Below are 111,169 nucleotides of genomic sequence, written 5' to 3'. Positions count from 1 at the left end.
CGCCGGGCTCGGCGTCGGCCAGGCCTCGGCGCCCGCGGCCCGGGGCCACGCGCAGGGCGGACGCGGCCCCCGGGGCAACAACGGGCTCGGCAACGGCGCGGAAGCCAATGATCCGGGCGGAGCCAACCCGGCTTTCGGCGATCCCTCCAACCCCGGCCGCGGCGCCACGGCGGCGCTGGGCGGCGCGGGGCGCGGACACGCCCATGGTGGACGCGGATCGCGCGGCAACAACGGGCTCGGCAACGGCGCCGAGGCGAATGATCCGGGCGGGGTGAACCCGGCCTTCGGCGATCCCTCCAACCCGGGCCGCGGCTCCGTGGCGGCGCTGGGCGGCGCGTCCGGCGGGCGCGGCGGCGCATCGGCCTCCGGCGGCGCCGGATCGGCAGGCGGCGCGGGCTCCGGCCATGGCGGCGGCTCCGGCGGCGGCAACGGCGGGGGTAACGGTGGCGGTGGCGGAAACGGTGGCGGCGGTGGCGGCGGCAATGGCGGCGGTGGCGGAAACGGCGGCGGCGGCGGTGGTGGCGGTGGCCACGGCAAGTAACGCCCTGGAGTCATGAAATACAGAGGAGCCCGCCGGCGCATCGCCCGGCGGGCTTTTGCGTGGCGGGGCGGGGTTTCCTGGCGGCTCCGGCGGCCGGCGCGGGGCGTGGCCGGCGGCCGCAGGGCGCCCCGCGCAAGGCGGGGATGCCAGCAGCATTCACGCGATGCGATAGCGGCTCGTGAGCTCCGGCAGGCCGTCGGTCGCCACCAGGCCGCGCTCGGCGAGGTCTTCCAGGTGGGCGAAGACGCTGAGCGCGGCTGCGCCGTGGAGGGCGGGGGCGAGGCCGTCATAGAGCTTGGGCACGATGGCGGCGATGACGTCGTCACCGGCCGCGAGGCGGTCGAGGATGGAGGCTTCGCGCTGGCGCCGGTGGTGGGCGAGGGCGCGGACGAAGCGCGAGGGATTCGTGACCGGGCCGCCATGGCCGGGCCAGTAGACGCGGTCGTCGCGCCCCTGCAGCCGGGCGAGCGACGCCATGTAGGGGGCCATCGCGCCATCCGGCGGGGCCACGATGGTGGTGCTCCACGCCATCACGTGGTCGCCCGAGAACAGGGCGTTCTCCTCCGGCAGCGCGAACGCAAGATGGTTGGCGGTGTGGCCGGGCGTGGCGAGGGCCTGGAGCGTCCAGCCGTCGCCATGGAGGCTGTCGCCGTCCTGAAGAATGCGGGCGGGGGCGTGGTCTCGGTCGCCGCTCGCTTCCAGGCGGTTGTGCTCGCCCTCCGCGAGGGGCCGGAAGGCGATGTGCGGGCCGCAGCCGACGATGGGCGCGCCCGTGGCGGCGGCCAGGAGGCGCGCGCCGGGCGAATGATCGCGATGCGTGTGCGTGACGACGATCTGCGCCACGGTCTCGCCCGCCAGCGCGGCCCGGAGGGCTGCGATGTGGGCGGGATCGTCCGGGCCGGGGTCGATCACGGCGACGGCGCCGCGCCCCACCACATACGTGCAGGTGCCCGTGAAAGTGAACGGCCCGCCATTACCGGCCACCATGCGGCGCACCAGCGGGCTGACTTGCTGGAGCGCGCCGGGCGGAGCCTCGAAGGAGCGGTCGAAGGGGATGTCGTCGGCCATGCGGGGGGGGGTTCCGGTCGGCGGCCGGAGGCCGCGCGGGTTGGCGTTTCGGCGAACTTGTGGCCGCCCGCGCGAGACCCTATAGGTCGAAGGGACGGATCGGAAGGGGAGCGAATCCCCGCCCGGCCGCATGCTTTCGCCCGGTTACCCGAGAGGACCTGATGGCCGCCGAGTCGCTCCCCACCTCCATGCCCACCACGCTGGCCTCCGCGCTGTGGCCGGCCGCCTCCACGGGCTCCGACCGGGCCGCCACGCTGGCGCGCGCCGTGTTCCTGGCGCTGGTCGGCACGGCGCTGCTGACGCTGTCGGCCAAGATCAAGGTTCCGTTCTACCCGGTGCCGATGACGCTGCAGACGCTGGTGGTGCTGTGGCTGGGGGCCGCCTATGGCTCGCGCCTCGCGGCCGTGACGGTGATCGCCTACCTCCTGGAAGGCGCGCTGGGCCTGCCGGTGTTCGCCGATACGCCCGAGCGCGGCATCGGCCTCGCCTACATGATGGGCCCGACGGGCGGCTACCTGCTGGGCTTCGTGGCCGGCGCGTTCCTGGTCGGCGTGCTCTGCGAGCGCGGCCTCGGCCGCTCGCTCATCGGCATGGCGGCCGCGATGACGCTGGGGCACCTGGCCATCTTCGCCTTCGGCTTCGGCTGGCTCGCGATGGCGATCGGCGCCGAGAAGGCCTGGCTGGCGGGCGTGGTCCCGTTCTTCGCCGCCACGGCGCTGAAGACCGCGCTCGGCGCCGCGCTGGTGCCGGCCGTGTGGACGATGGTCGACAAGCGCCGGGGCTGAGGCTTTCGGGATGTTGTGAGTTGAGACGGCGCCTTCGGGCGCCGTTTTTCGTTTTGGGGGCGTCAGCCGTATTGCCGCCAGAAGAACACCAGCGTGAGGATGACGCCCAGCGCCAGCACGGCCGCCTTGATGAGCTTGGGGTCGATCAGCTTCGCGCCCTTGGCCCCAAGCACGCCGCCGACGATGCCGGCGGCCATCATGGCCAGCGTTTCCGGCCAGCGGACGATGCCCGCGCCCGCGAAGGCGACCACGGCGGCGCCGTTCATCAGCGTGGCCAGCATGATCTTGAGGCCGTTCATGGCGTGGATGTCGCGCAGGCCAAACAGCGTCAGCGCCGCCAGCATCAGGAAGCCGATGCCGCCGCCGAAATAGCCGCCATAGATGGCGATCAGGAACTGCGTGGCCAGCACGGCCTTGGGCCCCAGCGAGTAGCGCTTCAGCGCCGCCGGCCCGGCGAAGTTGCCCCAGCCGAACACCGCCGTGGCGAACAGCATCAGGAACGGCACCAGCCGCGCAAAGGCCTCGTTGGAGGTGAACAGCAGCAGCAGCGCGCCCAGGAGCCCGCCGACGAGGCTCACGGCCACGAAGGCCGGCACGTTCACCTGCGTGATGGACTGGATGTCGCGCCGGTAGGTCCACGCGCTCGCGCCCTGGCCGGGAAACAGCGCCACCGTCGAGGACGCGTTGGCGGCCAGCGGCGGCACGCCGGCGAAGATCAGGGCCGGAAAGGTCAGGAAGGCGCCGCCCCCCGCCACGGCGTTGACCACCCCGGCCGCGAAGGCGGCCAGCATCAGAAGCGCGAAGGTGAGGATCATGGGAATTACTCGGCGGGTAGGGCCCGGCAGGCGGGATGGCCCAGTCTAGCCGCGCGGCGTTGCTGAAAACAAAAAGGCCGGGATCTCGCGATCCCGGCCAGTTGGAGTGGAGGAGGTTACTCCGCCGCCGCCATGCGCGGGGCGCCGATGGCCCCGGAGGCGGCGATCTCGGAGAGCTCGCTCTCCGAGTATTTCAGCACGCTGCTCAGGATCTCCTGCGTGTGCTCGCCAAGCAGCGGCGAGCGCTCCACCACGGTCGGGCTGGCCGACAGCTTGATCGGGTTGCCGACCGAGAGGTACTTGCCGCGCGTGGGGTGATCCACCTCGACGAGGGTGCCGGTCGCCTTAAGCGACTCGTCCTCGGCGATCTCCTTCATGGAGAGGATCGGCCCGCACGGGATATCCCGCTCGTTCAGGATCTGCATGGCCTCGAACTTGGTCTTGGTCATCGTCCACTGCTCGATGCGGCCGAAGATCTCGTTCAGGCGCGGCAGGCGCACCGGCGGCGTGGCGTAGTCCGGGTTGGTCTTCCAGTCCGGCTCGCCGATGATGTCGCAGATCGCCTCCCAGACCGGGGCCTGGGTGATGAAGTAGAGATAGGCGTTCGGGTCGGTCTCCCAGCCCTTGCACTTCACGATGCGGCCCGGCTGTCCGCCGCCCGAGTCGTTGCCGGCGCGCGGCACCGAGTCGCCGAAGGGCACGCCCTCGCCGAACTGGCTGTATTCCTTCAGCGGGCCGTGCTGCAGGCGCTGCTGGTCGCGCAGCTTCACGCGGCAGAGGTTGAGCACGCCGTCCTGCATCGCGCAGGTGACGCGCTGGCCTTCGCCCGTGACGGTGCGCTGGTAGAGCGCCGTCACGATGCCGAGCGCCAGATGCAGGCCGGTGCCGGAATCGCCAATCTGCGCGCCGGTGACGAGCGGCAGCCCGTCGCGGAAGCCGGTCGTGGAGGCGGCGCCGCCGGTGCACTGGGCGACGTTCTCGTAGACCTTGCAGTCCTCATAGGGGCCCGGGCCGAAGCCCTTGATGGAGGCCACGATCATGCGCGGGTTCAGCGCCTTGATGCGCTCCCAGGGGAAGCCCATGCGGTCCAGCACGCCGGGGCCGAAGTTCTCGACGAGGACGTCGCACTCCTTGATCAGGCGCTCGAGGACCTCCTTCCCCTTCGGGTTCTTGGTGTCGAGCGTGATGGAGCGCTTGTTGTGGTTCAGCATCGTGAAATAGAGGCTGTCCACCTTCGGGATGTCCTGAAGCTGGCCGCGCGTGATGTCGCCGACGCCCGGGCGCTCCACCTTGATCACGTCCGCGCCGAACCAGGCGAGGAGCTGCGTGCAGGTGGGGCCGGACTGGACGTGGGTGAAGTCGAGGATCTTCACCCCTTCGAGAGCCTTGGTCATTCGATGTCCTCCCTTACTTCTTCTTGACCACGCTTTGCGGGTTCAAATTGCCGATGCGGCCGCTCTCGGTGCCCGCCGCGGGGTCGATCACGGCGTTGATGAGGGTCGGCTTGCCGGAATCCATGGCGGCGTTCACGGCGCGCGAGAGCTCGTCGGGGTTCGTGGCGTTCACGCCGACGCCGCCGAAGGCCTCCATCATCTTGTCGTAGCGCGAGCCGGGCACGAACACCGTGGTGGCGGGATCGCCGCCCGCCGGGTTCACGTCCGTGCCCCGGTAGATGCCGTTGTTGTTGAAGATCACGATGCAGACCGGCAGGTTGTACCGGCAGATCGTCTCCACCTCCATGCCCGAGAAGCCGAAGGCGCTGTCGCCTTCCACGGCCAGAACCGGCTTGCCGGTCTCGATCGCGGCCGCGATGGCGTAGCCCATGCCGATGCCCATCACCCCCCAGGTGCCGACGTCCAGGCGCTTGCGCGGCTGGTACATGTCGATGACGCCGCGGGCGAGGTCGAGCGTGTTGGCGCCCTCGTTCACCAGGATGGCGTCGGGACGCTCCTTGATGATGGTGCGCAGCGCGCCCAGCGCGCCGTGGAAGTCCATCGGCGACTTGTTGTTCATCAGGCGAGGAGCCATCTTGGCGATGTTCTCGTCCTTCTTGGCCGAGACCACGCCGACCCAGTCGCTCGGCGCCTTGGGCCAGTTGGAGCCCATGCCCTGCAGCAGCGCCGAGACGCAGCTGCCAATGTCGCCCACCACGGGGGCGACGATCTCGACATTGGAGTCCATTTCCTTGGGCTCGATGTCGATCTGGATGAACTTCTTGGGGGCGTCGCCCCAGGTCTTGCCCTTGCCGTGCGACAGCAGCCAGTTGAGGCGCGCGCCGATCAGCATCACGACGTCGGCGTCCTTCAGCACGGTGGAGCGCGCCGCGCCGGCCGACAGCGCATGCGTGTCGGGCAGGAGGCCCTTGGCCATGCTCATCTGCAGGAACGGGATGCCGCTGGTCTCCACCAGGGCCCGGATGTCCTCGTCGGCCTGCGCGTAGGCCGCGCCCTTGCCGAAGATGATGAGCGGGCGCTTGGCGCCCTTCAGCACGTCCAGCGCGCGCTTGATGGCGTCGGGCGCCGGGATCATCGCCGGGGCGGCGTCGATCACCTTCACGAGCGAGGCGGCGCCCTTCTCGGCGTCCATGGTCTGGCCGAACAGCTTGGCGGGCAGGTCGAGATAGACGCCGCCGGGACGGCCGGACACGGCGGCCCGGATGGCGCGCGCCACCGCGATGCCGATGTCGGCGGCGTGCAGCACGCGGAAGGCCGCCTTGCACAGCGGCTTGGCGATGGCGAGCTGGTCCATCTCCTCGTAGTCGCCCTGCTGCAGGTCGACGATCTCGCGCTCGGACGAGCCCGAGATCAGGATCATCGGGAAGCAGTTCGTGGTCGCGTTGGCGAGCGCCGTCAGGCCGTTCAGGAAGCCCGGGGCGGAGACGGTGAGGCCGATGCCGGGCTTCTTGGTGAGATAGCCCGCGATCGCGGCGGCGTTGCCGGCGTTCTGCTCGTGGCGGAACGAGATCACGCGGATGCCCGCGGCCTGCGCCATGCGGCCGAAATCGGTGATCGGGATGCCAGGCACGCCGTAGATGGTCTCGACGCCGTTCAGCTTCAGCGCGTCGATGATCAGATGGAAGCCATCCGTCAGTTCGCGCTCTTCGGCGCCGGCGGCGGCGCCCTCGGTCAGAGCTGCGCTCATTGGTCTTTTCTCCCTGTTGTTTCTTGTCGGTTTTGCAGTGGGTAGAGAACGGCCCGGGTCAGAACCGGCCCGGCCGAACCGGGCCGTCGCCGAGAAGCTCCTTGCCGTGCTTCTCGACATAGGCCGCGAGGCCGAGCGTGTGTTCCTTGGAGAGCCGCTCCGCGAGGTCTGCGTCGCGCCGCTCCAGGGCGTCGATGATGCCGAGATGCTCGTCGAACGAGCGCGCGATGCGCTCGGACTTGCCGATCGACAATTGCCGGATGCCGCGCACATGCAGCAGCAGGTTGGCGGTCAGGTCCACCAGCAGCTCCGACCCGCCAAGCTCGATGAGGCGCTGGTGGAACGCGATGTTGGCCGCCGAATATTCGCTCACGAAGGCGGCCGGCGGATGCTGCTCGCCAAAGGATTCGAACAGGGTGCGCAGCCCGCGAATGTCCGCCATGGAGGCGTGATGGGCGGCGAGCCGGGCCGCCATGCTCTCCAGCGCCGCCCAGGCCTCGATGGCCTCGACGATCTCGCGCAGGCTCTTGCGCACCACCACGATGCCGCGCCGCGGCACGGAGCGCACGAAGCCCTCGTGCTCGAGCATCGCGATCGCCTCGCGCACGGGGGTGCGGCTGACGCCGAGCTGCTCGGACAGCTGCCGCTCGTCCAGCCACACGGGCTCGGGCGAGCTGTAGGGATCCATGCCGGTGATCGCCTTCTTGAGCGCCGTATAGGCGCGCTTCTTGAAGGTGAGCTCCGGCTTCATCGGTTCGATGTCGAGCATGGCCGTCGCGTTCTCGCTCGCGCGCTCGAAGGAAAGGGCTGTCCCCGGAGGGCTTTGCAACACGCCCGTGAACTGCGGATGGGAGTCGTCGGTCATCGGCGAACCCGGCCGCGGTTTCGGGTGGCACGTCGCATGCCAAATTGGTGGCATGCCAAACACCAGCTGTCAACGCGCGGCCCGCGCGTCTGGGGAACCCTTGCGTTTCCTCAACTTACGCTGCAATGCAAAAATATCTTAGCTGCGATGCACCATTGGATCTGGAGGTTTGGTATCTGGCATGCCAGATTTGGGTCAAGGACGCTGACGCAGTTGGCGCCTCCCAGTTTCGAGACCCTCTAGCCTGATTGGAGATTTCCCATGGCCACCAACGTGCTCTACGGCGCCCGCCAGTCCTCGCTCCTCGACCGCCTCTTCGCTTCGGTTGTCGCGTTCCTGAACAACGTCGCCGAGATCAACCGCCGCAACGGCGCGGTTGCTCCCTTCGGCCTCTGAGGTTTGAGGCAGCCGGGCTGGACCCGGCCGCCCGCCGCCCTGTGCGCGTCGCCGTCATTGCGAGCCAGAGGCGAAGCAATCCAGTCTAATTGCAGGGCGTTAGGCTGGATTGCTTCGCCGGCGCCCGCAACGACGGGGAGCAATCCCTCAACCTCGGCGCCGACGACACTCCGAACTGAATTCACCAAGCAACCGGGCGCACCCTGTGCGTCCGGCTTTTTTGTCGCTTGCGCGTTGGCATAACATATACCACTCTGGCCTTCTCAAATGCGTGGCATCAGTCACAAAACAAACGCATGAGGGATGGAAATGACCAATTACGCAGAGGGCGGAGCCGCGGCTCCGCGCGTCAGTGACGCTTATCGCTGGACCCAGCTGGCGCTGGGCGTCGGCGCGATGGTGATGATCGCCAACCTTCAATATGGTTGGACGTTCTTCGTCCCGGACATTCAGAAGACCTTCAAGTGGGATCGTGCGGCCATTCAGTGGGCCTTCACGCTCTTCGTGCTGTTCGAGACCTGGCTGGTGCCGATCGAGGGCTGGTTCGTGGACAAATACGGCCCGCGCGCCGTGGTGTTCATCGGCGGCATCCTGTGCGCCATCGGCTGGGTGATCAATTCCTACGCGACCACGCTGAACATGCTCTATGTCGGCCAGATCGTGGCGGGCATCGGCGCCGGCGGCGTCTACGGCACCTGCGTGGGCAACGCCCTCAAGTGGTTCCCTGACAAGCGCGGCCTCGCGGCCGGCATCACGGCGGCGGGCTTCGGCGCGGGCTCGGCCCTGACGGTCGCCCCCATCCAGGCGATGATCGCCAATTCGGGCTTCCAGGCCACGTTCTACTGGTTCGGCATCGGGCAGGGCATCATCATCTGCATCCTGGCGATGTTCCTCTACGCCCCCAAGGCCGGGCAGGTTCCGGCGGTGGTGGCCAACGCCAACATCATCCAGACCCGCAAGAACTACTCGCCGGGCGAAGTGCTGAAGCAGCCGATCTTCTGGCTGATGTACTTCATGTTCGTGATCGTGGGCGCCGGCGGCCTCATGGTCACCGCCAACCTGAAGCCCATCGCGGCCGACTGGAAGATTGACGGCATCAACGTCTCGCTGATCGGCCTGACGATGACCACCGTGACCTTCGCGGCCACGATCGACCGCATCCTGAACGGCCTGACGCGTCCGTTCTTCGGCTGGATCTCCGACAAGATCGGCCGCGAGAACACGATGTTCATCGCCTTCGGCATGGAAGGCATCGGCATCTACCTGCTCTACGCCTGGGGTCACGACCCGCTCTGGTTCGTGCTGCTGTCGGGCTTCGTGTTCTTCGCCTGGGGTGAGATCTACAGCCTCTTCCCGTCGACCTGCACGGACACGTTCGGCTCCAAGTTCGCCGCCACCAATGCGGGCCTGCTCTACACCGCCAAGGGAACGGCCGCGCTGCTGGTGCCCTTCGCGAACTACATGCAGCAGTCCTCCGGCAGCTGGGACACGGTGTTCCTGATCGCGGCCGGCGCGAACATCCTGGCCTCGGTGCTCGCCATCGCGGTGCTGAAGCCTTGGCGCAAGGGCGTGATCAACAAGGCCCAGGCCACCGTGCTGCAGCCCGCCTCGGCCTGATCGAACCGGAAACAAACGACTGTCGGGCCGCCATCGGGCGGCCCGACGCATTTCGAGCGCAATTTTGCACAAACGCGCGTTAAGTGTGAATCTATCTTCAATCAATTTTAAGTTGTAGGATCGAGGATCGGACCAACAAGTCCGATTCTGCGAGGATCCATGCGCATCGCCATTTTGCTGGCCGCCAGTCTCTTGGCGGCAGCGGCGGCAGGCCAGGCCGCCCTGAGCGCCGCGCTGGTTGGACCCGTCACCTACGCGGACGTTGCCGCCGCGCCGCCGGCCTCCGTCAAAAACGACTTTCGCCGCCCGAACACGGTGCCTTTTCCGGCCGACAACCCGTTCACAATCACCAAGGTGGAGCTCGGCAAGTCGCTGTATTTCGATCCGCGGCTGTCGCGGGCGGGGTCGCAGTCCTGCGCGACCTGCCACAATCCGGGCTTCGGCTGGGGCGACGGCCTGCGGGTGGGTGTCGGCGACAACATGAAGGCGCTGGCGCGCCGTTCGCCCACCATCCTGAACGCCGCCTTCGGCGAGATCTTCATGTGGGACGGCCGCGCCGACACGCTGGAGCATCAGGCGCTAGGCCCCATCGAGGCGGCCGGCGAGATGAACATGCCGATCGCCGACGTGATCGCCCGCCTCAACGCCATCCCGGGATACAAGCCGCTGTTCGAGGCCGCGTTTCCGGGCGAGGCCATCTCAGGCCCGCTGATCGGCCGGGCGATCGCCGCCTATGAGCGCACCGTGATCTCGCCGCGGGCGCCTTTCGACGCCTGGGTGGAAGGCGACGAGAAGGCGATCTCAGAGCCCGCCAAGCGCGGCTTCGCGCTCTTCAACGGCAAGGGCGGCTGCAACAAGTGCCACTCGGGCTGGAACTTCACCGACGACAGCTTTCACGACCTCGGCCTGCCCGACAAGGATATCGGCCGCGGCAAGTTCCTGCCCACGATCCCGAAGATGCAGCACGCCTTCAAGACGCCGGGCCTCCGCGAGATCTCGCGCCGCGGCCCCTACATGCACGACGGCTCGATCCCGACGCTCGCGGCCGTGATGCAGCACTATGACGAGGGCGGCATCGCCCGTCCCAGCCGCTCCGACCTGATCCGCCCGCTCGGGCTGACCGCGGAGGAGAAGGCCGACCTCGTGGCCTTCATGGAAACGCTGAACAGCGACATGCGCCCCGAAAGCCTGCCGACGCTGCCCCGCTGAACGCACCCTGCCAGGAGAGAACCATCATGGAGAGAACCAACATGACCCGCATCGCCTTCGTCGCCTTTTGCACGCTCGCCGGCCTGTCCGGCTTTGCCTACGCGGCCGACCAGACCATCGGCCAGAAAGGGCGCGTCTTCTCGAGCGAGAGCGTCACGCTGCGCAAGGGCGAGGTGCTGGTGTTCAACAACGACGATTCCATTCCGCACAACGTCATGTCGGCCACGACGGGGTCGGAGTTCAACCTCGGCTCGGTCGCGCCCGGCGGAAACGCGCAGGTGCGCTTCGACAAGGCCGGCGACGTCGCGGTGATCTGCGCCATCCACCCGCGCATGAAGATGAGCGTGAAGATCACCGACTGAGTTCGCCTTCCCCGCGCGGAGATGCCCGATGTCCATCAGAACGAAGCTGGTCGCCGCTTTTCTGGCGTTCGGCCTGCTCGCGTCCGCCATGGCGGCCTATGCGGTGCGCCAGGCGGTCACGCTCGGTGGCCTCGCCATCCAGGTCTATGACGGGCCCCTGATGGGCATCAGCTACGCCCGGGCGGCGCAGTCGGGCTTCAACTCCCTCCTCGTGCAGGCCGGAACGGCCGGCGTGCGGATGGAGGGTATCCTGGCGGCCGAAAAGGAGATCGCGGGCGACTTCGCGATCGTGCGGGAGCGCCTGACCGATCCCAAGAGCGTCGAGGCGCTGAACCGCGCGAGCGACGCCCTGACGGCGTGGCGCCAGATGAAGGCCGACCTGCTCTCCACCGCGCCGCGCCGCAGCATCCCGGCGCCGTGGCTGCTGGACGAGAAGGCCCGCGCCGCCATCGCGGCGCTGGATGATCTGGTCGAGATCGCGGCCGCCTATGGCTACGAGTTCCGCACCGCCGCGGAAGCGCAGGTCAACGAGACCAGGATCAAGCTCATCGCCACCGCGGCCGCGATCGCGGCGCTCGGCCTCGTCCTCGGGCTCCTGTTCGCGCGCTCGCTGGGCGGGCCGATCCTGCTCATGCGCGACGCCATCGGGGCTCTGCTGAAGGGTGAGCGCGTGGAGGTGCCGGGCCGCGGGCGCAAGGACGAACTGGGCGAATTGGCCCGCGCCATGGCGAGCGTGCACGAGGCCGGCGCGGAGGGCGCCCGCTTCCGCGCTGCGCTGGACAGTTCGTCCACCTGCATCCTCACGGTGGGGGAGAACCTCCGCGTACAGTTCGCCAACAGAAACGCGCTGAGCTGGCTGGCCCGCCACGCCGGAACCCCGGCCGGCATGGGCCGGTCCATCGTCGGGCTCGGCGTCACGGAGGTGTTTCCGGGCGCCGCCGGCGAGGTGTTGCTGGCCCGGCGCGACGGGCAGAGTCAGACGGTGACGATCGGCGCGCGCACGGTCGCGGCCTCCAGCAACGAGGTCCGCAACGAGGCCGGCGACATGCTTGGCTATGCGGTGGAGCTGCGCGACGTCACCGACGAGGTGTTCCACGGCGAGATCGAGCGCATGGTGGCGGCCGCCGCGCAGGGCGACTTCACCGTCCGCGCGCCCGTGGAGGGGCGCACCGGCTTCACGCTGACGATCTCCAGCGGGCTCAACGCCATAGCGTCCTCGGTGGAGACCGCGGTGGGCGAGTTCGTGGCCGTGATGGAGGGGATCGCCGATGGCGATCTCACCCGCCGCGCCTCGACGCGCTACGAGGGCCTGTTCGGCAGCCTGCAGGCCGCCGTGGAGACCACCGCCGAGCGGCTCTCGGATTCGGTGACCACCATCAAGAGCGCCGCCACCGACATCGCCGAGGCCGCGCGCGAAATCAGCCAGGGCGCGGGCGACCTGTCGAACCGCACCGAGGAGCAGGCCAACGCGCTTGTCCAGACCGCCTCGGCGGCCGGCCAGATAACCACGCTGGTGCGCACCGCTGCGGGCTCCTCCGCGCAGGCCTCCGCCACGGCCGAAAGTGCGAGGGCGGCGGCCCAGCAGGGCGGCGCGGTCATCACGGACGCGATCGCCGCCATGGGCCGGATAGAGGACGCCGCTAGGAAGATCAACGAGATCACCACCGTGATCGACGACATCGCGTTCCAGACCAACCTGCTGGCGCTGAACGCCGCCGTGGAGGCCGCACGCGCCGGCGAGGCCGGCAAGGGCTTCGCCGTGGTGGCGTCGGAAGTGCGCACGCTGGCGCAGCGCTCCAGCGAGGCCGCGAAGGATATCAGCGGGCTTCTGAACGCCTCCAACGCGCAGGTGACCGAAGGCGTGCAGCTCGTGCGTCGCGCCGGCGACGTGCTGGGCGACATCGTGCGCTCGTCCGAGAAGGTCGCCAGCAGCGTGGCCGAGATCTCCATGGGCACGCAGGAGCAGGCCCGCTCCATCGAGCAGGTCAGCCAATCCATGGACGAGGTCGATCGCATGACCCAGCAGAACGCCGCCCTGGCCGAGGAAAGCGCCGCCGCCTCGCAGGCGCTGCAAAGCCGAATCGGCGAGTTGAACGACTTCGTCGCCGGCTTCCGCACGCGGGAAAGCGCCGCCGCTCACACTCCGGCAGCCGCGCGCGGACTTCGGCGCCGCGCCGCCTGACCACCCGCGATTCAAGTGACGCGGACACGACGCCGGCGCAAAACCCTTCGCGCCGGCGTCGACGTTGTCCCGCCGTTGCGGCGTTCATCTCCGGCGTTGGCCGGGCTATTCTAAAAAAGCCGCCCCATCCCCTTGACAGTTCGCTCGCTTGGCATGCCAAATACCAAGCACCAGCGATGACCAGCCTCACAAGGGGCGGCGCGCCAGGCGACACACGGGGCCGCAGGCCCTACGCCATCAACGATAACATCCGACGGGAGGATGCCCATGAGCTTCGATAAAGCCGCAGTGCGCACGGTGCTCGACGAGGTGAAGGCCGACGGCCGCACCGCCCTGACGGCCCCCGAGGCCAAGCGCGTCTGCGACGCCTACCAGATTCCCCTCCCGCAGGAAGGCCTCGCCACCACGGCCGAGCAGGCCGTGACGCTCGCCTCCGGCATGGGCTTCCCGGTGGTGATGAAGATCGTCTCGGCCGACATCCTGCACAAGACCGACGCCGGCGGCGTCATCGTGGGCGTGAAGTCCGGCGACGAGGCCCGCGCGGCCTATGACAAGATCCTCGCCAACGCCAAGAACTACAAGGCCGACGCCAAGATCGAGGGCGTGCAGGTGCAGCAGATGCTGCCCTCCGGCGCCATCGAGACGCTGGTCGGCGCCATCACGGACCCGTCCTTCGGCAAGCTCGTGGCCTTCGGCCTCGGCGGCGTGCTGGTCGAGGTGCTGAAGGACCTCACCTTCCGGCTCGCTCCGGTGGACAACGCCCAGGCGACCGACATGCTGAACAGCATCAAGGCGCAGGAGATGCTGAACGGCGTTCGCGGCTCCGAGCCGGTCGACCGCGCGGCGCTCAGCAAGATCCTCGTCAACGTCTCGGCCCTGCTGGAAGACTTCCCGCAGATCAGCGAGCTCGACCTCAACCCGGTGTTCGCGACCTCCAAGGGCGCGACGGCGGTGGACGCCCGCATCGTGGTGGACTTCGAAACCCACACGCAGCGCTATCGCCCCGACCAGACCGAGATCCTGCGCGCCACCAACCGCATCTTCAAGCCGAAGGCGGTGGCAGTGATCGGCGCCTCCAACGAGGCTGGCAAGATCGGCAACTCGGTGATGAAGAACCTCATCAACGGCGGCTACAAGGGCACCATCGTGCCGGTGCACCCCAAGGCCGACACCATCGAGGGCGTGAAGGCCTACAAGTCGATTCTGGACTATGACGGCGTGGTGGACGTGGCGGTGTTCGCCGTGCCCGCGCACCTGTGCGTGGCCGCCATGGACGAAGTCGGCCAGAAGGGCGTGCCCGGCGCGGTGATGATCCCGTCCGGCTTCGCCGAGACCGACAACCAGCCCCTGCAGGACGAGTTGCTCGCCATGGCGCGCAAGCACAATGTCCGCGTGATGGGCCCCAACATCTACGGCTTCTACTACACGCCCGAAAACCTCTGCGCGACCTTCTGCACGGCCTTCGACGTGAAGGGCCACGCGGCGCTCTCGTCGCAGTCGGGCGGCGTCGGCATGTCGATCATTGGCTTCGCCCGCTCCACCAAGATGGGCGTGTCGGCCATCGTCGGCCTCGGCAACAAGTCGGACCTGGACGAGGACGACCTGCTGACCTTCTTCGAGCAGGACGACAACACCAAGGTCATCGCGATGCACTGCGAGGACCTGAAGGACGGCCGCGCCTTCTCGGAGGTCGCCTCGCGCGTCTCCAAGAAGAAGCCCGTGATCATGCTGAAGGCCGGCCGCACGGCCTATGGCGCCCGCGCCGCCGCGTCCCACACGGGCGCGCTCGCCGGCAACGACAAGATCTATGACGATGTGCTGAAGGCCGCCGGCGTGATCCGCGCCCCGAGCCTGCGCTCGATGCTCGAATATGCCCGCGGCGTACAGGTGCTGCCGACGCCCAAGGGCGAGAACGTGGTGATCATCACGGGCGCGGGCGGCTCGGGCGTGCTGCTGTCGGATGCGTGCTTCGACAACGGCCTCACGCTGATGAAGATGCCGGACGACCTCGACGCGGCCTTCCGCAAGTTCATCCCGCCCTTCGGCGCGGCCGGCAACCCGGTCGACATCACGGGCGGCGAGCCGCCCAAGACCTACCAGAACACCATCCGCCTCGGCCTCGAGGACGATCGCATCCACTCGCTCATCCTGGGCTACTGGCACACGATCGTGACGCCCCCGATGGTGTTCGCGAAGCTCGTCGGCGAAGTGGTGGAGGAATTCCGCGCCAAGGGGATCGACAAGCCCGTGGTGGCCTCGCTGGTCGGCGACGTGCAGGTCGAGGAAGCCTGCCAGTATCTCTACGAGCGCGGCGTGGTGGCCTACCCCTACACCACCGAGACGCCCGTCGAGGTGCTCGGCGCCAAGTACAAGTGGGCCCGCTCGGCGGGACTGCTCGGCAAGTAAGCCGCTGGCGGTAGCCGTCGGCCGCTAAAGCGCCGACGGCTTAGCCGCACGCTCTCCACCGTCATGGCCGGGCTTGTCCCGGCCAGCCACGCGGCGCCGCAAGGCGTGGATGGCCGGGAAGCGCCCGGCCATGACGGGAGAGGTGTATTCTTCTCGCGCCATCCGTTTCCCTTTGCCTCCCAAGGAGGTCGCCATGAACATCCACGAATACCAGGCCAAGAGCCTGCTCAGAGAGTTCGGCGTTCCCGTCCCCAACGGCGTCCCGGTGTTGAAGGCCGAGGATGCGGAAACCGCCGTGAAGCAGCTGCGCGGCCCGGTCTGGGTCGTAAAATCCCAAATCCACGCCGGCGGGCGCGGCAAGGGCAAGTTCAAGGAGCCCGAGGCCGGCGACAAGGGCGGCGTTCGCCTCGCCCGTTCGGCCGACGAGGCCCGGCAATTCGTCCGCGAGATGCTCGGCAGGACGCTCGTGACCGTGCAGACCGGCGAGGCCGGCAAGCAGGTCAACCGCGTCTATATCGAGGACGGCTCGCTGATCGACCGCGAGTTCTACCTCTCCATGCTGGTGGACCGCGCCACCGCGCAGGTCGCCTTCGTGGTGTCGACCGAAGGCGGCATGGACATCGAGGAGGTGGCGCATTCCCACCCCGAGAAGATCGTCACCTTCTCGGTGGATCCCGCCACCGGGATCATGCCGCTGCACGGCCGGCGCGTCGCCAAGGCGTTGGGGCTCTCCGGCGACCTCGCCAAGCAGGCCGGCGACCTCACCGAGAAGCTCTATCGCGCCTTTGTCGGCAAGGACATGGCGATGCTGGAGATCAACCCGCTGATCGTCACCCAGGACGGCAAGCTGCGCTGCCTCGACGCCAAGGTGAGCTTTGACGACAACGCGCTGTTCCGCCACCAGGACGTGGCTGCGCTGCGCGACGAGACCGAAGAGGACGCAAAGGAGGTCGAGGCCTCCAAATACGACCTCAACTACATCACGCTCGACGGCACGATCGGCTGCATGGTGAACGGCGCCGGCCTGGCCATGGCCACCATGGACATCATCAAGCTCTATGGCGAGAGCCCGGCCAACTTCCTCGACGTCGGCGGCGGCGCCACCAAGGAGAAGGTGACGGCGGCGTTCAAGATCATCACGGCCGATCCCAACGTGAAGGGCATCCTGGTCAACATCTTCGGCGGCATCATGCGCTGCGACGTGATCGCGGCCGGCGTTGTGGCGGCCGTGCGCGACGTCGGCCTGCAGGTGCCCCTCGTGGTGCGGCTGGAAGGCACGAACGTGGAGCAGGGCAAGGAGATCCTGGCCGAGTCGGGGCTCAACGTCGTTTCGGCGGATGACCTGGACGACGCCGCGCAGAAGATCGTGAAGGCCGTTCGCCAGCAGGAGGCCGCATAATGTCCGTCCTGATCGATGCCAACACCAAGGTTCTCTGCCAGGGCTTCACCGGCAAGAACGGCACCTTCCATTCCGAGCAGGCCATCGCGTATGGCACCAGGATGGTCGGCGGCACCTCGCCCGGGAAGGGCGGGGCGACGCATCTCGGCCTGCCGGTGTTCGACACCGTGATGGAGGCCCTCCAGGCCACCGGGGCCGACGCCTCGGTGATCTACGTGCCGCCGCCCGGCGCGGCCGACGCCATCTGCGAGGCCATCGCGGCCGAGATCCCGCTGATCGTCTGCATCACGGAGGGCATTCCGGTGCTCGACATGGTGAAGGTGAAGCGGGCGCTGCAGGGCTCGAAGTCTCGCCTCATCGGCCCGAACTGCCCGGGCGTGATGACGGCTGGCGCGTGCAAGATCGGCATCATGCCGGGCAACATCTTCAAGAAGGGCAAGGTCGGCATCGTCTCGCGTTCGGGCACGCTGACCTACGAGGCGGTGTTCCAGACGAGCCTCGAAGGGCTGGGCCAGACCACCGCGGTGGGAATTGGCGGCGACCCCGTGAAGGGCACCGAGTTCATCGACGTGCTCGAAATGTTCCTGGCCGACCCCGCCACCGAGTCGATCATCATGATCGGCGAGATCGGCGGCTCGGCCGAGGAAGACGCTGCGCAGTTCCTGGCCGACGAGGCCCGGCGCGGGCGCAAGAAGCCCACGGTGGGCTTCATCGCCGGCCGCACGGCCCCTCCCGGCCGCCGCATGGGCCATGCGGGCGCGATCATCTCGGGCGGCAAGGGCGGCGCCGAGGACAAGATCGCCGCCATGGAAGCCGCCGGCATCCGCGTCTCGCCTTCGCCCGCAAGGCTCGGCAAGACGCTGGTGGAAGTGCTCAAGGGCTAAACACACGAGCCGTCATTCCCGGCGGCGCGAAGCGCCGGGAAGGGAATCCAGGGCAGCTTGCGTTTGCCCCTGGATCCCCTTCCCCTGCGCGGCTTCGCCGCTCCGGCCGGGGATGACGGGCGAATGTGGCAGGGAATGCCGCGTGGCTGGCCTGCGTCCTGAAACCTCACACTCGACAAACGCCTCTCCATCGCCCACTTAAGGCGGGCCTATGCTCAAGATGGAGGTTCGTCGGTGAAAGCTCCCGCTCGCTGGCCTGTTGCGGATGCGCCGGCGCCGGAACTGGTGCTTGAACGCTTCGCCCCCGAGGCGACCTACAAGACGCGCGTCTATGGGGCTTTGAAGCAGGCCATCATCGGCATGGACATCTACGCGTCCTCCGAGCCGACCTGGATCGACGAGCGCCAGCTCTCCGAGCGCATGGGCGTGAGCCGCACGCCGGTGCGCGAGGCGGTCGCGATGCTGGAGCAGGAAGGCTTCGTGCGGTCGCTGCCGCGCCGCGGCATCATGGTGCTGCGCAAGACCAAGCGCGAAGTGATCGAGATGATCCAGGCCTGGGCGGCGCTGGAGAGCATGGCGGTGCGCCTCCTGATCGAGCGCGCCAGCGACGCCGAGATCGGCTCGTTGCGCCAGATCTTCAGCGGCTTCGGCGAGGGCCACAAGCCGGCCGACTACCCGAGCGAATATTCGGCCGCCAACCTCGCATTCCACCAGACGCTGATCCGCCTCTCGGGCTCCAAGCTGCTGGCCGACCTCACCGACAACATCGTCCTCCATGTGCGCGGCATCCGGCAGATCACCATCGGCCGCGACGACCGCGCGACGCGCTCCATGAGCGACCATCTCGGCATCATCGACGCGCTGGAGAAGCGCGACACCGAACTCGCCGAGCGCCTCTCCCGCAACCACACGCTGGCGTTGGCCGCCTATGTCGAGGCCCACAGCGAGGGGATTTTCGACTGAGCGGCTTCAGCGCTGATCCTTCTCCCGGGTGAGAAGGCGACGCCTAACCTGTGAGCGCTACGCTCCATCGCGCCGCTGTCATCCCCGGCGACCTGCGTAGCAGGTCGGGAAGGGGATCCAGGGGCCATGGGCGCGGCTGCCCTGGATCCCCTTCCCGGCGCTTCGCGCCGCCGGGGATGACGGAGAGAAGCAGCTTCTCGACCCATTGTTGGTTGGCCGCCGTGGCCCCCTAAACCGTCACGACCCGAATGTTGTTGGTGCTGCCAGCCTTTCCGAAGGGCACGCCAGCCACCACCACGATGGTCTCGCCCGGCTTGGCGAACTCCACCGCCTTGGCCTGCGCGACCGCCTGGGCGACCATCTCCTTGTAGGTCGTGACGTCGTCCGACTGGACGCTGTACGAGCCCCAGAGCAGCGCGAGGCGGCGCGAGGTGCCGGCCGAGGGCGTGATCGACAGGATCGGCACGAAGGGCCGCTGGCGGGCGATGCGGTAGGCCGTGGTGCCGCTGGATGTGAACGCCACGATGCCGGCCGCCCCGATCGCGTTGGCGATCTCGGCCGCCGCGCCCGCGATGGCGTGCTGCGGCAGCGCCTCGATGGCGGGCTTCAGCGCCTCGATGATCGGCGGGTAGCTGCCGTGCTTCTCGGTGCGGGCGATGATGTGGTCCATCGTCTCCACGGCCTGCAGCGGGTACTGGCCGGAGGCCGACTCGGCCGACAACATCACGGCGTCCGCGCCGTCATAGATCGCGGTGGCGACGTCGGAGGCCTCGGCGCGCGTCGGCGTCGGCGCGCTGATCATGGATTCCAGCATCTGCGTGGCGATGATCACCGGCTTGCCGGCGAGCCGGCAGAGCCGCACGAGGTCCTTTTGCGCGCCCGGCACGTCCTCGGGCGGGATCTCGACGCCGAGGTCGCCGCGCGCCACCATGATGGCGTCCGACAGCGACACGATGTCGTTGATGCTGGCCAGCGCGGCGGGCTTCTCGATCTTCGCCATCACGCCGGCGCGCCCGCCCACGAGCTGGTGCGCGTCCATGATGTCGGAGGGGCGCTGCACGAAGGAGAACGCCACCCAGTCGACGCCGAGCTCCAGGCCGAAGGCGAGGTCGGCCTTGTCCTTCTCGGTGATGGGCGACAGGTCCAGCAGCGTGTCGGGCACGTTGACGCCCTTGCGGTCCGTCACCGGCCCGCCCGTGATCACGCGGCAGTCCATGGTGTCGGAGCCCAGCCGCTCGATCTGCAGGCGCACCTTGCCGTCGTCCACCAGGAGATTGTTGCCCGGCATGGCGGCGTCGAAGATCTCCTTGTGCGGCAGCGGCAGCACGGCCGGATCGTCGGACGTCTTGGCGAGCGCGAGCCGGATCATCTGCCCGGCCTCAAGCACCACGCGGCCTCCCGGCACGGCGCCGAGGCGGATCTTCGGGCCCTGCAGGTCCTGCAGCACCGCGATCGGGTAGCCGTATTCCTTCTCGAGATTGCGGATGATGGTGTGGCGCGCCCGGTGGTCCTCGTGGCTGCCATGGCTAAAATTGAGCCGGAACACGTCCACGCCGGTCTCGAACAGCTTGCGGATCATCTCCTCGCTGGAGCTGGCCGGGCCGAGGGTGGCGACGATCTTCGCGCGGCGATTGCGTCTCATGGGCGCCTCCTTTGGTCGTACGGTCGGGAGCGGAGTGTGTCGCCCCCACCGGGCATCCGCGAGGCTGACTCGTCAAGGCCCGTGCGCGTTTGCGAGCGAGGAGTCCACGCTTTCGGCGTCCGGCGCCGACCTGGATGCAATGTGAGGTTGTATGTGCGCCCTGCAGGCGCCGCGCCGGCGTTTCGCCTGGCGCACTGATATTGGGGCAGGGACCCGCGGGCGCGCTGCCAATGGGGCGCCCGGTGGGTCTCGATGACCGGGCGGTAGTCTGGGAGAACCGATGTGGTGGAGACCGAAGACCACTCTCCCGGAATTCACAATGCGCTGGCTGTCCCCCTCCAGATCGTCGTGAATTCTGCCCGATGGAGGTCGTTGACCAGGCGTGCCCCGGAACCCTTGGCGGTGGACCTCGAACCCGCATCCCGGAGCCGTCGGACGATGCCCCGCGCAATGCTCTGGCTCAAGTCAGCAGCGCTGCTTATGCGGCGGAACGTCGCACGCCTCAATAGGCGATCGTGACCGAGATCGTGTCCTTGTACACGCCGGGCGCGATCGACTGGCCCTTGGGGAAAATGCAGCCAAAAACGGTGTAGCGCTGCCGCTCGCCGGTGCCCACCGCCGCGACCGTGTCGACATCGCGGGTCCAGCCCCAGGGCTGCGCGCAGTTCGCGTCCTTGTAGATGCCGTAGAGGATGGATCGCGTTCCGTCCGTCATCTTGCGCTGCGCCGGGTTCTCGGCGTTGGCGAGCAGGGAATACAGGTAGATCTGGTAGGCGGTTCCGGCCGTGCACAGGGCCCAGATGCGGGCCTGTCCGAGCACGCGCGCGGCCTTGGTGTCGATGGTCCCGAAATCCATCGCCGATTCCACGCCCGCGCTGCAGATGTCCGAGAACGCGAAGCTCAGCATGCCGGCCACCGGAACGGCGGCGGCCGCGGTGATCACGCAGGGCGCGCCCTTGTCCACCAGCGATACCGCCAGGAACTCTGCCGCCGGCTTGACGAGCCGCTGCCCGTTAGTCCCCTGCACGCGTCCGATCAGCTGGGCGCGCGTCTCGATGCTGGCGGCTGCCTGCCCGCGCGCGTCGAACGTCACCGCTGCGCCCGGATCGGTGAACAGAACGGTGGCGTCACCGGACAGCGCCGTCTGGCGCGACAGGAGGCAGACGCGCAGCGCGGTTCCGGGCCGGCCCTGGCTGCAGGTCACGGCCGCGCGCGTGTTCACCGCCATGTGGATGGGTGCGCTGGCGTTGTAGACCTGGAACAGCACCGGCTCGACCGTGGCCTGGCACGTCTGGGCGGAGGCCGGCGCGCCGCAGGCGAGCCACGCCATCAGCCCGAGCAGGGATCTCAGCAGGCTCAGCGGCATGGAACAGGTCCGATCTGGACCATGCGGTCCGGTTGCGGCTTATACGCGAAGGAGGCCCTGCACGACTTGCCGGTGAGATCGACCACCGCGACGTTGCTGGCCTGGAGGCCGCGCATATAGGCGCGGCCCTCGGTGCCGACCACGAACGGCTGGCCGCCACCTTCCAGCGTGCCGACCGACCCAGGCTCCAGGATCCGGCCGGCTTCATCCTTGAGCGTGACCATCGCGACGTCGGCCTCCGACGTGGGCTGCAGGTTCACGACCACGCCGGACCGGTATGCAGGCGTCACGCGCGCGCTGGTTTCGGCGAGAGAGGTCGCGGCAGGCAGCGTCTCGGGGTTCACCGAGATGGCGTTCGGCGCGTTGGCGAACAGCCCGGGCACGACGATGTTGCCCCAGCGGTCAGTGCGCCCGATCGTGCGGCCTTCATGCGTGACCTCGACGCCGGGCGCGCCGGCTTTCACCAGCGCGAAGCTGTCCTCGATCCGCCTGGTGGCGGCGACGCCCTGCGGCATGGCCACGATGGCGCCTTCCCATTCGGCGTTGAGGTTGCTCGAGCCGCGCTGATGATCGCCGTTCACGGCGGCGCGCCCATACTCCGACTGGTAGCCGAGGCCCGCCCCGTAGCCGGGCGCGCTGGATTGTCCCTGGGCGAGGCTAATCCGGGCGCCGTAGCTGCCGTTTTCGGAGCCGATCTGCCGCTGCGCCTGGATGTTGGCCTGTGCGGCGCCGTTCACCACGGAGCCGCCGGTCGTGACCATGTCGGTCGGGCCCAGTACGACGCTTAGCCCGGCGAAAACCCCCATCGTCCGGCTCTTGCCGAAATCCACGAAGCTGGACGCGAAGAGAGACCAGTCGGGCCCGAGTTGCTGGTTCATCTGCGCGCTCAGGATGCTTGAGGACGGGCGCCCGTCGTAGGTCTGGCGCACCGCGCTCACGCCGATGCTGGATCCGGTCCAGGGCCCGGCCGACGACACGGAAAGCCGCTGGGAGGAGCGTAGCGGCGCATTGGGCGCCGCGTAGCCGAAGCTCGGATCCACAGTGTCGTAGAACTCGACCGAGCGGACCTTGCCCGGACGATAAAGCCGCGCCGTGACGTCCGCGAGGTCGCGGAAGTCGCCGAAGCTCTGCTGCACGGCGCCATTGATCGAGAACGGCCCGAGACGCGTCTCGAACGAGGCGTAGCCCTGGTATCCCCGCGCGTCGGCGAGGCGGCTGGCGCGCCCCGACAGCGAGAGCACGCCCATGTCGAAGACATTGGCGTATCCGCCAACGCCGATATTGCCGAGGCCCGCTCCGCCTTCGTTGTAGGTCTCCAGCGTCAGCCAGTCCGTGGCGCCATAGCGCGCGGCCGCCGTGCCGAGCGGGTCTTTGCCATAGGTGGTGCCGGCCGTCGCGTAACCATAGCGGGCGAAGCCGAGTGCGCCCGCATAGTCGAACACGCCTTCCTTCAGCAGTCGCGACGACGTGAAGAACGGCAGGGACGTGCGGATCTCGCGCCCTGTCGCATCCCGCAGCACCACCTGGGCCGCGCCGGCTCCGCTCACGCCCGGCACGTTCGCGAGCGAAAACGGGCCGGCCGGGACGTCACGCGAATAGGTCTTCACGCCGTTCACGAACACGTCCACCGTGGAGGGCGCCGCGGCGGTGCCGTTCAGCACCGGCAAAGCCCCGGTGACGATGTCCTGCCGCAACGCGTAGTCCTTGCGCAGCGACACGCCGCCCATCCGCAGCGGCCGCGCCCAGGAGGGCCCGGCCGTCATCACGTCGCCCGCCTGGGCGGTGAGCATCCGCTCCGCGTCCGTGTAGGTGAACCGGGTGTCGAGGCGAACGGCGTCCGCCTGCCGCATGGTGGTCGTGCCCAGGATGGCCGATTGCTCCAGCACCCCATAGGGCGTGAAGGCGCGGGCGTCGAAGTTGACGGATCCGCCGCCAAAGTTCGGCCGAGCGCCCCAACTCGCCTGCTGGGCGGAGCCGAACACCAGATAGTTGACGGCGGCGCCCCATCCCGACTGGGGCGGCTCGAACGGCGCTGGGCCGTCGGCCGTGGCGGCGTCCACCACGGTAAGAGCGAGGCGCGTCGGATCGCTGACGTTAAAGGCGATGATTTGCTTGGGCTCGTCATAAACGGCGGTGACGCCCGGCAGGGCGGCGAGGTCCACGGCCTCGTCATCGCGGCCACGACCGGGTGGGATAATGCCGATGCTACGCAACTCGCCGCGCCTGGCCGTGATCCGGCCGTCCGCGGTTTGGTGAAAAGCGCCGATCGTCGCGTCGCGGCGTTCGTTGATCACTACCTCGAGGTGGAGGTCTCGCTCCTCCGGCCCGGCTAGGCTGGCCCGCGACTCGAACAAGGGCCCAACGATGAGAAGAAGAACGACGCCGGCCTTAACGGTCCGGGTCGATCCTGACATCGATCGGACCTCCATCGGTTTCCGCCGTCATGCGCAGCGGGCCGGCTCCCAGACCGCGGGCGGGGCGGGACCAGGACAGTCCGGAGCCCGCCAGCACGTAGCCAAGCGACGCCTTCTCGAAATCGATCGTCGCGCGTCCATCGGACAGTTTGACGTTGGTGACGCGGGCGCGGCGCCCGCCCGTGTTGGACGCCGTCAACGTGACGACGCCGCGGCCGACGCTGGCGCGGAAAGTCAGCACGGCGGGCTGCGCCGTCCGTGGCGTGAAGAACAGCGGCACCGCATGGGCCAGCGCGACGCTGACGCCGGTCTGCCCTGGTGCGCGCGACGGCAGTTCGGTGACCACGACCCGGTAGGCTTCCTCCGCCACGACGGGGTCCTGGCCGAGCCGAACGGCGCGGAACACATAATCCTGCCGGGGCTTGAGCTGCGCGATCGGCGGCGAAACCACCACCCGGCTGGCGGGGACGAGACGCTCGCGCGTCCCGTCCTGCTCCATCACCATGACCTTCGCCTCGACCGAAGCCGGAGCGTCGCCATTGTTGCGGACCGTCAGCGACGTCGCGGCTCCCCCCGCGCCTTCCAGAAGGATGGGCGTGACGGACAATCCCGCGGCATCGACATGCGCCGAAAAACCGAGCAGGCACAGTGCCGCCAAGGGGAGACGTGGGCTGATCATCGCTGGGTCCGGGATCTTAGTTGTAGGTCGCCGACAGCGTGATGGTGTCGGTGAACGGCGTGGACGCCGTGATGTTGGCCGGCGTGCCGATGGCGACCAGCGGCGTCGCAGCCTTCACGTTGATGAAGAAGTTGGCGTTCGCGGCGACGCCGGCGGCGGCCGCGATCGTGGTCGGGAACGCCTGCGGGGTCGCGCTGAGCGTCAGGGGCGTGCCGGTGGCGGGCAGCGTCGTGGCGCCGGGCCAGAAGTCGTACGCGATCGAGTAGGCGTTGGCCGTGCCGGACTGCAGCTTGCCGAGGTTAAGCGAGGCGGCCGAAACCGTCACGGTCGCGGCGGCGCCCGTGCAGGTGATCGGCATAGCGACGGCGACGCCCTTGTTGGCGCCGGGCGTGTCGCCTGCCTTCTGGAAGTTGCCGAGCGGGAAGGTCGGAGCCGGCGCCGTGCCCCAGGCGCAGGTCGAGGCCGGCGGCAGGGCGGTCGCAGTCACCGTGACGGTCGCGTTGGGCGAGACGACGAACGCGCTGGCGTGCTGGGCCGTGAAAGCGGCGGCGGCGAGCACGCTCGCGCCAAGAAGCTTGGTGATACGCATGACGAGATTCTCCTCGAAAAACCCTCCTTCTGGAGGGGCCTCCGTCGGTGACGGCGGTTGAGGAGCATCATCCCGGCGGATGGCTAATTTCGCGTTAACGACGAGAACTAAGCATATGAAATGACGTGCAATTTTCCGTAAATCAGATTCTCTTTCACAACCTGAAGTATCCTGCCGACAAGCCCGACGGGCGGCGCTCGGTTGACGATTGCTCGCATCCTCACTTGGTTCCAAAACACCGCGCGAGAGGGCTTGTGCTCAGCCGCCGCCGAGTCGTCGATTGTTGTCGTTATGCTGGCGATCCCGCAGTCGTCGCCTTAGCGGCTCGCACGACGAGCGCCTGGATCTTGCCCTCGATCGGCCCGTCGCCGAAACGCCGGCGCAGGGCCTCGGCGGCGTGCCGGGTGGCGCGTTCCAGGCCGGAGGGATCCAGGGCGAGGATCTCGTTGCGCAGGGGGGTGCCCTGGCAATAGGCGAGCGCGGGCTCCTGCGCGGAGGCCGAACGGCTTACCGCTTTCACGACGTCGATCTCCACGTCGCGGAAGCCGGCGTCGCGCAGGGCGCCTTCGATAACGTCCAAGTCGTGGTGGCCGTGCGGCGTCCGGGCGAGGAAGTTCGGGCTGTTCACCGGGAAGAGCTCCGCCATCGCGGCCGTCACGACGTCGGCGAATTCGTTCTCGGCGATCCGATCCCAGACGCTGAACAGAAACGCCCCGGCGGGCGCGAGCACCCGCCGCGCTTCCGCAAACCCCTGCACCTTGTCGGGAAAGAACATCGCGCCGAACTGGCAGACCACGACATCGAAGCTCGCGTCCTCGAACGGCAACGCCAGCGCGTCGGCCTCGCGCCATTCGATCCGGGCGTCGCCGCCCAGACTGGCCCGCGCGACGTCCAGCATGGCGGGGTTAAGGTCCGTCGCGACGATCCGCACAGGGCCGTCGATGGCCGCCGCGATCGCGCGCGTGACGACGCCGGTGCCGCACGCCGTCTCGATCACGCGCGACGGCGCGAGCGCTTTCACCCGCCGCGCCATGTCGCGCGCATAGACGTCGAAGATGAGCGGGACGAGATGCCTGTCGTAGAGTTCCGGAATGGAGCCCGTGAACGCTTTGTCGGCTTCCGCCATGGCGACCTCCCGACCGCGGCCGCCGGAAGTTGCCCCGGGGCGCCAGGGGAGTATCCGCCCGCAACAAGGGATTGGCTAGGCCCCAACGAAAAGGGCCGCCCAAGCGAGCGGCCCTTTTCGTGAAAGGGAAAATGGTCGGAGCGATAGGATTCGAACCTACGACCCCCTCGTCCCGAACGTGTGTTTCTAGAACCTGAATTGAGCATTTCCAAGCACTTACACCACGAAACTTCATGAAACGTTCCTGATAGATTCGGCTCGATCCGGCTTATTCGTTGGCCCAGTTTTGGCCCGTCCACTTTTTGTCCCGATCGCGTGCGCAGCGTTCGATTGGAAGTCCGGATGATGATGCCAGTAAGTGTTCTCCAGCACCTGCGTCGTCATCCCCAAAAACTGCGCAGCCTCCCCTAGATCCACGCCGGCCTGCATCAGCCACGTCGCCGCGGTATGGCGCAGCACGTGCGGCGTCACGCTCTTCAGTTTGGCGTCCGTCGCTGTGTTCTCGAATGCCTTGGTGACGCGCTTAACGGGCTCACCTTGCCACTCGACCGGGTGCTTTCCGCCAAGCCTCTTCCACCTCCGCAGGTGGACCAGCAGGCGGGGCGATAGCTTCACGGGCGGCCGGCGCTTCTTCGTCTCGCGCTCGCCTTCAGGGCGCCGATGAAACACGCCTGCGTCCAGGTCGAACTGCGACCACGAGGCAGCGCACACCGCACCAGCTCGCGTGCCGGTGTAGAGCGCCACAAGGATGAACCGGGCGACGTGCCGGCGCGTCCATTTCCGGGTGCGCTCGCCGCGCTGCTTCTCCTGCGCACGCCATGCCGTGAACAATAACTTGGCTGCTTCCTTACGGGTCAACCATCGCTCGCGAGACTGGCCGCGCTCGGGCAGAACGACGGCTGGGCAACTCTCGAGAAAACCTTCGTTGTGGTAGTGCTTGATCGCGGCCCGCAGATCCTCAAGCTGGCGGCGAGCTGCGCTGGGCTTGCGCTTGGACGCATAGGCCCGGCATTCCGACCCTGTGACGGCCGATAGCGTGCGCTCGCCGAAGTGCTCCAGAAGCTCCGAGATTCGCGACACCGTCTCCTTGGGCCTGGCCGTCTGCGGGGCCTTGTCGATCAAGTAGAGGCGCAGAACGTCGGCTACCGGGACGCGATCCGGATGGCGCGGGCCTTTCGGCTTGTGCTTACGCGCGATGTAGAGACCGAGTTGTCTTTCAGCGCCCTCACGATCGCTCTCGCTGCATCCAGTGGCGAACTGCTGGGAGCCATCAAGGACGAGCCATGTGGCGTGTCGGACGCCTCGCGCCGGGCGGAGCCAGAGTCGTGGCGGCTTCGAGACACGCGGCACCGCGACCTCCATTCATTAATGGCAGCCGGGGTCACAAAATCGCGCCGGCCTAAACGTTCGAGGGTCAATTCGCCGCGAGCTGCAGCAGCGCGTAAGGTGGCGGGCTTCACAAGGTCGCGCAACAGCGAATTGCAAGCTTCGGGCAAAGTGAGCAGTTGTTGCTCATCCATGATCCTTGGCTCTCCACACGGAATTAGGTTCACCGACCGGCTATGGCTGCCGAAGCCATCTCGATAAATAATTATAACGCATACCGCGATGTAATCGGGACTTAGCCCGGTTATTCACAGGCGCGGCTGTTGTGATTGGCTTTGCAATGCTCGACGCGCTCGGACGGTCTTGAAGGGCGGAGCAACCCAAAATCTTGGCGGCCCTAATCATCACCGAACAAAGCTGCTCGAGCTGCATGCCGACTACAACCGGGGCAGCCCTCACGTTGTACAAGATCGTTCTTCAGGCCGGCGGCGAGGAGACCGTCGAGAAAGGGGCTGGCCTTGAGGGGCTTGCTGCCCTGCGGAGTCTCCGCCCGTTTCTGCGCAGAGCGGTGGCCGCCACGGTGGCGGACTTCCTCGACAACCCTCGGCGTCCAATAGGCCACTGCCCACTGTGGGGAGGGTACTGGCCGGAACTCTAGGCAGCGCTGGCGTGTTATCGGATCAGCACGATTGATCACAGTTTCAGCCCTCAACGAGGCCCCGCAGCAAGCCCCCGCTGCGGGGCCTTTTTGTAGGATGACATGCCGGGTCAGCTATGCCGTGATTGGCAGATCGCATCGAAGGGGCTGGGACATGGCGAAGGCGTACTGGGTGGCAACTTATCGCTCGGTCAGCAATCCAGATGCTCTGGCGGCCTACGCGAAGCTGAGCGGGCCAGCCATTGTCGCTGCTGGCGGCAGGATCTTGGTTCGAGGCCTCCCCGCTGCTGTCTACGAGGCTGGCCAGACCGAGCGCACGGTTGTGATCGAGTTTGACTCTGTTGCTCAGGCTCAAGCCGCACACGACAGCGCTGACTACCAGGCTGCGTTGGCGCAACTCGGAGATGGAGCCGTGCGAGACATTCGCATCGTGGAAGGCGTTTGATTTTCATCTCAGGCGCACCGGCAGTGGTGGAACCCAAGCCGGCCGATCTCGTTGTTAGGCCAAGTTTGGATTGATTATCCATGTATCGGCCAGCCCCGCAGCACGCCCCCCGCTGCGGGGCTTTTTTTGTTGGGCGGGATGCCACCTTGTTCCTCTTCCAGCAATTCCTAAAAGGGCAAATTACCGCGGCGCTTTCGGCCTGGCGAGGCTAAGGCTGACGAACGGCGACCCTAAGATGCTGAACGCGCTGCGCAGTCACCTGAACGGTGACCTTCGACTGCCTGACTGTGAACGAGACCACCTTGCGGATCCCGGGACAGTCCTTCGCCCCCGTGAAGTCGGCAGCCTTCAAAGCCCGACCATCTTCAATGAGGTCAATCCAGCCTTCTGCAGAGAGGGCCACTTGCACATGGCCTGGCGCAACATCCGTGAGCGTCACCCAACCAACAACGTGTTCCCCGCCACTTGGCAGCCGATCGGGCCGTAACGGCGGAGTGACAGCGTCCAGAGACGTCAGATCCAGTTCGAGCGCCGCTGGGGACAGTAGCTTGACCTCCTGGCCGCGCTCGGTCTGCTGGCCTTCCTGACCCAGAAGCGCTCGGGCCGCTGAAACGTCCTGCTTGAAGGCTCCACAGCCAAACTCGGCGGCCTGGGACAAGGTTGAGGCGAGAACGAGAAAGCCGGCGGTGAGTGCAGTCCTCAGCATGGTTCGCGCCTCCTGCGTCAGTCTACGGCCACGAGAACGTCAGAAGCCTTGATCACGGCCGTCGCCGGTTTGCCAGCCTTTGCCCACGGCAAGTCATCGAGCTTGAACTAAAGCTCTACAGAAAGACGCGTCCGCGGTCGCGTGCGTCTGGCAGGCATCGTAAAAAGTCAGTCCCTCCACCTCGGCAACGAATTCAACGACCCCATCGCCGTAGAGGAAATCTCGCGAAACCAGTCCTATTTTGAATGTAGCCATGGGACCCTCCTAACAAGGGCGCACCCTACATCTGCGGCCTGAACGCTGAATGGCCGGGCTGTTCATCGCAGATTAATGCCAGGCAGTGCTGGCGGGTCAGCGTCGGCGCGGTTCAGAAGCACGCGTCGCAAATGGCGACAATGTGCCGATGATCAGTGCCACAGCAGCCGCCGAAAACGCGAAGATTTGGCAAACTTGAGCGCAAGTCTCGATACTGCCTACCCAGTTCGGTCGGGTCGCCGATGTCGAGTTCAGTCGAGGCGTCAAGTTCGGCATGGCTTTTCCGAGATGCATTTGCCCTGATCCCCAATATGCGGTTCAGCCAAGGCTCGCCGGACGCTAGCGCTCCCCGGAAGTGATCCGGATGAGCGCAGTTGATCATGTAATACGCGGGCGAATTGCCCGTTGCTGCATCGGCCTCCTCGACGGCAGCCTTCAAGTCCTGCCCAGACGGCAGTCGCCCATCGATTTCAACTGTGAATGAGATTGCGACGGGCATGCCGCAGGCCTTTGCGGCGAGCGCGATGCCGAGTGCCTCTTCACCGTAGTTCATGGTGATCGCGCTCACCATGTCAGCCCCTCCGTCCCGAAGCGCCTCAATTTGTGGGCGGTGGTATCGTGCAGCCTCGTCCGCAGTCATGGTCGAGCCGACGATGTAACCGTCCCCTCTCGGCCCGATCACGCCGTTGAGGACAATCGGATTCTGAGGGTTGCCGACCTTCTTTCGCAGCTCCGCGGCGAAAGCAACCGCCCGGCGATTAGCATCGAGTAGGTCCTCCAGCCCGAATCCAAGCTTCTCACCCCAATCCGGATTGGCACGCCACGTAGGCGTATCGAGGATAAAACCGACGCCCCTCCGCTCCGCCTCGGCGAGGTAGGGCGCGAAGTAGCGCGTTAGCGTCTCTCGTCCGGCTTCGCTCAGAACGAGTGGGAAAGCTGCAAATGAGGGAAGATCCATACCCTCCAGGAAGACGAGGGTGGTCTCAAGCCCGCCATCGGTCAGGAAGGCACCGTCGTGGTGCTGCGGTAAGGCGTTCGAAGCATTCGTCATGGAAAGCTTCCCATTTCCTTGTCGGTCCGCTGCCATTCGCCTTTGGTTTTAGCACTTCGTCAACACGGCCTAGAGCCGGATGCCGCGGGGCGCATCGCATATGAGCTGTTGACACTCGCCGATAGGATGGCGCGCCCGCCTCTACAGCCGCAACGGCCTTGTCTGAACCGCTCGGCTGCCGCGCATAGCGGCGGGCCTCCTGAGCCTTCCTTGTGGCTCTTGCGTGCTCGATGGCGAGGCCGTGGTGCCGCGGCCAATTCGGGCGATCCGAAATGACCTATTACCCTGACTTCAGTGAGATCTCCGGCATGCGCGTGATGCTACCCCCGCTCAGCAGATCCGAATGTGCATTCATTGAGCAATCTGCCTAATAGATTGCCAAAAATATGCCATTAGTAGATTGGCGTAGATCACGGTGACTACTCTTGCGCTGTGGAAGACAGTGTGCGGTACGTCACACTGGTTTGGCCAAGACCTATGTATTGAATAGTGCAAGCATCCGTACGTTTTCTTTTTAATAGTCCGAGTGGGTGCTCAGACAGGCCAATCCATCCGTGGAGAGTGTTGATGCGCGCGCTATTCGCTGTGCAGAAATCGTCCTTGAACGGTTCTCTGATCCGCAAAACCAAGGACAGAACTCGCATCTTTCTTTTTGCTTCGCTCTTGGTGCTTGCCGGAGTCGTTCTTTGGACCGGCTTCCACCCATCACTGGGTGCTCAGGTCGAAGATGTCTCTGATCTTCCGGTCATTTCGCAAAGGAACGCTGCAGCGCCAGCCTCCATGCCTTGGCCGTGTGAAACCCTAAACAACTGTCCCTGACCCCAGCACTCCGGGACTAAAATGGTCGAGCACAGTAAGTTCAATCCGACGATCAAGTTGGCGTGCGGCGTCCTCATCACAGTGTTGATGGCGATCGCTGTCTACTCAGTCTCGCCAATGAACAAACCTCGCGCTGGCCACAAACTGGAGATGCTAAAAGCTCGATGAGGTAAGCCATGAAAGCCTTACACGTGACAGCTTTTTTTGTGTCAGCCCTAGTGCTGACGATAGTAGCGAATGCAGCCGAGACCGCAAATGCGCCTTCACTCGGCTTTGGCTGTGTTTCCTATCACTCGGATGAGAGCGATCTATCCATCAGCATCTGCGACGACTTCGACGTCGATCAGACCGATTGGGACGCCTACGGGTCGCAACCTCGCGGTGTGCTTGAATATGATCCTTCGTTTGAATGATCAGCGTGCCTGAACACCTGTCGTCATAGTGGGAAGCTCGATGGCCAGGATCTCCGCTCGTGGCCGCTCGTGGAGCGCCGCGCCGAGCTGGCGCACCTGTTGGCGTCGCCGGTCGACGGCATCGCCTTCGTGGACGCCCACGACGAGCACGGGCCGGACCTGTTTCGGCATGCCTGCGCGATGGGCCTCGAGGGCATCGTTTGCAAGCGGAAGGACTCGTCTTACAAATCGGGGGTGTCTGCGGTCTGGCTCAAGGCGCGTTGTCCGAGCTACACCCGGGCCTAACGACTACATGGAGCGTGAGCAGGGGTATGAGTACGTCTGCCAAAGCAGAGAAATACCGGGAGCGCGCGGCGCAGTACGTGGAGCGCGCAAGAGCGTCGACTGATGACCGGGATCGGATGCTCCTGCTCGAGATGGCCGAGATGTGGTTCGCGTTGGCGCTCAAAGAGGAGGGCGTAATCAGCGTTCCCATCGTGATCCCGCATAACCCAGAGAGCGTCAGAGACTAGCCTCTGACTGCCCGGGCATCAGGGCCAATCCTGGAGCACCAGACGCAGCCTGTTCCAGCAAGGACACCAGACTGTTGACCAGCTGCGCGGCCGTCAGCGGCTTGGAGAGCACTGGCACCGACGCCATCGCGCCCGGAAGCATGGTGTGCTCGAAGGCAGTCACGAACATGAAGGGCTTTCCCTTTTCGCGCAGGGCCTCTGCTGCAGGGTAAGATGGCCCGTCGTTCAGGTTCACGTTCATGATCGCGGCGTCGAACTGCCCTTCCTCGATCAATGCTAATGCTTCGGACACGAGTGGGACCGGGCCAACGACGATGGCTCCCGCATCCTCCAGCTCGCACTCCAGCTGGATCGCGATCAGAGCCTCGTTTTCGACGACGAGGATACGAACCTTCTCCAGGGGTAGTGGCTGCTGAGTATCCATGGGGGACAAGGGTCCATCTTGGTCTAACGTTCCGCCACACCACTCTAAGCAGGAGGCCAGCTTGAGAGAAAGCATGCTTGTTCGGCGGCTTACAGTCTTTGGCTTGGCGCTCACGATCGCCGCCATGCTCGCAACCTGCGCCTACGACATTCGCGCGATCCTGCAGGCGCCGAGCCTCGACTCGAGCTTTCGGGATTTCGACGGACCCTAGTTGCAGTGTGTCTGAAAAGGAATTGTCTGTAAGGACTGCGCCTATCGGTCGGGGATGCGGCCGCTCGACTTCATTTCCATCTGTCTCGCTTGATCTGCTCTCTGATCTCGCGGCTTTTTTCGCGAAGGAAAGTATCGGTCGGGCCGGGGCCGTCCGGCTGCATGTGCTGGTTCATCGCCTTGCGGATCTCGGTCCTGCTCTTGCCTTCCACCCGCATTTTGTCGGCTATCTCTCCGGCTTCTCGGGAACGGCGCATGATGGTGTCGTATCGAGCCTGGGCAGACATCCCGGCGTCCAAGGCAAGAGCGCGCCTTTGCACTTGGTCCTCTTGCCCCTTCACCCACGCTCGAAGCTTGGCTTCGTCAAAGGTCCAGGATCGCCCAAGCTTTGCGGCACCTGGCAACCGTCCCTGCGCTGCAAACCCCAGCACAGTTCGGTGTGGGAGACCGAGAATAAGGGCCGCTTCACTGGCCTTAATACGCTCCCGCTTGGTTGGGACCATGATTTCCGAGCCTATCACTCTCAACGTACCCTAAGGCGGGATGTTCGCACTTCGGATCAGTGTGCAGCAGTTCACACTGACCAGCAGGAATTTGGTGCAAGTGAACGTGCTATACCCGCACCGAGCAGACTAAGTCTCAGGAGGCCGGTCCTCCTCAAAGAGGAACGGCATGGCCCTATATTTCTTTCGCTACGTTGACTCTCGTACGTTCGAAGATCCCGATGGCGTTGAATTCGCTTCGCTAGAGGATGCGACCCGCGAAGCGCGTGTTCGGGCGACAGAGGTTTGGGCCGAGGGCATCCAACGCGATCAGGATCGGCGACACTGGCGCGTCGATGTGCTGGATGACGGTGACCAGGTTCTCGCAAGCGTGCCGTTCGAGGAAGCCGTCGACGGCCAGGATTTCTAGTGGCTGACGCGATGTCAGTCAGCGATCAGGGCCTCGATCGATGCCCGCAACTCCTCCGCTTCTAGCGGGTAGGCGAGCCAGTCGACATCGGAAAACATTAGCTCGCGCGTGCTCGCAAATTCGCCCTGGGTGACGATAATCCCTGGCGTCCTATCCCAGCGAGCCGCGATTTCGTCGAGCAGATCGAGGCCAGTTTGTTGGCCGACTGCCTCGTTTGTGATTATCAGCCTGAAATCTCGCCTCAAGAACGCATGCAAGGCGCCAGCGTAGGTGCCCACGATCTCTACGTCCGTGTGGCCCAGGTGGTGAAGAGCTTCGAGTATTTGCTCCCTGACAGGAGAGCCACTCACAACCAAGATCGACAAACTGCCAATCATCAACCGCTCTTTCGGAAACGCCGGTTTCCTTCGTAGCAATCATCATGATAGGCTGTATGGGGAACAACCCGTAGCTGCTCACAAGAAGCTCTTATAGCCGGAGCTATGGTTAAGTTTGGCACCGATAGGGGCAGCTATGACACACGTCCTTCTCGTTGAGGATGACGAGCATCTGCTCTATGCGCTTGCCCGTTCACTTGAGGCTTCAGGGTTTGCGATCACAGCGGTTCATGACGCCCAAGAAGCGTTGGCTGCGCTAGAGGGGGACTCCCCGATCGACGTCGTGGTTACCGACATCCATTTAGGCGAAAACGCCGCGCATGGGATTTCGCTGGCCCAAATGGCGCGACTGCGGCGCAAGGGCGTGCCGGTGATCTTCATCACAGCCTTCCCTGAGAACCTGAAGCACGCGAAGCCCCATGGCCCAGTGCTGCTGAAGCCTGTGGACGCCAAAGAACTGGAAAGGCTGATCTGTCATCAATGCGGGCGGCCAGCAGCCTGACAAGGCGGAAACGATGCCGCAGCAACTATAAGCCTGCGGATCCGGTTACCGCGTTGTGGGGGGCTTCCGTTTCCGTGAACGCCCGATTCCGATACGTTCGGTATGCTGTCCCGTCCTTCAGGTTCCTATGCGCCCCTCCTTCCGCCTCGTCTTCGCCGGTGCTGTGGCTCTCGTAGCCCTCGCTGCAACGGCCACCCTCGCAACGGTTGTGAGTCAAGCCACCACAACCCGGCTCCGTGACGAGATCGGCGGCGGGATGGCCGAGCTTGCCGCCCACATGAGCGGAGCCCTCGATCGAGGAATTTACGAGCGACTTCGCGACATCAGGGTCGCCGCCTCGCTAGACACGATGCGTAATCCCGAGACGCCGATCGAAGCCAAGCGCCAGGTGCTGGAGCGCTTGAGATCGACCTACCCGGCATACGCTGCAATTGCGTTGATGAGCCCGGAAGGCAAGGTCGTAACCGCCACGGTCCCTGAGATGACCGGCGCGGATGTGACAAAGAGGGAATTCTACCAAGAGGGCAGGAAAGGTCCCTTTGTCGGCGACGTTCACGATGCCCTCCTGCTGGCGAAGCTCTTGTCGACAGGCCCGCTGGACGTGCCCCGTTTCGTTGACATTGTTTCACCCGTGACAGGCCCAGACGGTTCACTGGTCGGCGTCATCGGCGCTCACCTGTTTTGGTCCTGGGCGGCCGAGATCGAACAAACCCTGCGAGAGGTCGCGGAAGTCAGACACCCTGGCGTAGAGGTTATGATCCTGGCAAAGGACGGCACGGTCCTGCTCGGACCGCCGGAGTTCCAGAACAAGCCCCTTCCGATCGTTAGACCGCCAACCGCTCGCTTCCAAGCCGTACGCTGGCCCGATGGGGAAGAGTATCTGACCGCGTTCAGGCGCACTGAGGGCTACCGCGACTACAAGGGGCTTGGCTGGACCGTGGTGGCCCGCCAGGAGGCCAGCGCCGCCTATGCACCCGTACGCCAGCTTCAGTACTCGATCTTATTCGCAGGGGCGGTAGTCGCGCTTGCCAGCGCAGCGCTTGCTTGGTTTGCAGCAGGGTGGCTGCTCAGCCCGCTGAAGCAGATACGTGCCTACTCAGCGACCCTTGGGGGTGGAACGTATGCCGATCCGGCTCCGAAATCCCGGATCTCTGAAATCGCAGAGATTTCGGACGCTTTGACGAGCGCCTCGACGCGGCTGAGCGCCCACGACGCCGCCCAGCAAGGGATGATCGCCGAGCTTAATCACCGGGTGAAAAACACTCTTGCGGTGATCCTGTCCATTGTTGGCATGAGCGGCCGTACCTACACGTCAGTGGCCGAGTGCACCCGCAGATTACAAGATCGCCTGCACGCTATTGCGGCAGCCCACGACATCCTGAGCGACAACAGCTGGAGGGCGGTCGACTTCCGGGCGATCATCCTGCGTGAGCTGGCTCGCTATCCCAACCATGGCGCATCGGTCGACTTGGAGGGCCCAACAGTCGAGACAACGCCGCAAGCCGCAGTGATGCTCGCCTTGGCTGTCCACGAACTCGCGCATAACGCCGGCCAGCACGGGGCTTTCGCTCAGGAGGGCGGCCGACTGGCGGTTAAATGGACCACGAGTCCCACAGACGATCCTGCTGCCATTGAGCTGGCGCTGGTTTGGACTGAGACCGGCGTGCCGCTATCTGGCGTACCCGGGCCGCGGGGACTTGGAAGCCTACTTCTGGATCGAGCGGCCGCTATAGGGACGGGCGGCGCTGTGATCCTGGAGTATTTGCCTGACGGTATTCAATGCGAGCTGCGCGTGCGGCTGTTCGGATCCGCCAAAGCAGACTTCAAGCTGGACCGCAGAAGCCTTCCGGTTACCGGGAATAAGGCAAGCCTTGCGAGCTGAACGATGTTCGGCCCACTATGATACCGGGGCATCTCCGAAGGGTGCGGCCGTTCGCGTGAAAGGGACGCTGGCGGTCGCTCCCCGGGCAGTTGGAACTTCCGATGATGGCTTCCGTTGCTCTCACGTCACGCTGACCGCGGAGGTGCAATATGGGACGCCATACGCAGGCCGGGTCTGAGGACGGGCCGCCGAATTAGAGCAGTCGACCTCGTAATATTCAGAAGGGCCTCGGCGGCGACCGGGGCCCTTTTTTGTGTCTCGCCCCAACCCTACTTCGACTACGCAGGCTGCGGTGTTCCGGACTTTGTTCCCGAGCTTAACGGCCAGCACAACGCGGTTCTGCTCGTCCCGCGCCTCTAGAAACCAAGCAAGCCCTTGAGGCTGCTCCTCGCCCACGCATGCCTTTGCCATCTGAAGCGCAGCGACCATGTCGAAGGCGAACAGCCCATCCTGGCAGGGCCGTTTTGAATAGCCGTCAGTCACGGCGAGGAAGCAGCGCGTGCCCGCCAGCATGAGCGGTCCTTCCTATCTACGACTGGACCGCGCGGGGCGGTTCGCCTCGAGCAAGTATCATGATCGAGCGACCGTCTGCGCTTTCAAGCTCGACGCCGACCGACGACACAAACTCTCGTTGAAGATCGGCATAGGCTGATGTGGCGTATGTCACTGCCTCGACCTCTGAAGCGGCTTCAAAGCCCTGGGCGTCTAGAAGACGATGGCCGGCGATCGTCTGGTGGAGGTGGTAGCGCATCCAATATGGATGCAAGAGCCGGGATTTTTCCACTATGCGGGCCAACACCGTCGGGACAACTGCGCACGACCGCCCATTCGGACTTCAGCGGAATTGTACACGTACATCGTAGAACGAATCCCTTCGTCACGCTTTGACCCCACTTGAGGCGTCCAGGGGTCTACAATGTATCAAAGCGGTGGCGGAGCAGACCGGCTCCGGCAGATCGAACCTTATGCAGATGAAAACCAGCTCACGCACATCCAGGAGGAACTCAGCCTTTATTGGTGTTCTGTCCTCAACGAGCCATTGCCGGCTGAAATCCTGATGCTGATCAGCATCCTGGAGCGGAATGAGCGGGATGATAGCGACCCAGTCCGGCGATCAATGTAGCTTGGGATAGCCGTACTCCTTCATTTTGAAGTAGGCGTCCAGGCTCACCAAACGGCGACGTTTGAAGGTCATCGCCCTTGCATCGAAGTGCCGGGCAAACTCCGGATTTGAGGCCGCGTAACGTTGGCAGGCGTCAAAGAATGTGGATCCATCTGTTTCGAAGAGGTATTCGCACACCCCTTGCTCAAGGATGACACCCAGCTTGTATCTCGGCATGGAAGGCCCGCTATTTGTCAGCCGGCCATACGAGCTAACGAGCTGACTAGATCAGCTTGGTGCGCTAGACCTGCCGATCGATGAGCGCCGCACGCTGCCTCGCCATGCTCTCGACTCTCACGGGATCCGGCAGCTGCAGGACCACCTCCCCTGTTCTGGCGTCAATCCGCTGAAACACAGGCGTATTTGCGGCTGCGTTGAATCCGTTGCGCGTCACGAGCTGCGTCGGGGCGATCAGTCCTAGGGCCGGGCTTTCGCTCAAGCTGGTCATCGAGTCCTCCGGGAAAAGAGGGCGTGCGGTCTCCGTAAAGATACGCACAGGAGAACCTGAAGCCGTTAGGAAAACCTTAACCCGAGGCGTTGCAGCCAAGCTCCGGCTTTTCAGTTCGCCGGAATCGAGTTTTTCGCCGGACCGGGAAGAGCGATCATCGCAGCGTTTGGCGGCGTGGCCGCACTCCTTCGCGGGATGTAAATGGCTACCCAAAGCGGCTTCAAACGAACGAAAGCGTACTTGAAGCCAATTGAGTAATATCAACCTTGTGGTTTTTCGTCATCTGGGAGATGAACATACGATCATGAGGGGCGATTTGTGCGCGTTCTATGCGTTGAAGACGAAGCTCTAATTTCCCTCGACGCCTGCGATATGCTCGGCGCACTCGGCCACCAGACTTACGACGTTTCGGATGCCGAAGAGGCGCTTTCGGCAGTTTCGGAAGGCGAGAGATTTGACGCGATGCTTGTAGACATCGCGCTTCCCGATAGAAGCGGTATCGAGCTTGCGAGCGATGTTCGCGCTTTGCAGCCCAAGATCATTGTGGTGTTCACGACGGGCTATCCGCAAGGCGATCCCCGCGTTCTAGAAGCCCTGAAATTCGGCCCCGTTGTCTTCAAGCCTTACACTCAGGACAAGCTGAGAGCGGCTTTCAAAGAGGCTCAGGGCCGCTCGTAGGCTCGCGCATGGAAAACCAGCTACTTCGCGGCCATCGCTGCTTTCTGCCGGCAGACTACTGCGCGAGGTCACCCGTCCTGTTTTCACCAGCGAACATGCCGTAGAGGGTCGACAGGAGAAGCCCAGCATCGGACGGCTTACCGAGCCATGCCTCTCCCGTCTTGAGCACGAACTGGCTTTCGTGCAGGCCGGACGCAACGATAAACGGGATCTCTCTCCGCCGAAGCTCGATCACCAAGTCACCGCAGGGTTTTTCCTGGAGCATCACGTTGATCACAGCCGCTCGGGGGCTGTTACAGGTCAGCCAACTCAATGCGGCTTGTGATGAGGCAAGCGGTCCGCCGATCTGCATCCCAGCCGTCTCCAGAATTCTTCGAAGGTCCTGCGCGATGAGGTAGTCATCCTCCGCAATCAGGATGAGCGACCCAGAATGACTCACCATGGGTTGATCTTTCGGCGCGGAAAGATCGAGGCGCATCGTGTATCGATGAGCCTGGAAGCTGCGAGTGCGTCTGTGCAGGCAGCAGCTGTACGGTTGCGCTCTCTGGTCCCTCTTGTCGAGTTGGCATCAAGAAAGCGTAGGCGTCACCGCATCAACAGCATTGGATGCAGCATGGACGTGACCGTCGAATTGGTTGGCCAGGAGCCTTCGACATGGTCTCTTGTCGATTTGCTAGGCCGTGCGATGGGCGAGGTCATCGAGATAAGGCCCACGCAGTTTACGATTTTTCCGGCTGGTCTGGCGATCGGAACAATGCAGGGCCTCCGGTGTGGTCCGTTTTCGTCGCTTGATCTCGCGTTGGGAGAGATTGAACGGCATACGCGCGGGGTCTGCCGTAGGAAGCCCGGAGACGACGGCGCTTGAAGGCGCACAATGAACAACGTGCCGGCAGCTCAACTCGGGAGTGATCAGGCTCTTCATGGATCAGGACGCCGAACGTACCCGGGTTTGGGATCTGGCGGCCAAGCTGGTCGCGGAATTCGGACACCTCGGCACTGAAATAATGAGCAAGGAAGTCGCGCGCTTCCTTGCAATCCACCCTGAGATCGACGCGGACCTGTTCATGGACACTGCGGTGGATCTCTATCTGGACCGACGTCTACCACGCCGTCTCCACTAGAAGGCGCGCCGTCACGGCCATTGCGCACTCCGTTGGCATGGCCTTGATTATCTTCCGGCAGCTTGTTCTGCGCCGGGCACGCCCGCCTCTGGCTCGGGGAAGGCCCCCTGCCAGCGGCGGGGCAGGGCAGGGGATCTCACCTAAGACGAGGCGCGACGAGTCGCATCTGGGATCGCTCGGCTGCCTTCGTTTCCTCCGCTGTAGGCCGGAGGCCGTCGCGCATGCCCTGGAGATGCTGGTGAAGGTGAAACCAGGAGCAAGGTTTGGACAGCCACCTTCCGTCTTGGAACGATGCGGAGATGCTCTCCCGCGGCATCCCGGTAACCAGTACCCACGGTATGCCGCGGTGCCGGAGCGTTTCTACGACGGGCATGAAATCTCGGTCGGCCAGAAGCACATTCAGGATCGCCATGTCCGGCGTGTGCCCCTCCAGCCACTCCAACGCCAACTTGCTGCTGGGGAACGGTCCGCCTAAGCGAATGAAGGCCGCGCGCACCTCTTCTTCATAGCCCACGGCGATCAGAAACTCGTCCTCAACAACGAGGACGAGCGGTCCAGATTGATCCAACATTTGAGAGTGATCTTCCGGCGCGGAAAGATCGGGGCCCATCGTGTGCCGATCGGCCGAGACGCTGCGAGTGCGGCTAAGCGGGCAGCGGGCGTACCGTTGCGCTTATTGCGGCGTGGTGTCGAGTCGCCCGTCCCTGGGCAGCGCACTTGCGCCTTCGCTGGCCGCCAGGATTTCCGAGAGCCGCTTGAGCAGCATCGATGTCGTGACCGGCTTTGAAAGAAGGGGCACGGAAACGAACGTGCCTGGCAGCATGGAATGCTCGAAGGCGGTCACAAACACGAACGGCTTCCCGACTTCCTGCAGCGCCTCTGCCAGCGGGTACGATGGTCCGTCGATCAGGTTCACATTCATGATCGCAGCATCGAATTCCGCTGCCTCAACAAGTGGCAGGGCATCCTTCACGCTGGGCACGGGGCCGACGACCACTGCACCTGCAAGTTCAAGCTCGAACTGGAGACTGAGCGCGATCAGCGGCTCGTCTTCAACGACGAGGATACGGGCATTTTCCAGGGATGACATGTGAAACCCGGTTGTGGCACCCGGAGGCGAACCGGCTCGTCCATTGAGACAAGGGTTGGTGAGAGCCGTTCGTTCCCGAATGATCAGCGCAGGTGTCCCGCAAGGGGACAGCAGAGTTGGGACTGTGTGAACGTGATTGCACGCTTACAGCCTAACAGGGGTTCGCCATGGCCGTTTACGCTTACACCCGCGTCAGCACCGATCGCCAAGCCAACGAGGGCGAGAGCCTGGACGTTCAGCAGCGGACCATCACCGGCTACGCGATGATGCATGGTCTGGCTGTTGAGCGCGTGTTCGTCGAGCGCGGCGTTTCCGGCTCCAAACCCCTCGGCGAGCGCCCCGCCGGCACTGATTTGCTCAAGGCGCTCAAGACCGGCGACGTGATCATTACGGCCAAGCTGGATCGCATGTTCCGCAGCGCCAGCGACGCCCTTGCCAATCTGGAGGATCTGAAGCGCCGGGGCGTGCACCTGCACATGATCGACCTGGGCGGCGACGTGACGGCCAACGGGATTGCCAAGCTCGTCTTCACGATCCTCAGCGCCGTGGCCGAGGCGGAGCGCGATCGCATTCGCGAGCGTGTCGCCACGGTGAAGGCCGATCAGCGCGCTCGCCGGCGGTACCTGGGCGGCTCCGTCCCGTTCGGCTACCGGGTGTCTGAGGACGGGGGTTTGGTCGAGCACGCGGCTGAACAGCAGGCCATTAGCGAAATGCGGGAGGCGAGGGCGGCTGGGCTTTCTCTCCGGGCGATCGCCGCGCAGGTCGAGGCCCATGGCATCTCGATCAGCCATGTAGGCGTGAAGCAGGCGCTCTCGCCGTCTCGTGTCTGAGTGGTGGGAGCGTCCCACCATGCTCCCTGCTTTCACCTGCTAAAGCAGGGGGATCTTGGTTTTCCGCCGTTTGTTTAAGCGTCAATGGCGTCGACCACGGCCCCGATCACACTCGCCGGCCGGCGCTCATCATCGCGCGACAGCGCCGCGGCGATCGTCTCGATTGCGCAGCCGTGCTGCAGGGCGAGGCTCAGCAGGATGCTCGCGTCGTGGAGGGTTTCGCGGAGGTCTGTGCCGCTCTTCGGCCCCGTGACGAAGATTTCGGCGGGCTCCCCGTCTTCGTAGCGGCCCAAGCTGGCCGCGAAGCGCTGCCCGTTATGCTGCACTTCGAATGTCTCAGCGCTGCGGCGATCGGGGAGGCGGGTGCGGTTCACGGTCGCTTCCTCCAGCTGCGGCGCGCGGTGCGCTGGCGCAGGCCGGGGGCTGGTAAAAACCATCCGGTTTCGGGTAGCAGCGCGGGGCGGACTCCAGTGCTCGCATCCCTCCGTACCAGCTCGGCCCCGCCTGGCTGTTTCTCGGCTGTATTATCAGCCGTGGATGTCGGCTGGCGGCCTTGAACATCCTGCATTCTTATCTCCAGTTTGCAGCCGCAGCGGCAGCCAGGATGGGCGCAACATCGCAACCCCCCTTATAGGGGGGTGTTGCACGTGTTGCGGCACCCGATTCCCCGAGCGAAGCGCAACGTGTTGCGCGATTGTTGCGCTTTGTTGCGGGGCCATCAGGACCCCCTCTGGATTAGCCAGACATGGCCTTCGGTGATGCCTGCGTAGCCGTCGACGTCGAGTCTTTTCAAATCGCGGCTCAGGTTGGCCCGATTTACCGCATCCGTTTTCCCATCCTCGAAGTAACCCATTATCCGAGCATACCTTTTCAGCATTTCACGGCTCACGGCCTTAACGTCTGGGGGGACGTTCATGTCGCCCTTCACATGCTCTCCGGCTTGGCCAATCGCATGCGTTACGACGCTTAGCAGCTTCTTCGGATTGGCCGGCAGGGGGCGCTTCCCTGCCTTCGTTGCGGCTTGTTGCGCGGGGGCTGGAAGGGTCGCAATTTCGACTGTGCATGTGCTCTGAGGCGCTTGTTGCGCCCTTGTTGCGCCCATCTCGGCAAAGTCGAAAGGCTGCAGCCGAAATGTCCAGTCGATGCCGTCTTCACCATCCTTCATCGCGACGATAGTGGCGCGGTTCTGGCCGTCCTTTTTCTCGACGTGCCACATCACATCGGCCGAGCCATCCAGGGCGTTTGAGCCGCGCGAACGGCCCTCAGCCGAGCGCCCGGCGTGGTGCACGAGGATGACGATGCAGCCGAAATGGGCCGCCAGCTTCTCAGCGTTCGCGGTCAGGATGCCCATATCCTTCGAGCTGTTTTCATCGGCGCCGGCCATTGCACGGGCCAGGGTGTCGATTGCTATGGCGCGAAGAGGCGGATTGCCTGTCGCGTCCAGCCAGTGCTGAACCGTCGATGTGAGCCGCTCGATGTCTTCCGCCGATGTGCCCAGCGCGGGCATGGCAGGGATAAAGGCGAACGGCACGCCTTGGCCGGTGACCCCATAGTGCTCACGCATTGCAACAAAGCGGTGCTTGAGCCCCTGCACGCCTTCAGAGCTGACGTAGGCCACGGCACCTTGCAACACGTCCCGACCTGCCCACGAACGGCCCATAGCCACGTGAAAGAGAGCATCCGACAGCAGGAAGCTTTTTCCGGACTTCGGCAGCCCGAAAACAACCCCTAAGCCTGTTGAGCATAGAAGGCCGTCGATCAGTGAGGGTGGCTCATCGCCAAGCTCGATACTGTCTATGGGGAGCAAGGGATAGAGCGGCGGAGAACGAGCCTCGCTGGCTAGGGAGCCAGGCGGCTCATAGTCAAAGTTGGGCCGGATCTCGGCTAGGTGACTCATGCTTCACCCATTGAGGGCCGCTTTCCGTAGCCGAAGCAGCTCTTCGTAGTCGACCAACGCTGCCGACATGTGCAAGCCGAGCGTGCGCATCGAGCGCCTGAGGCCAAGGTCGTCGCCAAGTTCTGCGTACGTCATGGCCAACCCGATGTGCACGCCCATATGGTTGAGGCTGTCATGAATGGCTTCGCGCAGCTCGACACGCTTGTCAGGGCGGGCTACTGCCGCGGCACCTTGAACCGGCTGAAGTGCGCTCAAACTTGCCTCCCGGAAAAATGCAGCTCGGCGAGCGCCAGGGCGTGAAGCGGACTGACGTTGGCTCTCGCCCGAAGCCAGCTGGCTTGATGAAATCTGAGGGCTGCGCTAATCTCCGGGGCATCGTTCCCAACGATCACATCCGGAGCCCGCCGCGTTTGCCGACGCTGGCGGGTTTCGACTTTTTCCATCAGGCGGCAACCTCCCATCCGAGGAGCCGGCGCGCTTCATCTGCGGGAATAATCACACGGCGGCCGATCCTTACGGATCTGATCTCCCCCCGCTTCACAGCTGCGTAAAAGCCGTTTTTCGAGAGCCCCAGCGCCTTTGCCAGAGGCGGGCCCTGCACGCCTGCACGGGCTTCGATAGCCTCCTGCAGGGACTTCATCAGGTTTATGTCCAAGTCGAGCCTCCGTAGTCAAATCACGCTACGGGCAGGGTCTAGAAAAACTTCTTGCTCGTCAAGGGGCGTTGTAGTCTAATTTTACTATGTCATCGAGGAACGTATGATGCCACCAGCTGCCGACCGGGAAGGGCTCAGGCACCCACTCAGCTTTCGAGCAACGTCTGATAGCCGGGCCTATCTGGAGAAGAGAGCTTCCGTCGCAGGCAGGTCGGTAACCCATGAGCTTGAGGCCATCATCGATGAGAGCCGCATTCGCGGTCCGTTTGACGAGGCTCTTTCCGGCGGAGGCGTCGCCTCTAAACATTTGCTCGTGCAGGCCGCTGTTCTAAAGCGCGCTCGCAATATCGCGGTAGCTAAAGGCCTATCCGAGAAAGACGCCCGGGTGGTCCTCCGCGCAGCCACGGACTTCGTGGCAGATGTCTACTTTTCCCAAGGCGGCCCGCTACCAGCGCGTCCTGATCCCGAAAGCAAGAAATTACGGAAAGATTCAGCGGCCCAGCGCCGGGCTGCGCTCGCCGTAATTGGGTTCGAAGCGGCAGAGCAGTTCATGTTCTGGGAGGACAACCAGATGCTCGAAGAGGCTAAGGCTGGTTTGATCGCCAATCATTGGACTGGCGACGGCAAAGAGGTCAGGCAGACGCGCGACGACTTTCCGCCGGAGGGCAATGCCCCGGACACGCCATCGCTGAAGGAGATCATGGGCCGGTGACTTGCTGCAGCCAGCGCAACATGGTCAGCACGAGTTGCCGGCCACTCCCTTCAGAAGGTCTCCTATGAAAGCCCTCTTATTTTCGGCCGGACTGCTTTGCTGCGCGACGTCGGCCTTCGCAGTCGAGTGCACATCCGTTGGTGCCCATTTGTCAGGCCAACCAATCGTTCTAAACCGCCGGGTGCAGCTGAAAGGATCGACACTTCTGATCCAGTCGATTGGTGAAACACGCACGCCGGTACGACGGGTGACAGGCTGCAAACGCTTGGCGTCGGGGCTCCTGTGCGCGACCAACTTCCACGGCGCTGAAGTGACGATCATGACGAACGGTCGTCGGATGATCGAGCGGGTTACCGCGCCTGATACTGGCCAGGAACTTGCCGCGGGTGCTTATGAGTGCAACGGAGCTCTGTAAGGTTCGCCGCCTATGTCATACAGACCTCGTTCCTGCCCAAAGCCCCGCCAACGCAGCGGAATCGGATTTTAACCCCCTCGCGTGCGCGCCCGCGCGTATTGGTCCCGAAACTCCTGATAATTGTCAGGCGGCTCGCCTGTTTCGGCCCTGTTATCAGGGGCGGGCAGGGTATGTGCGTCATGCACACACCCTTGGCCGTTTGCATCATGCAAACACCAGGCGTCTTCATGACGAAGACAGCCGCAAAGGCATTCGCGTGACACGAACACCCGAAGGGTATTGCCATGACGGCAACCCCTCGCCGACGTGGCGCACTCTGAAGGTATGGTCATGATGGCCATACCTCGGTACTCCCCCGCTGGGCCCCCCCCCTGAACACTAACGATCACTATTTGCTGTTGGCCGGGGCGTCTCGCGCGCCCGCGCGTACTGCTGCGAAAACGGCAACTCGCCCTCTAAATCCCACTATTTTAGTGGGGGATCAGCGGGAGCCCGCCACGCTGTTTCCACGCTGTATTATCAGTGTCGGCTTCGCGGGCGCGCGCGTACTGGTCGCGAAACTCAGCATGCCCTTTTTAGGGCATGACAAAGCTCCCCCGCCCACTGTTATCGCAGCTGTTAGCAGTGCGGATCGCGTCTCTGTTTTCTCACTGTTGAAACAGTGAAGCGGCGGCTCTTTTAGGGTGTTGCAAAACCCGACGCACCGCATCACCGCAGTTGGACCGGGTCAACGATTGCCGATCCGAATGCCGCAACGCTCTAACCATTTGCGCGGCAGTACGTTGGCCCCGACGTCGGGCTTCAAAACGTAGAACGCCATGTTGCGATAGCTCCAGGCATAGGGCGTGCAGCCCTTGAGCGCCGCCGTATGCAGAAAGAATTGGAAATCGCTGGGCGCTTCGCGGATCGAGCGAAAGAACGAGTGCTCTTCAACCTCATCCGCTCCGAAAGCCTGAACGGCGCGGTGCCTGATCCCGTCCGCGTAGACGCCTACAATCGCCGTGGGCAGGAGAATGGACAAGATTATGAAGATCGGGATCCTGAAGGGGCTCTCGACCGGGCCCATGAACCGGACCGTGAAGCTCAGTGCAACGAGGCTCAAAGGTGGGATCAACTGCCATAATGGAGCGCCAAGTCGATCATGCCACAACAGAGCGAGCATGATTGGATGCACCGGGCTGCCGAACAGAAGCGTCGTCACTCCGACGTAAGTGAGAACGGCGTATAAGAACTCCATCGACATCCCATAGCGAGGCCATTGGACCGCCGAGGTTAGCTCCGAGCGCTGGTTCGACCGTTAAAGGCTTTGCGGCCAGACGGCATACGGGAGCGGGTCCCCCTATTCGGAGCCTATTTTAGGCTCATCCGGGGGGCACCTCTGCCTGTTTTCGCCCTATAATTACAGGCATGGCCGCCCGCGTATTTGCCGCGTAATTACGCGGAGCGCGCCGCTGTTATCCTGCTGTTATCAGCAGCCCCCGAGAGCTCCACGGCCCATTGTTATCGGCTTGTTACCAGTGCGCCGGCCGTCAGCTCCACGGCCCTCCGCTCGGCCTGGATCGACGCCGCCCACAGCCGGTCATAGGTGGCTTGGTGCATGCCCTTTGGACGGGTAGGGAAGGGCTCCACGAGGTTGCCCGTGCCTCCCACGCGCTCGCGGGCTTTCCTCGCCCTCCTGAGGCCCCTGTCGCGCTCCGTCTCGCGCTGAGAAGGGTAGGCAAGCCCCTGGCACGTTCTACAGGCCAAGGGGAAGCCGTACAGGACCGCGGCTCGCCTGCCGCACTCGTCGCACGTGAACCAGCGCCGCTCACCGCCCAGGGGCTGCTCTGTGCGCTCGATCTGCACCCAATCGCAGCGCTCGCCGATCCTGATGCGCAGGGCCGCCGGCTTGGCCTCAATCTGAGCCTCCGCGATCACGCGGCCGTTGACGGTCTGGCGGTACCGGCACACCGCGCCGCGCTCCAGAAAGCCATTCCGGCTGAGCCAGCGAATATCCAGCTCGAAAACGCTCGTGGTCTTCGGCCGGCCGCCGCCTTCGGGCCTAGGCATGCCGGCTCTCCTGGATCAGCTCGACCACGCGGGACGCGATCGGCCCCCAGGTGGCGAGATCCTGCGCAACCTGCGTTTCGTTCACGCCGTCCCGCCGCTGATAGTGGGCGAGGAAGGTGGGCCAGACAGCCTCGGCAGTGGTCGCGAAGGGAATGCGAGCATGCTGGCAGAAGCTCACCAGGTCGCGCGCTTCGTTTCCGGCCGCGAGTTCGTTGAACAAGCCTCGCAGTCTGTCCTCAGCCGCACGGCGGGTGCTCATCTTCGGCATGTTCGCCTCCATTTCCGAAATCATGTGGAAAATTGCGCGGACGTAACGGACAACGTGCAAGGCTGTGGGCATCTCGCCCGCAAACGCGAAACGAACAGGGTAGAGAGGTGAAAAGTGGATGCCATATTGGCCAGTCTTGTTGCACTCGGTTCGATTTTCGGAGGCGCAATAGCGGGCGTGCAACTCGCACGTAGACTGCCAGAGCCGCACCTCAGTTCCGAAACCAGAACAGCCGTTTCCGTATCAATGGCTGTGGTAGGCACGATGGCCGCACTCGTTCTCGGTCTCATGATCAACACTTCCAGTACATCGTTCAACAGTCGCTCCGAAGCAGTCGAAAACTTGGCCGTCGGCGTGTTGAAACTTAACCGCGCTCTGATCCGCTATGGACGAGATGCGGCTCCAGTTCGCGAGACCCTGCAAAAATACACGAGAGCTAAAATAGATGAGCTGTCGCATTCCACGGGCAGGAGCGATGTAGGCCTACCAACATTACAGGTTCTGGAAACGATCAATGATCAGATCCTGGCCCTCCAACCGAGTGACGATCGTCAGCGAAACATCCAAGGCCGGGCAAGAGAGCTCGCCTATTCGATGGCAGACGCGCGATGGATTTTGGTGAGTAAATCAGTTTCGGCAGTTCCCTTGGCGTTTCTTACTCTCCTGATATTGTGGCTGAGCCTCCTGTTCGCAAGCTTTGGGCTGTTTGCTCCCAGGAACGCGACCGTGATTGCCGTCCTTTTTCTGTGTGCAATCGCGATCGCAGGGGGAATTTTCATGATCCTGGAGCTGGGATCGCCCGCCCGTGGCCTGATCCGACCCTCGGTAGCCCCGATGTACACGGCTCTCACTGAAATCACGAAACCTATGGATTAGAGGAAATCGCCCCTGACGGCAGGCTCCACGCTAAGGGCGCGGACCCACATAGGATTCCAACCTGTTGTCGCCCTGGCTCACCCACGTTCAATAGTTTGCACTGACCGACGAAGCGCAGTCAGTTTGGGCAGTCTGCGTTCCATTTAAGGTTGAGCCACGCGCAGATAAGCATTCAGAGACCGTGTTTCATCATTGTTGCTATAATGCACCTGCTTGCCCTCGATTTCTACACCGAATGGCTTGAGCTGAACAAACGCTTTCGCCAGATGCTCGGGCGTGGTTCCGATCAGCAAGGCAAGATCTTTTTTCGCCAACGGCAATCGGGCCGTTGTGCCCTCCGGGTGATTCTCAAGCAGCCAAGCAGCCAACCGCTCTGGTACGGAGAGTAATTTTTGGCGTACGACCTCGGTCATCTGCCAGTTCGTTTCGGCAGCTAACTCAGCGTTGAAAAGCATACTAAGTCCAAGGTCAGTACTTGCGCAGGATCGGATCGTCTCGGATTCGACCATCCAAATCCGGCCTCCTTCGATCATCTCTATCCCAAACGAGTTTGGCACCCGGAGCAATGCCGAGGCCAAGCCGAGAAAATGATCGGGTCCGGCCAATCTAAGAGCCGTGGGCTTAGCCGAAGTGCCCCCTTTCAGAAGGACCTTTCCTGAGAGTACGAGGATCACGAATCGCGAATGCTCGTTCGGAAGCCAAATCGTTGCTCCCCTCGAATATTCCTGATGAAAACCTGCTGCCAGCTTGGACAAGCTTTCTTGCGAGCAGGAGCAACTTAGCTTGTAGGGAACCATTCGACGCCCCTAAAAGACAAAAAAGACCCCGGCGCGAACGCCGGGGTCCCAGACCAGCCCGAGAGGACGGATCAGAAGTCGCGCTGGATCTTCAGGCGGGTGTTCCAGACGGAGTCGTTCTTAGCCGAGCGCAGCAGCGGATCGGAAGGAACGAAGCTCTGGCTCAGACCACCACCCACGTTGGCGTGGATGTAGTTGACCTCGGCGCCGATGTCGAGATCCTTGATCGGCGACCAGGTCACGTTGGTGCCCAGGGTCCAGTAGGTCAGATCGCGAGCGCGGTTCGAGAAGGCCGAACCAGCACCAACGGCCGGGAAAGCGGCGGTGCCAAACGCGCCGAAAGCCGAACCAGGAGCGTCGCTCTTGATGTAGGAAGCCAGGAACGCCTGACGGATGGTCGGGGTCCAGTAGTGCAGCATGGCGGCGGTGAGGCCCCAAACCGCAGGCTTCTCGACGTTGACATCGGTGATCACGCCGCCAGCGGAAGCAGTCGGGATCAGGTACGCGTCAGGAATGATCGCGCCAGCGCCACCGAAGCTCCACGGCGTCTTGCCGAGACCGAAGGGGTTCGACAGGATGTAGGACGGAGCGCCCTTGGTGTACGTGCCCTGGAGGTACAGGGTGTCGCCGGGGGCGAGCATCGGCAGGTTGATCTTGGTGCCGAGGTTCACAGCCCAGCCGTACTCAGCGTCTGGCGAGCCGTAGGACGGGGTCACGCCAGCGAAGGCAGCGGAGTTGCCGACGCGGATCTGGTGCAGAGCGCCAGAGAGCTGCACCGAGCCCCAAGCCTGGTCGAGGCGAAGGTTAGCAACAACGTCCGGAACCGAGTCGCCGGTGTAGGCGTAGGTGCCAGCAGTCGTGCCCGCCGGGAAGCCAAGACCAGCGAGGTTGCCCGAGAAGTTCACGCCCGAACGACGCTCCTGCGCGTCTTCGAGCGACAGGGTGGCCGAGAAGCCGCCGCCGAACGAAGCCGTGTAGGCGAGGAGGTTGGTGGTCAGCGACGAACCAGCCGTCGTGCCGACGTATTCGAGATCGCCGCCGTAGAAGTCGAAGAACGACTGCGTACGACCAGCCGTCAGGCCGCCGAACTGAACGAAGGCGCGGTTGAGGTCGACCTGGGTCTGAGCTTGGCCGGCGTAATCAACGCTCGAGCCCGTGAAGGCGGTGCCGACGCGGATAGCCGAGCCGGAGTAGATCTGGCCGATACGACGCGAGATGTCGTAGCGGACATAGGCGCGCAGCAGGCCGTATTCGGTGGCCGTGCGGGCGTCGACGTAGATACGGCCGGTCGTGCGCGAGCCGGTCGTAGCGTCGTTGCGGGCGAAGGGCTCGCCGTACTGGTATTCGAAGCGAGCGCGGCCACCGATGCGAATGCAGGTGTCGGTGCCCGGGATGTAGAAGAAGCCGGCGCCGAAGGTCGAGCAGACGCGAACGTACTCGACCGGCGCAGCCTTCTTGGAGGGCAGATCAGCAGCCTGTGCCCCCGCGACCGCGGCGAAGCCGGCGGCGCTTCCGAGGAGGAGGCTCTTAACGAGCTTCATAATGTTAATCTCCAAGTCGTTGAACTCATGGGCTTGGGCGCTCAGCATGAGTCCCTTCCCTGATTAACCGGGTCCGCTTTCGAGCAGCTGACCCGACTCGGACAGGGAAGCCCCCCTGTCTTGAATCGGAAGGTACGCGAACCGACTGGACGATCAACTCGCAAATGCCTCTGTTTCGACCAATTCCAAGGCGTGTTGCAGATCTACAATACTCAAAAAAGGCGGGGAAAGCGGGGCTGGGTTACCCCACGAAGTTCTTGGAGCGATGCCGCCCCTCACCACCTTAAGGAGAGAAATAACCAGCACGAGCAAGCGACAGCTGCTTGCATCTGATCCAACGAGGAGGTGCGCACTGGCGATTGACGCCGTTCGAGCCTCGTCGGCCATCGTCTCAACCACCACCCTTTGAACTGGCAGAAGCACAGAGAGCGAGGCGGGCGGAGACCTAAACGTTGGCAGAAGACTTGGCCCAAACGACAAGGGCCACCCTAGCGGATGGCCCTAAGTCGTTGAAATCAAAATGGTCGGAGCGATAGGATTCGAACCTACGACCCCCTCGTCCCGAACGAGGTGCGCTACCAGACTGCGCTACGCTCCGACACTGTCGACTGGCGACGCGGCGTTATAGGCAGCGGTTGGGAGCGGCGCAACCCCTAAAACGGGGCGACGCTCCCGACCCGCCCGGAAGCTCAGTCGCAGCAGGCGGCGTCCTGGGCGGCGTCCTCGGTTCCGAGGCCGCGCATCCAGGCGACCATGCGGCCGAGCGTCCCGAAAACCACTTCGTCGATCAGTTCGAGAACGGTTTCGAAGATGGCGTCGATCATCATGATTCTCCCGCGAAAAACCTGTCAGCGAATGCATCTCCAATAGGCCGGAGCGACGGCGGCACTTTCAGGGCAGACCTGCGGCGAAGCGGTGCGATCGCGCACATCCGAGGTATTCTGGACAGACACGGTTAACCAATCCTTCCCGCCGTCACGCCCAAGCCACAGGTGGCCGCGAACCAGGCGGGCGTCCCGGCCCGCACCGGCGGCTACTTTGCCGAACCGATCCTCCGCGCCGTCGTTGATCAGGCGGACAACACGCAAGGAGGCGTCAAGGATGGCGAACGCCAGCAAGAACAACATGGGCTCGGGCGCGCAGGGCAAGAGCTCCGGAACCGGCGCCATGACGGACGATTCCATCGTCGATGGCCGGCTCGAAGAGAACATGGTGCTGAGCAACCGCGACAAGTCCCAGCATACGGGCGATCGCGGGCTGGACGGCAAGATGGTTCAGACCGAGCAGTTCCAGGACCACAGCGCCAACCATCTGGTCGATCCTGACGGGGCCGTCGGTGAGCGGGGAGCCAACACGAGCGCGGTGGCCGGCGGCCCGATGTCGAACCAGTCGGGCGAGCAGAGCAGCCTGAAATCCCAGAGCCGTCCCTGAACCGCAGCGAGGGAGTGAAACCATGACGGTCCGAGACCACAACAACCGGTCCGAGAAGCAGAAGGGCCACCAGCCCCGCGATCAGGCCAAGGCCAACAGCAATCCGGCCAGCCAGGGCCACCAGGGCTTCGAGGGCGGCACCCAGGATCGCAGCGGGGCCGACGACCGCCAGGACGGCAAGAGCCGCCAGAACGGCGGCGGCGACGGGGCCGGCGGGGCTCCGCGCGCGCAGCACCAAGGCGGTCACCCCGCCCACCGTGAGGGCGGTCCTGGCCAACACAACACGAAGGGATGAGCCGATGAATGGCAGCGACAACCTGAAGGCGAACGCCGAAAAGGCCCTCCGGATGAAGCAGCAGGCGGGGCCCCAGACCACCACGCCCGAGCACCGCACGGCCCGCGAGGGCGCGGTGAGGGACGCGCAGGTGAACATGACGGACACCGCGATGGGCCGCGAACCGACCCAGACGCCAAACCTGAAGCGCAGCCACAACGCCCGCAGCGGCGACGGCTGAGCATCCAGGCGAGAACCGCGCCCTTGCGGCCTGGTTCTCGCCGTCCCATCGCAGTCGAACAGAGGGGCGCTCAAGCGCTCCGAAACGCCGCCGGATCGATGCCGTGGCGGCTGAGCTTGTCGTAAAGCGTCTTGCGGGCGGTCCCAAGATCCTCCGCCGCTGCGCGGACGTCGCCCTTGCGCCGCGCCAGCGCATCGCGGATCAAAGCGGCCTCGAAACCATCGACCCGGTCCGCCAGGCTCGCGCCGGCTGCGTCTTCGCCGCCCGCCGTCCCGGCCAGGTCGGGCTCCAGCCCCAGCAGGGCGCGCTCGGCCGCATGGGCGAGCTCACGGACATTGCCGGGCCAGTCGCGGCGGTTGAGCTTGTCCCGCATCTCGGACGTGAAGGGTGGCGCGGGGCGGCGGAAGCGCTCTGCCGCCGAGGCGAGGAAATGCGCAAACAGCAGCGGGATGTCGTCGCGTCGCTCGCGCAGGGGCGGCAGCCGCAGCGTCACGACGTTGAGGCGGTAGAAGAGGTCCGCCCGGAACGCCCCGCGGGCGGCGGCCTCGGCGAGGTCAATCTTCGTGGCCGCGACCACGCGCAGGTCCACGGGCCGCACCTCGTTGCCGCCGAGCGGCTCGACGCTGCGCTCCTGCAGCACGCGCAGCAGCTTCACCTGCAGGGAGAGCGGCATGCTCTCGATCTCGTCCAGAAACAGCGTGCCGCCGTCGGCGTGCTCGAACTTGCCGATGCGGCGCTTCTGCGCGCCCGTGAAGGCGCCGGCCTCGTGGCCGAAAAGCTCGCTCTCGATCACGCTTTCAGGCAGCGCGCCGCAGTTCAGCGCCACGAAGGGCCGCGCCCGGCGTCGGCTCCAGCGGTGCAACGCCACGGCCGCGACCTCCTTGCCGGTCCCGGTCTCGCCCTCGATCAGCACGTCGACATCCGTGTCCGCGATGTCGTGCAGGGTGCGGCGGACGCGCTGCATGGCGGGCGTCTCGCCGATCAGCACGACCTCGCCGCGCCGGGCCTCTTCGAGCTCGGCCTGGAGGCGGCGGTTCTCCAGCACCAGCGTGCGCTTTTCGAGCGCGCGCCCGACGCTGGAGATCAGCCGGTCGGCCGGGTAGGGTTTGGCCAGGAAGTCGTAGGCGCCTTCCCGCATGGCCTGCACGGCCATCGGGATGTCGCCATGGCCGGTGATCAGCAGCACGGGCAGGTCCGGATCGGCCTTGCGCAGGCTGCGGAAGAGCGTGATGCCGTCGATCACCGGCATTCGTACGTCGGTGACGACCACGCCGGGGAAGTCCGGCCCGAGCGCCTGGAGGGCGTCCTGCGCGGACGCATAGGTTTGAACGGCGAAGCCGGCGAGCTCCAGGCTTTGCGCGTTGGCGGCGCGCAGCTCCGCGTCGTCATCCACGAAGGCGACGCTGCTGGCCCCGCTCACGCGTCGCTCCCCGGCTCGAGAGGCAGCGTCACCGTGAAGGTTGCGCCCCGGGCGTCGCTCGCCGCCACGATGTCCCCGCCGAAGTCGCGGACGATGTCGCGGCAGATGGCCAGCCCCAGCCCAAGGCCTTCCGGCTTGGTGGTCGCGAAGGCGGTGAACAGGTTCGCCATGGTGGGTGGGTCGATGCCGGGGCCGTTGTCCGAGACCACGAGGCTAGCATGTCCATCCACGGCGCGCAGGCGGATGCCGACATGCGGCGACGCTGCCTCCCGGGTGGCGTCCAGCGCGTTCTGCAGCAGGTTGACGATCACCTGCTCGACCCGCACGAGCTCGCCGCGCACGAGCACGTCCTCGGCCGGCAGGTCGGTGTCGACCACGACGCCCTGGGCGAGCAGGCGGTGGTTCAGCAGCATCAGCGAGCCCTCGATGGCGGCCTGGACAGACACCGGGCCGACAGCGCCGGACGCCTTGCGGCCGAACGCCTTCAGCTCGGAGGTGATGCGGGCGATGCGGGTGGTGAGCCCGCCGATCTTCACGAGGTTTTCGCGCGCGTCCGGCGCCCGGTCGCGATCCAGCATCACCGCGCCGTTGTCCGCATAGGCCCGGATGGCGGCGAGCGGCTGGTTCACCTCGTGGGCCACGCTGGCGGCGAGCTGGCCCAGCGTCGCCAGCTTGTTGGCCTGCACGAGCTGGTCGCCCAGCGTGCGGGCCGCGGTTTCGGCGCGCTGGCGCTCCTCCATCTCGGCTTCCAGCCGGCTCTTGGCGTCGGTGAGCTCGCGGGTGCGCAGCGCCACCTGCGTTTCGAGCTCGGCCCGGGCTTCCTCCTGCCGCCTGGCGCGCTCCAGCCGGCGCTGACGCACCAGCAGGCCGAAGCCCGCCGCAAAGGCGGCCGCCAGCGTGCCGAGCCCCGCGATCGCCTGCGCCTGCCGCTCGGCGCGATCCACGGCGGGCCGCAGCGGCGTCAGCGTGTGGAGCGACCAGTCGGTCGTCGGCACGGGCTGCATGAGGTGCAGGGCCGGGCCGCCCGGCGTGGCCGCCGAGGGGTCGGTCTCCACGAGTGCGCCGTTGGCGGCTTCGGACGGGCGGAAGGGCAGGGGTTCCAGATCCGACGCCGCGACCTGGAATTCCTCGCGCACCTGCTGGCGGCGTTCGGGCGCAAGCGCGCGGGCCGTGCGAAAGCGCCACTCGGGCCGGTCGGTGACCACCACGACGCCCTGCGCGTCGGTCGCATAGGTGCGGTCGCCGCCGGTGCGCCAGTCAGCCTCGATGGCGTCGAATTCGAGCTTCACCACGACCACGCCGGCGGGCCCGGCCGCGTCCTCGGCCCGCCCGGAGAGATAGTAGCCCGGCCGGCCGCTCACGGTGCCGAGCGCGAACTGCTCGAAGGCGCCGCGCGCCATGGCCTCCTGGAAGTAGCGGCGGAAGGCGTAGTTCTGGCCGACGAAGCTGGTCGGTTCGCGCCAGTTGCTGGCCGCCAGCGTCCGCCCGTTCGCATCCATCGCGTAGATCACCGCAGCGCGCGCAGCGCGGCTCAGCTCCTCCAGCCGGCGATTGATGGGCTCGGACGCGCCCGAAGCGGCGCGGCCGCGCAGCAGGGCGATAAGCTCCGCGTCCTGCGCCAGCACGGCCGGCAGCGCGCGCTGCTTCTCCAGCTCGCTGCGAAGCGCCGAGAGGTGCAGCGCCATGGCGTTGCTGGCGGAACGGCGCAACTCGGCGATCGCGGCGGCGCGGCCGAGACGGCCGCCCTCCCAGACCGCCGCCACGAAGGCGAGCAGGGCGAGCGCCGCCAGGGCCGCGAAGGCGGCGCGGGGCCGGTTCGTGAATGAGCGGCGAACGACCTGCACGCCGGACAAATGTTGAACTCCCAAGCGGCCTAAAGGCGGCCACAGCTGCTCCATGTGTCCCATCGTAGCGCCGGGCGCACGCAAAATCCCGCGAAGCGCGCCCGAGTGCGGATTTCCGCACTGGTCCGGACGCCCAGTCACCTATTCCGCCCGGCGCGGACGGACGCGGCGCATCCCGGGTTAAGAATTCGGCAAGGAATCCAACGCCGCCCGGCGAACACGGCGAAAGCGCACCGTGGCACGCGGCTTGCCAACCCCTGAGCAGTCGCGCGGCGCCTGATCGGGCACGGCGGCGTTGCTGAAGGTGAGTCCGGCGAAGATGCGGCGAGGCCAAAGGCCTACTCCGCCCCCGGACCTCCGTTTCGAGGAGAGGAACGACCCATGGCTCACGCCCTCACGGCAGGCGCCGCGCCCGCGCCGCGCAAGAAATTCTACAAGGTGCTCTACGTCCAGGTCCTGATCGCGGTCGCGCTCGGCATCCTGCTCGGGCATTTCTACCCGCAGCTCGGCGAGCAGATGAAGCCGCTCGGCGACGCCTTCATTAAGCTCGTGAAGATGATCATCGCGCCGGTGATCTTCCTGACGGTCGTGAGCGGCATCGCCGGCATGACCAACCTGGAGAAGGTCGGCCGCGTCGGCGCCAAGGCGCTGCTGTATTTCGTGTGCTTCTCCACCCTGGCGCTGATCGTCGGCCTCGTCGTCGCCAACGTGCTGCACCCCGGCGCGGGCATGCACATCGATCCGAAGTCCCTCGACACCAAGGCGGTCGCCTCCTACGCCGCCAAGGCCCATGACCAGTCCGTCATGGGCTTCCTGATGAACATCATCCCGGACACCGTGGTGGGCGCCTTCGCGTCCGGCGAGATCCTGCAGGTGCTGTTCTTCTCGGTGCTGTTCGGCTTCGGCCTCGCCTTCATGGGCGAGAAGGGCAAGCCGGTGCTGGACTTCATTAAGGTGTCGGCCGAGGCCGTGTTCGGCGTCGTGCACATCATCATGAAGGTGGCTCCCCTGGGGGCCTTCGGCGCGATGGCGTTCACCATCGGCAAGTACGGCATCTCGTCGATCGGCAACCTCTTCTACCTGGTGGCCGCCTTCTACCTCACATCGATCATCTTCGTGGTCGGCGTGCTCGGGATGGTGGCGCGCTACAACGGCTTCTCGGTGCTGAAGCTCGTCCGCTACATCAAGGAAGAGCTGCTGCTGGTGCTCGGCACGTCGTCGTCCGAGTCGGCGCTGCCCTCGTTGCTCGAGAAGATGGAGCGCGCCGGGTGCTCCAAGTCGGTGGTCGGCCTCGTGGTCCCGACCGGCTACTCGTTCAACCTCGACGGCACCAACATCTACATGACCATGGCGGCGCTGTTCATCGCCCAGGCGACCGACACGCCGCTGACGCTCACCGACCAGGTGCTGCTGCTGCTGGTCGCGATGCTGAGCTCCAAGGGCGCGGCCGGCGTCACCGGCTCGGGCTTCGTCACGCTCGCGGCGACGCTCTCGGTGGTGCCCAGCGTACCAGTGGCCGGCATGGCGTTGATCCTCGGCATCGACCGCTTCATGAGCGAGTGCCGCGCGCTGACCAACTTCATCGGCAACGCGGTGGCTTGCGTGGTCGTGGCTCGCTGGGAAGGCGAGTGCGACATGGAGCGCCTCCACGCCGCCCTCGACGGCAACCCCATGCCGCTGCCGTCCGAACTGGAGGCTCCGGCCCCGGTCGCGACCCCGATCGCCGCCTGAGCGGCCGCACCGGTGCGGCCCGGCTGAAAAGCATTCAGCCGGACCGCATTGGCAATCGCTAACGTGCCTGCGCGATAGCGAGGGGTAAGATCGCTCGATCTCGGACTTCCATCCCCGAGCAACTTGGCATTCATGCAGCTCCGCTTCAGGTTTCTGGGGCGGAGTTTTTCTTGATCGACGGGGTTGCCGACTGAATAGTGCTGATCGGGCAGCGGATACTTATCAAATGTTGGGAAAGTGTAATCGTTGAGGCGCTGAAACCGCCTTGTATGCCAAATGCCAGATGGCTCATCCTCGGTCCAAACAGAAAAGGACCAAGGGATGAATGCTCAAGCTAAGCCCGTGAACCGGTGGCTGCAGCTCACCTTCGGGGTGATCTGCATGGCGATGATCGCCAACCTCCAATATGGCTGGACGCTGTTCGTCGACCCCATCGACGCCCAGCACCACTGGGGTCGCGCCGCCATCCAGCTCGCCTTCACGTTGTTCGTCGCCACCGAAACCTGGCTCGTGCCCATCGAGGCCTGGTTCGTGGACCGCTATGGACCGCGCGTGGTCATCCGCTTCGGCGCGGTGATGATCGCCATCGCGTGGGTGATCAACTCCTATGCGGATAGTCTCCCGCTGCTTTATCTCGGGGCCGTCGTGGGAGGCGTCGGCGCGGGCTCGGTTTACGGCACCTGCGTCGGCAACGCGCTGAAGTGGTTCCCGGACCGGCGCGGCCTCGCGGCCGGCGTCACGGCGGCGGGCTTCGGCGCGGGCGCGGCCCTCACGGTGGTGCCGATCGCCAAGATGATCGCCACCTCGGGCTACCAGCACGCGTTCTTCACCTTCGGCATCGGACAGGGCGTGGTGGTGTTCATCATGTCCTTCCTGCTGCGCAAGCCGGACCGCGTTATGCCGGCGCAGAAGCGCATGGTCCGCGTGCCGCAGACGCGCGTTGACCGCACCCCCGGCGAGACGCTGAAGACCCCGGTGTTCTGGCTCATGTACGCCATGTTCGTGATGGTCGCTTCCGGCGGCCTCATGGCGGCGGCGCAGATCGCCCCCATCGCGCATGACTACAAGGTCGCGGACGTGCCGGTGTCGCTGCTCGGAGTGCAGATGGCGGCGCTCACATTCGCGATCTCGCTCGATCGCATCTTCGACGGCTTCGGCCGGCCGTTCTTCGGCTTCGTGTCCGACAATATCGGCCGCGAGAACACGATGTTCATAGCCTTCTCGATCGCGGCGGGCTCGATCCTGGCGCTGAGCTGGTATGGGCACAATCCGGTGGTGTTCGTGCTCGTGAGCGCGCTGTTCTTCGCTGTGTTCGGCGAGATCTACAGCCTGTTCCCGGCCACCTGCGGCGACACGTTCGGCTCCAAATACGCCGCCACCAACGCCGGCATGCTCTATACCGCCAAGGGCACGGCCTCCTTCATGGTGCCGTTCGCCAGCATCATCGCGGCCTCCTATGGCTGGCACGCCGTGTTCAGCATCACGGTGGGCCTCAACGCGCTGGCGGCCCTGCTCGCCATGTTCGTGCTGAAGCCCATGCGGGCGCGCTACCTGCCGGGCGTGGACGCTGTCACGACCGCGCCGACCGCCGCGATCACGCCCGAGCGCGTGGCCTGATCGACTCGCCAAATGGCTACCGGCTCAGTCTTCGCGGCTGAGCCGGTAGCCGATTCCGGTTTCGGTGATGATGTGCTCGGGCCGCTCGGGATCGTCCTCGAGCTTCTGGCGCAACTGCCGCACATAGATCCGCAGATACTGCACGTCGACGTTCGGGCCCCAGACCTGCTCCATGATGGCCCGGTGCGTGAGAACCCGCCCGGCGTTCAGGGCGAGCAGCCGCAGGATCTCCCATTCCTTGTTGGAGAGCTTCACCTCGACCCCATGGCGGCGCACCTGCCGGCTGGTGAGATCGACAGTGAGCCCGCCATGCTGGTGCACGGGCTCGGCGCCTTCGCGCTGCACGCGGTGGCGCAGCGCCGTGCGGATGCGGGCGACCAGTTCCGACATCCCGAACGGCTTGGTGACGTAGTCGTCGGCGCCAAGCTCCAGCGCCTCCACCTTGCCGCGCTCGTCGCCGCGGCTGGAGAGCACGATGATGGGCGTCCGGTCGCCGGCTGCGCGCCAGCGCCGGATCAGCTCGACGCCTTCCATGTCGGGCAGGCCGAGATCGAGCAGGATCACGTCGGCTGGGTCCGTGGTCTGAAGCGCAAGCCCCGCCTTGCCATTCGGCGCTTCCAGCACGCGGTAGCCCTGCGCGCCCAGGCTGGTGCGCAACAGCCGGCGGATGGGGCCGTCATCCTCGACCACCAGGACCGGGAGGCTGGTTCCGGTCACGCCACGGCCTCCGGGGCGGCGATCAGGAGATTAGGCGGGAACGTCAGCGCAAAGGCCGCGCCGACGCCGTCCGGATTGTCCCGGACCGCGAGCGAACCGCCCAGCGCCGCCGCAAAACCCCGGCATATCGCCAGCCCGACGCCGGAGCCCGCCGGCCTCCGGTCTCCGTCCCGCACCTGGAAGAACAGGTCGAACACCCGCTCGCGATCGGCCGTCGCCACGCCGGGCCCGCTGTCGCGCACCGTGATCGTCACGGCCCCGTCGGCAGCCTGCCCGCTCTCGATCCGGATCGCGGAGCCGGGCGGCGAGAACTTGGCGGCGTTCTCGATGAGGTTGCCGAGGATCTGCTCCAGCAGCACGGGATCGAGATCCAGCATCGGCAAGGGCGGGATCGCGGTGGCGACGACATGGTCGCGCGTCAGCGACGCCGTCTTGCGCAGGGCCGCGCCGACGATCTCGCCGATGTCGGTCGGCTCGCGGCGGGGCGCGATTGCGCCGGCCTCCAACCGGGCCATGTCGAGCAGGTTGGTGACGAAGCGGCTCATGCGTTCCGCCTCCTCCTGGATGGTGGCGGCAAGCTCCTCGCGCTGGGCGGCGTCGTAGAGCGGCGCGTCGTCGCGCAACGTCGTCACCGCGCCCAGAATGGACGCGAGCGGCGTCTTGAGGTCGTGCGAGAGCGAGTTCAGCAGCGCGGAGCGCAGCCTCTCGGCTTCGGCCGCGTGCTGGGCGGCGTCCCGCTCGCGGGCGAGCCGGATCCGCTCCAGCGCGACCGCGGCCTGGTCGGCCAGCGCGCGCAGGAGGCGCTCCTCCTCGGGGGCGAAGTCCGCGCCGGCAGGGTCGCGCGCTGCGCCGACGGCCCCGAGCAGGCCGGCGCCGGTGAGCATCGGCGCGAAACAGGCGTCGCCGAGCCGGAGCAGCCGCTCGCGCGGCCGTTCCGGGCCCGACCACTCCGTCCGCAGCGCGTCGAGTTCGAACGCCTCGAACGCGCGGTGCCCGATGGAGGGCGGGGCGGTCCCGAAGCCCCCTTGCGCGTCGGCGAGCAGGACGGTCGCGTTCCCGCGCAAGAGCGTCTGGACCGTGTCGGCCGTGGCGCGGACCACCTCGGCGGCGTCCATCAGGCGCGCCAGCCGGCTGCTGAAGCCGTAGAGCGCCTCGGTGGTCTCGGCCCGCCGCCGCGCCTGCAGCAAACGCGCTCGCGCCAGCGCAGCCAGATTGGCTGTGATCAGCGCCACCGCGCCGAACAGTGCGAGCGCCGCCACATGCTTGGGGTCCGCGATCGTGAACGTGTAGAGCGGCGGCAGGAAAAAGAAGTTGTAGAACGCCACCGCGGCCGCGCAGGCCACGAAGGCCGGGCCCGGCCCGTTGCGCGCCGCCACCGCCACCACGGCGGTCAGGAACACGAGGTCGACGTTCTCCAGCCCCACCAGCGGCTGGATCAGCAGCGCGATCGCGAGCGCCGCCGCGGTCGCGAGGGCGGCTTCGCCGTAGCGGCCCGCGCCCTCCCTGTCGCCAGCTTGTCCGCCCAGGATCATCCCCGCTCCACCGCCGCGCGCCACGGCGGAGAGCTAAAGCCGCTCCGGATCGGTGGCGTATAGGAAACTCATATATGAAACGGCCTGTTTCGGCTCGTTTCTATGGCGGCGTGCGCCGGGCGGCATAGATCGAGCGTGCGGCCGCCCCGGTCGCGCAACCGTCTCGAGCCATGAGCACCACATCCCCCTCGGCGTCTCTTGCGGCGCCATCCCCTGCAGTTCTGCACCCCGCAAGGCCCCATGCGCCCCGGGCGAGCTTCTGGGCGCTGACCCTCGGCAGCGTCGGCGTCGTGTATGGCGACATCGGCACCAGCCCGCTCTACGCCCTCAAGGAGAGCCTCACGGCCGCCGCGGATGGCGGCGCGCTGAGCGAGCCGATGATCCTCGGCGTCGTGTCGCTGATCCTGTGGACGCTCGTCGTCATAGTGACGCTGAAATACGTGCTGCTGATCCTCAGCATGGACAATGAAGGGGAGGGCGGCACGCTCACCCTCATGGCGCTGGTGCAGCGCGTGATGGGTCACAAGGCGGCCGCCATCACGGTGCTCGGCATGGCGGGCGCGGCCCTGTTCTATGGCGACGCCGTGATCACCCCGGCGATCTCGGTGCTCTCGGCCGTGGAGGGGCTGAAGCTGGTGGCGCCCAACCTCGATCCCATGATCGTGCCGCTCAGCATCGGCATCCTGGTGCTGCTCTTCGCCGCGCAGAGCCGCGGCACCGCCACGGTGGCGCTGTTCTTCGGGCCGATCACGGCCGTGTGGTTCGTGGCGCTCGCGCTGGGCGGCCTGCCGCACATCCTGGCCGAGCCGCGCATTCTCGGCGCCCTCAATCCCATCCATGGCGTCGACTTCCTCGTCCACCACGGGGTCGCGGGCCTGTTCGCGCTCGGCGCGGTGTTTCTCGCGGTCACGGGCGCGGAGGCGCTTTACGCGGACCTTGGCCATTTCGGCGCGAAGCCGATCCGGACGGCCTGGCTCGGGCTTGTGCTGCCGTCGTTGGTCGTCAGCTATCTCGGCCAGGGCGCGTTGCTGCTGGCCCGGCCGGAGGCGCTCGAGAACCCGTTCTACCTGATGTACCCGGCCTGGGCGCTGCTCCCCATGGTGGTTCTCGCCACCGCGGCCACCATCATCGCCAGCCAGGCCGTGATCACCGGCGCGTTCTCGATCACCCAGCAGGCCATCCAGCTCGGCTTGATGCCGCGCACCGAGATCCTGCGGACCTCCGAGACCGAGAAGGGCCAGATCTACGTGCCGCGCATCAACTGGATGCTGCTGGTCGCGGTGTTGTTCCTGGTCTACGCCTTCAAGTCGTCCAGCGGCCTCGCCTCGGCCTACGGCATCGCGGTCACCGGCACCATGGTGGTCACGGCCGTGCTCGCCTGGTTCGTGCTCGTGCATGTGTGGAACTGGCCGCGCGCCCGCGCCACGCTGGTGATCGCGCCCTTCCTGGCCATCGACGTCGTGTTCCTGGGCGCCAACCTGCTGAAGCTGTTCGAGGGCGGCTGGCTGCCCGTGCTGGTCGGCCTCGGCCTGATGGTGATGATGCTGACCTGGCGCAGGGGAGCGGCCATCCTGGCCGAGAAGACCCGCCGGCAGGAGGTGCCGCTCGCGGGCTTTCTGGCCTCGCTGGAGAAGCGTCCCGCCGAGCGCGCACGCGGCGTGGCGGTGTTCCTGACCGGCGACCCCAACCACGTGCCGTCCGCGCTGCTGCACAACCTGAAGCACAACAAGGTGCTGCACGAGCGCAACGTCATCCTCAACGTGGTGACCGAGGACGCGCCGCGTTGGGATCCGGCCGCCCGGGCGAGCTGCGAGCGGCTGTCCGAAGGGTTCTGGTGCGTGACGCTGCGCTTCGGCTTCATGGAGACGCCGGACGTGCCCAAGGCGTTGCAGGCCAGCAAGGCGCTGGGCTGGACCTTCGACCTGATGAGCACGTCGTTCTTCATCTCGCGGCGGGCGCTGCGGCCCGCCGTCCAGTCGCGCATGCCGCGCTGGCAGGAGAAGCTGTTCATCCGCCTCGCCCGTAACGCCAGCGACGCCAGCGAGCATTTCCGCATCCCGAGCGGCCGCACCATCGAGGTGGGCTCGCAGGTGACGGTGTGACGGCGCGAGCCGTCAGCCCGGCAGCGGGTAGTCGTCCGTGTTCAGCACCCAGCCGGGCTTCAGCGAGAAGTCCATGCGGGGCGGCGAGAAGATGTCGACCAGCTGGTTGACGCCCGGATCCATGCCGCGCGTGGTGTGGATCGCGGGCGGCGGAATCACGGTGACGGAGGGCGTGCCGGCGTATTCGTGCTCGTCCTGCCGCCACATGCGCATGTCGGGCGTCCACGGCCAGCGCAGGTGGTGGATGAAGGCGCCCTGCACGGCCAGCGAATACTGCTCGAAATCGTCGTGGTGGTGCGGCGACAGCTTGGTGGTGTCGCGCGGGCCGACCTGCGGGGCGAGGTAGTTCACCATGAAGGTGGTGCAGCGCCAGATGCGGCCGAAGCGGCCGGGCTCGTCCGGCACGTCGAGCGAATAGGTGCGAATCTTGAAGCCGTCCGGCGGCGTCGGCCAGGCTTGGAACGGCGGGATGTTGTGGTGCGCCTGTGCGTACTCGGCCGCGTTGGAGCAGCGCTCCGCCAGGTCCGTGTTGCGGGTGGTGAACAGCCGCACGATGCGCCCGCCCTTCAGCACCTCCACGGCGCTGTCGCCGGGCGGCACGAAGGTCACCGAGTAGCCCTCGATGGTCTTGGTGTCGCCGCCCGCCGTGAGCCGCACCGAGACGCCGGCGTCCGGCAGCAGCAGCACCCATTCGTCGGGCTGGTTTTGGCGGGTGAAGCGGGCGCCGTCCTTGGCCTCCGAATACGCCACCACGCCGTTCTGGCCGCGCATCAGCCAGGTGCGGCCATCCGTGCCGGTTTCGGCCGGCTCGGTTTCGTAGAAGCGCACATAGTCGGCCGGCGAGTAGGCGGTGAACACCGGCGCGTTGGCGGGCGCCTTGAACAGCGCGGCGCGCGGATCGGACTTGTCGAACATCGGAAATGCTCCGTCGCGGAGAGCCGGCCTGGCCGGCGTGAGCCGGCTGCGCCGGCGAGGGGATCAGGCTCGCTTGAACCCCTTGAAGCCGGCGAAGATGCCGCTGGGAAACAGCAGCAGCACCACCAGCAGGGTGGAAAGCGCGGCGACGTTCTTGAAGCCGGCGCCGAACAGCACGATGGCGGCGGCCTGCAGCACGCCCAGCAGCACGCCGCCCGCCAGCGCGCCGGCGGCGCTGCCGAAGCCGCCGATGATGGCCGCGATGAAGCCGTTGACGCCGAAGGGCGTGCCGATGTTGAAGGCCGTCACCTGCGTGGGCGTCACCAGGATGCCGGCCACGGCGCCGAGCGCGGCGGACAGTGCGAACGACACCAGCAGCATGCGCCCGACCGGGATGCCAAGCAGCGCCGCCGCCTCGCGGTTCTGCGAGCAGGCGCGCAGCGCCCGGCCCGTGCGGGTGCGGGTGAAGAACAGCCAGAGCAGCCCCACCATCAGCGCGCCGCAGCCCAGGATCCAGAACAGCTGGTAGCCGACCGCGATGTCGCCGAGCTTCAGCGGCCCGCCGGGCGTGAACTCCGGGAAGGAGCGCGGCTGGTCGCCCAGCGTCAGGATGGTGATGCGCTCGATCATGATCTGCGTCGCCAGCGTCGCCAGGATGATCGCGAACATGGTCGCGCCCCGGTTCCACATCGGCCGCACCACCAGCGTCTCGATCAGCATGCCGATCCCGGCCACGATCGGCACGGCCAGCACGGCCGCGAGCACCAGCGGCAGGCCGAGGCGCGTCAGCAGGGCATGGCAGATCATGCCGCCCAGCATCACGAACACGCCCTGGGCGAAGTTCACGATGCCGCTGGCGTTGTAGATGACGCAGAAGCCGATGCCGACGAGGCCGTAGATAAGGCCGACGCCCACGCCCGTGATGAGGCTCTGCAGCAGTTGAGTGATGTCAGCCATCGGCCATCTCCACGCCGCCCAGATAGGCGGTGAGCACGTCGGGATGGGAGCGGATCTCGTCCGGCGTCCCTTCGGCGATCTTCTTTCCGAAATCGAGCACCGCGATGCGTTGCGCGACCTTCATGACGAGCCCCATGTCGTGCTCGATCAGCAGCACGGTGACGCCCCGTTCGTTGACGCGGTGGATCACGTCGGCCAGCGCCGCCGTCTCCTGCGTGTTGAGGCCGGCGGCCGGCTCGTCCAGCAGAATCAGACGCGGCTCGGCCGCGAGCGCCCGGGCCACTTCCAGCAATCGCTGGCGGCCATAGGGCAGCTTGTCGGCGATCATGTCGGCCTGGTCGCCCAGGCCCACGAAGGCGAGGAGCTCGCGCGCCTTGCGGGCGATGCTCTCCTCCTGCTCGCGGAACCAGCGCGGCCGCAGCAACGCGCTGCCAACCCCGCCGCGGGTCACGCGGTGGAAGCCGATCTCGACGTTCTCGGCGACCGTGAGGTCCTTGAAGAGCTGCACGAGCTGGTAGGTGCGGATCAAGCCGCGCGACGCGATGGCGGCCTGCGGCAGGCCGGTGATCGGCTGGCCGTCGAACACCACCTTGCCGGAGGTCGGCTTCAAAGATCCTGCGATGGAGTTGAACAGGGTCGTCTTGCCGGCGCCGTTCGGGCCGATCACCGCGAAGATCGAGCCTTCCGGCACGTCGAAGCTGATGTTGTCGTTGGCCAGGAGGCCGCCGAACCGCATCGTCACGTTCTGGACGGAGAGCAGCGCCATCGCGGTCACTCCGCCTTCGCGGCGGCGCCGCGGTTGAAGAACTGCCTGATGGCAGGCGCGAATCCCGCGAGGCCGCGCGGCGCGAAGATCAGGATGGCGACCAGGATCACGCAATAGGCGACGTCCTGCAGCTCCTTCAGTCCGCGCAAGGCTTCCGGCAGCAGCGACACGATCACGGCGCCGACCAGTGGTCCCCAGGTGGTGCCGATGCCGCCGAGATAGAGCATCGTGAAGCTGAGCACGACCATGGAGGTGCCGAACACCTCCGGGCTGATGAAGCCGACGAAATGCGCGAACAGCGAGCCCGCCACGGAGCCGTAGGCGGCCGCGATTACGAAGGCGACGAGCTTGTAGCCCGCCACGTTGACGCCCAGCGCCGCCGCGGCCGGCTCGCTGCCCGCGATGGCGGCCAGCGCCCGGCCGAAGCGCGAGCGGCGCAGCCGGTTGGAAATCCACACGCCGAGCAGCGCGAAGGCGACCAGCACCACCAGCATCTGCTTTTCGGTGACGAGCTCGTAGCCGAACAGGCCGACCGGCGGGATGCCCGAATAGCCCATGTAGCCTTGGGTGAGGCTGGTCCACTCGATGGTGATCTCGTAGGTAATCAGACCGAGCGCGAAGGTCGCCATCGCGAGATAGTGCCCGCGGAGCCGCAGCGTCGGGTAGCCGACCGCAAACGCGATCAGCACCGACACCGTGGTGGCGATCACGAGCGCGAGCACCGGCTCCATGCCGTGCCCGGCGGTCAGGATGGCGGAGCCATAACCGCCCAGCGCCGCGAAGGCGTTCTGGCCGAAGGAGGCCTGGCCCGTGTAGCCCATGAAGAAGTTCAGCCCGGTGCTGAACACCCCGTAGATGGCCGCGAAGCCCAGCACGGTGACGATGTAGCCGCTGGAGCTGAGACCGACGGCGAGCAACGCCAGCGTGGCGAGCACCGGCAGCCAGGAGCCCGCGTGGTCGCGCCAGCTTGCTCTAGTGGAGGTAATAGCGGGCGAGGTCATGATGGGACCTGATTTCGGATGCGGGGAGTTCGGCCGCGATCTGGCCGAGCGACAGCACGTAGACGCGCTTGGCGAGCTTCAGCGCCAGCGGGGCCTTCTGCTCGACGAGCAGAATGCCGAGGCCCTGGCGGTTGAGTTCGCCCAGCGTGGCCAGGATTTCGCCGGCCACACGGGGAGCGAGGCCGAGCGAAGGCTCGTCCAGCATCAAGAGCTTCGGCTCGGCCATCAGGGCGCGCCCAATGGCCAGCATCTGCTGCTCGCCGCCCGACAGCGACGCCGAGATCTGGTCGATGCGCTCCTTGAGGCGGGGAAACAGCTCGAACACGCGCCCGAGCTGCTTGTCCATGTCGCCGCCCGGGCGCGTGTAGGCGCCAAGGATCAGGTTCTCGCGCACCGACATCTGGCCGAAGAGGCCGCGGCCCTCCTGCACCATGATGATGCCGAGCTCGGCCAGCCGGTGAGTGGGCAACCCGCTGACGTCGCGTCCCTCGAAGGCGATGCGGCCCGACGCCGGTGTGAGCCGCGTGATGGCGCGCAGCAGCGTGCTCTTGCCGGCCCCGTTGGGGCCCAGCACCGTCACGAGCTCGCCTCGGCCGATATGCAGGCTCGTTGGCTTCAGCGCATGCACCCGGCCATAGAAGGCCGAGATGTCCGTGACCTCGAGCAGCGGGCTCTCGGCGGCCGCGACGCCGGCCGTGCTGACCGTCCCGACCGTCGGGGCGCTGGCGGGAGCGACCCCGCTCATTTCAGCGCCACGAGCTTGCCGCCGCGCACCACGCCGATCTCGAAGGGGTTCTTGGTGATGCCGACATGCTGCTCGGGCGAGAAGTTGAACTGCGCGAACGAGCCCTGGATGGACGGCAGCGTCTCGAGCGCGTCGCGCACGGCCGGCCCCTCGAAGGACTTCGCCTTCTCGACCGCCGCGACGATCAGCATGAAGCTGTCCCAGGCGCGCGCGCCGGCGTTCGGGTCGCGGTCGCCGTACTTGGCCTGCCAGACCTTCAGGAATGCGTCGGCGGCGTCCTTGGCTGGGCCGGCCGGGATCGACTCCGGAATCTGCACGCCCGGCGCCACGAACAGGAAGCGGTCGCCCAGCACTTCGCCGGCCTGCTTGAAGGTCGCGCCGTCGTCGAGGCTGGCCAGCAGCAGCATCTTGTCGAGGCCGAGCGCCTTGATGTTCTTGGCGGTGGTGACCGTGGAGCCACCCTGGCCCATCTTGATCACCGCGCCCGCGCCCGCCGCGTTCATGCGGCCGAGCTGCACGCTCACGTCGGCGTCGTCCTGCTTGTAGGATTCGACCGCCACGACCTCCATGCCCATGTCCTTGGCGATCTTGGCGCCGAGGTCCTTCATCAGCATGGCGTAGGGCGTCGGGTCGTGCAGGATGCCGACCTTGCGGATCTCGGTCTTGTCCTTGAGGTGCTGGTAGCGCGCCTCGATCTCGAAGCGGGGCGGGGGCAGCACGCTGAAGGCCCACTTCTGCTCCTCGGGCCGCTGCGGCAGGATCGAGCACAGCACCATCGGGATCTGGGCGCGCACCACGGAGCCGGCCGCCGCGAAGTTGCCGGCCGACACGCAGCCGCTGTCGAAGATCTGCACGTTGTCGTTCGACATCATCTTGCGGTAGCCGACCACGGCTTCCTGCGGCTCGGACCGGTTGTCCTCCGCGACGATCTCGACCTTCTTGCCCAGCACCCCGCCCTTGGCGTTCAGCGTCTCGGCCGCGAGCAGCAGGCTGTCGCGCCAGGCGCGGTCGTTCACGGCCGCGTAGCCGGTAAGGCCGACCGAGGAGCCGATCTTGTAGGACTGCTGGGCGAGGGCCGAGGTGGCCGACAAGGCCAGGATGGCGGCGGCGGCCAACAGGCCGGAACGGTGGCGCATGGGTGATCTCCTCCCGACGAGGTCGTTTCGTTAGACAGAACGACGTTTCGTTTATGAGTTTGCGGGCGACGATAAGCCCTGTCAACCGCCTTCAGGTCGAATGCAACCGGCCGCGGCTTCCGAGCGCCTGCGAGATGCGCGCCGCGGCGGCCAGGATGTGGCGGATCTGTTCGGCGGAAGGCTCCGCCTCGATGTACTGGATCGAGTCCACCACGCCGACGCAGCCCGCGATGGTCTCGGACGCATCGAAGATCGGGGCCGCCAGCGTGTTGATGCCGATCATCGCCTCGTTGGGCGCCACCGCCCATCCGCGGCTGCGGATCAGCTCCATCTCGCGCTCCAGCGCGCCGATGCTCACCAGCGTGTGCGGGGTGAGCATGTCGAGCCGCGAACGCATCACCCGCGAGCGCAGCTCCTCCGGCCCATAAGCCAGCGCGACCTTGCCTTGCGCCGATCCGTGGAACGACAGCAGCGACCCTGGCCGGACGCCGATCTCGATGGAAGCCTTGCCCGGCATGGTGCGCAGTACGCGAACGCCGTCGACGTCGAGCTGCGAGACCACTGCCGAATGGCCGAGCCCGTCGCGCAGTTCGAGCAGCGCCGGCAGGGCCGCGTTGGCGAGATCGAGATCATCCGCCACGGCGCGCCCCAGCGTCACGAGGCGGGGCCCGACCTGGTAGCGCTCGGTGTCGGGCTCCTGGCTGAGATAAGCCTCCTGCACCAGCGTGCGCAGGTGCCTGTGGATGCGGCTCTTGGTGATGCCAAGTTCCCGGGACAGGGCCGTGACGCCCATGGGCTTCGGCGCATGGCCGATCGCCTCCAGGATCCGCAGCACCAGCACCACTGCCTGGACGCCCTCGGCGGCCGGTCCCCCAACCTTCGGCATGAGTGTCGCTCCCTCGCGCGGATCAGGCTCGGGCTTGGCCGCAAGGCAAAAAGGCCTTGACAGACCGCCGTCCAAATCCGGTATCGTTCTGAAAAATGAGATACTGTTCTGATGTGCAGAACAGACTAGGGAGACACGCCGATCATGTCAACGGCTTCGGGAGGCTCCCCCTCCTCCTTCAGGCAGCGCTTTCACGCCGGTGAAACGCTGCTCGGCACCTTCATCAAGACCCCGACCAGCCACGCGGTGGAGATCATCGGCGGGCTCGGCTTCGACTTCGTGGTGATCGACGAGGAGCACGGCTCCTTTGATCGCGGATCCACCGAAATGGCGTTGCTCGGCGCCCGCGCGGCCGGAACCGCCGGCATCGTGCGCGTGCCCGAGCCGACCGCCGCCCGGCTGCTGGCCGTGCTCGACGACGGCGCCACGGGCGTGCTCGTGCCGCATGTCTCCAGCGTCGAGAAGGCGCGCGAGATCGTGGCCTGCTGCCGCTACCGCGGCGGCAAGCGCGGCTTTTCCAACACCACCCGGGCCGGCGGCTTCGGCACGCTCGGCGTCTGGGAGCACGTCGACGCCATGGACGCGCAAACCACCGTGATCGCCATGATCGAGGATTCGGAGGCGCTGGACGTCATCGACGACATCGTGGCCGTGGAGGGTCTCGACGGCTTCTTCATCGGCCGCGGCGACCTCACGGTGGCGCTGGGCGCGAGCGGCATGGCCGACCCCAAGGTGCGGGCCGCCGCCGAAAAGATCTGCGCCGCCGCCCGCCGCGTCGGCAAGCCGGTCTGCCTGATGGTGGCCAACGCCGCCGAGGCGCAGGACTGGCGCGCACTGGGCGCGTCCGCGTTCATCGTCTCGTCCGACCACGGCTTCATGCGGATGGCCGCCATGAAAACGCGCGCCGATTTCACGGAACTCGCCAAGGCGTGAGCCGGCTCACGAACGCCGGTTATCAGGAGCACGACAATGTCCGCAGCCCTCTCCACCTCGTCGCTGGACCAGCGCATCGCGTCCCTGCTGGTCGGCGCGGTTGATCCGCACGTCCATAGCGGCCCCTCCATCGCGCCGCGCAGCCTCGATCACCTGGAACTCGCCCGAGAGGCGTCCGAAGCCGGCTTCGCGGCCGTGCTCACCAAGGACCACGACTATGCGGGGGTGATGACGGCGGCGCTGATCAAGCGCCATCACCCCGAGCTCAAGACCAAGGTCTATTCGGGCATCGCGCTCAACAACGTGGTCGGCGGCCTCAACCCCTACGCGGTGGAGCATACCGCCGCGATGGGCGGCAAGGTGGTTTGGATGCCGACGCTCACGGCCGAGCAGCATTTCCGCTGGGAAAAAGAATCCGGCAGGGCCCACCCGGCCTCCACGTCCAAGATCCGCCCCGCAACGGTGGTGCCGGTGCTCAACCCCGACAAGACCGTCCGCGACGACGCCAAGGAGATCCTCGACGTCATCGCCCGCACCGGCATGACGCTGGCGAGCGGCCACCTCCATGTGAGCGAGACCTGGATCGTTTTCGAGGAGGCCAAGAAGCGCGGCGTCACCCGCCTCGTGTTCACCCACCCGGAGGACATCGTCGGCGGCACGCTGAACGACGTGAAGGGCATCGCCGCCATGGGCGCGCAGGTAGAGCACTCGCTGTGCATGTTCCTGGAGGGCAACAAATTCCAGTCCAGCCCGTCCGAGGACCTGAAGAAATACATCGACGCCGCCGGCGTGGATAACACCATCCTGTGCTCGGATCTCGGCCAGACCGGCAATATCAGCCCGGTCGAGGGCATGCGCCGCGGCGTGAAGCTGTGCATCGATCTCGGCTATTCGGACGATGACATCCGCAAGATGGTGTCCACCAATGCGGCCAGGACACTTGGCATAGAGGCCGATTTGCCCTCCGCTGCGTGACCTGAAGAAACAAGCCCAACGGAGAGAAACGCCATGGCGCAGCCACGGAAGGTCGTCATCACCTGCGCGGTGACGGGCTCGATCCACACCCCTTCGATGTCCCCGCATCTGCCGATCACCGCCGAGGAGATCGCCGAGGCAGCCATCGGGGCGGCCGAGGCCGGCGCCGCCGTGGTCCATCTCCATGCGCGCGACCCCAAGGACGGGCGCCCGGACCAGTCGCCCGAGCGCTTCGCGCCGTTTCTGAAGGTCATCAAGCAGCGCTCCAACGTGGTGGTGAACATCACCACGGGCGGCGCGCCCACCATGAGCGTCGAGGAGCGGCTGCGCCCCGTGGCGCAGTTCAAGCCCGAGGTGGCGTCGCTCAACATGGGCTCGATGAACTTCGGCCTGTTCCCCATGCTGGAGCGCTTCAAGGACCTGAAGCACGACTGGGAACGCCCCTATCTTGAAGGCTCCAAGGAGCGGATCTTCAAGAACACCTTCGCGGATATCGAGATGATCCTGCGCACCTGCGCGGAGAACGGCACCCGCTTCGAGATCGAGTGCTACGACATCGGCCACCTTTACACGCTGGCGCACTTCGTAGAGCGCGGGCTGGTGAAGCCGCCGTTCTTCGTCCAGAGCGTGTTCGGCATCCTGGGCGGCATCGGGGCTCATCCCGAGGACGTCATGCATATGAAGCGCACCGCCGACCGGCTGTTCGGCGACAGCTATCGCTGGTCCGTGCTGGCGGCTGGGCGAAACCAGCTCCCGGTGGCCGCGCAAGCCGCCGCCATGGGCGGCAATGTCCGGGTCGGGCTGGAAGATTCGATCTGGATCGGGCCCGGCCAACTGGCGAAGTCCAACGCCGAGCAGGTCACGCAGGTGCGCAAGATCATCGAGGGCCTCGGCCTCGCGGTGGCGACGCCGGACGACGCCCGCGAGATCCTGCAGCTCAAGGGCGGCGACCGGGTGGAGTTCTGATGCACGCGCTGATCGTCTACGCGCATCCGGAGCCGACCTCCTTCAACGCGGCCATGCGCGACGCCGCCGTGGCGGCGATCGAGGCTGCGGGGCATACCGTGGAGGTGTCGGACCTCTACGGCGAGGGCTTCAACCCGGTGGCGGGGCGGCACGATTTCACCACGGTCGCCGATCCCGACCGCTTCCACTACCAGACCGAGCAGGAACACGCCGCCCGCCACGACGGCTTCGCGCCGGACCTTCGGCGCGAGCAGGCCCGGCTGGCCAAGGCCGACGTGCTGATCCTGCAGTTCCCGCTGTGGTGGGGCGGCCCGCCCGCCATCCTGAAAGGCTGGTGCGAGCGCGTGCTGGCCTATGGCGTCGCCTATGTGGACGGCGCCCGGTTCGACACCGGCCTCTTCAAGGGTCGCCGGGCGTTGTTCTCGGTGACCACGGGCGGCACGCCCGAGCGCTTCTCGGAGACGGGCGTCTACGGCCCCATCGATCAGGTGCTCTATCCGGTGCAGCGGCTGCTGCTCGAATATATGGGCTTCGACGTGCTGCCGCCCTTCGTCGCCTATGCGGCGCCGCGGGTGAGCGATGACGAGCGCGCCGCCTGCCTCACCACGTGGGCCGACCGCGTCCGCTCAGCCATGCTGGCGCCGGTGGACCGCACCGAAGATGCGGCGGCCGCCGCGCTTGCCGCGCTGGGGTCGGGCGCCTGGGGACAAAAGCGCTAGCGAACTCTCCGGCAATGCAGCACGGCGCTGAACGCACTGGCGCCGGCGCGCGAGACTGGGTTGAGTGTGCGCCATCGCGCCTCTCCACAGCGGATCCGCATGCCCCCTCATTCCCGCCTGGTCGCCTTCGGCCGCTGGTTCTACGGCCAGCCCTATCTGCTGCTGCTCTTCACGACGCTGTTCTGGGGCGGCAACGTCGTGGCCGGCAAGCTGGCGGCCGGCGAGGTGTCGCCCATGGCGATCACCTTCCTGCGCTGGTTCATCTCCTGCGCGGCGCTGGCCGTGTTCGCGCGCCGCGCCGTGCTGGCGGAGTGGCGCATCCTCGCGCCGCGCTGGCTCTACATCGTCCTGATGGCGGGCGTCGGCTTCACCACTTTCAACGCCCTCTTCTACGAGGCCGCGACCCGCACCACGGGCGTGAACATGGCGATCATCCAGGGCTCGACGCCGATCTTCGTGCTGCTTGGCGCGCTGGCGTTCGGGGTGCGCTTCGGCCTGCTGCAGATGCTGGGCGTCCTCGCCACCATCGCGGGCGTGGCGCTCACGGCTTCGCGCGGCGACCTCGAGGTGCTCAAGACCATCGCGTTCAACCGGGGCGACGCCTGGCTGCTGATCGCCAGCATCCTCTACGCCGGCTACACGCTGGCGCTGCGCTGGAAGCCGAAGACTTCCAGCCTCGTGTTCTTCACCGCCATGGCGGTGGCGGCCTGCGTGACATCACTGCCGCTGCTCGTGCTGGAAGGGCTGCGCGGCGACCTGCAATGGCCCACCCTGAAGGGCTGGCTCGTGCTGCTTTACGTGGCGCTGTTGCCGTCGCTGCTGTGCCAGATCTTCTACATCCGCGCCATCGAGCTCATCGGGCCGGGCCGGGCAGGGGCCTTCTACAATCTCGTGCCGGTGTTCGGCGCGCTGCTGTCCACCCTGATCCTGCCCGAGCCCTTCGCGGCCTACCATGTCGCCGCGCTGGCGCTGGTGCTCGGCGGCATCGCGCTGGCGAACTGGAGAAGCGGGGTGAAGCTCAGCTCCCAACCAGCGCGGCCAGAAGCTCCGGATCGTCCCGGCGCGGCAGATCCGCGCCCCGGCGCTGGCACGTGACGGACGCCGCCGCCACCGCATAGCGCAGCACCCCGCCCAGCGCGTCCCGCGTTAGGCTCTCCAAAGCTTCGCGCGACAGCGCTTCGCGCCGGCCCAGATCCGCCAGCATGGCGGCGTGGAACGTGTCGCCGGCGCCCACGGTGTCCACCACGTCCACCTTTCGCCCCGCAATCTCCAGCGGCTCGCCGCAGCCGAACGCCACCGCGCCCTCCGCCCCGCGCGTCACCACCACAAGCTTCGCCCCGAGATCAAGCCACCGCGCCGCCGCCTCGGCCGGGCTCACGCGGCCGCCAAACGCGATCGCGATGTCCTCGTCGCTTGCCTTGATCAACGTGGCGCGCCGGGCGAAGCGCTCGAACTGCGCCGGCCAGGCCGCGACGTCGCCGATCACGCTGGGCCGCAGGTTCGGATCCAGGCTGATCACCCGCCGCGCGCCCTCGCGCTCCGCCAGCGCCAGCAGCGCGTCCGCGACCGGCGCGACCGAGAGCGTGTAGGAGCCCATCGTGATCGCCGCATAGCCGTCGAGGTTTGCCGGCAGGTCGGCCGCCGTCACCACGCGGTCGGCCGCGTCGGCGCCATAGAACGTGTATCGGGGTTGGCCGTCCGCGCCCGTCGCCACCACGCTCAGCGTCGTGGCGTTCGGCTTGGCGGGTGCGTGGGAAAGGTCCACGCCCTCCCGGCGCAGCCCCTCGCGCAAAATCTCGCCGAAGCGATCCGTCGAGAGCCCGCCGAAATAGGAGCTCGGCGCGCCGAGCCGGGCCAGCCCGATCGCGACGTTCATGGGCGAGCCCCCGGCTACGAACTCGGCCGGCAGGCGCGGGCCGGCGTCCGGCCCCACGAACACGTCGAACAGCGCCTCGCCGCAGACGAGGATTGCCCCCTTCGCCATCGCCCCCGATCTCCCCTTAGTAGCCGTCGTCGTGCCAGCTTCGCCCGTCGCGTTCGATCAGCGCCACGGCGGCGGAGGGACCCCATGTGCCGGCCGTGTAGGGGCGGGGCGGTTGCTCCGAATTCGTCCAGGCCTCGCGGATGGGGTCGATCCACGCCCACGCGGCCTCGACCTCGTCGCGTCGCATGAACAGCGTCTGCGAGCCGCGCACCACGTCCATCAAAAGGCGCTCATAGGCCTCCGGCGCGCGGGCCGAGAAGCTGTTCGCGAAGCTCATGTCGAGCGGCACGTGCTGCAGCCGCATGCCGCCCGGGCCCGGATCCTTGATCATCAGCCACAGCTTCACGCCCTCGTCCGGCTGCAGGCGGATCACCAGGTGGTTGCTCATCACCGGCCCGGCCGTCGCGCCGAAGATCGAATAGGGCACCGGCCGGAACGCCACGACGATCTCGGACACCCGCGTGGCCAGCCGCTTGCCGGTCCGCAGGTAGAACGGCACGCCGGCCCAACGCCAGTTCTGCACCTCGGCCCGCAGCGCCACGAAGGTTTCGGTGCGGCTGTCGGGCTTGCCCAGTTCCTCTAGATAGCCCGGGGCGGCGCCCTCCGGCGAAGCGCCAGCCTTGTACTGGCCGCGCACGGTGGCTTGGTCGGCGTTGCCTTCCCGGATTGGCTTCAGCGCCCGCAGCACCTTCAGCTTCTCGTCCCGCACCGCGTCGGCTTCCAGCGAGGTCGGCGGCTCCATGGCGACGAGGCACAGCAGCTGCAGCATGTGGTTCTGCACCATGTCGCGCAGAGCGCCGGAATTATCGTAGTAACCGGCGCGGCCGGCCACCCCGAGCGTCTCCGCCACCGTGATCTGCACGTGGTCCACATGCCCGGCGTTCCACAACGGCTCGAACAGCGCGTTGGCGAAGCGCAGCGCCATCAGGTTCTGCACCGTCTCCTTGCCGAGATAATGGTCGATGCGGAAGATCTGGCTTTCCTCGAACACCGCTCCGACGGCGTCGTTCACCACCCGCGCGGTCTCGCCGCTCTTGCCCACCGGCTTCTCGACCACGACGCGCGCCAGCGGCGTCACCAGCGCGTACTTGCCGATGCGCTCGCAGATCGGCCCGAACAGGTCGGGAGCGACCGCGAGATAAAAGGCGCGGACGCGGTCCTGCGCCTCGCCAAGCAAGCGGGCAAGCTCGTCCCAGCCATCCTCGCCGGTGGCGTCGAGCGGCACATAGAAGATGCGGGCCAGGAAACGCTGCACGCAGGCCGGCTCGCGCTCCGGCTCGGATACGAACTCCGCCAGCCAGCCGCCCACCTTGGCGGCGAACTCCTCGCGCGACAGCCTGCTCCGCGACACCCCGATGATGCGCGCCTCGGGCGGGATCTGCCCGGCCAGGTCGCGCCGAAACAGCGCCGGCATCAGCTTGCGGGCGGCCAGGTCGCCCGTCGCCCCGAACACGACCATGTCGAACGGGTCAACCGCGATGGTGCGTGCGCTCATGCTCTCGCCTCCTTCAACAACACGTCCCGGTGTGGCGCGAAGCCCGCCAGCAGCGGCAGCATCGCGGCCCCGAGCGCCCGCGCGTCCGGTCCCACCGAGCCTTCGACGATAGCCGCGGGAGTTAGCCCCTCGCGGTCGAGCGCCTCGGCTTCGGCCGCCACGGCGGCCACGAGCCGGCGGCGCACGGCGTCCGGAAACGCTCCGTCGATCACCACGGCCTGGAAATCGATCACGGCCGTGCAGGCGATCACGGCCGGGGCCAACGCCTTTGCGGCCTCGTCGATCCATGCATCCAGGTGGGGGCCGAACTCCGCCCACGCGGAGGGGTGCGTCCAGATCGGCGAGGGATCGATGCCGGCGGCCAGCAGCCGCTTTTCCAGGAGGTAGATCGACGCCTGCCGGAGCAGTTGCGGGCGCACGAGAGCGCCGCCCTCGTCCAGGCGCGCCACCGGCATAGAGCCCAGCGCGCCGGCGTTGCCGCTGCCGCCCGGGTAGAGCTGGTGGTTCAGCACCACGCCGCCGCCCAGAAAGGAGCCGAAGAACACATACACGAAGTCGCGGTACCGATTGCCGCGCCCCACCATCAGCTCGGCCCCGCAGGCCGCCGTGGCGTCGTTGCAGACCTGCACGTCGAGGCCCGTGATCAGCGCCACCTCGGCCTTCACGTCAAAGCTGCGCCAGGCGTCCAGCACGGCGCGCGGCGCGCCCACCTCCGCCTCCCAGTTCCACAGCTCGAACGGTGCAGCCACGCCCACGCCAAGGATACGATCCCGCTGCGCCCGCGTGAGGGCGCCGGTGACGCGATCCAGCGCCCTTGAGATCCAGGCGGTGAACCCGGCGGGGTCCGGATAGCGATAGATGTCGCGCTCTCGCGCCCGCACCGCGCCGCGGAAATCCACCAGCACCAGCTCGGCGCTGCGCCGGCCGACCTTCAGGCCCAGCGAAAACGCGCCATCGGGGTTCAGCGCGTGCGGCACGGAAGGCTGGCCAACCTTGCCGCGCTGCTTCTCTTGCCGCACCAGCAGCCCTTCGGCCTCCAGGCGGTTCATGATGGTGGTGGTCGTCATGGCCGAGAGGCCCGTCATGCGGGCGATGTCGGCCTTGGGCAGCGGACCGTGACGCCGCACCAGCGAGAGAACGAGCCGCTCGTTGTAGACGCGCACGCCGGACTGGTTCGTTCCCCGACTGGCGTCCACGCCGCCCAGGGCGAAAGCCGCGTCCAGTCCCGACCCTGGCGGGTGCTCTCCCATGCCGTTCGTCCGCCCCCAAGCGCTCCGGGCGCCTTTTCGTTCAAAGCATCATTCGGGGCCCCTGTCGCGCTGTCAATAACTAAGTCCAATGGATTTAGTAAGTTGACTCGCACGGGTTTTCCGTTTTGGATGGCGTCACGGTGGACACGTTCGCCGCAAAACCGGCTCCGCAAAGGGGCCGCCTTACGGGAGGATTTGATGAAAGCGATTCTGACCGCCACCGCCGTGGCCGCCTTGTCTGTTGCGATGCTCGGACCCGCCATGGCGCAGAGCAAGCCGATCGTCGGCCTGATCACCAAGACCAACACCAACCCGTTCTTCGTGAAAATGCGCGAGGGCGCAGAGGCTGAAGCCAAAAAGGCCGGCGTCGACCTGCGCACCTTCGCCGGCAAGTTCGACGGCGACAACCAGGCTCAGGTCGAGGCCATCGAGAGCCTCGTGTCGGCCGGCGCCAAGGGCATCCTGATCACCGCCAGCGACACCGCCGCCATCGTGCCGGCCATCAAGAAGGCCCGCGACAAGGGCGTGCTCGTGATCGCGCTCGACACCCCGCTGCAGCCCATCGACGCCGCGGACGCCACATTCGCGACCGACAATTTCAAGGCCGGCGAGCTGATCGGCCAGTGGGCCAAGGCGACCATGGGCGACAAGGCCAAGGACGCCAAGATCGCGCTGCTCGACCTCAGCAAGAACCAGGTCAGCGTCGACGTGCTGCGCGACCAGGGCTTCCTCAAGGGCTTCGGCGTCGACATCGCGGACCCCAAGAAGATCGGCGACGAGAAGGATCCGCGCATCGTCGGCAACGACGTCACCGCCGGCTCGGAGGAGGGCGGCCGCAAGGCCATGGAGAACCTGCTCCAGAAGAACCCGGGCGTGAACCTCGTCTACACCATCAACGAGCCGGCCGCCGCCGGCGCCTACCAGGCCCTCAAGGCGGTCGGCAAGGAAAAGAACGTCCTGATCGTGTCTGTGGACGGCGGCTGCCCGGGCGTGAAGAACGTCAAGGGCAACGTCATCGGGGCCACCTCCATGCAGTTCCCGCTGCTGATGGCCTCCAAGGGCATCGAGGCCGTGGCTGAGTTTGCGAAGACGGGCAAGAAGCCGGCCAACACGCCGGGCCTCGATTTCTTCAACACCGGTGTCGAGCTGATCACCGACAAGCCTGCGTCGGGCCTCACCTCCACGACGTCCGAGGACGGCATGAAGAAGTGCTGGGGCTGATCGCATCGGGGCGAAACCCGCGTGGGGAAGGGCTTCGCCTTCCCCGCGCGAGTGACGCCCCAGGCTGGCGTTGTCAAAGTCCCGCCGCTCGCTTTGGCGCCACCCTCGATCCCCTCGTCCTTCGAGACGCAGGCCCGAGCTGGGCCTGCTCCTCAGGATGAGGGGGATGGTGGGTGGCCTGAAGTTGGCCGAGGGTACAAATCAGCGGCAGGCGGCGGTGACGAGCCCGTCATCGAAAGACGTCGGGGAACAACACGCATGAGTTCGAACGAGCCCGTTCCATCCGCTCCGGCCGACTACGAAAAGGTGCTCGTGCGCAGCGACGTGCGGGTCGCCGAGTTCGACGAGGATGCGCCCACGCCGCTGATGCGCGTGCAGCGCATGCTGCACAGTCAGCCGACCTTCATCCCCGGCATCGTTCTGATGCTCGGCGTGCTGATGTTCAGCGTGATCGTGGGCGAGCGATTCCTGGATCCGTTCAACCTGTCGCTGATTGTCCAGCAGGTCACCATCATTGGCATCCTGGGCGTCGCCCAGACCATCGTGGTGCTCACCGCCGGCATTGACCTGTCGGTGGGCGCCATCATGGTGCTCACCAGCGTGGTGATGGGCAAGCTCGCGGTCGGCGGCGGCCTCCCGGCGCCGCTCGCCGTCTCGGCGGGGCTGATCGTCGGCATGGCCTGCGGCTGGATCAACGGCGTGCTGGTCACCTATGTGCGGCTGCCGCCCTTTATCGTGACGCTCGGCACGTGGAGCGTCTTCTTTGCGCTCAACCTCTGGTATTCGGAAAGCGAGACGATCCGGGCCCAGGACATCGAGACCGAGGCCCCGTTGCTGCAGTTCTTCGGCACGGCGGTGGATCTCGGCCCGGCTAGGCTCACCTTCGGCTCCATTTTCATGCTGCTCCTGTGCCTGCTGTTCGGCTACATGCTGAACCGCACGGCCTGGGGCCGCCACGTCTTCGCGGTGGGCGACGACCCTGACTCGGCCCGCCTCGCCGGCATCCGCACCGAGCGCACGTTCCTGTCCGTCTACACCCTCGCCGGGCTCGTCTGCGGCCTCGCCGGCTGGGCGCTGATCGGCCGCATCGGCTCGGTGAGCCCCCAGGCCGGGCAGACCGGCAATCTCGACAGCATCACGGCCGTGGTGATCGGCGGCACCAGCCTCTTCGGCGGGCGCGGCGCCATCCTCGGCACCCTGATCGGCGCGCTGATCGTGGGCGTGTTCCGCAACGGCCTGGCGCTCTCGGGCGTCAACGTGCTGTGGCAGGAATTCACGGTCGGCATCCTCATCATCGTCGCGGTGGCGATCGACCAATGGCTCAGGAAGGCGACGTCATGAGCGCGATTCCGGTTCTGCAGGCCCGCGGGCTGGTGAAGCGCTGGGGCCGCGTCACCGCCATGGACCATGCCGACTTCGACCTGATGCCAGGCGAGATCCTGGCCGTGATCGGCGACAACGGCGCCGGCAAGTCCACGCTCATCAAGGCGCTCACCGGCGCGGTGCTGCCCGACCACGGCGAGATCCGCCTCGACGGCAATGTCGTGAACTTCGCCTCGCCGCAGGAGGCGCGCTCCGCCGGCATCGAGACCGTGTACCAGAACCTCGCGCTGTCGCCGGCGCTCTCCATCGCGGACAACATGTTCCTGGGCCGCGAAATCCGCCGCAAGGGCCCGCTGGGCGACTGGTTCCGGATGCTCGACAAGGCCGAGATGCAGCGCATCGCCCGGCAGAAGCTGTCCGAACTTGGGCTCATGACCATCCAGAACATCGGCCAGCTGGTCGAGACCCTCTCGGGCGGCCAGCGGCAGGGCGTCGCCATCGCGCGCGCCGCCGCTTTCGGCAGCCGCGTGATTATCATGGACGAGCCCACCGCGGCGCTCGGCGTCAAGGAATCCCGCCGCGTGCTGGACCTCATCAACGACGTGCGCCGCAAGGGTCTGCCGATCGTGCTGATCAGCCACAACATGCCGCATGTGTTCGAGGTCGCCGACCGCATTCACATCCACCGCCTCGGCCGCCGCCATTGCGTGGTGGACCCGAAGTCGATCACCATGTCGGACGCCGTCGCGATCATGACCGGTGCGGCGGAGCCGCCGGCCGCCGCCGCGGCCTAGAGGGAGCCGCCACCCGGTGAAAGCTGTCACGCTCGACGCCGTTCTGAGTCGCATCGCCGAGCAGGCGGCGTCCGGCCGCGTCGTCGTGGCGCTCGCGGGCGGGCCCGGATCGGGCAAGTCCACGCTGGCCGAGCAGATCGCCGAGCGGCTCAACGCCGCCAACCCGGGCTTTGCGGCCGTTTTGCCGATGGATGGCTTCCACTTCGACGACAGCGTGCTGGACGCCGCCGGTTCGCGGCCCCGCAAGGGCGCGCCCGACACGTTCGACGTCGGCGGCCTTCGCCACACGCTGCTGCGCCTGCGGGCCCGGGACGAGGATGTCGTGGCCGTGCCGGTCTTCGACCGCGACCTCGAGATCGCCCGGGCAGGCGCGCGCCTGATCCCGCGCGCGGTTTCGGCGATCATCGCGGAAGGCAATTACCTGCTGCTCGGTCGCCCACCCTGGGCGTCGCTGAAGCCGCTCTTCGACCTGACGATCATGATCGAGCACCCCGAATCCGTGCTGCGCGAGCGCCTCGAAGCGCGCTGGCGCGGCTATGGCCTCGACGCGGCCGTCAGAAGGGCGAAGATCGACGGTAACGATCTCCCCAACGCCAGGGTGGTTTATGGCGAGAGCGCCGACCCGGACATCCGGCTGACCTGATCTGCCGCGTCCGCGTCAGTCCAGAATCCTGGCCAGGGTGGCGATCAGCGTCGTCTCGTCGAGCGGCTTGGGCAGCATCGCGATGCCCGCGAAGGCCGGGTCGCGCATGAACGACCGGCTGTAGCCGGTCGCGACGATGAACGGGATATTCTGCTCCCGGAGCGCGCGCGCCACCGGCTCGCTGGTCTCTTCGCCGAGGTTCAGGTCGAGCAGAACCGCATCCGGCTTCGTTTGGGCGAGCGTGGCCAGCGCCCGCCTGCACGACGCGACCGGGCCGACGACCGAGCAGCCGGCCTTCACGAGCATCGCCTCGACGTCCAGCGCGAGCAGGAACTCGTCTTCCACCACCATGATGCTGCGCCCGGCCAGTGGGCTGTCCTGGTCGTCACGTTGCATCGGCTTGGCTCGCCAGTTTGAACGCGAGTTCACTGACGACGCCCTGCGGCTCGTAGCTCAGCTTCGCCTCGCCACCGAGCTGGTAGGCGATGATGTTCTTGATCAGGCTCGTCCCGAACCCGGTGCGATCAGGGTGATGAACAGGCGGCCCGCCGCTCTCTTCCCAATGCAGGCGCAACATGTCGCCGTGATGCCAGGCCCAGCGGATGGCGACGCGCCCCTCCGGGCAGGAAAGCGCGCCATATTTCGCCGCGTTTGTCGCCAGCTCGTGCAAAAACAGCGCGACGCTGATCCCCTGCTTGGGCGACAATTCGACCGGCTCGCCGTCGATGTCAGCGCGCTTGCTGTCTGGCTCGAGGTAGCCGGCCAGCGTCTCGCGCACGAGCGCGCGCAGATCCACCGAGCGCCAGCGCGTCTCCAGCAATTGCGAATGAGCGCGCGAAAGGGCCTGCACGCGCCCGTGCAAGCTGGCCCGATATTCGTCGACGCTGATGCCCGCCGGCGCCGGGAGATTGACGAGCGATTGGACCACCGCGAGCGTGTTCTTCACGCGGTGACTCAGCTCGTGCGTGAGCATGTCGCGGTGCCGCTCGGCCTCCTTGCGGCTGCTCACGTCGTTGAACAGCACCCCGACGCGGTGCAGCGCCGGATCGCCTGTCGGAAACGCGTAGACCTCGTAATAGCGACCGAGGCTTGCAGCGGGTGCTTCGAAACGCTCCGGCATGCGCGACGACGCCACCCTTCCGTAGGTTTCGAACCAGTGCTCCTCGTGGTTCGGCTGCATCTCGCGCATGAGTTGACCCCGGGCGTTGGTCAGCCCCGTCTGGCGCTCGAAGGCCGCGTTGATGTCCTCGATGCGGTAGTCGACGGCGCGGTTCTGGTCGTCGAAAATCACCTCGATGATGCAGAAACCCTCGTCGATGGAGTTGAACAACGACCGGTAACGCAGTTCGCTCTGCAGCAGGTCCTGCTCGGCCGTGATCCGCTCGGTAACGTCCACGAAGGTCAGCACCACGCCGCTGATCCGGTCCTCGACCGTCCGGTAGGGGCGGACCCGCATCATGAATGAGCGGCCGTCGCGGGTCCTCACTTCGCGCTCCACCGGCGTGAGGGCGCGCAGCACTTGCCGGGCGTCCTGCTCGAGCCCGTCATAATCGAGCCGGTGCGTGAAGCTCGTGATCAGGCGGCCGACATCCGCGTCCGTGATGTTGAACAGGCCCGCCACGGGCGGGGTGAACATGCGGATCCGCATCTCGGTGTCGAGAAACAGCGTCCCGATCTCGGTGGCGGCCGTCAGGTTCTGAAGGTCGCTATGCGCCGTCGATATGCTGGCCAGCTTCGCCTTGAGCTCGGCGTTGACGGTCTGGAGCTCCTCGTTCATCGACTGGAGCTCCTCCTTGGACGTCTCCAGCTCCTCGGCCGTGGACCGGTATTCCTCGTTGACGGACTGCAGCTCCTCGTTCGCGGCGCGCAGCTCCTGGATCGAGATCTGGTGCTCGTTGCGGATTGCCACGAGCGCCTCCTGGGCGTTGCGCAGCTCGGCGTGCAGCCTGCGCATCTCGTCGGGCCGGGACTCGACGTTTTCCAGCAACGCGTGATCGGCGTCCGTCACCGGGCCGGCGTCCAGAAACAGCACGAGCGCCCGCGCGACGGTGTCGTCCTCGGCCGCGACCGGCTGGATCAGCAGGCTGATGTGCCGCCGCTGGTCGTCGAACGCCACCATGGCGGAGGGCGTCATGGTCGGCTGGTGCAGCTGGAACGCGCGGTCGAGGCCAAGCTGGAGGTCGAGGCGAAGCTCCGGCCGCACCACGACCGAAAGTTTGCCGCTGAACAGGCCGCCGGACGGTTGGATGAACCGCCCCGCCAATGGCGACAGGTGGATGATCTGGTGGTCCGGATCCACCAGCGCGCTCGGCGGCGCATGCCGCTCCAAAGCCTCGAGATGGATCTCCGCGGCCGGCTTGGCGGTTTTCTCGCCCGTCGTGTTGCGTGGCGTCGCGGGCGCGATGGGGAACTGCTCGCCATGCAGCGACGGGAACCGGGGCAGATGGCGATCGGCCGTGGGCTTCGCCTTGTAGAGTCGCGCGTCCCGGTCGAGCGTCGCGAACAGCGGCGACGCGTCGATGGTCTCGGCGGACCCGAGAAACAGCACCCCGTTTGGCGTCAGCGCATAGTGAAACAGCGCCGCGAGTTGCTGCTGCAAGGTGCGTTCCAGGTAGATGAGCAGATTGCGGCAGCTGATCAGGTCAATGCGCAGGAACGGCGGGTCCTTGAGCACGCTGTGGGATGCGAAGAGGACAAGGTCGCGCACTTCCTTGCGGATGCGATAATACGCGCCTTCGTCGATGAAGAACTTCTTCAGCCGTTCTTCCGAGACATCCGCCTCGATTGAGCGCGGATACCGGCCCTCCCGGCCTGTCGCCAACGCGCCTTCGTCCAGATCGCTTGCAAAGATCTGGATCGGGGCTTTGACGTTGCGCCGCTCGGCTTCCTCCAGCAGCAGCATCGCGATGCTGTAGGCTTCCTCGCCGGTGGCGCAACCGACGACCCAGGCGCGCAAGCCTTCGTCGCGCAACGTATCGAACAGCGGGCCGACGCCCTTTTGCGCCAGACTGGCGAAGGCCGCCTCGTCGCGGAAAAAGGTCGTCACCGATATCAACAGGTCGGCAAAGAGCTCCTGGGCCTCTTCGGGCGTTTCGCGCAGATACGCCGCGTAGTCGGCTGCGCTGCGCATGCGATTGACCTGCATCCGCCGCATCACCCGACGCATCACGGTCGCGCGCTTGTAATGCGAGAAATCATGGCCAGTGCGGGCGTGCAGAAGACCCGCGATGCGGCGCAGTTCGTTGGCGAAGCCGTCCGCGTCCAGGGAGCGGACCGCCTCCTTGCTGCGCGCCACCTCGGCTATGCGCTCAACCAGTCGCTCGATCGGCCCGATGAAGTTCACCACGCCGGTCGCAATGGCGTTCTGGGGCATCATGGGGAATTCGGCGCTGGACGGGTCCTGCACGAAGACGACCCCGCCGCCCTCGTAGATCGCCTTGACGCCCACCGATCCGTCCGACCCGGATCCGCTCAGGACCACCGCCAGGCCATCGCCGCGGCCTACCGCGATCGAGCGGAAGAAAAGATCGATCGGCGCTCGCCGGCCCCGCGGCTCCGAGAAGGGGCGCGCGTGGATCTCGTTCCCCTGGATCACGAGTTCCCGGTCCGGCGGGATCACATACACGCAGTTGGCCTTCAGCTCGGGGCTGTCGTCGACCTGCGTGACGCTCATGGACGTGTAGCCGGCCAGGATTTCGGCCATGGCGCTCGGGTGCTCGGGCGACAGATGGAGGATCACCACATAGGCGAGCCCCAAGTCGACCGGAATGGCGCTGAAGAAAGCCTTGAGAGCCGCGACGCCTCCGGCGGACGCTCCAATCGCGCAGATCGGCACATTCACAGTGGAGGCAGCAGTATTGCTCGACGCCGACACGCTAAGGGCCCCTTGACGTTCGCATTTGGACCACTCGTCCGGTCAACGTCAATCGAAGCACGTCGTTCGAGGGGGTCGACCACCCGTTCCCGAAATTCACCGCCGAACTGGATTTTTGTCAACTCGACATCCGTACAAATCAGCGTTCACTCTACTGCTTCGACTTGCAGGATCGTCGTGAAGCCGTCGCACGTGTGCCACGACGCACAGCGCCGTTGCGAGAAGTGGCGGATACCGGGACATCAGCGTTCGAGGAGAACCGACAATGTCCCCCAACCCAACCCCCACCGACGGCAAGGTGATGTTCCGTATTCACGGTGTCGCCAGCCGCATCGCCAAGCGTATCGTTTCGCGCCGGACCCGTATCGTGCTCGCCGCACTGGACGATCGACTGCTCAAGGACGTCGGCTTGAGCCGGGGCGACTTGGCCGGAATGTAGGAACCACAAGCGGGAGCAGGGCGAGACCTGCTTGCACCGTGACGTGCTTCACAGCCGCGGCCCGAGGTCCCTGCTAACCCTCAAGGATCCACGCTGTCCGGCGGCGCCCACGCGAACGCCAAGAGATCGCGCCCAACTCTTCATAGGAGACTGCGATGCGCCGTGAACTGACTGATTCAACTTCGCCCGCCACCGAATTCGAAGACGCCCTTGCGGCGGATGAACGCGACAGCGCCGCCGCCCTGGGCAAGGTCCCTGCGCCCCGCGGCCGTTGGACGTCGCCTGTCACCAGCCGGGACGTCGTCGTCGCCTTGACGGCCTCGGCCATCTGGGCCGCGGTTTTCGTCGTGACCTCCCTCACCGCGTCCCACGATGGCGCGGCGACGCCGGCCGCCATGACGACGTCGGCCCTCGTGGCGCCCACGACACCGCGGGAAGATCGCTCCAGCTTCGAGCGCGCCTACTCGGCCGGGGCCACGTTCCAATACTGGCCCTGTGGCGATCCCGCCTGCGACCAGTAGGTCGCCTGCGACCGGTAAAGCGCGGCGACAAGTCATAATCGCCCGCAGCAAAGGCTTTCTTCCCGCCGCAGGCGCGATAGACTTTCGGTTCGCCACGGCGGCCGCAAGCGTCGCCGGGCGGTGGGAGGATCAACAATGAAGCGACTGGCTTTAACGGCCGGCCTGAGCCTTGCGGCCCTGACGGCGGGCTCCGCCTGGGCAGCCCCGTTCATGATCGTCGGCAACGACGAGAAACTTATCTGGGACGACGAAGGCAAGCCCGTGCTGTCCGCCCCCGGCAAGGACAACGTGCTGATCGTCGACCTCGCCAATCCCGAAGAGCCGAAGATCGTCGCCAACCTGCCGCTCAAGAATTCGGTCGTCGGCCCGCCCGTCAACGTCGCCATCGATCCCACCGGCTCCATCGCGCTGGTGGCCGACTCGGTGGACGTGGTCAAGGACGGCGAGGCCCTGAAGCAGGTCCCGGACAACAAGATCCACGTCATCGACCTGAAGGCGAACCCGCCGAAGCTCGTCGAGACCATCCAGGTCGGCAAGATGCCGTCCGGTCTCGACATCAGCCCCAAGGGCGACATGGCGCTGGTGGCGCATCGCGGCGACAACTCCGTCGGCGTGCTCTCCATAAAGGGTACGACCGTGAAGCTCGTCGACACTGTGCCGATGGGCGACATCGTCGCGCATGTCGCGTTCTCGCCGGACGGGACCAAGGCGCTGGCCGTGAAGTTCCCGGGCCACAAGGCCTCGGTGCTCGATATCGCGGCCGACGGAAAGGTGACGTATGGGAAGGTCGACCTGCCGACCGGCCAATGGCCCTACAACGTGGCGATCAGCCCGGACGGCAAGTTCGCGCTGACCTCCGACAACGGCAATTCCGGCGCGTCGGACGGCAGCGTCGACACCGTGAGCGTCATCGACATCACAGCCTCGCCGGCCCGCATCGTCGATCGCGTGGTGGTGGGGGACGGCCCCGAAGGGCTCGCGATAAGCCCCAAGGGCGACGTCGCCGTGGCGGTGATCCTGCGCGGCTCCAACGCTAGCAAGAAGGCCTATTTCTACAAGAAGAACGGCGCCATCGACGTGCTGAAAGTCGAAGGCGGCAAAGTCACGAAGATCAAGGAGATCGAGGTGGGCGGCCTGCCGGAGGCGGCCGTGTTCACGCCGGATGGGAAGTACCTGCTGGTCGGCAACTACCTCGACCAGGACTTCTCGATCCTCAAGGTGAACGGCTCCGAGATCACCGACACCGGTAAGCGGTTCAAGGTGCCCGGACATCCTGCGTCCGCCCGCATGGGGCCGGGCTGACGGGCAAAGGCGGCAGGCGGCGGCCCGCGACGGCCGCCGCTTCCATTCAACGCTTGCGGACCGCCCGGTCCAGCCCGCGCACGAGCGGGGCGACGACGTCCATCACCGGGGTCGCGACGCCGTGCTCAGCGCCGAACGCGGCTGGTTGCTCCAGAAGGGCCGCCACCTCGGTGGGTCTGCCCGCCAGGATGTCCTGCAGCATGGAGGGGCGGCCCCCGCCGAGCGTGCCTTTGGGCCGCACGATGCCTTCCACGTCCACGTCGTCGCCAAGATCCCAGCCGGTCGCCTTGGCGACGGCGAGCGCCTCGCGGACCAGCGCCTTGCCGACCTCGAACAGGCCCTCGTCCTCGCCACGCTCGCCCGCGGTCAGGCGCGTCAGGGCCGAGAGCGGATTGCCGGGCGCGTTCAGGAGCAGCTTTCGCCAGATGTCGCGCCGAATGTCGGGGCTGCGCTCGGCCTTGAGGCCGGCCTGCTCGAACACGCGCAACGCGTTCTCCAGCGCCGGGCTGATGCGGTTGTCCGGCGCGCCGAGCACGAAGCGGCTGCGGGCGCGATTGGAGACCACGCCGGGCTCGGTGATCTCGTTGGGCGAATAGATCACGCCGGCGAGCGCCCGCTCGGGCCGCACATCGGACCAGAGCCGGCCTTCGGGGTCCAGCAAGGGCAGGGTCGCCGGCTGGGCGTCGAGGCCGTGGCGCCACCACCACGGGATCCCGTTCAACAGGAACACGGCCGCGCCGCCCGGCGCGATGAGCCGCCCGATCGCGGCGGCCGACTGGGGCAGGGACACGGCCTTCAGCGTCACCAGAACGAGATCCTGCGGAGGTAGCGTCGCAGGATCGTCGGTGGCCTGCGGGACCGGGACGGTGAAGCGCTCTTCCTCGCCCACATAGGTCAGCCCGTTGCGCCGCATCGCTTCGAGATGGGCGCCGCGCGCCACCAGCGAGGTTTCGGCCGCGCCCGCCCGCAGCAACTTGGCGGCGATGTGGCTGCCGACCGCGCCGGCTCCGAATACGCAAACCTTCATTGAGCGGCGCCTCCTGAACGGGCCGGGCATGGCGCGGCGCTCCACTGAGGCGCGCCGCACGTGATGCCGGGATAATTAACGTGGCCGTCGCCCACTGTCGCCACCGCGGCGCGCATGGCTCCCGGGCTCCAGGGCTCACGCGTGCGCGTCGGAGCCCTTTGCGGCGGCCGGGCCGGGCTCCACCAGCACGTTCCCGTCCGGCTTGTTCTTTGTGTCGCCGATCATGCTCTGCAACTCGCCTGCCCCGACCGCCTTGGCGGTGGCGCCCGCGGTCGGGCGAGACAGCACCTCCACCGGCGCGCGGCGCTTGCCGCCGCCGCTCTCCGCTTCGTCGCGCACGGCGCGGACGGCGTCGTCCGACAGGCATCCGAGCTTGCGTGCGTGCTCGGCGATGGCGGCGCTATCGGCGGCGAGCAGCAGCGCGCTGCCGGCTTTCGCGACCGCGGCCGCCAGCGTCTCGATCTCGGCCAGGCGCTCCCTGGAGCGCGTGACGTCGCGGATATACACGGCCAGCACCCGTCCGGGGTGCTCCTGGACGATGCCGCCATAGATCTCCGGATCGTGCTGGCCGCTGTCGCCGATAAGCACGAAAGGCAGGTCGGAATAGAGCTTCAGCATGTTGGTGATCAGCAGCTTCTTGTGATCCTTGGCGGCGCGCGGCCAGGGCCGCCGCCAGGACAGCCCCCATTCGCGCAGAAACAGGATCGGGCCGACCGGGATGCCGTGGCGCTGGAAGATCTCGGCCAGCACCTCGTAGGTCCCCCAGGGCGCGCGCGAGACATAGAGCATCGGGTTGCGCTCCCGGCCCGACGCGCCATGATGCAGGCCGCGATACAGCGCCGCCACGCCCGGAAAAGCGACCCTATCTTCGGCGTCCGCGACGAAGAGGCGCCACAGCATCTTGAACACGTTGGCGACGCCAGTCTTCACCACCGTGTCGTCGATGTCGCTGATCACCACGAGCCGGCTCTCGGCGGGCGGGATGAAGACCTCGCCCTTGGCGCGCACGGGCTGGTCGCCCTCGAGATCGAGCGGCACTTCATGCCAGCACGTGTCTGCGGGTGGCGGCTGCGGCAGCATGAGGTGAAACCGGAAATAGCCGTCCGCGTCAGTCTCCACCGTCTGCTCGGCCCCGCAGAAGCGGGCGCGCACGCGCGCTCCGCGCAAGGCTTTGCGGGCGATGCGCCGCGAGATGTTGCGCAGGTCGTCCGCGAGTCCGCCGCCGCCCTGGCCGGGGTTCTTCTGCAGGAACACGCGGCCAATCAGGAAGATCTCGCTGGCCGAGCCATAGCCTCGGTAGGGCTGCAGCACGACCCCGCCTTTCCACCGCGCCACGCGCACCGGACGGGCTACGAGGGACAGAAGGCGCAGGAGCCCGCGTCGCCATCCGGCGGTCTCCGTGTTCGCCATGAACGCTCCCCAGTCCGATCCAAGCCGCGCGCCGCCTTCGGCGCGTCGTCGACGGCTGGTCAACAGCCCGGCCACGACGCGGGTTCCAGGTCGGCGGCGATCCGGGATCGCACCGATCCTCATGAGACGTGAACAGAACCCGTCATCCGGCGTTGGGCTGCAACTTTCATTGGAGCCCGAGCAATGCGCGCCTTGATCATCATTTCCGCCGCGGCCCTCAGCCTCACGGCCTGCGCCACACGACAGCAGGCCACCGGAACGGCCGTCGGCGCAGTCGGCGGCGCCGTTGTGGGCGGACCGGTCGGAGCTGTGGTGGGCGCCGGCGCCGGCGCGGTGGTGGCGGCTCCGGGCGGCGTCATCGACCAGACAAAGCCGCGCCCGCGCAAAAAGTATCGCCGCGTTCGCTCGTCGTCCTGACGTGCTGACGTTCCGAGCCGGCGCGTCCTAGCGGGGACGCGTCGTTTCGGACTTCGGCAGGAACCACGCCAGCAGGCCGAAAGCCGGTAGGAACGAGCAGAGCCGGTACACGGTGTCGATGCCGACATGGTCGGCCGCCTCGCCCAGCAGCGCCGCCGCGATGCCGCCCATGCCGAAGCTGAGGCCATAGAACAGCCCGCCGATGAGCCCGATCCGCCCCGGCACGAGGTCCATGGCGTAGATCATGATGCTCGCGAAGGCGCTCGACATGATCAGGTTGATGATCACCGTGAGCGCGCCGGTCCAGAACAGGTTCACATAGGGCAATGCGAGCGCGAAGGGCAGGGCGCCCAGGATCGAGAACCAGATCACCCGATGGCGGCCGATGCGGTCGCCGATGATGCCGCCCGCCAGCGCGCCAACGGCCGCCGAGGCCAGGAACACGAACAGCATCAGCTGCGAGGCCTGTACGGACACGCCGAAGCGTTCGATCAGGTAGAACGTGTAGAACGACGCGAAGCTCGACGTGTAGGCGTTCTTGGAAAACAGCAGGACGACCAGGATCGCCATTGCGCCGATGATTCGAGCCCGGCTGGGACGCGGCTTGTCGACCGCCATCCGCGCCTTGCCGCCGGCCGGCGCGGCCGCGAGGTCGCGCGCCTGCCGCTGCACGATCCAGATCATCATCATGATGGCGAGCAGCGCCAGCACCGAGAACCAGGCCAGGCTGGTCTGACCCTTGGGAACGATGATGTAGGCCGCCAGCAGCGGCCCGATGGCGCTGCCGGTCTGCCCGCCCACCTGGAAGATGCCCTGGGCCAGGCCCTGCTGCCCGCCCGAGGCGTTGCGGGCCATCCGGGTCGCCTCGGGGTGGAAGATTGAGGAGCCGATGCCCACGCACCCGGCCGCCGCGAGCAGGTGCGCGAAGCTGGACGCATAGGCCAGCCCCAGAAGGCCGACCAGCGAGAACGCCATGCCGACCACCATCGAATACGGCACGGAGCGTCGGTCGGTGTAGAAGCCCACCAGCGGCTGGAACAGCGACGCAGCGACCTGGAAGGTCAGCGTGATAAGGCCGATCTGCCCGAAGTCGAGGTTGTAGGCGCTCTTGATCACCGGGTAGACGGCCGGGATCAGCGATTGGATGGTGTCGTTCAGCAGATGCGTAACGCTGAGCGCCACGAGAACCGGCATCACGGCGCGGTGGGACAGGGTCGGGCTTGCGATGGTCACGGCGTCGACTCGCTTGCGCCCACATCCGCGGGCCGGGGGGCGTTACTGTTAGGGCGCCCTGTCACAATGCGAAAGCCGCCGCAGCGCAGGGGACGATTGCGTATCCCCGTGACCCAGCGGCGATTTGGATGGATCAGGTCAGCAGCAGCGCGATCGCGGCCGTCCACGAGAAATCGCCGCCGCCGAGCGGTTCGCCGCTGAGCGGATCGAAATATTCGCCGAAGCCCTCGCGCTGGATCGTCGCCAGGGTCATCTCGCGCAAGAGCGCCGCCTCCGGGTCGGCGCCATGTCGGTCGAGCCCTCGCGCGATCAGGTAGTTGACCACCATCCAGACCGGCCCGCGCCAATAGCGGCGCGGCTCGAAACCCGGCTCGCCCGGCAGCGTGGAGGCGACGCCGACGCGCACGCCGGCCAGATGCGCGCGTAGTCGCTCCAGCATGGCGGCGACCTGAGCGCCGTCCGGCGCATCCGTCAGCAACGGCAGCAGCCCGGCCGAAACCCGCACCCGGATGGGCGCGCCGGCCAGCAGGTCGCGCGAGAGAAACCAGCCGGCCTGCGCGTCCCACAGCCCGCCCAGCCCCTGCCGGAGCCGGCCCATCCTGGCTTCGATGCGCGCTCCCGCGCCCTCGCCGCCGAAGCGCGGCGCCAGCGCCAGCAGCGCCTCCTCGGCGGCCAGCAGGATCGCATTCGTGCCCACGTCCGCCACGCGGAACGGCGCGACGCGGAGCATCGCGTCCGGCGTCCATTCGACGCCCCGATAGGCGTCCACGAGGTGGATGTAGCGCCGGTAGTCGGCGTCGGTCGGCCGCATGGAAGCGTCCACATGGCCGGTGTCGCGCCGGCGGATGGGCGTCACGGTGGTCTCGGGCACGCGCCCGAAGGGCTCGTCCCATTCGGGCGAGTTGTCACGCCCGGTCTCCCAATTGTGCAGCGTCGAGACGAGGCCGGTCCCGTCGGGATCGCGCGCCGCCGCGAACCAGGCGTGGTAGCGCTCCGCCGCGCCGAACAGCGCCCGCAGCCGCGCCTCGTGCTCCGGCCCGGCGCGGTCGGCGATGAAGCGCAAAGCGAGCCCGAACACAGGCGGTTGCGTGATGCCGGATGTCGGGATGCGATGGCGCGTCCCCCACACGTCCGGCCCCGGAAAATAGGTGTCCGCCGGGGCGTGGAACACGATCTGCGGGATCAGCCCGTCGTCCCACTGCCCCTCGGCCAGCCGCTCCAGCTCGCGCAGCGCGCGGTCCACGTCATAGGTGGCGAACCCCATGGCGACGAAGGCCGAATCCCAATTCCACTGGAAGGGATAAAGACGATCCGTCGGCACCGTGTAGCCGCCCCGGTCGTTGCGGGCCAGGATGGCGCGGGCCTGCGCGGCGATATCGGTCATGAACTCACTCCAACCATGCTGCCACCCAGCGCTTTGCCGCTGGCGGCGTCCATCCAGGCGATCCGCTCGACCGCCGGCGTCACGGTGATGCGGTCGCCCGGCCGCACCCGCATATCCGGCCGCAGGGCGACGCGTGCGAGTTGCCCGTCCATGCGGCCGGTCACCAGCAGCGTTGAGCCCAGCGGCTCGCACACGCTCACGTCGAACGGCATGCCGCCGCCCTCGGCCATCTGGAAATCCTCCGCCCGCAGGCCGGCCGTCACCACGCCGTCAGGCACGTCGGCGGGGGCCGACCAGTCCCCGAAGCGGGCGACGCCGCCCGAAACCGGCATGTCGATGAAGTTCATCGGCGGGCTGCCGACGAAGCCGCCCACGAAGCGGGTCGCCGGCCGCTCATACAGCGCCTGCGGGGCGTCCACCTGCTCGATGACGCCCTTGTTCATCACCGCGATCCGGTCGGCCAACCCCATCGCCTCCGTCTGGTCGTGCGTCACGTAGAGCGTGGTCGTGCCGGAGGCCTGCAGGGCGGATTTCAGCTCGGTGCGCATCTCCAGCCGCAGCAGGGCGTCGAGATTGGAGAGCGGCTCGTCCATCAGCAGCACGGCCGGGCTCACGGCCAGAGCCCGCGCCACCGCGACGCGCTGGCGCTGCCCGCCAGAGAGCTTGGCCGGATAGCGGTCAAGATAGGGCTCGATATGCAGCAGCGCGGCGGCGCGGCCGACCTCGGCCTTCACCTCGGCGTCCGGCGCGCCGCGCATGCGCAGCCCGAAGGCGACGTTCTCGAACACGGTCATGTGCGGGAACACCGCGTAGTTCTGGAAAACCATCGCGAGCCCGCGCTCGCGCGGCGGGAGCCCCGACACGTCCCGGTCGCCGATCAGCACGCGGCCGGAGGTCTGTGTCTCCAGCCCGGCCACGATCCGCAGCAGCGTGGTCTTGCCGCAGCCGGAGGGGCCCAGCAGTGCCACGAACTCGCCGTCCGCCACCTCCAGGGTGATGGCCTCCAGCGCCCGCGCGGCCCCGAAGCGCTTCTCGATCTGTTCGATGCGGATGCCCGCCATGACGCGCTCCTATCGGTTGGCGATGCCCCACATCGCGAAGAGGTATCGCCTCACCGCGAAGATGAAGACCACGGAGGGAAGGATGAGCAGGAGCCCGCCCGCGAAGCGGAAATGCAGCGGCGATTCCCCCAGCACGGTGAGCAGATAGGCGGTCAGTGTCTTGTTGCGGACGGTGAGCACCGAGGCGGCGAAGACCTCATTCCACGAGATCACGAAGGCGAAGATCGCGGCCGCCGCCAGCCCGGGCAGGGCGAGGGGCAGCACCACCTTTCGAAAGGCCTGCAGCCCCGTGCAGCCGAACACCCAGGCGGCCTCCTCCAGCTCGCGCGGGATGCCCATGAACAGGCTCGACGTCACCAGCGCGGCGAAAGGCAGGGCCAGTGCGGTGTGCACCAGGGCGACGCCCAGCACCGTGTCGTAGAGGCCGACGCGGATGAACGAGACCGTGAGCGGCAGGGCCAGGATGGCGAGCGGAAAGGCGCGCGTCATCACCACCAGCAGCCGGAATGCGCCTTGGCCCGCGAAGGCGTAGCGCGCGAGCGCGTAGCCGGCGGGCGCGCCCAGCGCGAGGCTGAACAGCATGGTCAGGCAAGCCGCCATGGCCCCGTTCAGCGCCGCCGTCCCGACGCCCTCGATGGTCAGGAAGGTCTCGAAGGCCGAGAAGCTGGCGTCCGTCGGCAAGAGGTTCTTGGGCCAGCGGAACACGCCGGCGCGCCCGCCGAAGGCCCCGAGCCCGATCAGGTAGATCGGCACGAGCACCCACGCGCACAGCGTCACGACGCCGGACCAGAAGACGAAGCGTCCGAGCGTCTTGCTCATGCCTGTTCTCCCGCCGTCCGGCTCATGCCTGCATCTCCGGCGGCGTGCGCAGCAGCCGCACATAGAGCAGCGTCGCGCCGAGCGAGATCGCCATCACCAGCATGGCGTAAGCAGCCGCGACGCCGTCGTTCTGGTTCACGTGGCGCCACGCATAGGCCTCGCCCACCAGCACCGGAAAGTTGCGGCCCGCCAGCGCGTACACCACCGCGAACACCTCGAAGGCCAGCACGGTGCGCAGGATCAGCGCGCTCTGGATGGAGGGCCGCAGCAGCGGCAGCGTGATGCGGCGAAAGCGCGTCCACGGCCCGGCGCCGAAGATCTCGGCCGCCTCGGCGTATTCCTTGGGGATGAGCTGCAGCCCCGACACCAGGATCACCACCACGATCGCGGTGGCGCGCCACACCTCGGCCACCACCACGGCGGCGAACAGGGTGAGCGGCGTCTCATAGGAGAGCCAGTTCGTCGGCCCGCTCACGAGCCCGGCCATGGCCAGCAGCGTATTGAGGTAGCCGCGATCCTGCAGGATCGCCAGCCAGACTAGGCCGGCCGCCAGATCCGAGATCCCGAGCGGGATGATCCAGATCCACAGTACGATGTCGCGCCCGCGCTCCAGCTTCTGCACCATGATCGCCATGGCGAGCGCCAGCGCGAGTTGCAGCGGCAGCACCGCCAGCACCAGCAGGAAGGTGTTGCGGATCGAGAGCCCGAAGTTCAGGTCGCCGACCATCTTGCGGAAATGGCCCATCGACGGCTCGCCGTTCTCCACGAAGGCGAGCGCCACGGTCTGCACCAGCGGGACCACGAAGATCACCAGCAGGAACAATGTCGCGGGCGCGATCAGCAGGTAGGGCAGCAGGCGCGAGCGGGTCATCGCGGTCTCCGGTTCCCCCCGCCCGGGGCCGGGCGGGGGAGGGACGGATGGCGGTTCAGGTCAGCTCAGTTGACTGGGCACGGCCCGGACGACGCCTTGTCGGGCGCCCAGCACGGCGCCTTGGCGTCGTTCATGATCGCCTGCAGGGCGGCCGCCCTGGCGTTCAGGGTGTCGCGAATGGGCGCGCCACGCAGCACCACGGCCTCGAAGGTGTCCATGTAGACCTTGTTGAACTCGCCGCCCTTGGAGCCGAGGCCCACCGGCAGCAGCGCCGGAAGCGCGTCCTTGGCGTTCTGGGTCTTGGTGACGGCCTCCACCAGCAGCTTGATGCCGCCCGGCAGGTCGGCCGGCAGGTCCGCCTTCACGACCGGGAAGAACCCGAGCTCGCGCGCCACCGTCACCTGCACCTCGGGCTTCAGGAGATGCTCGATCGCGCCCGCCGCGCCCGCGCGGTTCGGGGCGTTGGCGGCGATCGCCAGGCCCGCCAGCACCGGCATGAAGCCGCGGCCCTTGGGGCCGGCCGGGGCCGGGAAGGTCACATAGGCGGCGGGCTCGGCCACCAGCGCTTCCTTGAGGCGCGCCACGTGGTCGAAGGCGATCATCACCTCGCCGGCCATCAGCGGCTCCTGCATGAAGTCGTAGGAGGCCGAGTTCGGGTTCACGTGCTGCCACAGGTCCTTGAAGGCGCCCCACATGGCCTCGGCGTCGGCGCTCTTGAAGGTCGACACCACGCCGCCCGTGTAGGAGGGGTAGAGATAGCCCTGGAAGAAGCGCGCCATCAGGCCCTTCGGCCCGGCCGGGAAGCCCAGCGCCCGCTTGCCGGTCTTGTCCTGGATCGCCTTGGCCCAGTCCTTCAGTTGCGCAAACGACAACGCGTTCACGTCCGCGCCGGCCGGCAGGTATTGCAAAGCCTCCTTGCGGGCCGCCATCACGTAGGTGGCCTGCATCCAGGGGATGTACATCTGCTTATCGCCGCCGAGCTTGCCCAGCGCCAGCAGGCTGTCCGGCACGCCGCGCTCGCGCGCCTTGGCGACGAGGTCGTCCACTGCGTCGAGCCCCTTCGTCCCCACCAGCGGCTGCAACTCGCCATGCAACGCGCCCACCATCGAGATGGTGCGCTTGCCGGCCTGCGTCTCGGCGTCCATGCGGGTCTGGAACGGGGAGGGCTCCTCCACCACGAAGGTGACCGGGGAGGGCGCGCCCTTCAGCACCATCTGGCGCACCTTGGTGGCCTCCTCCACGGGCCGAAGCTGCGTGGAGAGGAAGATCGTCTCCTGTGCCCCGGCGACGGTCGAAACTGCCCCAAGCGCGGCGGCGCCCAGCAGCGCGGCCCTGAAATGCTTGAACCCCATGTCTTGTCCTCCCTTTTGGGCCGGCCGGTTTTCCGGTCTCGACTGTGATCAGTTGGCTTCGCCGGTCGAAGCTCTCGGCAATTGCGTTACCGGAAACACGTCGCCGCCGGGCTCCGGCCCGCTCGCCGCCATGCTGTCGAACAACCGCTCCACGAGCCGTGTCCCCATGGCGCGCACGTCAAGCGCCATGGTGGTGAGCGACGGATGGGTGAAGCGCGAAGCGTGGATATCGTCGTGGCCCGCGATGGCGACGTCGCGGCCGGGGGTCAGGCCCGCCGCAGCGGCCGCGCGCATGGCCCCGATCGCGATCCTGTCCGTGGCGCAAACCACGGCGGTGGGCGGCTCTGCGGTTGAGAACAGGCGCGCGGCGGCGATTTCGCCGGCGTCCTCGGTGGCGGCGCAGACCAGCGCGGGGCCGGGCGCCATCCCGCTCTCCTCCAGCGCGCCGAGCCAGCCCTTGAGCCGGTGGCCCGCATAGGAGAACGCCTCCGGCGCCCCAAGATGCGCGATGCGGCGATGGCCGAGGCCGACGAGCCGCAGAGTGAGCGCCCTGAAGCCGCTCTCGCCGTCGCCGTCCACGAACGCGTAGGGGCGCGCCGAGTCGGTGCGGCCATGGCACACGAAGGGTAGTCCGGCGTCCTGCAGCCAGGCCACGCGTTCGTCCTTGCGGCGGGTGCGAACCAGGATGCAGCCGTCGGCGCGGCGCTCGTCGATGATCCGCGCATAGGCGGTGCGTTCGTCCGAGCCCGGCGGAGCGGCGAGCAGCATCAGGTCGTGGCCGCGCGCCGCGAGGCATTCGCCGACGACGCCGAGCAGGTCGACGAAAGCGGGCTCGAAAAAGCGCCCCGGCCCGGTCGGCATCACGAGCGCGATCGTCTCGGTGGCGCCCTTGCGCAAGCGCCGCGCGGCAGCGTTGGGCTTGTACCCCCGCGCCGCTGCGGCCGCCTTCACGCGGTTGCGCGTGTCCTCGGCGACCTCCGGATAGCCGTCCAGCGCCCGCGACACCGTAGTGACCGATAGGCCGAGATCGAGGGCGAGCATTCGCAGGCTGGACATGCGGCAGTGTTTTCCCAAAACGATTTGGGAGTCAATCGCACTCGTCGCAACGCGCGAACGGGTCGTACTTCACGGAATTCTACGGCGTCGGGTCGGCGGGTTTGGAACGGCCCATGCGGTTCAGCACCTCGCGGGGGATTCCATAGGCTTTCACCACCGCATCCCAGTGCCGCAACCCGCAGAGTTCACGCTGGATCATCAGCGACCAGACCCGGTCCGCCGCCTCGTCGAGCAACGCCGAGCGTTTCGCCGGATCCGGGGCCTCGGCCGCATCCAGCGCCTTGAGCCGTGCGAGCGCGGCCTCGACCTGGCCGCCAAGCGCTCCGAGCGTCTCGGCCTTCTGCTGTGCGATCTCGTAGTGAAGCACATCGACGCCGGTCTCGACGCGAAGGCCGGCGGACAGGCTTTGGGGCAGGCGGAAAGTCATGGAGGCTCGGCGGAAACACGATGCGATCCCGCCCATATGGGCCATCGCGCGGCGTTCGCCACCCCGTCGTGCGGAAAGCGTCAGATCCCCCGCATGTGGAAGCGCGCCCGCGCCACAGCGGCTCCGAGATAGCCTGAATCGTCGCGCACCAGCCGGAAGCCGAGATTGGCAGGCGGCACGCCCACCGCGCAGCCGCCCGCCCGGGCGTCGCGCACGAAATCCGTCACGTAGCTGCGGTGCTCGCCCTCCACGACGCGCACGCCGCAATTGGCCGTGCGCTCGCCGGTCGGCTCGCCGGAGGCGTCCAGCGCCTGGCGCAGGAAGCAGGTGTCGGTCCATTCCCAGACATTGCCGGCGATGTCCGCGACACCGTGCTCGTTGATCCCGAAGGCGCCGGCCGGGCGGGGCGCCTTGTCGATGCTCCCCTGGCGGCTCGATTCCTGCTCGTACTTTGCGAGCCAGCGCTTGGAGAAAGAGTCCGAGCCGTCATCAGCCAGAACGGCGTCGTCATTGAAGCGGGCGCCGGCCGCGAAGGCCCACTCGGCGTCGGTCGGAAGCCGCCAGCGTGCGCCGGTGCGGGACGAGAACCACGCCGCATACGCGGTGGCGTCGTGCCAGTTCACCCCCACGGCGGGGACGTCCGGCGGCGGCGCCGCGCGAAACAGCCGCCTCTCGCAGGCGCCGGCCGCCACGCAGGCGTCATAGGCGGCGGCGCTCACCTGGTAGGTCAGGATCGTGAGCGGGCGCGCGAACCGGAACACGCGGCGGGGCGCGTTCACGGGGCGGCCGTTCAGCGCGAAGTCGCCCGCCACCCGGTGCTGGAACGCGCCGGGCGCGATCGTCGTCACCGCGACATGATCGGCCGGAATGGCGGGAAGACCGTAGCCGGCCGCCGCAACCGCGAGCGGGGCGACGACCAGCGCCGCCTTGGCGGCCAGCTTGGCTTTGAGGATGAGCAGCATGGCGAGGCTCTCCCGTACGCCGGCCTGTCGCGGGACCGGCCGGCGGTTCGGCGATCAGTGCTTGTGGGCCGGGGCGTCCAGCGCGCCCGTCTGGGCGCCGCTCAGGATCGGGCTGGGAGGGCTGACCTGCTTCATCAGGTCGTCGTTCCAGGTCCCCTCGACCTTGATGTGGGCGGTGGCGCCGAGCTCCACGGCCTCGATGAGGTTGTGGTTCACATAGGCGTAGATGCCGGGCTGCTTGAAGGTGTAGAGCGCGGCGCCGGCCGATCCGCCACGGATGAACCAGGTTTCCAGGTCCTTCTCGGGCCGATTGGCGAACTTGCCCGTCTCCCAGACATAGTCGCCATGGCCGCCGATCAGATGCGGGCGCGTATCGCGGTTGGCCTGGCTGTGCACCAGCAGCACCTGCTCGCCCACCTTGGCCGTGAGGGCGTTCTTGCCGGTCAGCGAGCCGACCTTGCCGTTGAACACCTCGTGGCTGGGAATGAGCTTGCGCATCACCTCGGCCTGGTCCGGATAAGCGTCGCCGGCGCTCTCGTAGGACTTGAACTTGCCGTTCTCGTCACGCGGAACGTAGAAGTCCTGCTCGCCGATGTAGAAGGCCTTGTCGTAGTGCAGGGGCTTGCCCGTGTCGTCCTTCAGGCCGTCGCGCGGCAGGACCATCACGGCGCCGTTCATGCCCGAGGTGACGTGCCAGGGGATCATCGAGCCGCCCGGGGCGCAGTGATACACGAACACGCCGGCCCGGTCCGCCTTCCAGCGCAGCACCACCTGCTCGCCGGGGTTCACCATGGTGAGCTCGCCGCCCCCCAGCCCGCCCGTGGCGGAATGGAAGTCGATGTTGTGGGCCATCATGTTGGTGTCGGGGTTCACCAGCGTCACCTCGACGTAGTCGCCCTGGTGCACGACCATCAGCGGGCCCGGAACCGAGCCGTTGAACGTCATGGCGTGGATTTTCGTGCCCTCGTTGTCGATCACCAGTTCCTTCTCCTGGATGGTGATCTTGAACTGCAGCACCTTGGGGCCGGCCTTGGTCGCCTGCTCGTGAGCGTGGATGAAGGGCGGGGCGACCAGCTCGATCTGCTCGCGCGGAAGCTTGGCGAGATCGTCGGCGAGCGCCGGAACGGCGGCGACGAGAGTGGCGAGTGCTGCGGCTGCCATCATGGTGCGGCGGGTGAACATGGCGTTCTCCATCAGGTTCTCTTGATCACGAGGTGAAAGATGCGCCCTTTGCGGCGACCCTTCTTTGCTGCGCCGCAAAGAGCCTGACGGCTACGAGCTCCCCGCCACCAGCATCTGGCGAGCCGGGGAGGGGCGTAACCGTCGCTAGAGCTTTCGCGGGTTCGGCCGGCACGTTGTGCCGGCGCAAAGACTGCGTCTGTGGCCGGCTCATGCTGCGCGCATCGAACCGGAGGACATCATGACGGACATCCCCATGTCGGCGATCACACCCGACCTGCTCGTCGACGACGTCATGCGTCGCTGGCCGGCCGCCATCCGGGTCTTCCTGGATTTCGGCTTCCTGTGCGTGGGCTGCCCGATCGGCTCCTTCCACACGATCGACGACGCCTGCCGCGAGCACCACGGCGAGCCGGAGGCCTTCATGGCCGCGCTCGCCGCCTCGGACGCACAAGCGCCGCCAGAAGCGGACGAGGTGCGTGAACAGCCCTAGTGCGCAGTCGTGGCTGACGCCCGCCCTTCCGCGAGGGCGAACAGCCGGTGCGGGTCGCGCACCACGATACGTTGGCGGCCGCCCTCGACGAGGCCCTGCGCCTCCCAGGCGCTCAGGATGCGGCTGACGGAATGCAACGTCGTGCCGGTCATCTGGGCGACGTCCTCGCGCGTGATCGGGAAGCTGATCTGGATGCCTTCCTCGACCTTGCGGCCGGACTGTTTGACCAGCCGCAGCAGCGTATGCGCGACGCGCCGCTCGACCTCCTCGGTGGACATCTCGACCACGCGCACATGCGCGTCGTCCAGCCGCGAGCCAACCGTTTGCAGGGCGCCGGCCGCGAGTGACGGGCAGCGCGCCAGCAGCGGCGCCCAGCTCGCCGCCGGCCAGACCAGCGCGACGCTGTCCACCACGGCCGTCGCGGTTGCGGGGTAGTGCGGGCGGCCCATCTGCACCGCGATGCCGAACAGGTCTCCCGGGACCACGTAGCGGATCACGACCTGCTGCCCCGCGGGCGTCAGCTTGGCGACCTGCAGGTTGCCGTGCAGCAGCACGAAGAAGCTCTCCGCGCTCGCGCCCTGCTCGAACACCACCGCGCCCTTGGGGTAGCGCACCGACTTGGCGTGCGAGAGCACGAAGTCGATTTCGTCCGGCCCAAGTGGGGCGAAATTCGGCATGTCGGCGATCAGCGAACGGTCGAGTGCGCCCATCGGCGAAGTCCTTCCAACGGAGGGCGTGGTCGGCGCCTCGATCTGCGCAGGGCTCGACCCGGTTTCTCGACGTGCGATACGGCGTGCGACTTACAGTTGCAGAGTAGTCCACGCCTGAAGCGCGGCGCTATCCGGTCGGATACGGACCGCATTCTTGTTTGCGATCCGACAAATAGCCTGCGCCCCCGGCGGCCTATGAGGGTGTGAGCCTCTTCCGAGGCCCCCGCTCACAGGAGTTCAATCATGCGCAACGCCGTTCTGCTCGCCGCCGTTTTGGCCGGCGCTTTTGGGTCCGCCGCCTCGGCCGCCGAAGTTGAGGTGAAGATGCTGAACAAGGGCGCGGCCGGCGTCATGGTGTTCGAGCCCGCCATCGTGCAGATCCAGCCCGGCGACACAGTGAAGTTCGTCGCGACCGACAAGGGCCACAACGCCGAGACGATCGACGGGATGCTGCCCGAGGGCGCGTCCCCCGTCGCGGGAAAGATGGGCGAGGACGCGGTCGCGACCTTCGACAAGCCCGGCGTCTACGGCCTGCGCTGCAAGCCGCATTACGGGATGGGCATGGTCGCGATGGTGGTGGTCGGCCAGCCGACCAACCTCGACCAGGCGAAGGCCGTGACCCATCCCGGCAAAGCCAAGGCGACCTTCGCGGCCCTGTTCGACAAGCTCGCCACAAGCAAGACGGCCGGCAACTGAGGCCCGCCGCGGGAGCCGGAACGGGTCCGGCTCCCTTCCCGAGGATCACGCCATGTCACCCATCCCCCGCCTGCGGCCCCATAACGGGCCGGACTTGCTGTCCTATGGCTTCCGGCCGTTCTTTCTGTTCGGCTCGCTCTTCGCGGCGGCCGCGATCCTGGCCTGGCTGCCCGCCTATTTCGGCGAGATCACGATCCCGACCGCCTTTTCGCCGCGCGACTGGCACGCGCACGAGATGATCTACGGGTTCCTGCCGGCCGTGATCACCGGCTTCCTCCTCACCGCCATCCCCAACTGGACCGGCCGCCTGCCGCTGCAAGGCCGCGCGCTGGCGGTTCTCGTGCTGGTCTGGGCCGCCGGCCGCGTCGCGGTTTCAACGTCGGCCTGGACGCCGCCGGTGTTCACGGCCGCCGTGGACCTGTCGTTTCTCGCTCTCGTCGCCGCAGCCGCGACCCGCGAGGTGGCGGCGGGCAAGAACTGGCGCAACCTGCGCGTCATCGTGATCGTCGGGCTGCTCTTGGCCGGCAATGTCGTGTTTCACGTCGAGGCGATCCGCGACGGCGCGGCCGACTACGGCGTGCGCGCCGGGCTCGCGGCCGCCGTGCTGCTGATCACGCTGGTGGGCGGGCGCGTCGTGCCGAGCTTCACGCGGAACTGGCTGGCGCGGCTCAATCCCGGACGCCTGCCGGCGCCCTTCGGCCGCTTCGACGCTGCCGCGATCGCGGCCTCCGCGCTGGCGCTCGCCGCTTGGGTCGCCGCCCCGGACGCCCGCCTCACCGGCGCCGCCATGGCGATCGCGGGCGCGCTGCAGGCGGTCCGGCTCGCCCGCTGGGCCGGCGAGCGCACCTGGCGCGACCGCCTCGTGTTCGTGCTCCACATCGCCTACGGCTTCGTGCCGCTCGGGTTCCTCCTCGCCGCGGCGGCCGCCTTCGGGGTGCTGCCCGCCTCGGCCGGGATCCACGCCTGGACGGTGGGTGCGGTGGGTCTGATGACGCTTGCGATCATGTCGCGCGCCAGCCTCGGCCACACCGGGCGCTCGCTGGTGGCGTCCCGGCCCGTGCAGGCCGTTTACGCGCTGCTGTTCGCGGCCGCGCTGGGCCGCATCTGCGCGGCGACGCACCCGGCCGCTGCAACTTTCCTGCTCCACGCCGCCTGGCTGTGCTGGATCGCGGCCTTCGGAGGATTCGCGGTCGCGTACTGGAAGGTGTTCACCGGCCCGCGCTTGCGCGCCTAACCGTCAGCGCCGCACGAGAGCGTGCGGCAGCAGGATCTCGCCGGCCGGCTCGCCCTGGCGCAAGCTGCGCAAGCATTCCACGATGCGGGGCCCGAACGCCGGGTAGGGCACCCGCACCGAGCTCAGCCACGGCGCGATCCAGCCGTTCAGCGCGTTGTCGTCGATCCCCACCGGCTCGCAGTCGCCCGGCACGCCGACGCCGCGCTCCAGCGCGGCCCGGTAGAGCCCGTAGGCCATGAGGTCGCTCGGGCACAGCACTCCGTCCGGCCACTCTTGCGCCGGCCCCAGCGCGCCCGCGGCCGCATAGCCGGCGTCCAGATGGTTGCTCCCCGCGCCGGCGACGATCCGCACGGCCAGGCCCGGCGCCTGAGCGGCGAAGCGCTCCACGAACCCCTCCACGCGGTCCCGGATGGTTGAGGACAGCTCCGCCGGATGGATCGCGGCTGGCCGCCGCACGCCGCGCGCCAGCAGATGGTCGGCCGCGTCCGCCCCGGCCTTGCGGTTGTCGATCCCCACGAAGGCGAGCCCCCCATAGGGGCTGCGCCGGTTCACGAACACGATCGGGTCGCCGCGCCCCACGGCTGCCTCGAGCTCCGGGCTCGCCACCGCGCTCACCACCACGAAGCCTTCCACGAAGCGCGACCGCATGGCGCGCAGATACTCGTCCTGCAGGTCCGGCCGGTCGTGGGTGTCGCACAGGATCATCACCGTGCCCGCGTCGCGCAGCGCCGCCTCCGTGGAGGCCGCGATGGCCGCCATGGCGGGGTTGTCGAGGTTGGGCGCCAGCATGGCGACGAGCTGGCTCTCGCCGCCGCGCAGGCTGCGGCCCACCGGGTTCGGCCGAAAGCCGCGCTCGGCTATCAGCCGCTGCACCCTCTCGACAGTGGCCGGGGAGGCGCGGTCCAGCGCGCCGTTGGCGATGCGCGACACGGTCGACACCGAAACCCCCGCCTCCGCGGCGATGTCGGCGAGGGAGGCGCGCGCGCCAATGCGTCTGTCCGGCTCGATTCTGCTCACGCGCAAGCCCTACCATCATGGGCGAGAGAGGCCCATTGACAGTTTAGGCAAACGTTTGCCAAACTCAACCGCGAAGCCGGGATCAGGCCCTTACAGGCCCATCCCGCGCGGACGATCCGCAACCGGCGCGCCAAGCCCGGACGGTTCCAGGGAGGAGAACGCCATGAAGACACATAGGTGGGCGCTCGGCTGCGCCCTGGCGCTGTCGCTGCTCGGCTCCACGGTCGCACAGGCCCAGACCACGCTGCGCATAATGTGGTACTCGGACGGCAACGAGGGCGAGGTCATGGCCGACCTGCTCAAGCGCTTCGAGGACAAGAACAAGGACATCAAGGTCGTTCTCGACAACGCGCCCTTCAAGGCGATCACCGAGACGCTGCCGGTCCAGCTCGCGTCCGGACAGGGCCCCGACATCGCCCGCATCACCGACATGGGCGGCCTCGCGCCCTTCCTGCTCGATCTGCGGCCACACCTCAAGGATGCCGCCACCTTCGAGAAGAACTACGGCCCCTTCCTGGAGTGGATGCGCGTCCCGGGAAACACCACCGCGATCCCCGGCTACATGACGCAGCTCACCGTCACGGGCCCCTTCGTCAACAAGACGCTGTTTGAGCAGGCCGGCGTGCCGATGCCTGGCCCGAAGGCGACCTGGGAGGAGTGGGCCAAGGCGCTGAAAACCGTCGCCGACAAGGTGAAGGCGCCGTTCCCGCTGGCGCTGGACCGCTCCGGCCACCGCTTCTTCGGCCTCGCGGTGTCGCAGGGCGCCAAGGTGGTGGACGCCAAGGGCGAGCCCGCCGTCGTCGACGAAGGCTTCAAGCGCGCCGCGCAACTCGTGGTCGACTGGCACAAAACCGGCGTGATGTCGAAGGAGCTCTGGGGCTCGGTGAGCGGCGCGGCCTATCGCGGCGCCAATGAGGAGTTCAAGAACGCCCAGGTGGTCATGTACGTCTCGGGCTCCTGGCAGATCGCCCAGTTCGACAAGACGGTCGGCGACGCCTTCGACTGGGTCGCGGTTCCGACGCCTTGCGGTCCGGCGAACTGCTCCGGCATGCCGGGCGGGGCCGGCCTCGTCGGCATCAAGGCCACCAAGAACCCGGCCGAGGTCGCGCGCCTGCTGGAATGGCTCGCCAGCGACGACGTGGTGAGCGAGTTCTACTCGCGCACGCTGTTCGTTCCCGGCAACCTCTCTGTGGCCAAGAAGGGCGTCGCCTATCCGAGCGCCAAGCCGCAGGCCGCCGCCGCCCTCAAGGTGTTCGGCGAGGCCGTCGCGGCCATCGATCCGGCCGCCTACAAGATCCAGGGCTGGACCAACAGCCGCATCGTCTTCAACGCCGCCATCAGCCGCATCGGCCAGGCGGTCTCGGGCGAGACGACCCTGGACGAAGCCTACAAGCGCATCGAAACCGACGTCGCCCAGCAGATCGCCGAGCGCGCCAAAAAGCAGTGACGAGCGTTGTCTCTGGTGGTGGCCGATAAGGCGACCGCAGTCGTCGCAACACCCTCGCCGTCATCCCCGGCGACCTGCGCAGCAGGTCGGGAAGGGGATCCGGAGCAATGGCTCTCACCCCTGTATCCCCGTCCCGGCGCTCCGCGCCGCCGGGGATGACGGAAGAGGATGTGCCCGATCGACTGGCGAGAAGCCGGACCGGCTGGGCCACCCTCCCGTCATTGCGAGCGGCAGCGAAGCAATCCAGCTGATGCCGGGCGTTTAGACTGGATTGCCTCGCCTCCGGCTCGCAATGACGGCGAGGCGCTGAGGTATATGAGCGAAAACAACGGCCGCAGCACAAGCAAGCGAACCGATCACATGACGCAACCCGCCCAACCACCCGCCCGCGCCCGCTCCTCCCTTTGGGAGGGGCTCGGCCTCGCGCTGGTGCGGCTCTTTGATCCGCCGATGCGGGCGTTGCAGCGCCTCATCGGGGTGGGGCGGATGCCGTATGTGTTCCTGCTGCCGAACGCGCTGTTCTTCGGCGTGTTCGTGTTCCTGCCCATCGGGATCAATATCGTGTTCTCGGTTACGGGCGGCACGGCGCTGTTTCCCTCGCAGCGGCCCTATGTGGGCGGCCAGCAATACGCCTACCTGCTGGAATGCGGCTCCTACCTGGAGCCCTCGACCTGCCGCGAGGACCATTTCTGGCGCGGGGTCGCCAACACGCTGAAGTTCACCGTGTTCCAGATGATCGCCATGGTGCTGTTCTCGCTGGCAGCCGCGCTGGTGCTGAACCGGCCCATCCGGGCGCGCGGCTTCTTTCGCGCCGTGTTCTTTTTCCCGGTGCTGCTGTCGCCGGTCGTGGTGGCGCTGATCTGGAAGTGGATCCTGCAGCGCGACGGCCTGCTCAACGCGGTGCTGACGACGGCCGGCGGCGAGAAAATCCTGTTCTTCGTGGACCCGGGTTGGGCCATGTTCTGGTCGGTCTTCGTGTCCGTCTGGGCCCATATGGGCTTCTACACGCTGATCCTGCTGGCCGGCCTTCAGGCCATTCCGCGTGACATCTACGAGGCGGCCGAGATGGACGGCACGCGCCCGTGGCGCACGCTGGTGCGCATCACGCTGCCGCTGCTCTGGCCGAACCTGCTGGTCGTGCTCGTGCTGGTGCTGATCCGCTCCGTCCAGGTCTTCGACGAAGTGTTCGTGCTCACCGGCGGCGGCCCCGGCACCGCCACCATGATGATCGTGCAGTACATCTACACCACCGCCTTCGCCAACCAGGTGCAGAACTTCGGCCTTGCGGCCGCCGCCTCCGTGCTGCTCGGCCTCGTGCTGTTCGGGCTCACGCTGCTGCAGCTCTATTTCACCCGCAGGAAAAGCGCATGACCGGCGTCGCCCGCCTGCTCACGGCCCGCCGTGGCGTCGGCCGGCTCCATTGGACCGATTGGGTGTCCTACGGCTTCCTGGCGCTCGCCGTGGTGCTGATGTTCGGCCCCGTGCTGTGGCTCGTCGTGTCGTCGTTCAAGACGCCCGCCGCTCTGCTGGAATTCCCGCCGACGCTTGCGCCGCTGGCCCAGAAGCAGGTGCGGGTGGAAGGTTACCCGCAGCCGCTGCCGCTCTTCTCTGTCTCGATGGAGGACGGCTCGGTTCGCCAGCTCGCCCAGGTGCGCCGCGTCGGCATCATCGCCCAGATGGTGGACCCCGCCAGCCCCGGCGCCACCGTGCGTGTTCCGGTCGACAAGCGCACGCCGGTGCGCGAGGTCGCGTTCGCCTTCGAGAACTACACCGAGCCGCTGGCCAAGTTCGACTTCCTCCGGTTTCTCGGCAACTCGCTGTTCGTCACCGTGGTGGCCACCCTGATCACGCTGGTGATCAACTCCATGGCGGCATACGCGCTCTCGATTTACGAGTTCAAGGGCAAGAGCCTGGCCATGCTTGGCGTGATCGGCACGCTGATGATCCCGATCACCATCATCCTGGTGCCGGTCTATCTCGTCGTCACCGAGATGGGGCTCGTGAACTCGCTCTGGGCCGTGATCCTCCCCGGCGCGGCGACGCCCACCGGCGTGTTCCTGCTGCGCCAGTACATGCTCACTATTCCGCGCGATCTCATTGAGGCGGCCCGCATGGACAAGGCCTCCGAGTGGCGCATCTACGCGCGCATCGTGGTGCCGCTGTCGCTGCCGGCTCTGGCGGTGCTCGCCATCTTCTCGATCATGTGGCGATGGAACGACTTCCTGTGGCCGCTGGCGGTGCTCACCAAGAGCGAGGTCCACACCCTGCAGATCGCCCTCAACGCCTTCCAGGGCGAGTTGCAGACGCAATGGCACTACCTGCTCGCCATGACGGTGGTGACGCTGGCGCCGGTCGCGATCGTGTTCGCGTTCCTGCAGCGCTTCATCACCACCGGCATCGCCAACACGGGAATGAAGTGATGGCCGGCCTCGAACTCAAAGCCATCCGCAAGGACTACGGCCCTGTCGCGGTGCTGAAGGGCGTTGACCTCACCATTGCGGATGGCGAGTTCGTGGTGTTCGTCGGCCCGTCCGGCTGCGGCAAGTCCACGCTTTTGCGCGTCATCGCGGGGCTCGAAACCGTCACCGGCGGGGCCGTGACGATCGATGGTCAGGACGTCACCCGCACGCCGGCCTCGGATCGCGGCCTCGCGATGGTATTCCAGTCCTACGCGCTCTACCCGCATATGAGCGTCTACGACAACATGGCCTTTGCGCTGGAGAACATGGGCGTCGCCAAGGCCGACATCGACGCCCGCGTGCGCCGCGCCGCCACGATGCTGCGGCTGACCGACTACCTCGCCCGCAAGCCCGGCGCGCTCTCGGGCGGGCAGCGCCAGCGCGTCGCCATCGGCCGCGCCATCGTGCGCGACCCCAAGATCTTCCTGTTCGACGAGCCGCTCTCCAACCTCGACGCCGAGTTGCGCGTCGCCACCCGCAAGGAGTTGGCAGCGCTCCACGCCGAGATCGGCGGCACGATGATCTACGTCACGCACGACCAGGTCGAGGCCATGACGCTGGCCGACCGCATCGTGGTGCTGAACGGCGGGCGCATCGAGCAGGTTGGCCGGCCGCTGGAGCTCTACAACGATCCCGCCAACCTGTTCGTGGCCGGTTTCATCGGCTCGCCGCGCATGAACC

At 66.8% G+C, this 111,169-nt stretch carries 110 protein-coding genes, 1 tRNA gene and 1 pseudogene (1 of these 112 only partly in view); 48 read left to right on the top strand and 64 right to left on the bottom strand.

Going from position 1 to position 111,169, the window contains the following annotated elements; all coding sequences use genetic code 11:
- Positions 1-541, top strand: a 541-nt coding sequence (locus tag AC1DSZ_RS18625; RefSeq protein ID WP_476839840.1) for a hypothetical protein, incomplete at its 5' end; no start/stop codon positions are given.
- Positions 542-697: 156 nt separating this feature from the next.
- On the opposite strand, the gene AC1DSZ_RS18620 is transcribed toward AC1DSZ_RS18625, so the two are convergent.
- Complete coding sequence (locus AC1DSZ_RS18620; protein ID WP_476839839.1) at positions 698-1,609, bottom strand: MBL fold metallo-hydrolase; 912 nt, start codon at positions 1,607-1,609, stop codon at positions 698-700.
- Between the two features lie 161 nt (positions 1,610-1,770).
- Here AC1DSZ_RS18620 and AC1DSZ_RS18615 point away from each other — a divergent pair, with 161 nt between their 5' ends.
- Positions 1,771-2,394, top strand: coding sequence for a biotin transporter BioY (locus tag AC1DSZ_RS18615; protein ID WP_476839838.1), 624 nt, complete (start codon positions 1,771-1,773; stop codon positions 2,392-2,394).
- Positions 2,395-2,456: 62 nt separating this feature from the next.
- Here AC1DSZ_RS18615 and AC1DSZ_RS18610 read toward each other — a convergent pair whose 3' ends face one another.
- From AC1DSZ_RS18610 to AC1DSZ_RS18595, 4 genes are all read right to left on the bottom strand, one after another.
- Complete coding sequence (locus AC1DSZ_RS18610) at positions 2,457-3,209, bottom strand: sulfite exporter TauE/SafE family protein (RefSeq protein ID WP_476839837.1); 753 nt, start codon at positions 3,207-3,209, stop codon at positions 2,457-2,459.
- Positions 3,210-3,325: 116 nt separating this feature from the next.
- A complete protein-coding gene (frc, locus tag AC1DSZ_RS18605; protein WP_476839836.1) occupies positions 3,326-4,603 on the bottom strand; it encodes a formyl-CoA transferase in 1,278 nt (425 codons plus the stop codon).
- A gap of 13 nt (positions 4,604-4,616) precedes the next feature.
- Positions 4,617-6,350, bottom strand: a complete 1,734-nt coding sequence (gene oxc, locus AC1DSZ_RS18600; protein WP_476839835.1) for an oxalyl-CoA decarboxylase — start codon at positions 6,348-6,350, stop codon at positions 4,617-4,619.
- A gap of 58 nt (positions 6,351-6,408) precedes the next feature.
- Positions 6,409-7,119: a GntR family transcriptional regulator gene (locus tag AC1DSZ_RS18595; RefSeq protein WP_476839849.1), complete on the bottom strand. Its 711-nt coding sequence runs from the start codon at positions 7,117-7,119 to the stop codon at positions 6,409-6,411.
- A gap of 357 nt (positions 7,120-7,476) precedes the next feature.
- Between AC1DSZ_RS18595 and AC1DSZ_RS18590 the strand changes: the two genes are divergently transcribed.
- From AC1DSZ_RS18590 to AC1DSZ_RS18550, 9 genes are all read left to right on the top strand, one after another.
- Positions 7,477-7,611, top strand: a complete 135-nt coding sequence (locus tag AC1DSZ_RS18590; protein ID WP_476839834.1) for a hypothetical protein — start codon at positions 7,477-7,479, stop codon at positions 7,609-7,611.
- Positions 7,612-7,920: 309 nt separating this feature from the next.
- A complete protein-coding gene (oxlT, locus tag AC1DSZ_RS18585) occupies positions 7,921-9,228 on the top strand; it encodes an oxalate/formate MFS antiporter (RefSeq protein ID WP_476839833.1) in 1,308 nt (435 codons plus the stop codon).
- A gap of 159 nt (positions 9,229-9,387) precedes the next feature.
- Positions 9,388-10,437 carry a cytochrome-c peroxidase gene (locus AC1DSZ_RS18580; protein WP_476839832.1) on the top strand — a complete coding sequence of 350 codons (1,050 nt, stop codon included), beginning with the start codon at positions 9,388-9,390 and terminating at the stop codon, positions 10,435-10,437.
- A gap of 26 nt (positions 10,438-10,463) precedes the next feature.
- On the top strand, positions 10,464-10,799 hold the full coding sequence (locus tag AC1DSZ_RS18575) for a cupredoxin domain-containing protein (protein WP_476839831.1): 336 nt from the start codon (positions 10,464-10,466) through the stop codon (positions 10,797-10,799).
- A gap of 28 nt (positions 10,800-10,827) precedes the next feature.
- Positions 10,828-12,981, top strand: coding sequence for a methyl-accepting chemotaxis protein (locus AC1DSZ_RS18570; RefSeq protein ID WP_476839830.1), 2,154 nt, complete (start codon positions 10,828-10,830; stop codon positions 12,979-12,981).
- Positions 12,982-13,248: 267 nt separating this feature from the next.
- Positions 13,249-15,387, top strand: coding sequence for an acetate--CoA ligase family protein (locus tag AC1DSZ_RS18565; RefSeq protein WP_476839829.1), 2,139 nt, complete (start codon positions 13,249-13,251; stop codon positions 15,385-15,387).
- Between the two features lie 193 nt (positions 15,388-15,580).
- Entirely contained in the window at positions 15,581-16,786 is a 1,206-nt protein-coding gene (gene sucC / locus AC1DSZ_RS18560; RefSeq protein WP_476839828.1) for an ADP-forming succinate--CoA ligase subunit beta, read from the top strand.
- Complete coding sequence (sucD, locus tag AC1DSZ_RS18555; RefSeq protein ID WP_476839827.1) at positions 16,786-17,670, top strand: succinate--CoA ligase subunit alpha; 885 nt, start codon at positions 16,786-16,788, stop codon at positions 17,668-17,670. Before sucC ends, sucD begins: the two co-directional genes overlap by 1 nt.
- Before the next feature lie 234 nt (positions 17,671-17,904).
- A complete protein-coding gene (locus tag AC1DSZ_RS18550; RefSeq protein WP_476839826.1) occupies positions 17,905-18,633 on the top strand; it encodes a GntR family transcriptional regulator in 729 nt (242 codons plus the stop codon).
- Between the two features lie 229 nt (positions 18,634-18,862).
- Here the strand turns inward: AC1DSZ_RS18550 and pyk are convergent, their stop codons facing one another.
- The 7 genes from pyk to AC1DSZ_RS18515 form a co-directional block, all read right to left on the bottom strand.
- Positions 18,863-20,275: a pyruvate kinase gene (pyk, locus tag AC1DSZ_RS18545; protein WP_476839825.1), complete on the bottom strand. Its 1,413-nt coding sequence runs from the start codon at positions 20,273-20,275 to the stop codon at positions 18,863-18,865.
- A 502-nt stretch (positions 20,276-20,777) separates the two neighbouring features.
- Positions 20,778-21,641, bottom strand: coding sequence for a Csu type fimbrial protein (locus tag AC1DSZ_RS18540; RefSeq protein ID WP_476839824.1), 864 nt, complete (start codon positions 21,639-21,641; stop codon positions 20,778-20,780).
- Entirely contained in the window at positions 21,632-24,055 is a 2,424-nt protein-coding gene (locus AC1DSZ_RS18535; protein WP_476839823.1) for a fimbria/pilus outer membrane usher protein, read from the bottom strand. Before AC1DSZ_RS18535 ends, AC1DSZ_RS18540 begins: the two co-directional genes overlap by 10 nt.
- Positions 24,030-24,662: a fimbrial biogenesis chaperone gene (locus tag AC1DSZ_RS18530; RefSeq protein ID WP_476839822.1), complete on the bottom strand. Its 633-nt coding sequence runs from the start codon at positions 24,660-24,662 to the stop codon at positions 24,030-24,032. The genes AC1DSZ_RS18535 and AC1DSZ_RS18530 overlap by 26 nt, the downstream gene beginning before the upstream one ends.
- 88 nt (positions 24,663-24,750) lie before the next feature.
- Positions 24,751-25,323 (bottom strand): hypothetical protein, encoded by a 573-nt coding sequence (locus tag AC1DSZ_RS18525; RefSeq protein WP_476839821.1) that lies wholly within the window; start codon positions 25,321-25,323, stop codon positions 24,751-24,753.
- A gap of 289 nt (positions 25,324-25,612) precedes the next feature.
- Positions 25,613-26,449 carry a class I SAM-dependent methyltransferase gene (locus AC1DSZ_RS18520; RefSeq protein WP_476839820.1) on the bottom strand — a complete coding sequence of 279 codons (837 nt, stop codon included), beginning with the start codon at positions 26,447-26,449 and terminating at the stop codon, positions 25,613-25,615.
- A gap of 231 nt (positions 26,450-26,680) precedes the next feature.
- A complete protein-coding gene (locus AC1DSZ_RS18515) occupies positions 26,681-27,571 on the bottom strand; it encodes a tyrosine-type recombinase/integrase (protein ID WP_476839819.1) in 891 nt (296 codons plus the stop codon).
- A 1,016-nt stretch (positions 27,572-28,587) separates the two neighbouring features.
- Between AC1DSZ_RS18515 and AC1DSZ_RS18510 the strand changes: the two genes are divergently transcribed.
- Complete coding sequence (locus tag AC1DSZ_RS18510; RefSeq protein WP_476839818.1) at positions 28,588-28,878, top strand: DUF1330 domain-containing protein; 291 nt, start codon at positions 28,588-28,590, stop codon at positions 28,876-28,878.
- A 208-nt stretch (positions 28,879-29,086) separates the two neighbouring features.
- On the opposite strand, the gene AC1DSZ_RS18505 is transcribed toward AC1DSZ_RS18510, so the two are convergent.
- Positions 29,087-29,584, bottom strand: a complete 498-nt coding sequence (locus AC1DSZ_RS18505) for a hypothetical protein (RefSeq protein WP_476839817.1) — start codon at positions 29,582-29,584, stop codon at positions 29,087-29,089.
- 367 nt (positions 29,585-29,951) lie between these two features.
- Positions 29,952-30,890, bottom strand: a complete 939-nt coding sequence (locus AC1DSZ_RS18500) for a homocysteine S-methyltransferase family protein (protein ID WP_476839816.1) — start codon at positions 30,888-30,890, stop codon at positions 29,952-29,954.
- 995 nt (positions 30,891-31,885) lie between these two features.
- On the opposite strand from AC1DSZ_RS18500, the gene AC1DSZ_RS18495 reads away from it, so the two are divergent.
- Both AC1DSZ_RS18495 and AC1DSZ_RS18490 read left to right on the top strand, forming a co-directional pair.
- Positions 31,886-32,122: a hypothetical protein gene (locus AC1DSZ_RS18495; protein WP_476839815.1), complete on the top strand. Its 237-nt coding sequence runs from the start codon at positions 31,886-31,888 to the stop codon at positions 32,120-32,122.
- Between the two features lie 9 nt (positions 32,123-32,131).
- On the top strand, positions 32,132-32,407 hold the full coding sequence (locus tag AC1DSZ_RS18490; protein ID WP_476839848.1) for an ATP-dependent DNA ligase: 276 nt from the start codon (positions 32,132-32,134) through the stop codon (positions 32,405-32,407).
- A 216-nt stretch (positions 32,408-32,623) separates the two neighbouring features.
- On the opposite strand, the gene AC1DSZ_RS18485 is transcribed toward AC1DSZ_RS18490, so the two are convergent.
- From AC1DSZ_RS18485 to AC1DSZ_RS18475, 3 genes and pseudogenes are all read right to left on the bottom strand, one after another.
- A complete protein-coding gene (locus tag AC1DSZ_RS18485) occupies positions 32,624-33,058 on the bottom strand; it encodes a response regulator (RefSeq protein ID WP_476839814.1) in 435 nt (144 codons plus the stop codon).
- 281 nt (positions 33,059-33,339) lie between these two features.
- Positions 33,340-33,555: a hypothetical protein gene (locus tag AC1DSZ_RS18480; RefSeq protein ID WP_476839851.1), complete on the bottom strand. Its 216-nt coding sequence runs from the start codon at positions 33,553-33,555 to the stop codon at positions 33,340-33,342.
- Between the two features lie 54 nt (positions 33,556-33,609).
- Positions 33,610-33,771: pseudogene (locus tag AC1DSZ_RS18475) on the bottom strand (helix-turn-helix domain-containing protein); the annotation flags it as partial.
- Between the two features lie 169 nt (positions 33,772-33,940).
- Here AC1DSZ_RS18475 and AC1DSZ_RS18470 point away from each other — a divergent pair.
- A complete protein-coding gene (locus AC1DSZ_RS18470; RefSeq protein WP_476839813.1) occupies positions 33,941-34,180 on the top strand; it encodes a DUF6894 family protein in 240 nt (79 codons plus the stop codon).
- A 14-nt stretch (positions 34,181-34,194) separates the two neighbouring features.
- Here the strand turns inward: AC1DSZ_RS18470 and AC1DSZ_RS18465 are convergent, their stop codons facing one another.
- On the bottom strand, positions 34,195-34,557 hold the full coding sequence (locus AC1DSZ_RS18465; protein WP_476839812.1) for a hypothetical protein: 363 nt from the start codon (positions 34,555-34,557) through the stop codon (positions 34,195-34,197).
- 136 nt (positions 34,558-34,693) lie between these two features.
- Here AC1DSZ_RS18465 and AC1DSZ_RS18460 point away from each other — a divergent pair, with 136 nt between their 5' ends.
- Both AC1DSZ_RS18460 and AC1DSZ_RS18455 read left to right on the top strand, forming a co-directional pair.
- Complete coding sequence (locus tag AC1DSZ_RS18460; protein ID WP_476839811.1) at positions 34,694-35,059, top strand: response regulator; 366 nt, start codon at positions 34,694-34,696, stop codon at positions 35,057-35,059.
- A gap of 256 nt (positions 35,060-35,315) precedes the next feature.
- Positions 35,316-36,941: an HWE histidine kinase domain-containing protein gene (locus AC1DSZ_RS18455; protein ID WP_476839810.1), complete on the top strand. Its 1,626-nt coding sequence runs from the start codon at positions 35,316-35,318 to the stop codon at positions 36,939-36,941.
- A gap of 1,114 nt (positions 36,942-38,055) precedes the next feature.
- On the opposite strand, the gene AC1DSZ_RS18450 is transcribed toward AC1DSZ_RS18455, so the two are convergent.
- Both AC1DSZ_RS18450 and AC1DSZ_RS18445 read right to left on the bottom strand, forming a co-directional pair.
- Positions 38,056-38,280, bottom strand: a complete 225-nt coding sequence (locus AC1DSZ_RS18450; protein WP_476839809.1) for a hypothetical protein — start codon at positions 38,278-38,280, stop codon at positions 38,056-38,058.
- A 64-nt stretch (positions 38,281-38,344) separates the two neighbouring features.
- The gene (locus tag AC1DSZ_RS18445) at positions 38,345-38,551 is read right to left on the bottom strand and encodes a hypothetical protein (RefSeq protein WP_476839808.1); all 207 of its coding nucleotides are present in this window, start codon (positions 38,549-38,551) and stop codon (positions 38,345-38,347) included.
- Between the two features lie 318 nt (positions 38,552-38,869).
- On the opposite strand from AC1DSZ_RS18445, the gene AC1DSZ_RS18440 reads away from it, so the two are divergent.
- Entirely contained in the window at positions 38,870-39,229 is a 360-nt protein-coding gene (locus AC1DSZ_RS18440; RefSeq protein ID WP_476839807.1) for a response regulator, read from the top strand.
- 55 nt (positions 39,230-39,284) lie between these two features.
- Here the strand turns inward: AC1DSZ_RS18440 and AC1DSZ_RS18435 are convergent, their stop codons facing one another.
- The gene (locus AC1DSZ_RS18435; RefSeq protein ID WP_476839806.1) at positions 39,285-39,707 is read right to left on the bottom strand and encodes a response regulator; all 423 of its coding nucleotides are present in this window, start codon (positions 39,705-39,707) and stop codon (positions 39,285-39,287) included.
- A gap of 442 nt (positions 39,708-40,149) precedes the next feature.
- Here AC1DSZ_RS18435 and AC1DSZ_RS18430 point away from each other — a divergent pair, with 442 nt between their 5' ends.
- A complete protein-coding gene (locus AC1DSZ_RS18430) occupies positions 40,150-40,350 on the top strand; it encodes a hypothetical protein (protein WP_476839805.1) in 201 nt (66 codons plus the stop codon).
- Positions 40,351-40,486: 136 nt separating this feature from the next.
- Here the strand turns inward: AC1DSZ_RS18430 and AC1DSZ_RS18425 are convergent, their stop codons facing one another.
- Positions 40,487-40,960: a response regulator gene (locus tag AC1DSZ_RS18425; RefSeq protein WP_476839804.1), complete on the bottom strand. Its 474-nt coding sequence runs from the start codon at positions 40,958-40,960 to the stop codon at positions 40,487-40,489.
- Between the two features lie 63 nt (positions 40,961-41,023).
- Positions 41,024-41,440 carry a response regulator gene (locus AC1DSZ_RS18420; protein WP_476839803.1) on the bottom strand — a complete coding sequence of 139 codons (417 nt, stop codon included), beginning with the start codon at positions 41,438-41,440 and terminating at the stop codon, positions 41,024-41,026.
- Between the two features lie 167 nt (positions 41,441-41,607).
- On the opposite strand from AC1DSZ_RS18420, the gene AC1DSZ_RS18415 reads away from it, so the two are divergent.
- The gene (locus tag AC1DSZ_RS18415) at positions 41,608-42,270 is read left to right on the top strand and encodes a recombinase family protein (protein ID WP_476839802.1); all 663 of its coding nucleotides are present in this window, start codon (positions 41,608-41,610) and stop codon (positions 42,268-42,270) included.
- Positions 42,271-42,344: 74 nt separating this feature from the next.
- Here AC1DSZ_RS18415 and AC1DSZ_RS18410 read toward each other — a convergent pair whose 3' ends face one another.
- The 4 genes from AC1DSZ_RS18410 to AC1DSZ_RS18395 all read right to left on the bottom strand — a co-directional run bounded on the left by AC1DSZ_RS18410 (position 42,345) and on the right by AC1DSZ_RS18395 (position 44,807).
- Complete coding sequence (locus tag AC1DSZ_RS18410; RefSeq protein WP_476839801.1) at positions 42,345-42,644, bottom strand: TSCPD domain-containing protein; 300 nt, start codon at positions 42,642-42,644, stop codon at positions 42,345-42,347.
- 344 nt (positions 42,645-42,988) lie between these two features.
- Complete coding sequence (locus AC1DSZ_RS18405; RefSeq protein ID WP_476839800.1) at positions 42,989-44,167, bottom strand: AAA family ATPase; 1,179 nt, start codon at positions 44,165-44,167, stop codon at positions 42,989-42,991.
- 3 nt (positions 44,168-44,170) lie between these two features.
- A complete protein-coding gene (locus AC1DSZ_RS18400; RefSeq protein WP_476839799.1) occupies positions 44,171-44,422 on the bottom strand; it encodes a hypothetical protein in 252 nt (83 codons plus the stop codon).
- A gap of 187 nt (positions 44,423-44,609) precedes the next feature.
- Positions 44,610-44,807, bottom strand: a complete 198-nt coding sequence (locus AC1DSZ_RS18395; RefSeq protein WP_476839798.1) for a helix-turn-helix domain-containing protein — start codon at positions 44,805-44,807, stop codon at positions 44,610-44,612.
- Positions 44,808-44,928: 121 nt separating this feature from the next.
- Here AC1DSZ_RS18395 and AC1DSZ_RS18390 point away from each other — a divergent pair, with 121 nt between their 5' ends.
- Complete coding sequence (locus tag AC1DSZ_RS18390) at positions 44,929-45,534, top strand: hypothetical protein (protein ID WP_476839797.1); 606 nt, start codon at positions 44,929-44,931, stop codon at positions 45,532-45,534.
- 1,142 nt (positions 45,535-46,676) lie between these two features.
- On the opposite strand, the gene AC1DSZ_RS18385 is transcribed toward AC1DSZ_RS18390, so the two are convergent.
- The 3 genes from AC1DSZ_RS18385 to AC1DSZ_RS18375 form a co-directional block, all read right to left on the bottom strand.
- Entirely contained in the window at positions 46,677-47,186 is a 510-nt protein-coding gene (locus AC1DSZ_RS18385; RefSeq protein ID WP_476839796.1) for a hypothetical protein, read from the bottom strand.
- A gap of 263 nt (positions 47,187-47,449) precedes the next feature.
- Entirely contained in the window at positions 47,450-47,998 is a 549-nt protein-coding gene (locus AC1DSZ_RS18380) for a hypothetical protein (RefSeq protein WP_476839795.1), read from the bottom strand.
- Positions 47,991-48,476: a hypothetical protein gene (locus AC1DSZ_RS18375; RefSeq protein ID WP_476839850.1), complete on the bottom strand. Its 486-nt coding sequence runs from the start codon at positions 48,474-48,476 to the stop codon at positions 47,991-47,993. Before AC1DSZ_RS18375 ends, AC1DSZ_RS18380 begins: the two co-directional genes overlap by 8 nt.
- Here AC1DSZ_RS18375 and AC1DSZ_RS18370 point away from each other — a divergent pair.
- Positions 48,381-49,142, top strand: coding sequence for a bestrophin-like domain (locus tag AC1DSZ_RS18370; protein ID WP_476839794.1), 762 nt, complete (start codon positions 48,381-48,383; stop codon positions 49,140-49,142). The genes AC1DSZ_RS18375 and AC1DSZ_RS18370 overlap by 96 nt on opposite strands.
- A gap of 143 nt (positions 49,143-49,285) precedes the next feature.
- On the opposite strand, the gene AC1DSZ_RS18365 is transcribed toward AC1DSZ_RS18370, so the two are convergent.
- From AC1DSZ_RS18365 to AC1DSZ_RS18350, 4 genes are all read right to left on the bottom strand, one after another.
- Positions 49,286-49,939 (bottom strand): helix-turn-helix domain-containing protein, encoded by a 654-nt coding sequence (locus AC1DSZ_RS18365; protein WP_476839793.1) that lies wholly within the window; start codon positions 49,937-49,939, stop codon positions 49,286-49,288.
- 71 nt (positions 49,940-50,010) lie between these two features.
- Positions 50,011-51,480: a porin gene (locus tag AC1DSZ_RS18360; protein ID WP_476839792.1), complete on the bottom strand. Its 1,470-nt coding sequence runs from the start codon at positions 51,478-51,480 to the stop codon at positions 50,011-50,013.
- A gap of 521 nt (positions 51,481-52,001) precedes the next feature.
- Positions 52,002-52,078 (bottom strand) — tRNA-Pro (locus tag AC1DSZ_RS18355).
- Between the two features lie 91 nt (positions 52,079-52,169).
- Positions 52,170-52,304, bottom strand: a complete 135-nt coding sequence (locus AC1DSZ_RS18350; protein ID WP_476839791.1) for a hypothetical protein — start codon at positions 52,302-52,304, stop codon at positions 52,170-52,172.
- A 277-nt stretch (positions 52,305-52,581) separates the two neighbouring features.
- Between AC1DSZ_RS18350 and AC1DSZ_RS18345 the strand changes: the two genes are divergently transcribed.
- Genes AC1DSZ_RS18345 through AC1DSZ_RS18335 form a run of 3 tightly spaced genes read left to right on the top strand, consistent with a single transcriptional unit; the run spans position 52,582 to position 53,426 of the window.
- Entirely contained in the window at positions 52,582-52,911 is a 330-nt protein-coding gene (locus AC1DSZ_RS18345) for a hypothetical protein (protein WP_476839790.1), read from the top strand.
- A 22-nt stretch (positions 52,912-52,933) separates the two neighbouring features.
- Positions 52,934-53,206, top strand: a complete 273-nt coding sequence (locus AC1DSZ_RS18340) for a hypothetical protein (RefSeq protein ID WP_476839789.1) — start codon at positions 52,934-52,936, stop codon at positions 53,204-53,206.
- Between the two features lie 4 nt (positions 53,207-53,210).
- Positions 53,211-53,426 (top strand): hypothetical protein, encoded by a 216-nt coding sequence (locus AC1DSZ_RS18335; protein ID WP_476839788.1) that lies wholly within the window; start codon positions 53,211-53,213, stop codon positions 53,424-53,426.
- 70 nt (positions 53,427-53,496) lie between these two features.
- On the opposite strand, the gene AC1DSZ_RS18330 is transcribed toward AC1DSZ_RS18335, so the two are convergent.
- Positions 53,497-54,846, bottom strand: a complete 1,350-nt coding sequence (locus AC1DSZ_RS18330; protein WP_476839787.1) for a sigma-54-dependent transcriptional regulator — start codon at positions 54,844-54,846, stop codon at positions 53,497-53,499.
- Positions 54,843-56,690, bottom strand: a complete 1,848-nt coding sequence (locus AC1DSZ_RS18325; RefSeq protein WP_476839847.1) for a sensor histidine kinase — start codon at positions 56,688-56,690, stop codon at positions 54,843-54,845. Before AC1DSZ_RS18325 ends, AC1DSZ_RS18330 begins: the two co-directional genes overlap by 4 nt.
- Before the next feature lie 381 nt (positions 56,691-57,071).
- On the opposite strand from AC1DSZ_RS18325, the gene AC1DSZ_RS18320 reads away from it, so the two are divergent.
- Both AC1DSZ_RS18320 and oxlT (AC1DSZ_RS18315) read left to right on the top strand, forming a co-directional pair.
- On the top strand, positions 57,072-58,421 hold the full coding sequence (locus tag AC1DSZ_RS18320; protein ID WP_476839786.1) for a dicarboxylate/amino acid:cation symporter: 1,350 nt from the start codon (positions 57,072-57,074) through the stop codon (positions 58,419-58,421).
- Between the two features lie 321 nt (positions 58,422-58,742).
- Positions 58,743-60,038 (top strand): oxalate/formate MFS antiporter, encoded by a 1,296-nt coding sequence (gene oxlT / locus AC1DSZ_RS18315; protein WP_476839785.1) that lies wholly within the window; start codon positions 58,743-58,745, stop codon positions 60,036-60,038.
- Positions 60,039-60,062: 24 nt separating this feature from the next.
- Here oxlT (AC1DSZ_RS18315) and AC1DSZ_RS18310 read toward each other — a convergent pair whose 3' ends face one another.
- Both AC1DSZ_RS18310 and AC1DSZ_RS18305 read right to left on the bottom strand, forming a co-directional pair.
- Positions 60,063-60,755 carry a response regulator gene (locus tag AC1DSZ_RS18310; protein WP_476839784.1) on the bottom strand — a complete coding sequence of 231 codons (693 nt, stop codon included), beginning with the start codon at positions 60,753-60,755 and terminating at the stop codon, positions 60,063-60,065.
- Positions 60,752-62,287: a DUF4118 domain-containing protein gene (locus AC1DSZ_RS18305; protein ID WP_476839783.1), complete on the bottom strand. Its 1,536-nt coding sequence runs from the start codon at positions 62,285-62,287 to the stop codon at positions 60,752-60,754. Before AC1DSZ_RS18305 ends, AC1DSZ_RS18310 begins: the two co-directional genes overlap by 4 nt.
- Before the next feature lie 170 nt (positions 62,288-62,457).
- Here AC1DSZ_RS18305 and AC1DSZ_RS18300 point away from each other — a divergent pair, with 170 nt between their 5' ends.
- Positions 62,458-64,389 (top strand): potassium transporter Kup, encoded by a 1,932-nt coding sequence (locus AC1DSZ_RS18300; RefSeq protein ID WP_476839782.1) that lies wholly within the window; start codon positions 62,458-62,460, stop codon positions 64,387-64,389.
- Between the two features lie 12 nt (positions 64,390-64,401).
- Here AC1DSZ_RS18300 and AC1DSZ_RS18295 read toward each other — a convergent pair whose 3' ends face one another.
- The 7 genes from AC1DSZ_RS18295 to AC1DSZ_RS18265 all read right to left on the bottom strand — a co-directional run bounded on the left by AC1DSZ_RS18295 (position 64,402) and on the right by AC1DSZ_RS18265 (position 70,795).
- A complete protein-coding gene (locus AC1DSZ_RS18295; RefSeq protein ID WP_476839781.1) occupies positions 64,402-65,304 on the bottom strand; it encodes a cupin domain-containing protein in 903 nt (300 codons plus the stop codon).
- A 63-nt stretch (positions 65,305-65,367) separates the two neighbouring features.
- Entirely contained in the window at positions 65,368-66,261 is an 894-nt protein-coding gene (locus tag AC1DSZ_RS18290) for a branched-chain amino acid ABC transporter permease (RefSeq protein WP_188516656.1), read from the bottom strand.
- Positions 66,254-67,027 (bottom strand): ABC transporter ATP-binding protein, encoded by a 774-nt coding sequence (locus tag AC1DSZ_RS18285; protein ID WP_188516657.1) that lies wholly within the window; start codon positions 67,025-67,027, stop codon positions 66,254-66,256. The genes AC1DSZ_RS18290 and AC1DSZ_RS18285 overlap by 8 nt, the downstream gene beginning before the upstream one ends.
- Positions 67,028-67,032: 5 nt before the next feature.
- A complete protein-coding gene (locus tag AC1DSZ_RS18280; RefSeq protein WP_476839780.1) occupies positions 67,033-68,028 on the bottom strand; it encodes a branched-chain amino acid ABC transporter permease in 996 nt (331 codons plus the stop codon).
- Positions 68,000-68,773 (bottom strand): ABC transporter ATP-binding protein, encoded by a 774-nt coding sequence (locus AC1DSZ_RS18275; protein WP_476839779.1) that lies wholly within the window; start codon positions 68,771-68,773, stop codon positions 68,000-68,002. The genes AC1DSZ_RS18280 and AC1DSZ_RS18275 overlap by 29 nt, the downstream gene beginning before the upstream one ends.
- Positions 68,770-69,909: an ABC transporter substrate-binding protein gene (locus AC1DSZ_RS18270; protein ID WP_476839778.1), complete on the bottom strand. Its 1,140-nt coding sequence runs from the start codon at positions 69,907-69,909 to the stop codon at positions 68,770-68,772. The genes AC1DSZ_RS18275 and AC1DSZ_RS18270 overlap by 4 nt, the downstream gene beginning before the upstream one ends.
- Before the next feature lie 91 nt (positions 69,910-70,000).
- The gene (locus AC1DSZ_RS18265) at positions 70,001-70,795 is read right to left on the bottom strand and encodes an IclR family transcriptional regulator (RefSeq protein ID WP_476839777.1); all 795 of its coding nucleotides are present in this window, start codon (positions 70,793-70,795) and stop codon (positions 70,001-70,003) included.
- Between the two features lie 144 nt (positions 70,796-70,939).
- Here AC1DSZ_RS18265 and AC1DSZ_RS18260 point away from each other — a divergent pair, with 144 nt between their 5' ends.
- From AC1DSZ_RS18260 to AC1DSZ_RS18240, 5 genes are all read left to right on the top strand, one after another.
- Complete coding sequence (locus AC1DSZ_RS18260) at positions 70,940-71,728, top strand: HpcH/HpaI aldolase family protein (RefSeq protein WP_476839776.1); 789 nt, start codon at positions 70,940-70,942, stop codon at positions 71,726-71,728.
- A gap of 36 nt (positions 71,729-71,764) precedes the next feature.
- Entirely contained in the window at positions 71,765-72,703 is a 939-nt protein-coding gene (locus tag AC1DSZ_RS18255; protein ID WP_476839775.1) for a DUF6282 family protein, read from the top strand.
- 33 nt (positions 72,704-72,736) lie between these two features.
- Positions 72,737-73,669 (top strand): 3,5-dioxohexanoate:acetyl-CoA acetone transferase, encoded by a 933-nt coding sequence (kce, locus tag AC1DSZ_RS18250; protein WP_476839774.1) that lies wholly within the window; start codon positions 72,737-72,739, stop codon positions 73,667-73,669.
- A complete protein-coding gene (locus tag AC1DSZ_RS18245) occupies positions 73,669-74,388 on the top strand; it encodes an NAD(P)H-dependent oxidoreductase (RefSeq protein WP_476839773.1) in 720 nt (239 codons plus the stop codon). The genes kce and AC1DSZ_RS18245 overlap by 1 nt, the downstream gene beginning before the upstream one ends.
- Positions 74,389-74,487: 99 nt before the next feature.
- Positions 74,488-75,483, top strand: coding sequence for a DMT family transporter (locus AC1DSZ_RS18240; protein WP_476839772.1), 996 nt, complete (start codon positions 74,488-74,490; stop codon positions 75,481-75,483).
- Here the strand turns inward: AC1DSZ_RS18240 and AC1DSZ_RS18235 are convergent.
- From AC1DSZ_RS18235 to AC1DSZ_RS18225, 3 genes are read right to left on the bottom strand one after another with little or no spacing between them, the layout of a single operon-like run.
- Entirely contained in the window at positions 75,407-76,372 is a 966-nt protein-coding gene (locus AC1DSZ_RS18235; RefSeq protein ID WP_476839771.1) for a carbohydrate kinase family protein, read from the bottom strand. The two genes, AC1DSZ_RS18240 and AC1DSZ_RS18235, sit on opposite strands and share 77 nt — an antisense overlap.
- Positions 76,373-76,388: 16 nt before the next feature.
- Entirely contained in the window at positions 76,389-77,867 is a 1,479-nt protein-coding gene (gene zwf, locus AC1DSZ_RS18230) for a glucose-6-phosphate dehydrogenase (RefSeq protein WP_476839770.1), read from the bottom strand.
- The gene (locus tag AC1DSZ_RS18225; protein WP_476839769.1) at positions 77,864-79,117 is read right to left on the bottom strand and encodes an ROK family transcriptional regulator; all 1,254 of its coding nucleotides are present in this window, start codon (positions 79,115-79,117) and stop codon (positions 77,864-77,866) included. Before AC1DSZ_RS18225 ends, zwf begins: the two co-directional genes overlap by 4 nt.
- 198 nt (positions 79,118-79,315) lie before the next feature.
- On the opposite strand from AC1DSZ_RS18225, the gene AC1DSZ_RS18220 reads away from it, so the two are divergent.
- The 4 genes from AC1DSZ_RS18220 to AC1DSZ_RS18205 all read left to right on the top strand — a co-directional run bounded on the left by AC1DSZ_RS18220 (position 79,316) and on the right by AC1DSZ_RS18205 (position 83,098).
- Positions 79,316-80,338, top strand: a complete 1,023-nt coding sequence (locus AC1DSZ_RS18220; RefSeq protein WP_476839768.1) for a substrate-binding domain-containing protein — start codon at positions 79,316-79,318, stop codon at positions 80,336-80,338.
- A 258-nt stretch (positions 80,339-80,596) separates the two neighbouring features.
- Positions 80,597-81,679, top strand: coding sequence for an ABC transporter permease (locus AC1DSZ_RS18215; RefSeq protein WP_476839767.1), 1,083 nt, complete (start codon positions 80,597-80,599; stop codon positions 81,677-81,679).
- Entirely contained in the window at positions 81,676-82,455 is a 780-nt protein-coding gene (locus AC1DSZ_RS18210) for an ATP-binding cassette domain-containing protein (protein WP_476839766.1), read from the top strand. The genes AC1DSZ_RS18215 and AC1DSZ_RS18210 overlap by 4 nt, the downstream gene beginning before the upstream one ends.
- A 16-nt stretch (positions 82,456-82,471) precedes the next feature.
- Complete coding sequence (locus AC1DSZ_RS18205) at positions 82,472-83,098, top strand: nucleoside/nucleotide kinase family protein (RefSeq protein ID WP_476839765.1); 627 nt, start codon at positions 82,472-82,474, stop codon at positions 83,096-83,098.
- Between the two features lie 15 nt (positions 83,099-83,113).
- On the opposite strand, the gene AC1DSZ_RS18200 is transcribed toward AC1DSZ_RS18205, so the two are convergent.
- Positions 83,114-83,494, bottom strand: coding sequence for a response regulator (locus tag AC1DSZ_RS18200; protein ID WP_476839764.1), 381 nt, complete (start codon positions 83,492-83,494; stop codon positions 83,114-83,116).
- Positions 83,484-86,972, bottom strand: coding sequence for a chemotaxis protein CheB (locus AC1DSZ_RS18195; RefSeq protein WP_476839763.1), 3,489 nt, complete (start codon positions 86,970-86,972; stop codon positions 83,484-83,486). The genes AC1DSZ_RS18200 and AC1DSZ_RS18195 overlap by 11 nt, the downstream gene beginning before the upstream one ends.
- Positions 86,973-87,237: 265 nt before the next feature.
- Between AC1DSZ_RS18195 and AC1DSZ_RS18190 the strand changes: the two genes are divergently transcribed.
- The 3 genes from AC1DSZ_RS18190 (at position 87,238) to AC1DSZ_RS18180 (ending at position 89,234) form a co-directional block, all read left to right on the top strand.
- Complete coding sequence (locus AC1DSZ_RS18190) at positions 87,238-87,411, top strand: DUF1127 domain-containing protein (protein WP_476839762.1); 174 nt, start codon at positions 87,238-87,240, stop codon at positions 87,409-87,411.
- Between the two features lie 155 nt (positions 87,412-87,566).
- A complete protein-coding gene (locus AC1DSZ_RS18185) occupies positions 87,567-87,932 on the top strand; it encodes a hypothetical protein (protein ID WP_476839761.1) in 366 nt (121 codons plus the stop codon).
- A gap of 135 nt (positions 87,933-88,067) precedes the next feature.
- Positions 88,068-89,234 carry a YncE family protein gene (locus AC1DSZ_RS18180; RefSeq protein ID WP_476839760.1) on the top strand — a complete coding sequence of 389 codons (1,167 nt, stop codon included), beginning with the start codon at positions 88,068-88,070 and terminating at the stop codon, positions 89,232-89,234.
- 46 nt (positions 89,235-89,280) lie between these two features.
- Here AC1DSZ_RS18180 and AC1DSZ_RS18175 read toward each other — a convergent pair whose 3' ends face one another.
- A complete protein-coding gene (locus tag AC1DSZ_RS18175) occupies positions 89,281-90,261 on the bottom strand; it encodes a ketopantoate reductase family protein (protein WP_476839759.1) in 981 nt (326 codons plus the stop codon).
- A gap of 135 nt (positions 90,262-90,396) precedes the next feature.
- Positions 90,397-91,671: an App1 family protein gene (locus tag AC1DSZ_RS18170; RefSeq protein WP_476839758.1), complete on the bottom strand. Its 1,275-nt coding sequence runs from the start codon at positions 91,669-91,671 to the stop codon at positions 90,397-90,399.
- Positions 91,672-91,854: 183 nt separating this feature from the next.
- Between AC1DSZ_RS18170 and AC1DSZ_RS18165 the strand changes: the two genes are divergently transcribed.
- Complete coding sequence (locus AC1DSZ_RS18165; protein WP_188516680.1) at positions 91,855-92,088, top strand: hypothetical protein; 234 nt, start codon at positions 91,855-91,857, stop codon at positions 92,086-92,088.
- A gap of 27 nt (positions 92,089-92,115) precedes the next feature.
- On the opposite strand, the gene AC1DSZ_RS18160 is transcribed toward AC1DSZ_RS18165, so the two are convergent.
- From AC1DSZ_RS18160 to nirK, 10 genes are all read right to left on the bottom strand, one after another.
- The gene (locus AC1DSZ_RS18160) at positions 92,116-93,282 is read right to left on the bottom strand and encodes an MFS transporter (protein WP_476839846.1); all 1,167 of its coding nucleotides are present in this window, start codon (positions 93,280-93,282) and stop codon (positions 92,116-92,118) included.
- A gap of 172 nt (positions 93,283-93,454) precedes the next feature.
- The gene (locus AC1DSZ_RS18155; protein WP_476839757.1) at positions 93,455-94,705 is read right to left on the bottom strand and encodes an MGH1-like glycoside hydrolase domain-containing protein; all 1,251 of its coding nucleotides are present in this window, start codon (positions 94,703-94,705) and stop codon (positions 93,455-93,457) included.
- Positions 94,702-95,766 carry an ABC transporter ATP-binding protein gene (locus tag AC1DSZ_RS18150; RefSeq protein ID WP_476839756.1) on the bottom strand — a complete coding sequence of 355 codons (1,065 nt, stop codon included), beginning with the start codon at positions 95,764-95,766 and terminating at the stop codon, positions 94,702-94,704. Before AC1DSZ_RS18150 ends, AC1DSZ_RS18155 begins: the two co-directional genes overlap by 4 nt.
- A 9-nt stretch (positions 95,767-95,775) precedes the next feature.
- A complete protein-coding gene (locus tag AC1DSZ_RS18145) occupies positions 95,776-96,585 on the bottom strand; it encodes a carbohydrate ABC transporter permease (RefSeq protein WP_476839755.1) in 810 nt (269 codons plus the stop codon).
- Positions 96,586-96,607: 22 nt separating this feature from the next.
- Positions 96,608-97,456, bottom strand: coding sequence for a carbohydrate ABC transporter permease (locus AC1DSZ_RS18140; protein WP_476839754.1), 849 nt, complete (start codon positions 97,454-97,456; stop codon positions 96,608-96,610).
- A gap of 65 nt (positions 97,457-97,521) precedes the next feature.
- Positions 97,522-98,808 carry an ABC transporter substrate-binding protein gene (locus AC1DSZ_RS18135; protein WP_476839753.1) on the bottom strand — a complete coding sequence of 429 codons (1,287 nt, stop codon included), beginning with the start codon at positions 98,806-98,808 and terminating at the stop codon, positions 97,522-97,524.
- Positions 98,809-98,856: 48 nt separating this feature from the next.
- Complete coding sequence (locus tag AC1DSZ_RS18130; protein ID WP_476839752.1) at positions 98,857-99,864, bottom strand: LacI family DNA-binding transcriptional regulator; 1,008 nt, start codon at positions 99,862-99,864, stop codon at positions 98,857-98,859.
- A gap of 79 nt (positions 99,865-99,943) precedes the next feature.
- Positions 99,944-100,291, bottom strand: coding sequence for a DUF6665 family protein (locus tag AC1DSZ_RS18125; RefSeq protein WP_476839751.1), 348 nt, complete (start codon positions 100,289-100,291; stop codon positions 99,944-99,946).
- 80 nt (positions 100,292-100,371) lie between these two features.
- Positions 100,372-101,253 carry an SUMF1/EgtB/PvdO family nonheme iron enzyme gene (locus AC1DSZ_RS18120; protein ID WP_476839750.1) on the bottom strand — a complete coding sequence of 294 codons (882 nt, stop codon included), beginning with the start codon at positions 101,251-101,253 and terminating at the stop codon, positions 100,372-100,374.
- 54 nt (positions 101,254-101,307) lie between these two features.
- Positions 101,308-102,435, bottom strand: coding sequence for a copper-containing nitrite reductase (gene nirK / locus AC1DSZ_RS18115; RefSeq protein ID WP_476839845.1), 1,128 nt, complete (start codon positions 102,433-102,435; stop codon positions 101,308-101,310).
- A gap of 238 nt (positions 102,436-102,673) precedes the next feature.
- Here nirK and AC1DSZ_RS18110 point away from each other — a divergent pair, with 238 nt between their 5' ends.
- A complete protein-coding gene (locus AC1DSZ_RS18110; protein ID WP_476839749.1) occupies positions 102,674-102,925 on the top strand; it encodes a DUF1858 domain-containing protein in 252 nt (83 codons plus the stop codon).
- Here the strand turns inward: AC1DSZ_RS18110 and AC1DSZ_RS18105 are convergent.
- Positions 102,922-103,635: a Crp/Fnr family transcriptional regulator gene (locus AC1DSZ_RS18105; RefSeq protein WP_476839748.1), complete on the bottom strand. Its 714-nt coding sequence runs from the start codon at positions 103,633-103,635 to the stop codon at positions 102,922-102,924. The genes AC1DSZ_RS18110 and AC1DSZ_RS18105 overlap by 4 nt on opposite strands.
- 243 nt (positions 103,636-103,878) lie before the next feature.
- On the opposite strand from AC1DSZ_RS18105, the gene AC1DSZ_RS18100 reads away from it, so the two are divergent.
- The gene (locus tag AC1DSZ_RS18100) at positions 103,879-104,331 is read left to right on the top strand and encodes a pseudoazurin (protein WP_476839747.1); all 453 of its coding nucleotides are present in this window, start codon (positions 103,879-103,881) and stop codon (positions 104,329-104,331) included.
- Positions 104,332-104,383: 52 nt separating this feature from the next.
- On the top strand, positions 104,384-105,565 hold the full coding sequence (locus AC1DSZ_RS18095; RefSeq protein WP_476839746.1) for an NnrS family protein: 1,182 nt from the start codon (positions 104,384-104,386) through the stop codon (positions 105,563-105,565).
- A gap of 3 nt (positions 105,566-105,568) precedes the next feature.
- Here AC1DSZ_RS18095 and AC1DSZ_RS18090 read toward each other — a convergent pair whose 3' ends face one another.
- Entirely contained in the window at positions 105,569-106,582 is a 1,014-nt protein-coding gene (locus AC1DSZ_RS18090; RefSeq protein ID WP_476839745.1) for a LacI family DNA-binding transcriptional regulator, read from the bottom strand.
- Between the two features lie 163 nt (positions 106,583-106,745).
- Between AC1DSZ_RS18090 and AC1DSZ_RS18085 the strand changes: the two genes are divergently transcribed.
- The 4 genes from AC1DSZ_RS18085 to AC1DSZ_RS18070 all read left to right on the top strand — a co-directional run.
- On the top strand, positions 106,746-108,029 hold the full coding sequence (locus tag AC1DSZ_RS18085) for an ABC transporter substrate-binding protein (protein ID WP_476839744.1): 1,284 nt from the start codon (positions 106,746-106,748) through the stop codon (positions 108,027-108,029).
- A gap of 360 nt (positions 108,030-108,389) precedes the next feature.
- Entirely contained in the window at positions 108,390-109,400 is a 1,011-nt protein-coding gene (locus tag AC1DSZ_RS18080) for a carbohydrate ABC transporter permease (RefSeq protein WP_476839743.1), read from the top strand.
- Positions 109,397-110,449, top strand: coding sequence for a carbohydrate ABC transporter permease (locus tag AC1DSZ_RS18075; RefSeq protein ID WP_476839742.1), 1,053 nt, complete (start codon positions 109,397-109,399; stop codon positions 110,447-110,449). The genes AC1DSZ_RS18080 and AC1DSZ_RS18075 overlap by 4 nt, the downstream gene beginning before the upstream one ends.
- On the top strand, positions 110,449-111,169 hold the 5' portion of the coding sequence (locus tag AC1DSZ_RS18070) for an ABC transporter ATP-binding protein (protein ID WP_476839741.1). The gene runs 368 nt beyond the window's last position; 721 of the gene's 1,089 nt are visible here — the first part of the coding sequence; it begins with the start codon at positions 110,449-110,451; its stop codon lies off the right edge, out of view. The genes AC1DSZ_RS18075 and AC1DSZ_RS18070 overlap by 1 nt, the downstream gene beginning before the upstream one ends.

It is taken from the genome of Alsobacter sp. P4_H11 (assembly GCF_056400925.1).
The sequence above is the reverse complement of the archived record's forward strand: the minus strand, read 5'-3'. Positions and strand labels throughout refer to the sequence as shown.

Coding starts and splice junctions, on each gene's coding strand:
- AC1DSZ_RS18305 (WP_476839783.1), bottom strand. CDS start 62,287: ATGATCCTGGGCGGACAAGCTGGCGACAGGGAGGGCGCGGGCCGCTAC.
- AC1DSZ_RS18485 (WP_476839814.1), bottom strand. CDS start 33,058: ATGGATACTCAGCAGCCACTACCCCTGGAGAAGGTTCGTATCCTCGTC.
- AC1DSZ_RS18340 (WP_476839789.1), top strand. CDS start 52,934: ATGACGGTCCGAGACCACAACAACCGGTCCGAGAAGCAGAAGGGCCAC.
- AC1DSZ_RS18135 (WP_476839753.1), bottom strand. CDS start 98,808: ATGGGGTTCAAGCATTTCAGGGCCGCGCTGCTGGGCGCCGCCGCGCTT.
- oxlT (WP_476839833.1), top strand. CDS start 7,921: ATGACCAATTACGCAGAGGGCGGAGCCGCGGCTCCGCGCGTCAGTGAC.
- AC1DSZ_RS18300 (WP_476839782.1), top strand. CDS start 62,458: ATGAGCACCACATCCCCCTCGGCGTCTCTTGCGGCGCCATCCCCTGCA.
- AC1DSZ_RS18260 (WP_476839776.1), top strand. CDS start 70,940: ATGTCAACGGCTTCGGGAGGCTCCCCCTCCTCCTTCAGGCAGCGCTTT.
- AC1DSZ_RS18495 (WP_476839815.1), top strand. CDS start 31,886: ATGAAAGCCTTACACGTGACAGCTTTTTTTGTGTCAGCCCTAGTGCTG.
- AC1DSZ_RS18120 (WP_476839750.1), bottom strand. CDS start 101,253: ATGCTGCTCATCCTCAAAGCCAAGCTGGCCGCCAAGGCGGCGCTGGTC.
- AC1DSZ_RS18420 (WP_476839803.1), bottom strand. CDS start 41,440: ATGTCATCCCTGGAAAATGCCCGTATCCTCGTCGTTGAAGACGAGCCG.
- AC1DSZ_RS18335 (WP_476839788.1), top strand. CDS start 53,211: ATGAATGGCAGCGACAACCTGAAGGCGAACGCCGAAAAGGCCCTCCGG.
- AC1DSZ_RS18610 (WP_476839837.1), bottom strand. CDS start 3,209: ATGATCCTCACCTTCGCGCTTCTGATGCTGGCCGCCTTCGCGGCCGGG.
- AC1DSZ_RS18575 (WP_476839831.1), top strand. CDS start 10,464: ATGGAGAGAACCAACATGACCCGCATCGCCTTCGTCGCCTTTTGCACG.
- AC1DSZ_RS18265 (WP_476839777.1), bottom strand. CDS start 70,795: ATGCCGAAGGTTGGGGGACCGGCCGCCGAGGGCGTCCAGGCAGTGGTG.
- AC1DSZ_RS18240 (WP_476839772.1), top strand. CDS start 74,488: ATGCCCCCTCATTCCCGCCTGGTCGCCTTCGGCCGCTGGTTCTACGGC.
- oxc (WP_476839835.1), bottom strand. CDS start 6,350: ATGAGCGCAGCTCTGACCGAGGGCGCCGCCGCCGGCGCCGAAGAGCGC.
- frc (WP_476839836.1), bottom strand. CDS start 4,603: ATGACCAAGGCTCTCGAAGGGGTGAAGATCCTCGACTTCACCCACGTC.
- AC1DSZ_RS18350 (WP_476839791.1), bottom strand. CDS start 52,304: ATGATCGACGCCATCTTCGAAACCGTTCTCGAACTGATCGACGAAGTG.
- AC1DSZ_RS18220 (WP_476839768.1), top strand. CDS start 79,316: ATGAAAGCGATTCTGACCGCCACCGCCGTGGCCGCCTTGTCTGTTGCG.
- AC1DSZ_RS18080 (WP_476839743.1), top strand. CDS start 108,390: ATGACGCAACCCGCCCAACCACCCGCCCGCGCCCGCTCCTCCCTTTGG.
- AC1DSZ_RS18455 (WP_476839810.1), top strand. CDS start 35,316: ATGGCCGAGCTTGCCGCCCACATGAGCGGAGCCCTCGATCGAGGAATT.
- AC1DSZ_RS18565 (WP_476839829.1), top strand. CDS start 13,249: ATGAGCTTCGATAAAGCCGCAGTGCGCACGGTGCTCGACGAGGTGAAG.
- AC1DSZ_RS18075 (WP_476839742.1), top strand. CDS start 109,397: ATGACCGGCGTCGCCCGCCTGCTCACGGCCCGCCGTGGCGTCGGCCGG.
- AC1DSZ_RS18365 (WP_476839793.1), bottom strand. CDS start 49,939: ATGGTTCCCTACAAGCTAAGTTGCTCCTGCTCGCAAGAAAGCTTGTCC.
- AC1DSZ_RS18360 (WP_476839792.1), bottom strand. CDS start 51,480: ATGAAGCTCGTTAAGAGCCTCCTCCTCGGAAGCGCCGCCGGCTTCGCC.
- AC1DSZ_RS18110 (WP_476839749.1), top strand. CDS start 102,674: ATGACGGACATCCCCATGTCGGCGATCACACCCGACCTGCTCGTCGAC.
- AC1DSZ_RS18175 (WP_476839759.1), bottom strand. CDS start 90,261: ATGAAGGTTTGCGTATTCGGAGCCGGCGCGGTCGGCAGCCACATCGCC.
- AC1DSZ_RS18445 (WP_476839808.1), bottom strand. CDS start 38,551: ATGACCAGCTTGAGCGAAAGCCCGGCCCTAGGACTGATCGCCCCGACG.
- nirK (WP_476839845.1), bottom strand. CDS start 102,435: ATGTTCACCCGCCGCACCATGATGGCAGCCGCAGCACTCGCCACTCTC.
- AC1DSZ_RS18520 (WP_476839820.1), bottom strand. CDS start 26,449: ATGGCGGAAGCCGACAAAGCGTTCACGGGCTCCATTCCGGAACTCTAC.
- sucD (WP_476839827.1), top strand. CDS start 16,786: ATGTCCGTCCTGATCGATGCCAACACCAAGGTTCTCTGCCAGGGCTTC.
- AC1DSZ_RS18525 (WP_476839821.1), bottom strand. CDS start 25,323: ATGCGTATCACCAAGCTTCTTGGCGCGAGCGTGCTCGCCGCCGCCGCT.
- AC1DSZ_RS18095 (WP_476839746.1), top strand. CDS start 104,384: ATGTCACCCATCCCCCGCCTGCGGCCCCATAACGGGCCGGACTTGCTG.
- AC1DSZ_RS18185 (WP_476839761.1), top strand. CDS start 87,567: ATGCGCCGTGAACTGACTGATTCAACTTCGCCCGCCACCGAATTCGAA.
- zwf (WP_476839770.1), bottom strand. CDS start 77,867: ATGAGCGCACGCACCATCGCGGTTGACCCGTTCGACATGGTCGTGTTC.
- AC1DSZ_RS18500 (WP_476839816.1), bottom strand. CDS start 30,890: ATGACGAATGCTTCGAACGCCTTACCGCAGCACCACGACGGTGCCTTC.
- sucC (WP_476839828.1), top strand. CDS start 15,581: ATGAACATCCACGAATACCAGGCCAAGAGCCTGCTCAGAGAGTTCGGC.
- AC1DSZ_RS18480 (WP_476839851.1), bottom strand. CDS start 33,555: ATGTCTGCCCAGGCTCGATACGACACCATCATGCGCCGTTCCCGAGAA.
- AC1DSZ_RS18510 (WP_476839818.1), top strand. CDS start 28,588: ATGGCGAAGGCGTACTGGGTGGCAACTTATCGCTCGGTCAGCAATCCA.
- AC1DSZ_RS18465 (WP_476839812.1), bottom strand. CDS start 34,557: ATGATTGGCAGTTTGTCGATCTTGGTTGTGAGTGGCTCTCCTGTCAGG.
- AC1DSZ_RS18225 (WP_476839769.1), bottom strand. CDS start 79,117: ATGGGAGAGCACCCGCCAGGGTCGGGACTGGACGCGGCTTTCGCCCTG.
- AC1DSZ_RS18435 (WP_476839806.1), bottom strand. CDS start 39,707: ATGCGCCTCGATCTTTCCGCGCCGAAAGATCAACCCATGGTGAGTCAT.
- AC1DSZ_RS18580 (WP_476839832.1), top strand. CDS start 9,388: ATGCGCATCGCCATTTTGCTGGCCGCCAGTCTCTTGGCGGCAGCGGCG.
- AC1DSZ_RS18425 (WP_476839804.1), bottom strand. CDS start 40,960: ATGGGCCCCGATCTTTCCGCGCCGGAAGATCACTCTCAAATGTTGGAT.
- AC1DSZ_RS18505 (WP_476839817.1), bottom strand. CDS start 29,584: ATGCTGAGGACTGCACTCACCGCCGGCTTTCTCGTTCTCGCCTCAACC.
- AC1DSZ_RS18450 (WP_476839809.1), bottom strand. CDS start 38,280: ATGCCGAGATACAAGCTGGGTGTCATCCTTGAGCAAGGGGTGTGCGAA.
- AC1DSZ_RS18470 (WP_476839813.1), top strand. CDS start 33,941: ATGGCCCTATATTTCTTTCGCTACGTTGACTCTCGTACGTTCGAAGAT.
- AC1DSZ_RS18190 (WP_476839762.1), top strand. CDS start 87,238: ATGTCCCCCAACCCAACCCCCACCGACGGCAAGGTGATGTTCCGTATT.
- AC1DSZ_RS18595 (WP_476839849.1), bottom strand. CDS start 7,119: ATGCTCGACATCGAACCGATGAAGCCGGAGCTCACCTTCAAGAAGCGC.
- AC1DSZ_RS18395 (WP_476839798.1), bottom strand. CDS start 44,807: ATGAAGTCCCTGCAGGAGGCTATCGAAGCCCGTGCAGGCGTGCAGGGC.
- AC1DSZ_RS18280 (WP_476839780.1), bottom strand. CDS start 68,028: ATGACCTCGCCCGCTATTACCTCCACTAGAGCAAGCTGGCGCGACCAC.
- AC1DSZ_RS18140 (WP_476839754.1), bottom strand. CDS start 97,456: ATGACCCGCTCGCGCCTGCTGCCCTACCTGCTGATCGCGCCCGCGACA.
- AC1DSZ_RS18295 (WP_476839781.1), bottom strand. CDS start 65,304: ATGTTCGACAAGTCCGATCCGCGCGCCGCGCTGTTCAAGGCGCCCGCC.
- AC1DSZ_RS18105 (WP_476839748.1), bottom strand. CDS start 103,635: ATGGGCGCACTCGACCGTTCGCTGATCGCCGACATGCCGAATTTCGCC.
- AC1DSZ_RS18535 (WP_476839823.1), bottom strand. CDS start 24,055: ATGTCAGGATCGACCCGGACCGTTAAGGCCGGCGTCGTTCTTCTTCTC.
- AC1DSZ_RS18235 (WP_476839771.1), bottom strand. CDS start 76,372: ATGGCGAAGGGGGCAATCCTCGTCTGCGGCGAGGCGCTGTTCGACGTG.
- AC1DSZ_RS18345 (WP_476839790.1), top strand. CDS start 52,582: ATGGCGAACGCCAGCAAGAACAACATGGGCTCGGGCGCGCAGGGCAAG.
- AC1DSZ_RS18125 (WP_476839751.1), bottom strand. CDS start 100,291: ATGACTTTCCGCCTGCCCCAAAGCCTGTCCGCCGGCCTTCGCGTCGAG.
- AC1DSZ_RS18245 (WP_476839773.1), top strand. CDS start 73,669: ATGCACGCGCTGATCGTCTACGCGCATCCGGAGCCGACCTCCTTCAAC.
- AC1DSZ_RS18285 (WP_188516657.1), bottom strand. CDS start 67,027: ATGGCGCTGCTCTCCGTCCAGAACGTGACGATGCGGTTCGGCGGCCTC.
- AC1DSZ_RS18620 (WP_476839839.1), bottom strand. CDS start 1,609: ATGGCCGACGACATCCCCTTCGACCGCTCCTTCGAGGCTCCGCCCGGC.
- AC1DSZ_RS18380 (WP_476839795.1), bottom strand. CDS start 47,998: ATGCCTAGGCCCGAAGGCGGCGGCCGGCCGAAGACCACGAGCGTTTTC.
- AC1DSZ_RS18615 (WP_476839838.1), top strand. CDS start 1,771: ATGGCCGCCGAGTCGCTCCCCACCTCCATGCCCACCACGCTGGCCTCC.
- AC1DSZ_RS18390 (WP_476839797.1), top strand. CDS start 44,929: ATGCCACCAGCTGCCGACCGGGAAGGGCTCAGGCACCCACTCAGCTTT.
- pyk (WP_476839825.1), bottom strand. CDS start 20,275: ATGAGACGCAATCGCCGCGCGAAGATCGTCGCCACCCTCGGCCCGGCC.
- AC1DSZ_RS18210 (WP_476839766.1), top strand. CDS start 81,676: ATGAGCGCGATTCCGGTTCTGCAGGCCCGCGGGCTGGTGAAGCGCTGG.
- AC1DSZ_RS18290 (WP_188516656.1), bottom strand. CDS start 66,261: ATGGCTGACATCACTCAACTGCTGCAGAGCCTCATCACGGGCGTGGGC.
- AC1DSZ_RS18385 (WP_476839796.1), bottom strand. CDS start 47,186: ATGGAGTTCTTATACGCCGTTCTCACTTACGTCGGAGTGACGACGCTT.
- kce (WP_476839774.1), top strand. CDS start 72,737: ATGGCGCAGCCACGGAAGGTCGTCATCACCTGCGCGGTGACGGGCTCG.
- AC1DSZ_RS18180 (WP_476839760.1), top strand. CDS start 88,068: ATGAAGCGACTGGCTTTAACGGCCGGCCTGAGCCTTGCGGCCCTGACG.
- AC1DSZ_RS18215 (WP_476839767.1), top strand. CDS start 80,597: ATGAGTTCGAACGAGCCCGTTCCATCCGCTCCGGCCGACTACGAAAAG.
- AC1DSZ_RS18320 (WP_476839786.1), top strand. CDS start 57,072: ATGGCTCACGCCCTCACGGCAGGCGCCGCGCCCGCGCCGCGCAAGAAA.
- AC1DSZ_RS18430 (WP_476839805.1), top strand. CDS start 40,150: ATGGATCAGGACGCCGAACGTACCCGGGTTTGGGATCTGGCGGCCAAG.
- AC1DSZ_RS18130 (WP_476839752.1), bottom strand. CDS start 99,864: ATGTCCAGCCTGCGAATGCTCGCCCTCGATCTCGGCCTATCGGTCACT.
- AC1DSZ_RS18200 (WP_476839764.1), bottom strand. CDS start 83,494: ATGCAACGTGACGACCAGGACAGCCCACTGGCCGGGCGCAGCATCATG.
- AC1DSZ_RS18150 (WP_476839756.1), bottom strand. CDS start 95,766: ATGGCGGGCATCCGCATCGAACAGATCGAGAAGCGCTTCGGGGCCGCG.
- AC1DSZ_RS18255 (WP_476839775.1), top strand. CDS start 71,765: ATGTCCGCAGCCCTCTCCACCTCGTCGCTGGACCAGCGCATCGCGTCC.
- AC1DSZ_RS18540 (WP_476839824.1), bottom strand. CDS start 21,641: ATGCCGCTGAGCCTGCTGAGATCCCTGCTCGGGCTGATGGCGTGGCTC.
- AC1DSZ_RS18165 (WP_188516680.1), top strand. CDS start 91,855: ATGCGCGCCTTGATCATCATTTCCGCCGCGGCCCTCAGCCTCACGGCC.
- AC1DSZ_RS18085 (WP_476839744.1), top strand. CDS start 106,746: ATGAAGACACATAGGTGGGCGCTCGGCTGCGCCCTGGCGCTGTCGCTG.
- AC1DSZ_RS18570 (WP_476839830.1), top strand. CDS start 10,828: ATGTCCATCAGAACGAAGCTGGTCGCCGCTTTTCTGGCGTTCGGCCTG.
- oxlT (WP_476839785.1), top strand. CDS start 58,743: ATGAATGCTCAAGCTAAGCCCGTGAACCGGTGGCTGCAGCTCACCTTC.
- AC1DSZ_RS18160 (WP_476839846.1), bottom strand. CDS start 93,282: ATGCCGGTTCTCGTGGCGCTCAGCGTTACGCATCTGCTGAACGACACC.
- AC1DSZ_RS18155 (WP_476839757.1), bottom strand. CDS start 94,705: ATGACCGATATCGCCGCGCAGGCCCGCGCCATCCTGGCCCGCAACGAC.
- AC1DSZ_RS18170 (WP_476839758.1), bottom strand. CDS start 91,671: ATGGCGAACACGGAGACCGCCGGATGGCGACGCGGGCTCCTGCGCCTT.
- AC1DSZ_RS18275 (WP_476839779.1), bottom strand. CDS start 68,773: ATGAGCGGGGTCGCTCCCGCCAGCGCCCCGACGGTCGGGACGGTCAGC.
- AC1DSZ_RS18145 (WP_476839755.1), bottom strand. CDS start 96,585: ATGAGCAAGACGCTCGGACGCTTCGTCTTCTGGTCCGGCGTCGTGACG.
- AC1DSZ_RS18590 (WP_476839834.1), top strand. CDS start 7,477: ATGGCCACCAACGTGCTCTACGGCGCCCGCCAGTCCTCGCTCCTCGAC.
- AC1DSZ_RS18405 (WP_476839800.1), bottom strand. CDS start 44,167: ATGAGTCACCTAGCCGAGATCCGGCCCAACTTTGACTATGAGCCGCCT.
- AC1DSZ_RS18415 (WP_476839802.1), top strand. CDS start 41,608: ATGGCCGTTTACGCTTACACCCGCGTCAGCACCGATCGCCAAGCCAAC.
- AC1DSZ_RS18100 (WP_476839747.1), top strand. CDS start 103,879: ATGCGCAACGCCGTTCTGCTCGCCGCCGTTTTGGCCGGCGCTTTTGGG.
- AC1DSZ_RS18270 (WP_476839778.1), bottom strand. CDS start 69,909: ATGCGCCACCGTTCCGGCCTGTTGGCCGCCGCCGCCATCCTGGCCTTG.
- AC1DSZ_RS18460 (WP_476839811.1), top strand. CDS start 34,694: ATGACACACGTCCTTCTCGTTGAGGATGACGAGCATCTGCTCTATGCG.